The sequence below is a fragment of the Hydrogenophaga flava NBRC 102514 genome, from assembly GCF_001571145.1.
Lineage (GTDB): Bacteria > Pseudomonadota > Gammaproteobacteria > Burkholderiales > Burkholderiaceae_C > Hydrogenophaga > Hydrogenophaga flava.
The window spans coordinates 218,936-309,830 of record NZ_BCTF01000003.1 but is presented as its reverse complement, the minus strand read 5'-3'; the positions used below and the strand labels follow the sequence as shown (position 1 = coordinate 309,830).

Sequence of the window (90,895 nt, the reverse complement as noted above, 5' to 3'; positions counted from 1 at the left end):
CGCATCGCCCCCTGGGGGGTGACGCCGCAGGCGGCGCGGGGGGTACCTTATTTACTGCTCACGTACTCAGCGACAGCCGCCATCTCCAGTTCGGTCATCTTCTCCACCACCGCGTGCATCACCGCGTTGTCGTTGGTGCGCTCGCGCTTGTTGAAGGACTTGAGCTGGGTGTGGATGTAGCCCGGGATCTGGCCCGCCAGGCGGGGCAGGTTGGCCGCGCCCTCGGCATTGGTGCCGTGGCAGCTCACGCAGGCCGGCACGCCGCTGAACTTGTTGCCGTTGTGGAAGATGTAGCGACCCATGGCCGCCAGTTGCGGGTCCTTGGCCTCTTCGCGCGGCAGGGAGAACCTCTCGTAGTACTTGCCCAGCGCCAGCATCTCGTCGGGCGTGAGCCTGCTCACCATGTCGGCCATGGCCGTGCTCTTGCGCTGGCCGCTCTTGAAGGCATTGAGCTGCTTGGTGATGTATTCAGCATGCTGCCCGGCCAGGCGAGGAAACACCTCGCTGGTCGACTCGCCCTGCGCACCGTGGCACAGGAAGCAGGAGCCGCCCGCGATCTTCTTGGCCCGCGCCTCGTCGGCCTGGGCGAAGGCAGACGAGGCAACAAAGATCAGCGACCAGAGCAGCGCGGCGCGGGGGTGCTTCTCGCTCATGCCAAGGTGTCCGCCCAGATGTTGCGGGCCCACGCATGCGCGTAGCGGCCTTCCAGCTCGCTCGCGGCTGTCGACACGCCACCCGAACCCGGCACGGTCAGCATGGTCTTCTTCTCGGCGTCGTAGCGGTGCACACTCGCCACGTGGACCACGTCCTCGTCGGTCACGAAGCTGTAGCAGGTGTTGGCGTAGATCGGCAGCTGCGGCGGCTCTTTTCCCTGCAGCAGCGACACCACGGCTGCGGCGCAGGTCTTGCCGTGCTGGTTGGCCATGTGGCCCGACTTGGGCATGCCCGGGGCGATCTGGATCGCGTCGCCCAGCACGTGGATGTTCTTCTTCGCTTTCGACTCGAAGGTCAGGAAGTCCACCTCGCACCAGCGGTTGTTGGCGGTGGCCAGCCCGGTGCGCACGGCGATGTCACCGGCGCGCATGTTGGGCACCACGTTGGCCACCGCGGCCTTGAAGTCGTCGTTGAACTCGAACTTCAGGGTGTTGGTGGAGGCGTCGACCTCGACCACCTTGTGCTTGGGGCGGTATTCGATGATGCCCTTGTAGTGCTCGTCCCAAGCCTTCATGAACAGGCCCTTCTTGGACTGGATGTCGTCGTTGGCGTCGAAGATGACGACCTTGCTCTTGGGCTTGGCCTTCTTGAAGTAGTTGGCCACCATGCAGGCGCGCTCGTAGGGGCCGGGCGGGCAGCGGTAGGGGGCCAGCGGGATCGACAGCGCGTAGACGCCGCCGTCGGGCATGGCCTCGAGCTGCTTGCGCAGCGCCACCGTCTGCGGGCCGGCCTTCCAGGCGTGCAGCACCTTGTCCTGCGCACCGGGCTTGGTCATGCCTGCCACCGTGTCCCACATGAAGTCGATGCCGGGCGAGAGGATCAGGCGGTCGTAGGGCAGCTCGCCACCGGCGGCCAGCTTCACCACGCGCTTCTCGGCGTCGATGCTGTTGACCATGTCGCGCACGATCTTCACGCCGTGGCGCTTTTCCAGGTTGTCGTACGGCGTGGTGACATCGGCAATGGTCTTGCTGCCCTGGAGCACCAGGTTGGAGATGGGGCAGGAGACGAAGGCCGCGTTGGGCTCGACCAGGGTCACCTGGATGCCGTAGTCGGAGAACATGCGCACGTACTTGGCGGCGGTGGCGCCGCCGTAGCCGCCACCGACCACCACCACCTTGGGGCCGTAGCCGCCACCCGAGGCGCAACCGGCAAGACCACCAATGCCCGCGAGGACCGAACCGGCGCCCAGGGTCTGAACAAATTGACGACGTTGCATGGTGGGCTCCTTATTTCTTCTGGGCGGCGAAGTAGGCGGCGATGTCCTTGAGCTGCTCGTCGGAGTAGCCCTTGGACAGCTGGTGCATGATGGTCGCGGGCTTGCGGCCGCTCTTGAAGTCCATCAGCTTCTGATAGAGCTCGTCCTTGTCCTTGCCCGCCAGCGGCTCGTTGCCCTGCAGGGCACGGCCCTCGGTGCCATGGCAGTTGGCGCAGGCGGCGGCCCACACGCGCACCTGGTTCACCTGGGCTTGCGCCCCCACCGCGGCGGCGCACAGGGCGCCCGCCGCCAGCCATTTCATCGTCTTGACCATCGTTGTCTCCACTGGGGTTGGGGAAGGGGTTCAAAAACTGTAGCAGAGCCCCTCGGCTGGCAGGCAAAGCATCAGTGATTTCGCATATTTAGATGCTTGATGCTAGCACTGGGAAAAATCCTGCCTGAACGGTGAAAACCCTAGAGAAATCAAAGCGAATTGGCCGGGGTTTGTCAGCGCGTCGTCAGTGCGCTGGCCATGGGCCTGGGGCTGCGGAGGGCCCATCTGTCAGCGATCCGACGGCATCGGGTTTACACTAATCCTTATATAGGCAATTAATAATATAGTTGGCTGAATGAAATCAAAGTCCCCGGAAGCAGGCCGGTGGACGGCATGCCGCGGTGCCCCGACCGCTTCGCCAACGAGAAGGAACCCACCCGTGTCCAAAGACCTGAACGACGTGATCGGGCGCGTGCTGCCCGCACCCGAGAACTTCCTGAGCGCCGAGAAGCTGGAACAGGCGCGCAAGGCCCGCCGCCGCTTCATGGGCAACGCCCTGGCCATGGGCGCCGGCGTCGCGGCCTCGGTCGGTGCGGCCAGCCGCGCGATGGCGGCTGGTGCCGAGGGCGAGGACGCCATCCTCAAGCTGCCCGAGCACAGCACGGGTCTGGGCCAGCCGGTGGCCATGGACCCGGGTTACGGCCAGCCCAGCAAGTGGGAAACCAACCTGCGCCGCCGCCAGAGCCCGGGCCTGACCCGCGTCGACCAGGCGTCGGTGAGCTTCACGCCGCTGCAGGGCCTGTTCGGCATCATCACGCCCAGCGGCCTGCACTTCGAGCGCCACCACCAGGGCTGGTGGGACATCGACCCGTCCAAGCACCGCCTGATGATCAACGGCCTGGTCAAGCGCCAGCGCGTGTTCACCATGGACGACCTGATGCGCCTGCCCAGCGTCTCGCGCATCCACTTCATCGAGTGCGGTGCCAACTCGGCGACCGAGTGGGGCAACGTGGCCGTGCCCACCGTGCAGTACACGCACGGCATGGTCAGCTGCTCGGAGTTCACCGGCGTGCTGCTGTCCACGCTGCTGGAGATGTGCGGCATCGACAGGAAGGCCGCGAAGTACGTGCTGGCCGAGGGGGCCGACGGTTCGTCCATGACGCGCACCATCGACATCGAGCGCGCCATGGACGACTGCATCGTGGCCTGGGGCATGAATGGCGAGATGCTGCGGCCAGAGAACGGCTACCCGCTGCGCCTGGTGGTGCCCGGCATCCAGGGCGTGAGCTGGGTCAAGTACCTGCGCCGCATCGAGGTGGGCGACCAGAAGTGGGCGACCAAGGACGAGGCGGTGCACTACATCGACCACATGCCCGACGGCACGCACCGCCAGTACACCGGCGTGCAGGAGTGCAAGTCGGTCATCACCACGCCGTCGGCTGGCCAGACCCTGCTGGACAGGGGCTACTACAACGTGACGGGCCTGGCCTGGTCGGGCCGCGGAACCATCAAGCGCGTGGACGTGAGCGTGGACGGTGGCCGCAACTGGCGCACCGCGCGCATCGAAGGCCCGGTGCTGCCCAAGGCGCTGACGCGCTTCAACATCGACTGGGTGTGGGACGGCAAGCCCGCTGTGCTGCAGTCGCGCGCCATCGACAGCACGGGCTACGTGCAGCCCAAGATCAACCAGCTGCGCGCGGTGCGTGGCACGCGGTCGGTGTACCACCAGAACGCGATCCAGAGCTGGCTGGTGTCCGAGAACGGCGAAGTCTCCAACGTGCAGGTTTACTAAATGAACACCCCCGTCGCTTTTTCACTGCGTGTAAACGCATCCCCCCTCAAGGGGGCAAAGCCTGTCGCCCGGCAAAGCCGGTTCGACGGCTTTCTGGGTCTGTCTCGGGGCTTCGCTGCGCTCGCCCTGGGGCTTGCTGCTGCGGCCTCGTTTGCCCAGGACAAGCCCTGGGCGAACATGGGCCGCGACGCCACGCCGGCCGAGGTCAAGGCCTGGGACATCGACGTGCGCCCGGACTTCAAGGGCCTGCCGGCTGGCGCGGGCAGCGTGTCCCTGGGCGAGACGGTGTGGGAGTCGCGCTGTGCGTCCTGCCACGGTTCTTTCGGTGAATCGAACGAGGTGTTCACGCCCATCATCGGCGGCACCACCAGGAAGGACATCGAGACCGGGCGCGTGGCCGCGCTGGTCGAGGGGGCCAAGAGCACCGCGCCGCAGAAGACCACCATCATGAAGGTGGCCACGCTCTCCACGCTGTGGGACTACATCAACCGCGCGATGCCGTGGAACAACCCCAAGACACTCAAGCCCGACGAGGTCTACGGCGTCACGGCCTATCTGCTGAGCCTGGCCGAGATCGTGCCGCCCGACTTCACGCTGAGCGACAAGAACATCGCCGAGGTGCAGCAGCGCATGCCCAACCGCAACGGCATGGTGTTCTACGAGCCGCTGTGGAAGGCCAACGGCAAGGGCGACGTGCAGAACGTGGCCTGCATGAAGGACTGCGCGGTGGACCCCAAGGTGCATTCCTTCCTGCCCGACTTTGCGCGCGACGCCCACGGCAACATCCAGCAGCAGAACCGCGTGATCGGCCCGGTGCGCGGTGCCGACACCACCCGGCCCGCACCCAAGGGGCTGATCGGTGCCACCGCCGCGGCCACCGTGGCCCCAGCTCCGCCCGCCCCCGCGCCCGCGGCCAGCAAGGGAGCGAATGTCAACAGCCTGCTGGCGGCCAACGCCTGCACCGCCTGCCATGGCGTGAAGAACAAGATCGTCGGCCCCGGCTTCAACGAGATCGCCGCGAAGCACAAGGGCCGGGCCGATGCCGAGGCCTACCTGGTGGGCAAGATCAAGGCCGGTGGCTCGGGGGTGTGGGGCGCGGTGCCCATGCCGCCCCAGGCCCAGCTCAAGGACGACGATGCCAAGGCCATCGCGCAGTGGATCGCCGCCGGCGCGAAATGACTAAATACAAGCCAGATTGAATATTCGGATTTACTCGTAAACCCCATTCCGGAAGCACCCGGGAGTCCCTACGCTATGACCATGCCCCCCTCGGCACACGACCCAGGCTGGCGCCCCCGACAAATAATCTCCCATCCCTCTTTTCACCAGGAGTTCAAGATGAACCAATCCCGTCGCACCGCCCTCAAGTCCACCGGCGCGTTTGCCACGCTGGTCTCGCTGGGCATCGTCACCCAGAGCCAGGCGCAGGCCGCCGTCGACCAGGCCGGCTTCCAGGTCAAGACGCTTGAAGAAGCGCTCAAGGCCATCGGCGGCACGCCCGCCACCAGCGACCAGGTCTCGGTGGTGTCGCCCGACATCGCCGAGAACGGCGCCGTGGTGCCCGTGGGCGCCACCAGCAAGCTGCCCAACACCACCGAGATCTACCTGATCGTCGAGAAGAACCCGACCCCGCTGTCGTGCGGCTTCATGATCCCGGCGGGCACCGCCGCCGACGTGCAGACCCGCCTGAAGATGGGCCAGAGCACCAACGTGATCGCCGTGGTCAAGGCCGACGGCAAGCTCTTCTCGGCCACCAAGGAAACCAAGGTGACCCTGGGCGGCTGCGGCGGCTGATCAGCCCCGAACGCCTGTCCCGAATCTTCCCCATCTCATTGAATCGATAGGAGTCCATCATGGCTGACCCGATGCGCATCCGTGCCGCCCTCGCCGGCGACGAAACCACCGTCCGCGTGCTGATGTCCCACCCCATGGAACCCGGCACCCGCAAGGACGCGGCTGGCGCCCTCATTCCCGCCCACTTCATCAAGGACCTGGAAGCCACCCACAACGGCAAGACCGTGCTCAAGGCCATCTTCAGCGGCTCGGTGTCGCAGAACCCCTTTCTGTCCTTCAAGTTCAAGGGCGCGGCCAAGGGCGACAAGGTCGTGGTGAAGTGGGTCGACACCAAGGGCGATTCGCGCACCGACGAAGCACAGATTGCCTAACCCCCCGCCGCGCTTCGCGCGACCCCCCAGGGGGCGCCACCTGCGGCCCGGCAAAGCCGGTTCCGCGGTGACACTGGCTTGGGGTCACGCGCTCCGAGTCACACAACAACGAAGGAGACACCCATGAAATTCGACGCTCGCCATGCCGCCCTTCTGATGGGTGGCGTCTTCGCGCTGGGTGCGGTGCATGCCCAGGGCAACGCCGCCATCGATGGCATCAACAAATACCGCGAGATGCTGCAGGACGGCAACCCGGCCGAACTTTTCGAGATGAAGGGTGAGGAGCTGTGGAAGCAGAAGCGCGGGCCGAAGAACGCCTCGCTGGAGCAGTGCGACCTGGGCAAGGGCCCTGGCGTGCTCAAGGGTGTCTTCACCGAGCTGCCGCGTTTCTTCAAGGACACCGGCAAGGTGCAGGACCTCGAAACCCGTCTGATCACCTGCATGGTGACGCTGCAGGGCTTCAACGAGGCCGATCTCTACAAGGCCGCGCCGTCGATCGGAAAAGGCGAGGGCGCCAACCTGGTGGCCATCACCACCTATGTGGCGACCCAGTCCAAAGGCGAGCGGTTCAACCTGTCGCAATCGCACGAGCAGGAAAAGACCATGTACCAGGTGGGCAAGCGCCTGTTCTTCCAGCGCGGCGGCCCGCACGACTTTGCCTGCTCGTCCTGCCACGGCGTCGACGGTGGCCGCATCCGCCTGCAGGAGCTGCCCAACCTGACCAAGAACCCGGGCGACGGCGTGGGCGTGGCCGCGTGGCCGGCCTACCGCGTGTCCAACTCGCAGATGTGGACCATGCAGAAGCGCCTGAACGACTGCTACCGCCAGCAGCGCTTCCCCGAGCCCAAGTTCGGCAGCGACGCCACCATCGCGCTGCAGGTGTACATGGGCGTGAACGCCAAGGGCGCCGAGTCCATCGTGCCGGCCATCAAGCGCTGAACCGCAGGAGACGACCCCATGAAAAAGACTTTTGCCATCGCCCTGTTCCCCTTCGTCGTCCTGGCGCTGGGCGCCTGCTCCACCGGCGGTGCTGGTGCCGACTACGACCAGGCCCACGCCCGTGTGGTGAGCGCCTCGTTCCAGCCCAACGGCATCGCCACGCTGGACTACCTCACGCAGGACGAAGCCAACCGCCTGTGCAGCGCCGCCGACGTGGCCGGCAAGCCGCTGGACGAGAAAACCGCCAAGGCCATCGAAGAGGCCGCGCTCAAGACCATCAAGATGCCCAGCGACGGCAAGTTCATCGGCGACTGGAAGGAGGGCGAGAAGATCGCCCAGAGCGGCCGCGGCCTGACCTGGACCGACGACGCCAAGACGGTCAACGGCGGCAATTGCTACAACTGCCACCAGATGGACAAGAAGGAAATCTCCTTCGGCAATCTCGGCCCCAGCCTCTACAACTACGGCAAGCTGCGCGGCGTGAGCGACCCGGACGCGCCGGCCTCCAAGGCCGTCGTGGAATACACCTGGGGCAAGCTGTGGAACTCGCGCGCCTACAACGCGTGTTCGCAGATGCCGCGCGCCGGCCACAAGGGCATCCTGAACGAGAAGAACCTCAAGGACGTGATGGCCCTGTTGCTGGACCCCAAGTCGCCCATCAACCAGTAATCCCACCCCACACATTGCCGCGCACGGTGCCCTGCAAGCCAGGGCATCGCGGAACGGGCTTTGCCCGGCCGCAGATGCCGCCCCCTTTCAAGGGGGTCGCGCGCAGCGCGGCGGGGGTGTTTCGAAAGGACTTTTATGAGCTTCAGCCGTCGTGAATTCATGCAGGTGCTGGCCGTGGCGAGCGCGGGCGGCATGGCCCTGAACCACCAGGACGTGCTCGCGGGTAAGCCGGGCGCCGCCATGAAGATGTACGACCTGCCGAAGTTCGGCAACGTCAGCTTCCTGCACTTCACCGACTGCCACGCGCAGCTCATGCCCATCCACTTCCGCGAGCCCAATGTGAACCTGGGCGTGGCCGATGCGGTGGGTCGTCCGCCGCACATCGTGGGCGAGGCGCTGCTCAAGCACTTCAAGATCCGCCCCGGCACGCCCGAGGCGCACGCCTTCACCTACCTGAATTTCGAGAAGGCCGCGAAGACCTATGGCAAGGTCGGCGGCTTCGCGCACCTGGCCACCCTGGTCAAGATGCTCAAGGCCAGCCGCCCCAATGCCATGCTGCTCGATGGCGGTGACACCTGGCAGGGCAGTGCCACCGCGCTGTGGACCAACGGGCAGGACATGGTCGACGCCTGCAAGCTGCTGGGCGTGAACGCCATGAGCCCGCACTGGGAGTTCACTCTGGGCGAGGCGCGCGTCAAGGAGATCATCGAGAAGGACTTCGCCGGCCAGCTCGACTTCCTGGCGCAGAACGTCAAGACCAACGACTTCGGCGACCCGGTGTTCAAGCCCTACGTCATCAGGGAAATGAACGGCGTGCCAGTGGCCGTGATCGGCCAGGCTTTCCCCTACACGCCGATCGCGAACCCGCGTTATATGGTGTCCAACTGGGAGTTCGGCATCCAGGACGACAACATGCAGAAGATGGTCGACGAGGTCCGTGCCAAGGGCGCACAGGCCGTGGTCGTGCTCTCGCACAACGGCATGGACGTGGACGTCAAGATGGCCTCGCGCGTGACCGGCATCGACGCCATCCTGGGCGGCCACACGCACGACGGCATGCCCGCGCCGCTGGTGGTGAAAAACGCCAAAGGCCAGACCCTGGTGACCAACGCCGGCTCCAACAGCAAGTTCCTCGGCGTGCTCGACTTCGATGTGCGCGACGGTAAGGTGCAGGACTTCCGCTACAAGCTGCTGCCCGTGTTCGCCAACCTGCTGCCGGCCGACAAAGAGATGCAGGGCTACATCGACAAGGTGCGCGCGCCCTACAAGGCCAAGCTCGACGAAAAACTCGCTGTCTCAGAAGGTCTGCTGTACCGTCGCGGCAACTTCAACGGCTCGTGGGACCAGCTCATCGTGGACGCGCTGATGGAGGCGAAGGGCGCCGACATGGCCTTCTCGCCCGGCTTCCGCTGGGGCACCACCATCCTGCCGGGCCAGGCCATCACGCGCGAGCTGATGATGGACCAGGTGGCCATCACCTACCCGACCAGCACGCTGACCGAGATGTCCGGCGAGACCATCAAGACCGTGCTGGAAGACGTCTGCGACAACCTGTTCAACCCCGACCCCTACTACCAGCAGGGCGGCGACATGGTGCGCGTGGGCGGCCTGGCCTACACCTGCGACCCGAACGCCGGGGCGGGCAAGCGCATCAGCAACATGGTGCTGAACGGCAAGCCCATCGAAGCCAGCAAGACCTACAAGGTGGCGGGCTGGGCGCCGGTGGCCGAAGGCGCCAGGGGCGAGCCGATCTGGGACGTGATGGAGGCCTACTTCAAGAACCACAAGACCATCGCGCCGCGCAAGATCAACACGCCCAGGCTGTTGGGCATGCAGGGCAACCCCGGCATGGTGGTCTGAGGTTCAGTCGCGCGATTCCAGCGCGCGGTTCAGGCGCAGCGCGCCCAGGGTGCAGGCCGCGCCCGAGAGCAGGTACAGGCTGACGAAGGCGAGTCCGAAGTGGGCCGACAGGCCCAATGCCACCAGCGGTGCGAAGGCGGCGCCGAACAGCCAGGCCAGGTCGGATGTGAGCGCCGCACCGGTGTAGCGGAAGCGCGGCGCGAAGTTGGCCGTGACCGTGCCCGAGGCCTGGCCGTAGGACAGGCCCAGCAGCACGAAGCCGATCAGGATGAACAGGTCCTGGCCCACTTCGCCCCCGTTGAGCAACATGGGCGCGAAGCCGCTGAACACGCCGATCAGCACCGCCAGGCTGCCCAGGGTCGTGCGGCGGCCATAGCGGTCGGCCAGCCAGCCCGAAGCCACGATGGCGCCCGCGCACAGGAAGGCGCCGACGATCTGCACCACGAGGAAACCGGTCACCGGCTGACCGGCGTAGATGTGGATCCACGACAGCGGGAACACCGTGACGATGTGGAGGAGGGCGTAGCTGGCCAGCGCGGCGAAGGCGCCGATGAACACGTTGTGGCCCTGTGAGCCCAGCAGCTCGGCGGTGGACACGGGCTCGAATTCCTGCCGGTTCAGCAGGCCTTCTTCCTCGTGCGCGCTCACCAGCTGCAGGCGGGCGAACAGCGCGACCACGTTGATGGCGAAGGCCACGAAGAAGGGGTAGCGCCAGCCCCAGCTGAGGAAGTCCTCCTGCGACAGGCTGCTGGTGAGGTAGGCGAACAGGCCGGCGGCCAGCACGAAGCCCAGTGGCGCACCGAGCTGGCCCAGCATGGCGTACCAGCCGCGGCGGCTGGCGGGTGCGTTCAGCGCAAGCAGCGAGGGCAGGCCGTCCCACGAGCCGCCCAGCGCCAGGCCCTGGCCCAGGCGCAGCAGCGTCAGCAGCACGATGGCGGCGCTGCCCAGGCTGGCGTGGCCCGGCAGGAAGGCCATGCCCGCGGTGCAGGTGCCCAGCACGAAGAGGGCGAGGGTGAGTTTGGTGGCGCGGCCCCAGCGGCGCTGCACCGCCATCGACAGCACCGTGCCGATGGGGCGGGTGACGAAGGCCAGCGCGAAGATGCCGAAGGCGAACAGGGTGCCGTCCAGCCGGCTCAGGTGCGGGAAGAACACCGCCGGGAACACCAGCACCGAGGCGATGCCAAAGACGAAAAAGTCGAAGTATTCCGAGGTCCGTCCGATCACCACGCCGACGGCGATGTCGCCCGGGCTGGTGTGTTCGTGGGACGGGGCGGCGGGCTGGCGGGGCGTGGCGCCAGGGGTTTCAAGGCTGTGGCTGGGCATGTGGGATTCCGGAGAGCCGATTTTGAGCGACCCCTATATCGTGACTCGAAGTCCGGCGCATTGACATAGGACAAAACGTCCAATCGAAAACGTTGCGGAAAGCCGATACATTCCCGCCGATTCCGCAACTGGGGTTTTCCCGGTTCGGCTTGTCGAGAAACCCTCCTGCTCCGCATGCGCCCCACCACACCCCTCCGTCTCGCCGCCTTGCCCCTGCTCGCCAGCCTGCTGACGGGCTGCAGCAAGCTGGTCGTGCTCAACCCCGCCGGTGACGTGGCCGCCCAGCAGGGCGACCTGGTCGTGATCGCCACCGTGCTGATGCTGCTGATCATCGTGCCGGTGATCGCGCTGACCCTGTGGTTCGCATGGCGATACCGCCAGAGCAGCCAGCACGCAGAGACCGACTACGCGCCCGACTGGCACCACTCGACCAAGCTGGAACTGGTGATCTGGGCCGCGCCGCTGGTGATCATCATCGCGCTGGGGGCCATCACCTGGATCACCACCCACAAGCTCGACCCCTACCGCCCGCTGGACCGCATCTCCGAGCAGAAGGCCCTGCCCGAGAACGTGAAGCCGCTGGAGGTGCAGGTGGTGTCGCTGGACTGGAAGTGGCTGTTCGTGCTGCCCGAGCAGGGCATCGCCACCGTCAACGAGCTGGCCGCGCCGGTGGACCGCCCGATCCGCTTCACGCTGACCTCCAGCACCACCATGAACGCGTTCTACGTGCCCGACCTGGCCGGCATGATCTACACCATGCCCGGCATGCAGACCGAGCTGAACGCGGTGATCAACAAGCCTGGCGTGTTCCGCGGCCTGTCCTCGCACTACAGCGGCGCCGGCTTCTCGGGCATGAACTTCCGCTTCCACGGCCTGAGCGAACAGGACTTCACCCAGTGGGTGGCCAAGGCCAAGGCCGAGGGCCAGCCCCTGACCCGCCAGTCCTACCTGGCGCTGGCCCAGCCCAGCGAGCGCCACCCGGTGGCGCGCTTCTCGTCGGTCGAGGACGGCCTGTTCGACCGCGTGGTGGGCCTCTGCGTGGAAGAGGGCAAGACCTGCATGCACCAGGTGATGGCGCTCGACGCCTCGCGCAACCGCGCCCACCGCAGCACCCGTGCCCTGGAAGCCGCCGCCGCGCAGGAGATCTGCTCTGCCGAGGACACGCTGCCCACGTTCACCGCCCGCCCCTGAGCACCGACCGACCCGTTCACCCAAGACACCACCATGTCCGCTGATCCTTCTTCCGTTTCCAACCACTGGCTGCTGGGGCGCCTGACCTGGGACTCGATCCCGATGACGCACGAGCCCATCCTCCTGTGGACCTTCGTGGCCGTGGTGCTCGGCGGCCTGGGCGTGCTCGCCCTGCTGACGAAATTCCGCCTGTGGGGCCCGCTGTGGCGCGACTGGTTCTGCAGCATCGACCACAAGAAGATCGGCATCATGTACATGATCCTGGGCCTGGTGATGCTGCTGCGCGGCTTCGCCGACGCGATCATGATGCGCCTGCACCAGGCCATGGCCTTCGGCGACAACCTGGGCTATCTGCCGCCGCACCACTACGACCAGATCTTCACCGCCCACGGCGTGATCATGATCTTCTTCGTGGCCATGCCGCTGGTCACCGGGCTGATGAACTACCTGGTGCCGCTGCAGATCGGCGCGCGCGATGTCGCCTTCCCGTTCCTCAACAACTTCAGCTTCTGGATGACCACGGCCGGCGCGGTGCTGGTGATGGTCTCTCTGTTCCTGGGCGAGTTCTCCACCTCGGGCTGGCTGGCGCTGTCCAACCTCGGCAACCAGAACCCCGGCGTGGGGCTGGACTACTACATCTGGTCGCTGCAGATCGCCGGGGTGGGCACCACGCTCTCGGGCATCAACCTGCTGGTGACCATCGTGAAGATGCGTGCGCCGGGCATGGGCCTGATGCGCATGCCGGTCTTCACCTGGACCGCACTGTGCACCAACGCGCTGATCGTCGCTTCCTTCCCCATCCTCACGGCCGCACTGGTGCTGATGAGCCTGGACCGCTACGTCGGCACCAACTTCTTCACCAACGAGCTGGGCGGCAACCCCATGCTCTACGTGAACCTGATCTGGATCTGGGGCCACCCCGAGGTCTACATCCTGATCCTGCCGGTGTTCGGCATCTTCTCCGAGGTGGTCGCCACCTTCAGCGGCAAGCGCCTGTTCGGCTACACGTCGATGGTCTACGCCACGGTTTGCATCACCATCCTGTCCTACCTGGTGTGGCTGCACCACTTCTTCACCATGGGCTCGGGCGCCAGCGTGAACTCGTTCTTCGGGATCACGACCATGATCATCTCGATCCCCACGGGCGCGAAGATCTTCAACTGGCTGTTCACCATGTACCGCGGCCGCATCCGCTTCGAGGTGCCGATGCTGTGGACGGTGGGCTTCATGGTCACCTTCGTCGTCGGCGGCATGACGGGCGTGCTGCTGGCCGTGCCACCGGCCGACTTCGTGCTGCACAACTCGCTGTTCCTGATCGCTCACTTCCACAACGTGATCATCGGCGGCGTGGTGTTCGGCCTGTTCGCCGGCATGGTGTACTGGTTCCCCAAGGCCTTCGGCTTCCGGCTCGACGACTTCTGGGGCCGCGTGTCCTTCTGGTTCTGGCTGGCCGGCTACTGGTTCGCCTTCACGCCGCTGTACGTGCTGGGCCTGATGGGCGTGACGCGCCGCGTCAGCCACTTCGAGGACCCGTCGCTGCAGATCTGGTTCCAGATCGCCCTGTTCGGCGCCGTGCTGGTGGCCATCGGCATCGCCAGCTTCCTGGTCTGCATCGCCGTCAGCTTCCTGCGGCGCGAGCAGCTGCGCGACCACACGGGCGATCCGTGGAATGGCCGCACGCTGGAGTGGGCCACCTCGTCGCCCCCGCCCCAATACAACTTCGCCTTCACCCCGGTGGTGCACGACATCGACGCCTGGGCCGACATGAAGAAGCACGGCTACCAGCGCCCGCTGTCCGGCTTCAAGGCCATCCACATGCCGCTGAACACCGGCGCCGGTGTGGTGCTGTCGGCGCTCTCGCTGGTCTGGGGCTTCGCGCTGATCTGGCACATGTGGCCGCTGGCCATCGCCTCGTTCGCGGCCATCGTGCTCGCGGCCATCGTGCACACCTTCAACTACCAGCGCGACTACCACATCCCCGCGTCCGAAGTGACCGCCACCGAACACGCACGCACCCAACTGCTGGCCCGCCATGTCTGACATCGCCCTCACCCCCGGCGCCGCGCGCGCCTACCACCTCGACCGCGAGCAGCACCCCGAGAACGGCACCGCGCTGGGCTTCTGGCTCTACCTGATGAGCGACTGCCTCATCTTCGCGGCGCTGTTCGCCACCTACGGCGTGCTCGGCCGCAGCTACGCCGGCGGTCCCGGCGGCGCCGAGCTGTTCGATCTGAAGCTGGTGGCGATCAACACCGCCTTCCTGCTGCTCTCGTCCATCACCTTCGGTTTCGCCATGCTGCAGCAGCAGCAGGGCAAGGTCGGCGGCACGCTGGGCTGGCTGGCCGTCACCGGCGTGTTCGGCCTGTGCTTCCTGGGCGTGGAGCTGTACGAATTCGCCCACCTGATCCACGAAGGCGCCACACCGCAGAGCAGCGCCGCCATGTCGGCCTTCTTCACCCTGGTCGGCACGCACGGCCTGCACGTCACCTTCGGCTGCATCTGGCTGGTGGTGCTGATGATCCAGATCGCCCAGCGCGGCCTGACGCGCGAGAACAAGCGGCGCCTGATGTGCCTCTCGATGTTCTGGCACTTTCTGGACGTGGTCTGGATCGGCGTCTTCACCTTTGTCTACCTGATGGGAGTGCTGTGAGCACCGCCCGGCCGCCCGAAGGGGCTCGCACCGCAGGCCGCAAGGCCGGAGGATTTCTATGAGCGCGCACGACACCGCAATCCACCACGGCGGTCATCACGATGACCACGGCCACGGCCACGGCCACGGCCATGACGAAGATGGCGCCCCGCACAGCAGCTTCTCGGGCTACATGGTGGGCTTCGTGCTCTCCATCATCCTCACCGCCATCCCGTTCTGGCTGGTCATGGACGGCGTCATCACCCACCGGCCCACAGCGGTGATGGTGCTCGGCGCTTTCGCGGTGGCCCAGATCCTGGTGCACATGGTGTGTTTCCTGCACATGAACGGCAAGGTCGAAGGCGGCTGGACTCTGCTGTCGACCATCTTCACCGTGGTCTTCGTGGCCATCGCCATCGCCGGTACGCTCTGGGTCATGTTCCACATGAACGAGAACATGATGCCGGCGCACGGCGGCCACGCCGCCCACACGCCCGCCGCGGCGCCGCACAGCACCCCATGACGCTGCGACGCGCCCTGCTGGCCGGAGCGGGCGCGCTGCTGTGCGGGCTGTTCCTGGCGCTGGGCGCCTGGCAGGTCCAGCGCCTGGCCTGGAAGAACGATCTCGTGGCCCGTGTGGCCGCGCGGACGCACGCCGAGCCGGTGGCCGCACCCGGCGCGGACACCTGGCCGGCGCTGCAGGCCGACCCCGCCGCCGAGGAGTACCGGCGCGTGCGCCTCAGCGGCGAGTTCCTGTACGGCGCCGAGCAGCTGGTGCAGGCCGTCACCGAGCGCGGCGCGGGCTTCTGGGTGATGGCGCCGCTGCGAACCGCCGACGGCTCCGTGGTCTGGATCAACCGCGGCTTCGTGCCCTCGGCTTCCCAGTGGCAGACCCGGCGCGAGGCCGCCCGCTGCACCGGCCCGGCGACCGTCACCGGCCTGCTGCGGCGCACCGAACCCGGCGGCGGCTTCCTGCGCCGCAACGACCCGGCGGCTGGGCGCTGGTTCTCGCGCGACGTGCAGGCGCTGTCGGCGGCCGCAGGCCAATCACCCGCCAAGGTGGCGCCGTATTTCGTCGACGCCGGGGCCGACGCGCCCTGCGCAACGCCCGACGGGCCAGTGGGTGGGCTCACCGTGCTGCGCTTCTCCAACAACCACCTGGTCTACGCGCTGACCTGGTTCGCGCTGGCCGCGATGACCGTGGCCGCCACGGTCTTTGTGCTGCGCGACGGTGCGCGGCGGCGGCTTCCCGGACAATCCGGAGCCTCCTCCTGATGTATCTGGTCGGCACCGCAAGCCCCATGGTGACTGTCGCAAACCCGTCGTACGCCGCCGTCGGTCCGGACCAGGCGGCGGGCCTGAAGAACCTGCAGCAGCTGATCCAGCTGCGCTGGATGGCCCTGTTCGGCCAGATCGCGACGGTGGCGGTGGTGGCCCATGGCATGGACATCCCGATCCCCGAGCACATCATGTACGCGGTGCTGGCGGGGCTCGGTGCGTTCAACCTGCTCTCGCTGCTGCGCTGCCGCTCGCCGCTGCCGGTGACCGGCCCCGAGCTGCTGCTCACCCTGCTGGTGGATGTGGGCGCGCTCACCGCCTTGCTCTACCTCAGCGGGGGTGCCACCAACCCCTTCGTGTTCCTGTTCCTGCTGCAGGTGATCCTGGGCGCGGTGCTGCTGCCGGTCTGGGCCACCTGGGTCATGGTGGGCGTGACCACGCTGTGCTTCGCGGGCCTGGCCCTGTGGGCGCCGCCGCTGCCGCTGCCGCTGGACCACGACCAGGGCCTGGCCAGTCCCTACACCCAGGGCATGCTGATCTGCTTCGTGCTCAACGCCGTGCTGCTGGTGGTGTTCATCTCGCGCATCGTGGACAACCTGCGCGAGCGCGACACCCGCCTGGCCCTGCTGCGACAGCGCGCGGCCGAGGAGGAGCACGTGGTGCGCATGGGCCTGCTGGCCTCGGGTGCGGCGCACGAGCTGGGCACGCCGCTGTCCACGCTGGCGGTGATCCTGGGCGACTGGCAGCACCTGCCCCATTTCAGCTCCGAACCCGAACTGGCCGACGACGTGGCGGAGATGCAGGCCCAGGTGGCGCGCTGCAAGGCCATCGTCAGCGGCATCCTGCTCTCGGCCGGTGAGGCGCGCGGCGAATCGTCCAGCGAGACCACGGTCTGCGCCTTCCTCGACAGCGTGGTCCAGGCCTGGTGCGAGCGGCGCAACTGCAGCGCCCTGAACTACCACAACGCCTTCGGCGACGACCTGCCCATGGTGGCCGACTCGGCCATCCAGCAGATGATCGGCAACGTGCTGGACAACGCGGCCGATGCCTCGCCGCAGGCGGTGTGGTTCGAGGCCCGCCGCGAGGACGACGCGCTGGTGCTCACCGTCTGGGACCAGGGCCCGGGCTTTGCGCCACAGCTGCTGCCGCAGATCGGCAAGCCCTACCAGAGCACCAAAGGCCATCCTGGCGGTGGGCTGGGCCTGTTTCTGGTATTCAACGTGGCACGCACGCTGGGCGGCGATGTGGTGGTGGGCAACCTGGCCGAAGGCGGGGCGCAGGTCCGCATCACGCTGCCGCTGGCCGCCATCACCCTGGCCGAGGACGCGCCCCATGGCATCTGACGACACCGCTTCTGCGCAACGCCTGCTCATCGTCGAGGACGACGCGGCCTTCGCGCGTACACTGGCCCGTTCCTTCGAGCGCCGCGGCTACGAGGTGCGCGTGGCTGCCAGCCTGGATCAGCTCACCACCGTGCTGGCCGGTGGCTACGCGCCCACCCGCGCGGTGGTGGACCTAAAGCTCCAGGGCGAGGCCTCGGGCCTGGCCTGCGTGCGCACGCTGGTGGCGCACGACGAAGGCATGCTCATCGTGGTGCTGACCGGCTTCGCCAGCATCGCCACCGCGGTGGAAGCCATCAAGCTCGGCGCCTGCCACTACCTGGCCAAGCCCTCCAACACCGACGACATCGAGGCCGCGTTCGGCCGCTCCGAAGGCACGACCGAGGTCGCGCTGACCAGCCGGCCCAGCTCGATCAAGACCCTGGAGTGGGAGCGCATCCACCAGGTGCTGGCCGAAACCGGCTTCAACATTTCCGAGACCGCCCGCCGCCTGGGCATGCACCGCCGCACCCTGGCGCGCAAGCTCGACAAGCAGCAGGTGAAGTGAGGCGGGTGGTACCCCGTCAGCGCTTCGCCTCGGCCCGTTTCAAGATCTCCTCGGGCGTGCCGTTCCAGACCTCGAAGAAGCCCTCACTCTGCTTCACCTGCATCCAGGTCGACCACTTGGTGCGCGCCAGCGCCGGGTCGGTGACGGCCAGGTTCTTCTGCTCCACGCCCAGGGCCAGTGAGCCGCCGCGCTGGTAGCCCGGTTGCGCCTGGGCCTGCTTCACCATCGCCTGCACCTTCTTCAGCTCGGCCTGCGTGGCCGGTGGCAGGCTGTAGACCAGCCAGCGGCGGCCAGGGCCGGGCGCGTCCAGGCCCAGCGTGGCCCCGCTGGCGGTGGTCATGGCCAGCGGCAGCTGGCGGTCCACCGGCGCGAACGCGCCCTCGACTTTTGGCTTGAGCTGGATGTGAAGCAGGGGCACGGCGCCAGCCGGTGGCACCACGCGCGCGTCCACCTGCAGCGCGGCCATGAACTGCGCCGGGTCGGCCTCCAGCAGCTGGCCGGACAGCTGGGCCAGCCGGGGCAGGGAGGTGAGGGGAATGCCGCCGCAGGCCGCCAGCGCGGCGGCGCAGGCGAGCAGCAGGCTGCGGCACAACAGAAGGGGAGTGGGGTGTGACATGGGCTTGACTTTCATTGTTGGTCGGTAAAAAATTATCATAAAACAATAAAATTAAGTCAAACCCTCCCGAACGAAAGCGACCCATGAACACGACTGAATCCCATCCCGTTCCCCTGTCCTCGCAGCGCGTGCGCCGCATCAGCCGCTGGATGGTGGCGGCCTGCTGGGCGCTGCTGGTCACCCTGCCGCTGGCCCTGGTGTATTACTGGGCCACGGCCACCGAGGTCATGCTGGCCGGCCACGCCAATCTGCCTGCGCAGGCCATTGCCGCACCGCTGGCGCTGTGGCAGCGCATCGCGGGTGCTGTGGTCATGGCGCTGCCGCTGGGCCTGCTGCTGGCGGGCGTGTGGCAGGCGCGGCGCTGCTTCGGCATGTTTGCGCAGGGTCAGGTGTTCACGCTGCAGGCCACCGCGTTGCTGGGCCGCTTTGCGGGCTGGGTGGCCTGGGCCGCGCTGGCGTCCATGCTCGCCAGCAGCGCGACCTCGGTGCTGCTGACCCTGAACAACCCGCCCGGCCAGCGCCACCTCTCGGTGGGCATCGGCTCGGACCTGGTGTTCACGCTGTTCTTTGCCGGTCTGGTGTGGCTGATGGCGGCGGTGATCGCCCAGGGGCAGACGCTGGCCGAAGAGAACGAGGGTTTTGTCTGATGCCCATCACCGTGCAGCTGGACGTGATGCTGGCGCGGCGCAAGGTCAAGTCGCGCGACCTGGCCGAATTCGTCGGCATCACCGAGGCCAACATGTCCCTGCTCAAGCAGGGCAAGGTCAAGGGCGTGCGCTTCGAGACGCTGGAGAAGATCTGCGAGTACCTGCAGTGCCAGCCGGGCGATCTGCTGGTGTACGCACCCGACGGCGAGCTGCCGCCGGGCTGAGGGTCGTCAGAAGCGCAGGCCCAGGCTCAGCGAATAGCCGTTGACGCTGGCGCCACCGCTGTCGAGGTAGTTCATGTAATCCACGCTCAGCGACAGGTTGCTGGTGGGCATCAGGCGCAGGCCGCCGCCGTAGGACAGCTTCTTGTCCTCGCCCGAACCCAGGCCCTGGAAGCTGAGCTTGGTGCGCGCCATGCCGACGCGGCCGAACAGCTCGACCGGGCCGAGGCCGATCTTGGGTGCCACGTACAGGCCGTAGAGCTGGTCGATCTTGCCGCTGTAGCGCGTGCCGTTGTTGCTGTTGGTGTAGGCGCTGCTGCCCGAGTTGACGGCGCCGATGGCTTCGAGCGCCAGGCCGTCGGTGATCTGCAGGCCCACCAGCCCCCGGATCATGGCCGGGTTGGCGCTGGCGCGCAGGCCGATGACCGGCACCGACAGCTTCATGGACAGGGCGGAATAGCCCAGCTCGCCGTACACGCTCTGGGCCATGGCCGCAGGGGTGGTTGCTGCTGCCAGCAAGGCAGCCAGTGCCAAAGGTTTGAATGTCATGTCCGCTCCGCTGATGAATGAATGGTTGTGAATTTCATTCTAGGAGCTTGGTTCCGTTTGTCGAGGGTACGGATTCCATAATCCGTGCCTAATGCACACCCTCGAACAACTGCGGCGCGGCGACCTGGCCGGCGCCACCCGCCTGGACCTCTCCTGCGGTCTGTCCGAACTGCCCGCCGAGGTGCTCGGCCTGGCCGATTCGCTGGAGGTGCTCAACCTCAGCGGCAACCGCCTGACCACACTGCCCGCATGGTTGCCGCGGCTGCAGCGGCTCAAGGTGATCTTCGCGTCGGACAACCCCTTCGCCACGCTGCCCGAGGTGCTGGGCGACTGCCCGGCGCTGGAGATGGTGGGCTTCAAGGCCTGCCGCATCACCCGGGTGCCCGCCGCCGCGCTGCCGCCGGCCCTGCGCTGGCTGATCCTCACCGACAACGCCATCGAGACCCTGCCCGATGCGCTGGGCGAGCGGCCGCGCCTGCAGAAGCTCATGCTCGCCGGCAACCGGCTGCAGGCCCTGCCCGAAGGGCTGGCCGGTGCGCAGCGGCTGGAACTGCTGCGCATCTCGGCCAACCGCTTTGAGCGGCTGCCCGACTGGCTGCTGCGCCTGCCGCGCCTGTCGTGGCTGGCGCTGGCCGGCAACCCGCTGGGCTGGGCGGTGCCGCCGCTGCGGCTGCCTGTGGTGAACTGGAGCGACCTGACACTGGGCGAGGCCCTGGGCGAAGGTGCCTCGGGCCGGGCTTTGCGCGCCACGGTCGCCGGGCGGCCGGACGAGCTGGCCCTCAAGCTGTTCAAGGGCGCGGTCACCAGCGACGGCCTGCCCGAGCACGAAATGGCCGCCGGTGGCGCTGCGGGGGCGCACCCCGCGCTGTGCACCCCGGTGGCCCGGCTGCAGGGCCACCCCGACGGTGCGCAGGGCATGCTGCTGCCGCTGATCCCGCCCGGGCATGTGCTGCTGGCTAGGCCGCCCAGCCTGGCCAGCTGCACGCGCGACGTGTATCCCGACGGCTGGCGCCTGGCCGCCGGGCCGGCGCTGCGGCTGCTGCGCTGCATGGCCGACGCGGTGGCCCACCTGCACGGGCACGGCGTGGTGCACGGCGACCTCTACGCCCACAACATCTTGTGGAACCCGGCCACCGGCGACGCCCTGCTCAGTGACTTCGGCGCCGCCGCCCTGCTGCCCGCCGACCAGCCGGCGCTGGCCCGTGCGCTGCAGGCGCTGGAGGTGCGGGCCTTCGGTTGCCTGCTGGAGGAACTCGGAGAGGGCCTGGATGTCACACAGGGCGAACCGGTGCATGCCATGATCGCCGGCCTGGCCCGGGCCTGCATGGCCACCGATCCCGGTGAGCGGCCAACCATGGCCGAGGTCTCGCGCCTGTTGAACAAGGAGCTTTGATGAGTTGGCTGATCCTGGGTCTGGTGCTGTTTCTGGGCGTGCATTCGGTCGCCATCGTCTCGCCCGCTGGGCGCGACCGGCTGGTGGCGCAGTTGGGCGAGGGCGCCTGGAAGGGCCTGTACGCGCTGGTCTCGGCCGTGGGGCTGGGGCTGATCGTCTGGGGCTACGGTCTGGCGCGCGAGAACCCGGTGCTGGTCTACAGCATGCCGGGCGGCATGCGCCACCTGGCGGCGCTGGTGCTGCTGCCGGTGTTCGTGCTGCTGCTGGCGGCCTACCTGCCCGGGCGCATCCAGCGCGCCACCAAACACCCCATGCTGCTGGCCGTCAAGCTCTGGGCGCTGGGCCACCTGCTGGCGCAGTCGGTCACCGGCGGCAGCCTGGCCGATATCCTGCTGTTCGGCGGCTTCCTGTTCTGGGCCGCGGCCGACCGCGTCTCGCTCAAGCGCCGCGCACAGGCTGGCACCTTGCGGACGGTGCCGGTGCTGCCCGCCAGCGGAGCCAACGACCTGATTGCGGTGGTGGGCGGGCTGGCGCTCTATGGCCTCACGGTGATCTGGGCGCACGCCGCCCTGTTTGGTGTTCGCCCGTTCGGAGGATGACGAGATGACCCCCCTGCGCCGCTTCGCGTCTTCCCCCCTGGAAGGGGGGACAGCACCTGTGGCCCGGCGAAGCCGGTTCCACGGTGCCTGCTGGATGGGGACCCTGCTGCTCGCTGCGGCTCCTGTGTTCGCCGCTTCTCCTCAGGCCGAGGTGGTGGCCAACGGCCTTCAGAACCCCTGGGGCCTGGCCTTCATCGGCGATGGCCGCATGCTGGTCACCGAGCGCCCTGGCCGCATGCGCATCGTCGAGCCCGACGGCCACATCGGTGCGCCGCTGGCTGGTGTGCCCAAGGTCGACGCGGTCGGTCAGGGCGGCCTGCTGGACGTGGTGGCCGACAGCCAGTTCGAGCGCAACCGCACGATCTACTTCTGCTTCTCCGAACCCGGCCAGGGTGGCAACTCCACCGCGCTGGCCTCGGCCCGGCTCTCGGATGACGCCACGAAGCTGGAAGACGTGAAGGTGGTCTTCAGCCAGAAGCCGAAGTTCGCCAGCCGGGTGCATTTCGGCTGCCGCATCGCCGAGGCCAAGGACCACACCCTGTTCCTCACGCTGGGCGACCGCTTCCAGCGCATGGACGACGCGCAGACCCTGGACAACCACCACGGCAAGGTGGTGCGCCTGCGCAAGGACGGCAGCGCGCCGCCCGACAACCCCTTCACCACCAAACCCGGCGCGCTGCCCGAGATCTGGAGCTACGGCCACCGCAACCTCCAAGGAGCGGCCATCGGGCCGGACGGCCGGCTCTGGACCAGCGAACACGGCCCTCAGGGAGGCGACGAGATCAACCGCCCCGAGGCCGGCAAGAACTACGGCTGGCCCGTCATCACCTACGGTGAGAACTACGGCGGCGGCGCCATCGGCGAGGGTCTCAGCACCAGGGACGGCATGGAACAGCCGCTGCACTACTGGGTGCCCTCGATCGCGCCCTCCGGCATGGCCTGGGTCACCAGCGAGCGCTACGGCAAGGACTGGAAGGGCAGCATGCTGGTGGGCTCGCTCAAGTTCCGCTACCTGGTGCGGCTGAAGTTCAACGGCACCAAGCTGGTGAAGGAGGAGAAGCTGCTGCCCGACCTCAACCAGCGGGTGCGCGACGTGCGCCAGGGGCCGGACGGTCTCATCTACCTGCTCACCGACCACGTCCGGGGCCAGCTGCTGCGCCTGCAGCCGCACTGAGGGTACTTTCCGGTCCGCGCTGCCGAGGCCGTTGGCCTACGCGTACCCCACCCAGCCCCGGAAGCTCAGTCCCGCATAGAACAGCGCGACCCGCTGGAAACCGGCCTCGCGCAGGAGCGCCTCGTCCTCTTCTGGCGAGAGGATCGACAGTTGCGATTGCATCGCCTGCAGGGACGTTTCTGCGGCGGCGGCCGGCGTTCCCGCGAAGGCCAGGTGCCGCGACAGCCAGAGGGACCGCTCGGGCTCGGCGGAGGGAATGCTGATGTGCACCACGACAAAGGGCGCGCCTGCCTTGAGGCGCTGGCGCACTGCGCGCAGCGTCGCCAGCTTGTGCGCGTGCGGGATGAAGTGGAAGACGAGCAGCGATGTCGCGCCGTCGAACGGCCCTGGCGGGGCCACATCGATGCGGCCTTCGTGGAGGACCACCCGACTCCGGTAGGGTTGAACGGTCTGCTCTGCCAGCGTCAGCATGTCCCTCGATGGGTCGACGCCGTCGAAGCGCCACCCGGGCTGTTCGCGGGCCAGCGCGTCGATCTCCATGCCGCCGCCGGCGCCAAGCACGAGGATGCGTGCATCGGGCGGGACCTGCTCGGCCAGCAGCAGCCCCACCATGCGGTGCAGGCTGGCAAAGCCCGGCACCTGCCTCGGTGGTCCGTCCAGGTAGGGGTGGATCGTGGTGGGTGTTCCGCTGGTGTTCATGGGTGGGTCTCCGAGTTGGCTTCTGGCCCGCGCACCGCGACAAAAGCCAGCAGCAGCGACATCACGACCACGCCGACCCACATCGCCTGCTTCCAGCCCTGGACGAAGGCCTCTTGCGCGCTTCGGTAGACCAGGGCGGCGTGGGGGCCTGCCTCGCGGGCCATGTCCTGCGCGGTGCCGAACTCCCGGGTGACGTCGTTGAGTGCGGAGGCCACGCCCTGCTGTTCGCGGGGCAGCGAGGAGGTGATGGCCTCCGTGGCAGGCGCCATGGCCAGCCCCATCCCGGTTCCCATGGCGACCATGCCCGGGAGCACCGAGAGATAGCCGCCCTCGACCGACACCAGGGCCGCCATGAGGGCCAGACCGGCGCCACCGAGCAGGATGCCTGCGGCCAGGGTGTGCTTGGGTCCGATGCGGCGGGTCAAGCGCGGGGCGACGCTGGAGAAGGCCATCATCAGGATCGCCATCGGCATGAGCGCCACCGTGGCGCGCAGACCAGACCAGCCCAGTACGGACTGGAAGAAGGGGTACAGAACAATGAACACCCCCGCCTGCACCCCGAACCACGTCAGGAGCGCCACCGCGCCGCTGCTGAGGCTGCGTTGGCGGAACAGGCGGATGTCCAGGATGGGTGCTGGTTGGCGCCGCTCCCAGCCGATGAACGCCGCGGTGGCACCAAGACCGACCAGCAGCCCGGCAAGCACCGCTCCGTCGGTCCAGCCCAGCCGGGGGCCCTCGTGCAGAAAGAAGATCAGCCCCACGATCGCCACGACGGACAGCAGCGAGCCCACCACATCGAGCGGGTGGGTGAAGCGCTCCCTGGAGTTCGGCAGACGAAGCCCGGCCATGACCGCCGCCACGATGACCAGCGCCACGGGCAGCGCAAACAGCCAGCGCCAGGACAGCAGGTCGACCAGGACGGCGGAGAGGAACATGCCCAGCACGCCGCCACCGCCCGCCACCCCCGTCCACACGCCGATGGCCCTGGAGCGCTCTTCAGCGGGAAACACCGATGTGATGACCGAGAGGGTGACCGGCATGATGCACGCCGCCCCGACGCCGCCGAGCAGGCGTGCGGCCAGCATCACCGAGGTGCTGGTTGCCAGCGCCGACAGCACATTGGCCACGCCGAACACCAGCAGACCCGCCAGCAACACCGGCTTGCGGCCCCAGCGGTCGCCCGCGGCGCCCAGGGGCAGCAGCAGGGCCGCCAGGCTGATGGTGTAGGTGTTGATGATCCAGAGCACCTCGGCCTGAGTGGCGTGCAGGTCCCGTGCGAGGTGCGGCTGGGCCACGTTCAAACCCGTCACGGCGGCAATCACCGCCATGAGTGCGATGCACACGGTCAACAGGATGCCCTGGCGCTGGCGCGCGCCATGCACGGTGAGGTCCGCGTGGTCCGGTGTGGCCGGCACCTTGTCCTGGTTGGGTGGGTTCAGCTGTGGCATTGAATATCATGAATCATCAAAAGCAACTTGATCATACATGATCAAATATCAGTTGATGTTTCATGACGGGAAAAACGGATGAACAAGGACACGCGCCTGTCCGACGTGCTGCATGTGCTGCTGCACCTGGGGCATGCGAAGGAGCCCATCACCTCCGAGGTGCTGGCCAGGAGCATGGGAACCAACCCCGCCGTGTTCCGGCGGACCATGGCGGGCCTGCGGGCGGCGGGCTACGTCAGCGCCGAGAAGGGCCACGGCGGCGGGTGGCTGCTGGCCAGGCCCCTGCAGGAGATCTCCCTGCTCGATGTCTACATCGCCCTGGGCCGGCCCACCCTGTTTGCCTTCGGCAACCGCGAGCGCGACCCGGCTTGCCAGGTGCAGGAACGTGTCAACGCGGTGCTGGCGGACAGCATGGCGCAGGCCGAAGCACTGTTTGTCCAGCGCTTTGCAGAGGTCTCACTCGCCGAGCTCGCACCGAAGGCACTGTCGAAGGCTGCCAAGCCCTGCTGACCGGCGGGCGGCCTCATGCGGCAGGCCGCGCCACGCCCTCCAGATAGGCGCGGCACATCACCACCAGCTGGCGGCGCAGCTTGCGCGCCTCGGTGGGCCGCAGGTGGCGCTCGAAGGCGTTCCGCACTGCGCCAAACACGACGGTGACGAGCGTGAGATTCACGCTTTTGAGATCGGCGAACGTCGCGTCGCTCGCGCTGGCGAGCATCGCCGAGGTGGCCGCGTTCGCCCGGCTGGCGAAGGCATCGATCATCGCCTGGTTGTCCAGCTCGGCGACAGAGCGGTAGAGCGCCCGGGTCACGTCCGCGCGCTCCATCTTCGCTCGCCAGTAGGTGTCGATCAGCGCTTCCACCATCTCGCCGATGGGGCGGCCCCGACAGGCCTGGCAGGTGGCTTCGATCCTCGCGGCCAGGGCCTCCAGATAGCGCTCGTTGAGCGCATAGACCAGCGACTCCTTGTGCGGGAAGTACTGGTACATCGTGCCGACAGACACACCCGCCCGCTCGGCCACCTTGGTGGTGGTCAGCCGGTGCATGCCGTCCGCGACCAAAAGCTGAATGGTGGCCTCAAAAATCGCGTCCAGCGTGAACGCCGATCGGGCCTGGCGCGGCGTCTTTCTTGGGTTCAGCGAGCGTGAAGTGGTGGAAGCCAAAAGCGAATCCTCAAACTGAATGATTCTTCATATAGTGCCGGCGTTGCATTTTCTCTGAAAGGACTTCTTGCATGACCACAAATCGCATTGCACTCGTCACCGGCGCGAACAAAGGCATCGGACTCGAAATCGCCCGGCAGCTGGCACAGGCCGGCGTCTACGTCCTCATCGGCGCCAGGGACGACGACCGCGGCCGCACCGCCGTCGCTGATCTTGCCCGCCAGGGACTGGCCTCCCAGGCTCTGCAACTCGATGTCACGGACGCAGCGAGCATCAGCGCCGCTGCGCTGGCGATCCGGAACGAGCACGGCAGGCTGGACATCCTGGTCAACAACGCCGGCATCTTCGATGCGACCGATGGCCCGCCGGGCAAGGCCTCGATGGACGCCGTGCGCCGGGTGTTCGAGACCAACTTCTTCGGTGCCCTGGCGGTGACGCAGGCGATGCTGCCGCTGCTGCGGGAAGCCCCAGCCGCGCGCATCGTGAACCTGTCGAGCTCGCTCGGTTCGCTCACGCTCAACGGCGACCCGTCGTCGACCTACTATGCGGCGCAATACATCGGATACAACGCCTCCAAGGCGGCGCTGAACATGCTGACCGTGCAGCTCCGGGAGGCGTTGCGCGGCACGCCCATCGTCGTCAACTCGGTCAGCCCGGGCTTCGTCAAGACCGATCTGACCGGCTACGGCACCATGACCCCGGCCGAGGGTGCGAGGCTGCCGGTGCAGCACGCCCTGGCGGGTGAGGACAACGGTGCGTTTGTCGAGCCGGGGGGCACCACACCCTGGTAAGGCCCGACAGGTCCGCCCGCAGCCCCGTGCGGTGCGCGGGGCTGATTCTGCGGCGATGGCTCAGAGGTCCTGGGCCAGGCGCAGGCCGCTGAACTGCCAGCGCGCCTCGGTCGGGAAGAAGTTGCGGTAGCTGGCGCGAATGTGGTCGCGCGGTGTGGCGCACGACCCGCCGCGCAGCACCATCTGGTTGATCATGAACTTGCCGTTGTATTCGCCCACCGCGCCCGCCCAGGGCCGGTAGCCGGGGTAGGGCAGGTAGGCGCTGGCGGTCCATTCCCACACGTCGCCGCCCATCTGCTGCAGACCCGGTTCATTGTCTGCGCTGCGCGCGAGCGGCACCGGGTGCAGGGCACCGCTGTCCTGGAAGTTGCCGCCGCCGGCCCAGCGCCCACCCAGGCGGCGGGCTGCGTGTTCCCACTCGGCTTCGGTGGGCAGCCGGACCGGTGCGCTCTGCTGCGCGGCGCTCCAGCGCGCGTAGGCGTCGGCCTCGAACCAGCTGATGTGGACCACGGGCGCGTGCGGGTCGATGGGCACGCGGCCGTGCAGGGTGAAGCTGGTCCAGCTGCCATGCTGCTCGGGGTCGCCGCCCGCTTCCTCGTTCTTTTGCCAGTAGAGCGGTGCGTTGATGCGCTGGGCGCGCAGCCAATCCCAGCCGGCGGCCATCCACCAGCGCGGGTCGCTGTAGCCGCCGTCGTCCATGAAGGCACGCCACTCGCCCTGCGTCACCAGCCGGTTCGCCAGCGCGAAGGGCCGCAGCAGCACGGCGTGGCGTGGGCTTTCGTTGTCGAAGGCGAAGCCCTCGCCGCCGTAGCCGATCTCGCCGACGCCGCCCTCGAACGCGCACCAGCGCAGGGGCTGCGGCGCCACCGGGCCCGGTGGCCGTGGCGGGTGGTAGACCGGGTCGGTCGGGTTGCACGAGAGCAGGTGCTTGATGTCGGTGAGCAGCAGCTCCTGGTGCTGCTGTTCGTGCTGCAGGCCCAGCTCGACCAGCGTGGCCAGCTCGGGCGCCAGGCCCTGCGCGAACAGCCGGGCGATGCGAGCGTCGACCTGCGCGCGGTAGGCGCGCACCTCGGCCATGCCCGGCCGTGTGATGAGGCCGCGCTGGGGCCGCGGGTGCTGATCGCCCACACCCTGGTAGTAGCTGTTGAACAGCACGCGGTAGGCCGGCTCGAACGGCTGGAAGCCGGGCTCGGCGCGTTCGAGAATGAACGTCTCGAAGAACCAGGTGGTGTGTGCCAGGTGCCACTTGGTGGGGCTGGCGTCGGGCATGGACTGCACCTGGCAGTCGGCCTCGGACAGCGGCGCGGCCAGCGCCAGCGTCTGGTCGCGCACGGCGTGAAAGCGGCGCTGTAGGGCCGACAGCGGGGTGGGCGGCGGTACGGGTGTGTTCATGGGGTCACCGCGTCATCCACCGGCGTGCGCCCAGGCTGGCGGCGTCGACGATGGCCACCAGCAGCAGCATGGCGCCCAGCACGGTGGCGGTCTTGGGCATGTGGAACAGGCCCATGTGAAAGGCTAGCAGCTGGCCCAGGCCACCCGCGCCGACCACGCCGAGCACGGCGGCGGCGCGGATGTTGTTTTCCCAGCGGTAGAGCGTGTAGCTCATCAGCTGCGGCAGCACCTGCGGCAGCGTGGCGTAGAGGAACACGCGGCCGTGGCCCACGCCCTGTGCGCGCAGCGCCTCGGCTGGGCCGGGCGGTGCGTTCTCCACCGCCTCGGCGAACAGGCGGCCGAGCACACCGGAAGTGTGCAGCGCCAGCGCCAGCGTGCCGGCCAGCGGGCCGAGGCCGGCCGAGATCAGCAGCAGCGCGGCCCATACCAGCTCGGGCACGCTGCGCAGCGCGTTGAGTAGCAGGCGCGTGGGGGCGCGGGCCCGCGCCGCGTCGCCCGCGTGCAGCCGCGCGGCGGGCAGGGCCAGCGCCAGCCCGGCCATGGCGGCCAGCAGTGTGCCCACGGCCGACATGGCCAGCGTTTCCCAGGCGGCCACGGCCACCTTGTGCAGGAAGGCGGGCGAGGTGTCGGGGGGGAAGAACTCGCCCACGAAGCGGCCCATGCTGGCCGCCGCCTCGGCCGAGAAAAACTGCGCCCACTGCAGGTCAAGCGACCAGAAGCTCGCCACCACCAGCACCAGCACCAGCAGGCCGACGGTGAACCAGCAGGCCTTGCAGCGCGCGCCGAACAGCGACGGCGGCAGCCGGTAGACCTCGTTGGCGGCGCGGGGCTTGTTCATCCCAATACCTTTCTGAGCCATGCACTGACCCGGTCCGCGAAGGCGACCAGGGCCATGAACACCAGCAGCATGGTCGCGACCTCGCCGCCGTTGAACATCTTCATCGAGTTGTCCATCTGTTGGCCCAGGCCGCCCGCGCCGACAAAGCCCAGGATGACCGAGGAGCGGATTGCGCATTCCCAGCGGTAGACGGTGTAGCTCGTCAGCTCGGCCGCGCTCGCGGGCAGCAGGCCGTAGAAGAAGGCCTGCAGGCGGCCGGCGCCGTTGCGCAGCAGGGCATCGGTGGCGTGGGTCTCGCCGCTTTCCAGGATCTCGCCGTAGACCTTGCCCAGCATGCCGCCGTAGGTGAGCGCAATCGCCAGCACGCCGGCCGTGGGACCGAGTCCGACCACGCGCACGAACACCAGCGCCCACACCAGCTCGGGGATGCTGCGCAGCACGATCAGCCCCCAGCGCGCGAGCTGGCGCAGCCAGAACGGCCCGCGCGCCATGCGGCCGGACAGTGCCGAGACCGACAGCACCCGTGTCGACAGCAGCGCCAGCGGCACCGCGATCAGCAGTGCCAGCGCCACGCCCGCGGTGGCCATGGCCACGGTGCGCCAGGTCTCTTTCAGCACCATGGTGAGGAACTCGGCCGAGTGCGCGGGCGGGAAGAAGCTGGCGATGAACTGGCCACTGACCCGCAGGCTCTGCTCTTCGAGCATCACCCAGGGCCGGAACTCGGTGGCCACCAGCAGCGGCCACAGCAGCACCAGGCCGGCGCCGGCCCAGAACAGGCGCGGCAGCCAGGCCGGGTCGCGGGTGGGCGCGTTGCGCGCGGGCAGGGCGGTGGTGGTCATGGCATCACCGGCAGTGCATGACCACGGGTTGCGGTGCCAGAGCGGGCTCAGGCAACTCGGGTGCGGGTGCCGTCAGCTCGTGCTCGTGCTGCGCGTACAGCGCGGCGAGGCGCTCGCGGCCCACCTGCGCGGCCGGCAGGTCGAAGGCGATGGCGCCGTCGCGCAGACCGACGATGCGCGGGAAATGCGCCAGGGCAACGTCCACCTGGTGCAGCGTGGCGACCAGGGTCGCACCGCGCTCGCGCGCCGCCGTCAGCAGCGTATCGACGGCCTGGCTGGCGCGGGTCGGGTCCAGGGCGGACAGCGGCTCGTCGATCAGCCAGAGCGAAGCGGGCGAGAGCAGCGCACGCGCCAGTCCCACGCGCTGGCGCTCGCCGCCCGAGAGCCGGTCGACGCGCTCGAACAGCTTGTCCGCCAGGTCGAAGCGGTCCAGTGCCTCGAACGCGGCGGGAATGTCCACCGGGTAGAACAGCGAGCGCAGGCTCTGCCAGGTGCCCATGGCCGGCAGGCGGCCGGCCAGCACGGCGGTGACCACGCGCTGGCGCGGCGGCAGCGGCGGCACCTGCGGCGCCAGGAACAGGCGCCCGCGCAGGCGCTGCAGCTCGGCGCGTGGCAGCTGCCAGGGCGCCTGGCCGTCCAGCTCCAGCACACCGGCACCGGGCGGCAGGGCGCAGGCCAGCAGCTGCAGCAGCGTGGTCTTGCCCGCGCCGCTGGGGCCGATCACCGCCAGCTGCTCGCCGGCCGCCACCTGCAGATCCAGCCCGCGCAGAGCGGGCGTGGTGCCAGCGCGGGCGGCCGGGTGCCTCGCCGTGGCGGCTTGCAGGGCGACTTTCAAGCGTTCACCCCTGCGCGGTCAGAGCAGGTCGGCGCTGCGCGCGGCGGCCTCGATGCCCTTGTAGTTGTCGGCCTTGGTCGGCACGAACTTCGTGGCGCGCTGCAGTTCCAGGATTTCCTTGCCCTCGGGCGTGGCCTTGCTCAGCGACAGGAAGGCATCGGCCAGCTTCTGGCGCGTGGCGGCGGGCATGTCGGCGTGCACCGTCCAGTTGTAGTCGTAGTAGGGCGGGGTGGTGTAGAAGACCTTGACCTTCTCGGTGTCGACCTTCTTGTCGGCGACAAACTTGTCCCACACCGAGATGTTCAGCGCACCGGCCTGCACCTTGCCCGAGGCGACGGCGGCAATCGTCGCGTCGTGCGCACCGCTGAAGGCCACGCGCTTGAAGTCCTTCTCGGGGTTCAGGCCGGCCTGCAGCAGGAAGCTGCGCGGCATCAGGTGGCCGCTGGTGGAGCTTTGCGAACCGAAGGACACGTCCTTGCCCTTGAGGTCGGTCAGGGCCTTGATGGCGGGGTCGCTGGTGATGAAGACCGACTTGAACTTCTCGTCTTCCTCGCGCTGCACCAGCGGAATCACCTTGCCGCCCGAGCGCACGTTGGCCTGCACGAAGGTGAAGCCGCCGAACCAGGCCAGGTCGACCTTCTTGTTGACCAGGGCTTCGACCGAGGCAGCGTAGTCGGTCACCGGGGTGAACTCGACCTTCATGCCGAGCTTGGCTTCGAGGTACTTCATCAGCGGCGCGGCCTTGCGCGCCAGCTCGGTGGGCGACTCGTCGGGAATCGCGGTGACGCGGAACACGGTCTGCTGCGCGTGGGCGAGCGGGGCGAGGGCGGTGGTGGCGAGCACGGCGCAGGTCAAGAGTGCGCGGCGGGTGTGGGAAATGGTCATGGGGCATCCGATCAAGAGGGACAAAGAGCGGCTATTACACCTGAAGACCGTGCTCTGGCGCCCTGGCAGGCCTGGAGCAACCAGCTGTAAGAAGCGGCCATGCGGACCGACGCAGTGTTGGTGGGCGGTTTATAAAACAGGGCCGCCGCTGCACCACCCATGGAGACGCCATGCTGTCCACCGCCACGCCTCAGTTCGTGCAGATCCACCAGAACAACGACGCGGCCCTGTGCGCCGAACTGGCCGCCGGCCTGCTGGCCGAGCCGCCGCGTGCGGCGCCCAAGTTCTTCTACGACGCGCTGGGTTCGCGCCTGTTCGACGCCATCACCGAGCTGGCCGAGTACTACCCCACCCGCACCGAGGCGGCCATCTTCGCGGCCCACGGTGCCGCCATGGCGCAGCGGGTGCCGGCGCACGCCGTGCTGGTCGACCTGGGCGCGGGCAACTGCGCCAAGGCCGCGCGGCTGTTTCCGGTGCTGCGGCCGGGCGCCTATGTGGCGGTGGACATTTCGGTGGATTACCTGCAGGACGCCCTGGTGGAGCTGCAGCAGCGGCACCGCCACATGCCCATGCTGGGACTGGGCTTGGACTTCTCGGCGCGGCTCGCGCTGCCGCCAGCTGCGGCCGACTGGCTGGAGCGGCACGACCTGGCGGCGGCGCCGCGCTGCGTGTTCTATCCCGGCTCCAGCATCGGCAACTTCGGCCCTGGCGAAGCGCTGGCGCTGCTGCGGCAGGCGCACGCGCTGTGCGCGGCCGGTGGTGCGGGCAGCGGCATCCTCATTGGCGTGGACCGGGTGAAGGACAAAGCGGTGCTGGAACCCGCCTACGACGATGCGCTGGGCGTCACGGCGGCGTTCAACCGCAACCTGCTGCTGAACGTCAACACCCTGCTGGGCAGCGATTTCGCGCCCGCGCGCTGGCGCCACGTGGCCTTCTACGACGAGGCCGCCGCGCGCATCGAGATGCACCTGGCCTCGGACGGCGCGCAGACCGTGCGCTGGCCCGGCGGCGAGCGCCGCTTTGCCGATGGCGAGCGCCTGCACACCGAGAACTCTTACAAATGGACGCCCGGGGCCTTCGAAGCCCTGTTGCGCGAGGCGGGTTTCGGCCCCGCCACGCACTGGACCGACGGGCGCGGCTGGTTCAGCGTGTTCTGGGCACCGGCGGTGTGAACGTCGCAGCGCTCACACCAGCGCGACCGAGCGGAACCCGGCCACGATGTCGTTGCGCTCGGGTGTGAAGTAGTTGCGGTACTGGGGGTGGCGCATGCGCGGCACGGTGAAGGCGCTGGCGCCCTTGAGCACCGGCCGGCCGTCGAACCAGGGCTGCGAGTAGTCCCCGTAGGGGTGGGGCGTGAAACTCGGGAAGGGCGCGAACGGGCTGGCGGTCCATTCCCATACCTCGCCCCAGCGGAAGCTGGGCTGCTGCGCCGCCACCTCCCACTCGGCTTCGGTCGGCAGCCGCCGCTCGGCCCAGGCACACCAGGCCTGCGCCTCGAAGGCGCTGAGGTGGCGGGCCGGAGCGGACAGGTCCAGCGCCTCCCATTGGCCAAAGCGCTGCTGCTCCCAGCCCTGGGGTGTCTGGCGCAGGTGGCGCGGGGCCTGCCGTTCGCCAGAGAGGCGCCAGATCCAGCCCGGCGCGCTCCAAAAGCGGCGCTGCGCATACGAACCGCTTTCGACAAAGGGCAGGAACTGCGCCCAGCTCACCGGCTGTGCGTCGATCTCGAAGGCGCCGACGGGCACTTGGTGCGCGCCGACCTCGTTGTCGAAGGCGAAGCCCGGGCCGCTGCGGCCCAGCGTCCAGGTGGTGGCATCGACGCCCAGCGAACGGGTTGTGTGCGCACCGCGACCGACCGGCGGCAAGCGGACCACGGGATCGAGGCCCAGCGTCTGCGCCATGTACATCGCGGCCTCGGCATGCATGTCCTCGTGGAACAGGGCGAGCCGGAAGAAGTAGAGGCCGTCGTCGTCTTCGGGCGCCTCGTCCAGCAGCGCCAACGTGTCGGCCTGGCTGGCCATCAGGTCGGCGCGCACCGCGTCGGCATCGGGCAGCGGCAGTTGCCAGCGCCGGTCGTGCGGCACTTCGCTGGAGTGGTAGAGCGCGTCCGCATCGACGCCCCGGGTGGCCTGGCGTGCGGGTGAGCGTGGGGCCTTCGGGTCGGCCGCCACACCCCGTTCGCGCTGGGGGTTCCGCACCAGCCACCAGTCGGCGAACCAGCCGATGTGGCCCAGCTCCCACAGCGGCGGGTTGAGCTCGGGCGTGCAGGGCGCACGCAGCCCGGGGCCGAGCGCGGCGAGGTAGGCGTCGAACAGCGCCAGGCTGCGTTCGCGCGCGTCCTGCAGCGCCTGCGCCAGCACGGCCTTGCCGCCACAGCGCAGGGCGTCTGCTTCGGACACAATCGCTGGGCTCTGTGGTTCCGTCATGAAAAAACCCTCCCTGTGTCTCGTGACGCCAGCGCTGGCCGAGGCCAACAACGGCAACTGGCAGACCGCGCACCGCTGGGCGCGGTTGATCGCGGGCCATTATGAGGTTCGGGTGGTGACGGCGTGGCCCGATGACCGCACGGCCGACGACGGTACCGACCTGCTGCTGGCGCTGCACGCGCGCCGCTCGGCCGACAGTGTGGCCGCCTGGGCCCAGGCCCATCCCGACCGGCCGCTGGTGCTCGCGCTCACAGGCACCGACCTCTACCGCGACATCCTGATCGACGCCCGCGCACAGCGCTCGCTGGTGCTGGCGCACCGCCTCATCGTGCTGCAGGAGCGGGCGCCGATGGCCCTGCCCGAGGCCCACCGCGGCAAGTGCCATGTGGTGTTCCAGTCGAGCACACGGCGCCAGACCCTGGACAAGACGCACCAGCATCTGCGCGCGGTGGTGGTGGGGCACCTGCGCGAGGAAAAATCACCGCAGACCGTGTTCGAGGCCGCGCGGCTGCTGGCGCCCGACGAAGGCATCCTGATCGACCACATCGGCAATGCCCTCGACCCTGCGCTGGCCGATCTGGCGCGCGCCACGGCCGCGGCCTGCCCGCACTACCGCTGGCTGGGTGGCCAGCCGCACGAGGCCGTGCGCCGCCGCATCCAGCGCGCCCACCTGCTGGTGCATCCCAGCCGCATGGAAGGCGGCGCCCATGTGATCATGGAAGCCGCACTCAGCGGCACGCCGGTGCTGGCCTCATACATGGATGGCAACGTGGGCATGCTGGGGCCGGACTACGGCGGCTACTTTCCGGTGGGTGATGCGGCGGCGCTGGTGGCGCGGCTGCGCACATGCCGCCAGGACATCGCGGAGCGCGGTGGCGCGCTGGCCGCCCTGCAAGCACAATGTTCGGCCAGAGCGCCGCTGTTCGAGCCGGCGGCCGAGCGGGCCGCCCTGCTGCGGGCGCTGGCCGGGTCTCGCTGAGACTGGCTGACTTGGCCCGCCGGATCGATTCGTCCCAACCCACGGAGACCCCGAATGAACGCCCCGTACCTGCCCGCCCACACCGAGCCCCGCCTGACCAGCCTCTCGCACGGCGGCGGCTGCGGCTGCAAGATCGCGCCTGGCGTGCTCAGTGAAATCCTCAAGGGCACCAGCGCCATGCCCATTCCGAAAGAGCTGCTGGTCGGCATCGAGACCGCGGACGACGCCGCCGTCTATCAGCTCAACGACGAGCAGGCACTGATCGCCACCACCGACTTCTTCATGCCCATCGTCGACGACCCGTTCGACTTTGGCCGCATCGCCGCCACCAACGCCATCAGCGACGTTTACGCCATGGGCGGCACGCCCATCATGGCGCTGGCCCTGGTGGGCATGCCGATCAGCGTGCTCAGCACCGAGACCATCGGCAAGATCCTCGACGGCGGCCGCGCGGTCTGCAGCGCGGCCGGCATCCCCATCGCCGGCGGCCACACCATCGACTCGGTAGAACCCATCTACGGCCTGGTGGCCCTGGGCCTGGTACACCCCAAGCGCGTCAAGCGCAACGCCGACGCGAAGGTGGGCGACCGCCTCGTGCTGGGCAAGCCGCTGGGCGTGGGTGTGCTCTCTGCCGTGCTGAAGAAGGACGCGCTGTCCGCCGATGGCTACGCGCAGATGATCGCCAACACGACCAAGCTGAACACGCCCGGCCCCGACCTCGCCGCCATCGCCGGCGTGCACGCGCTGACCGACGTGACCGGCTTCGGCCTGGCCGGCCACGCGCTGGAGATGGCGCGCGGCTCGGACACCACGGTGCAGCTCGACATGGCCCGCGTGCCGCTGATCGGCGGTGTGCGCGACCTGGCGGCACAGGGCATGGTGACCGGCGCCAGCGGCCGCAACTGGGCCGCGTACGGTGGCGAGGTGCGGCTGGCCGCGTCGCTGCAGCCGGTCGACCAGGTCCTGCTGACCGACCCGCAGACCAGTGGCGGCCTGCTGGTGGCCTGCTCGGCCGGTGCGGTGGACGAGGTGCTGGCGGTGTTCCACCGGCACGGCTTCGACGCCGCGGCGGACGTGGGCGAGATCGTGCCGGCGCAGGCCGGTGGTGTGCGGCTGCAGGTGGGCTGAACGTCCGGCCCGGCAGAGGGGATCGACGATGGCCTCCGCCTTCATTGACCACGCGGCGTACCTGGCCGCGCAGCCCGAGGCGGTGCAGCCGCTGCTGCGCGAGATCCTGGCGCGTGTGCAGGCTCAGCTGCCCGATGCACGCCCCTGCATCAGCTATCAGATGCCGGCCTTTCGCGCCGGGCCGGGCCAAGGCCGGGTGTTCTTCTACGTTGCGGCGTTCAAGAGCCACATCGGTGTCTACCCGCCGGTGGCGGACGACGCGGTGCTGGTGGCCGAACTCGCGCCCTGGCGCAATGAGAAGGGCAACCTCGCGTTCCCGCTGAACCAGCCCGTGCCGCTGGACCTGATCGACCGTGTGGCGCTCGCGCTGCACGCGCAATACACCTCTGCCTCACCGAAAGGAGCCCCATGACACGCCGAACCCTCAAGACCGCGACCAGCCTGGGTCGCAAGACGATGGAAACCGCCATGGCGGCGCCGCAGGTGGTGGCCCACCGCGTGGGCCGCATGGCCACGACCGGCCCCAACCCGTCCCGCCGCGACCAGAAAGAGTTCGCCGGCATGGTGGCCGAGAAGCAGCAGGCCTTCGTGCAGTCGTGGATGGCGATGGCGGCCGAGTCCCTGCGGCTGCAGCAGCAGGTCTGGTCGTCGCTCTGGACCGTCGGGCTCACGCCCTGGCCACGCAAGCCCGCCGCGTCGCTGACCGCAGCGCGCCGCATGCAGTCGGCGGCGGTGTCCATTGCCGAGAAGGGGCTGGCGCCGGTGCACCGCAAGGCGGTGTCCAACGCCAAGCGGCTGTCGAAGGTGAAGCGATGAGCGCGCCCCGCATCCTGGTGTTCGACATCTTCGGCACCGTCGTCGACTGGCACGGCTCCATCGTGCGCGAGGTAGGTCAGCGCTTTCCGCAGGTCGACGCCGATGCCTTTGCGATCGCCTGGCGCGCCGGCTACCAGCCGGCGATGGAAGCGGTGCGCTCGGGCGGACGCGGTTTCGTGAAGCTCGATGTGCTGCACCGCGAGATCCTCGACGGCCTGCTGCCGCGCTTCGGTCTGGTCCACCTGGGCGAGGCCGAGCGCGCCGAGCTCAACCGCGTCTGGCACCGGCTCGCCGCCTGGCCCGACAGCGTGGCCGGGCTCGCGCGTCTGAAGACGCGCTTCACCATCTGCAGCCTGTCCAACGGCAACCTGGGCCTGCTCACCGATATGGCCAAAGCGGCCGGCCTGCCCTGGGACTGCGTGCTCGGCGCCGAGGTGTTCCGAGCCTACAAGCCCGACCCGCGGGTCTACCTGGGTGCGGCCGAGGTGTTCGACGCCAGGCCGGATGAGGTGCTGATGGTGGCCGCGCACCACGACGACCTGGCCGCCGCCCGAGCGAACGGGCTGATGACCGCCTACATCGAACGCCCGCTGGAATTCGGTGTCGCCCACCCCAAGGACGTGTCACCCCAGCCGGGCAACAGCCTGCACGCGCGCGACCTGCTGCACCTGGCCGACCAGCTGGGTTGCTGACCCCGGCGGGTTGAAAGGCCTCACATTCCCCGGGCCAGCCGGTGCAGCCACTGCACCGACCCTTCGCCCATGGCCAGGCTGCTCTGTGCCAGTTGCAGGATCTGCGCCTTCGGGCCGCCTGTGCGGATGTGGTCCATGGCTTGACGGGTGATCTGACCCAGTCTGACGCAGCCAATGGCGGGCGCGCTTCCTGCGATGCAATGGAGTGGCTCTTCCAGGCCTTCTACGTCGTTGGCGTGCAGACGGTCCCGGATGATCGACAGGTTGAGATGCAACTGGGCAGCGGCGCTGACGATGAAGTTCTTCAGGTCGGCCGGGCTGAAGGCGGCGAAGTTGTCCATCAGCACCTCCAGTTCGTTGCTGTCTTCGTCGAGCTCCTCCGCGGCAGCCGGTTCCTGCAGAGCGGCGTGCTGCGTCTTCGCGTTGGCCACCCGTCCGATCTCTGCCATCAACTCCTCGCGTGTGAAGGGCTTCGACACATAGCCCGCAAACCCCTTCGCGAGGTAGTCCTGCTTGTCTTCCTTTCTTGCATTGGCGGTCAGCGCGATGAAGGGGCGCTGGGCCCATGCATCGCTGATCCGACGGATTTCGTCCATGGCGGCTGGCCCGTTGAGGACCGGCATGCCGATGTCCATCAGCACCACGTCGAAGTCGCTCTTTTTTGCCGCGTCCACCGCCTGCCGCCCGTCTTCGACGGTGACGAGGGTGTGGCCTGTGTCCTGGAAATAGGCTGTGAGCAACGCGCGGTTGATGCTGTTGTCGTCGGCCGCCAGCACCCTGAGTGCTGATGTTTCGGCGACTGGCGCTGTGACGGCTTGCGGCGCCGCTTCGACCGGGGCGACCGCATCTGCCGCAACGGCGTCGCAGGGAATCTCGACGGTGAATGTCGTGCCCCGCCCCAGCTCGCTTGCCACGCTGATGGAACCGCCCATGAGCGTGGTCAGCTGCTTGCAGATCGAAAGACCCAGACCGGTTCCGCTGACGTAGTTGATCGAGCTGTCGACCACCTGGTAGTACTTGTCGAAAATCTTGTCACGGACCTCCGGACGAATGCCCACGCCGCTGTCCTCGACCTGAATGCGGACGCAGCGTGCACCCTGAGGGTTGTGTGTCTCGTCCACACTCAGCTTGACGAACCCGCGTTCGGTGAACTTGATGGCGTTGCCGACCAGGTTGTTGATGATCTGGTTCACGCGCACAGGGTCCAGCGTCACCGGCAGGTCCGCAGGCACTTCCGTGATCAGTGTCAGGCCCTTGTGCCGTGCCGTGGCGTCAAAGCTGGCGGTCACGCCTTGCACCTCGGTGGTCATCTGGTAGCGCCTGGGTTGCAGCTGGAACTGTCCGCCTTCCAGCTTGGAGTAGTCCAGGATGTCGTTGAGCAGGTGCAGCATGTTGCGCGTGACAACATCGAGAAGCTCAGCGAGTTCTCGCACCTTGGGCGAGATGGGCTGTCGCTGGATTTCACCGATGAGGCCCATGATGCCGTGCATCGGTGTCCGGATCTCGTGGCTCATGCTGGAGAGAAACTCCGACCGCATGTTGGCCAGCAGTTCCGCCTTGTCCTTGGCCTCCTCGGCGATGAGCTTGCTTGCGTCCGCCTGTTCGCGCAGCCGGGCTTCCATTTCGGCCAGGGCCTTGGACCGGAAGTACAGGTCGCGGTAGCGCAACAGCATGTTGATGACCACCACGAAGATCACCAGCGCCACCAGCACCTTGGACATGATCAGCACGACCACCATGCTGGTCGAGCTCTGCAGCACTTCGCTGCCCGGCTCTTCCTGTCCTATGAAGCGGGTGGCGAGAATCGCCATGTAGTGCATGCCGGAGATGGCCAGCCCCAACACGGCGCCACCACCGGCGTTGGACAGCCAACGCCGCTGCTGGAGCCGGGTACGCAGCGCTCCGCGCACGAAAAGGGATGCGATGGCCAGACCGATAGCCACGATGAGCGAAACCACGAACAGGGCCGGGTCGTAGCGCAGGCTGGGTGCCATGACCATGGCCGCCATTCCACCGTAGTGCATCAGCCCGATACCAGCGCCGATCAGCGTCCCGTTGATGACCATGCGCAGTGCGGAGTCCTGTTCGGACGTGCGACTGAGCGCCAGCCAGGAGGCGGCCAGGGCCGGAAGAAGCGACAGGGCGGTGATGGCCGGGTCGTAGCTCACCTGGACACAGAGCTGGAACGACATCATCCCGATGAAGTGCATCATCCAGACGCCCGTGCCCATGACGACGCCGCTGGTGCCGATGCCGACGACGCGGCTGAGCCGTTCCCGCGAAGCGTTCGCGAAGGCGGCCAGGTGGTAGGCCAGCGCAGACGAGAGGATGGCAATGGCAACCGACAGCGCGACCAGCCGGTAGTCGTACGTGCCGGTCAGGAGTTCGGTTGGTGCAACGTCTCCGAGCAGAAAGAACCGATCAAGCATGGCGGGCAATCCAGTGAAGCGCAAAACGCGTTTCTCCTGAATCGGCTCAAATCGGTCGCAACTTGAGTCCGACCGACGTGTGGAAGGGCTTCAGGAACGAAAGCCCGTCCTTGGTGCCTGTCCAGCGCGTTGCCGTGGCTCAGTTGTCCGGCATCGAGCTCTTGATCTGCCGGATGGTCGACACGTCGCCCAGGAACACCTGGATCACGTCCTTCTCTTCGGGCGTCAGGTCCTTGCTCTCCAGCAGCTTCAAGCGCCTGATCACCAGCTCCAGCGCCTCGGCCAGGTGCCCGATCTGGCGGCCGTAGCTGCCCACGCGCGCCAGCGCCGCCTGCTCGACCGCCGGGTTGGACGAGGTGCCGAGGTTCACGTTGAACAGGTGGAACTGCCAGTTGGGCAGGATGGGCTGGGTCAGACTGGTCGGCGCCAGCTGCCAGGTGAGGGGCACGGTGACTTGCTGCGACATGGTGGGCTCCCGGTGTGGGCCGCCGGACGGCGGTGCCGGGACCATACAAGAGCCATGCCAGTGCGCGTGTGACGCATCCCCTTGATGAGGGTCAAAACGCCCGCTGGGCAGGCGCCTAGAGTGGAAATTCCCACCCCACCGGAGACATCGCCATGAACCGCCCGCACACCACCCTCAAAGCCCTGATTGCACTGCTTCTGCTGGCCTGCGCCAGCATCGTCGCTGCCCAGCCGAAGCTCACCAACGGTGTCGTCACCGACGAAAAAGGCATGAGCCTCTACGTCTGGGACAACGAGCTGACCGCCCCGGGCAAGATCCTGTGCACCGGACCCTGCACCATCACCTGGCCACCGATGCTCGCCAAGGACGGTGCCAAGGCATTCGACGACTTCACCCTGATGACCCGCGACGACGGCACCCTGCAGTGGGCCCACAAGGGCCGACCGCTGTACCACTCGGCCAACGACAAGCAGCCGGGCGACCACAAGGGCGACGGATTCCGTGGCGTCTGGCACCTCGTCAAGCCCTGAGGCGGCTCAGCCGCCGACCGGCGTGCACAGCTCCACCAGAAGGCCGTCCGGGCAGCGCACGTAGGACACCACCTGCCCCCAGGGTTTCTGCGACGGCGCGGCCATCTCGCGCGCCCCGGCCGCCACGGCCCGGGCGTGTGCGGCGGGTACATCGTCCGTGACCAGCGCGATCTCGAAGCCCAGCGGCTGGGCCGAGGTGTCGGCGCGCACATGGCCACCGGGGAAGTTCATGTCGCCCAGCTCGTGCGCGGCGAAAGCCAACGTGGTCTCGCCGGTGTCGAGCTCGCCGTAGGTGCCGCTCTCGTGCAGGAAGCGGCGCTTCAGGCCGAAGGCCTGCTCGAAGAAGGCCAGCGAGGCCGCGACGTCGGGGACGTAGGTGATGGTGTAGCCGAGTTTCATCTTGTGTCCTTCGCGTGATCAGGCCGCCATGGCCCAGCCGATGGTGGCACACACCGCCACCACCACCCACGGCGGCCACTTCCACTTCATCAGCGCCACCAGCGCCGCGCCCGCCAGCAGCGCGTCGGCCACCCCGCGGATGCCGCTGGTGATCACCGGGTTCCACAGCGCGGCCAGCAGCAGGCCGACCACGGCGGCGTTGATGCCCATGAGGGCGGCGCGCACGCGGGGCTGGGCGCGCAGGCGTTCCCAGAACGGCAGCGCGCCCACCACCAGCAGGAAGGCCGGCGCGAAGATGGCCGCCAGCGCCAGCAGCCCGCCGGCCCAGCCGGTGGGGGCGCTCTGCATGCTGGCGCCCAGGAAGGCCGCGAAGGTGAACAGCGGGCCGGGCACGGCCTGCGCCGCGCCGTAGCCGGCCAGGAAGGCGTCGTTGCCGACCCAGCCGGTGGGCACCACACTGGCCTGCAGCAGCGGCAGTACCACGTGGCCACCGCCGAACACCAGCGCGCCGGCGCGGTAGAAGGCGTCGACCACGGCCAGGGCCTGGGACGGCAGGGCCGCAGCCAGCAGCGGCAGGCCGACCAGCAGCGCGGCGAACAGCAGCAGCCACACAGCGCCCGCCCGCTGGCCCACAGGCACGGGCAAGGGCTCGTGGGCGGTGTCGGATGGCGGACGCATGGCCACCATGCCGATGACGGCGGCGACGCCGATGACCAGCAGCTGCGAGGCCGTGCCGGGCCAGGCGATGAGGACCGCGGCGGCACCCAGCATGAGTGCGCGGCGCGGTGTGTCCGGGCAGAGGCTGCGCGCCATGCCCCAGACGGCCTGCGCCACCACGGCAACCGCCACCACCTTCAGGCCGTGCAGCAGGCCCGCGCCCGCGCCGCTGCCCAGCGCGTCGCCCGCCTGCGCCACGCCCAGCGCCAGCGCGATCAGGGCCAGGGCCGAGGGCAGGGTGAAGCCGGCCCAGGCGGCGAAGGCGCCCGCATAGCCGGCTCGCGAGAGGCCCAGCGCCAGGCCCACCTGGCTGCTGGCCGGACCGGGCAGGAACTGGCAGAGCGCCACCAGGTCCGCGTAGGCGGCCTCGCTGAGCCAGCGGCGGCGCTCGACGAATTCGTGACGGAAGTACCCCAGGTGCGCCACCGGGCCGCCGAAGCTGGTGAGCCCGAGCCGCACGAAGATCAGGAAGACCTGCCAGGCGCTGCGGTCGGACGCGGTGTTCATGCCGTGGGCAGCGTGTACCTCGCCATGAAGGCGCGGTCGATGTGGTCTTTCCAGCGCCACACCCAGCCGCCCTCGGCGTGCAGCGGCCCCCAGCTGGCGATGGCGTGGCCGGCGCCGCAGGAGATCAGGTTCAGCGTGTTCGCGGGCGGGTGGTGGGGCTTGAGCGGCTGGCCTTCGTGGGCCGCGAGCAGGTTGTCCGCCAGCGGCGGGCCCGCGCGCACGGCGGAGACACCGTTCCTGGGGTGCGGCCGGTCGGTGCGGGCGCACACGTCGCCCGCGGCGAACACCTCGGGGTGGCTGGTGCTCTGCTGGAACTCATTGACCAGCACATGCCCCGATTCGCTGAGCGCCAGGCCGCTGCCCTGCAGCCAGGCCGGCGCGTGGGCGCCGATGGCGAGCAGGGGCACGTCGCAGGCCAGCTCGGAGCCGCTGACCAGCTTCACCACGCCCGGCGCCAGGCCGACACAGGTGTCGCGCAGCACGGTGATGTTCAGCCGCTTGAGCCGGCGCAGCACGCGCGCCTGCAGGCCTGCGGGGTAGCTGGCTGCTGGTTCCACGCCGCCGGTGATGAGGGTGAAGCGGGCGCCGGCCGCCCCGCGGGTGCGCAGGCACTGCTCGGCCGCCAGCAGCAGCTCCAGACCGGCCGCGCCCGCGCCGATCACCGCCACCGACAGCGCGCGCTCCTGCGCCTGTTCCACCACCTGGGGCCAGAGCGAGGCGAAGACCTCGATCGGTCGCACGATCAGCGCGTTGTCCGCCGCGCCGGGCATCTGTTCTTCGAGCCGCTGGCGGTCGATCACCGGGCCGGTGTCGATGGACAGCAGGTGGTAGGGCAGGTCGGGCGGCAGGATCTCGTCCTGCGAGCGGCTCTTGCCAGCCGGGCTCAGGCGTGCCCGCCGGCCTGCCGCGTCGATGCCGCTGCAGCGCGCACGCACCCACTTCGCCCCCGCGGCGCGGATCAGCGGCTCCAGCGGAACCTGGCAGTCGGTCTCGCTGTAGTGGCCTGCCACCAGGCCCGGCACCATGCCGCTGTAGGTCTGGTACGGGTAGGGCGTGACGACCGTGATGTCCAGATCGGCCGGCCGCTGCTGCGCCAGCCGCGACAGGACATGGACATGGGCGTGTCCGGCGCCGAGCAGGAGCAGCTTCTTGATTCCGTGGTGCATGGGCCCCGATGTTACGGGGTGTGACATCAGGGGCCGGTGGTGGTCCAGCGCAGGTCGGCCACCCAGCCACTGCTGCGGCTGGCGGTGTTGTCGCTGTCGGCGCCGAGCAGCACGGTGGCCACCCGGGGCAGTTCGCCGCGCGGCGTCTGCGCGCCCTGTGGCAGTTCGTCGCCGAACAGGGCGGCGAAGTCCTGCGCGAGATCGCGGTTCTCCGCGACCCACTGGCCTGCCGCGGTCTCGCTGCCGCGCAGGCTGATGTAGCGCACGCGCCGGGAGTAGGGGTTGGCGCCCTGCAGGCCGGCGGCGCGGCCGCTGTCCCACACATAGCAGACCGTGGCGGCGGGCAGGGCCTCGCCGCTGACGCTGCGCGCGATGCGCAGCACGGTGCGTTCGACGAAGGGCACGCGCTCCAGCGGGTGATCGAACATGGCGCAGACCTTCAGTGCCGCGTCGTCGCCGGCCTTGGTGGTCAGGTCGGGCGCGGCCTTGCCGCCCGAGAGCGGCTGGTCCAGCCGCCAGCGCCACTGCAGGCGCGCGGGCGGCGCGTCCTTCAGGTCGTGCACCAGGCTGCCGTAGGACGACGCGGTGACCACCTTCACCGCGAGCTGGCCGTCGACCTGGCCGGCCTCGATGAGGGTCGGCGGGATCGGGGCCTTCTGCTGGGGAAAGCCCACATAGCGCCAGCCGGGGTGCAGCGCACCATCAGGCTGGATGAGCGGCGGCAGCGTTTGCGCCTGCGCGCCCGCCAGCGTGCCGGCCAGTGCGGTGAGGAGGGTGGCAGTGGTCCAGGTGTTCATGTCCGCTTCCAGTCGTGGTAGCGCTTCACCCAGGCCAGCAGTGCGTGCGGCTGGTGGGCGCGCTTCCATTCGCCGGCCGCGTACTTGTTGGCCTCGGCCAGCGTGGGGTAGGTGTGGATGGTGCCCAGGATCTTGTTCAGGCCCAGGCCATGTTTCATGGCCAGCACGTACTCGGCCAGCAGGTCGGCCGCGTGCGTGCCGACGATGGTCACGCCCAGGATGCGGTCCTTGCCCGGCACGGTCAGCACCTTGACGAATCCGTGCGCCTCGCTGTCTGCAATGGCGCGGTCCAGGTCGTCGATGCCGTACTTCGTGACTTCGTAGGGGATCTTCTTTTCTGTCGCTTCCTGCTCGTTCAGGCCCACACGCGCCACCTCGGGGTCGATGAAGGTGGCCCAGGGGATCACCGAGTAGTCGGCCTTGAACTTCTTGAAGTCGCCGAACAGCGCGTTCACCGCGGCGTACCAGGCCTGGTGCGCGGCCGTGTGGGTGAACTGGAACGGCCCGGCCACGTCGCCCGCGGCGTAGATGTTCGGGTAGATCGTCTGCAGGTACTCGTTGGTCTCGACCGTGCGGTTCGTGGGAATGCCCAGGTCTTCCAGGCCGTAGCCGGTGAGCCGCGCCACGCGGCCGACGGCACACAGCAGCTGGTCGAAGGCGATGCGCTTTTCCGCGCCGCCGTGCTCCACCACCAGCGTCTTCTCGCCGTTCACCAGTTCACAGCGCAGCGCCTTGTGGCCGGTGAGCACGGCCACGCCGTCGGCTTCGAGCGAGGCCCTGGCCAGCGCGGAGACTTCCTCGTCCTCACGGATCATGATGCGCGGCGCCATCTCCACCTGCGTCACCGCTGCGCCCAGGCGCGCAAAGCTCTGTGCGAGCTCGCAGCCGATGGGACCGCCGCCCAGCACCACCAGGCGCCTGGGCACCTCGTCGAGCTTCGCGAATGCGTCCCACAGTGTGTCGCTGGTGACGTAGCCCACGGCGTCGAGCCCCGGCAGCGGCGGCACGAAGGGTCGCGCGCCGGCCGCGATGACGATGCTGCGGGCGGTCAGGCGTTGGGTGCCGCCACTGTTGAGCGCGATCTCCACCGTCCACGGGTTCACCAGCTTCGCGTAGCCCTGCAGCACCTCCACGCCCAGGCAGGTGTAGCGCTCCACGCTGTCGTGCGGCTCGATGGCGGCGATCACGTCGTGGATGCGCTGCATCACCGCCTTGAAGCTGAACGTGGGGGCCGCGTCGCTCAGGCCGTAGTGCGAGGCGTGGCGCATCTGGTGCGCGAGCTTGGCGCTCCTGATCAGCGCCTTGCTCGGCACGCAGCCGTAGTTCAGGCAGTCGCCGCCCATCTTGTGCGCCTCGATCAGTGTCACCTTGGCCTTGACCGCGGCGGCGATGTAGGCAGAGACCAGACCACCCGCACCCGCACCGATGACGATCAGGTTGCGGTCGAAGGCTTTCGGGCGCACGCCGGCCCACTTCGCGTACACCTTGCGCTTCTGCACCATCTCGACGACCTTGCGCGCGACCAGCGGGAACAGACCCAGCAGCACGAAGCTGCCCAGCAGGCCGGGGCTGACGATGCCTTTCAACGAGGTGAGCTGGCCCAGCTGCGTGCCCGCGTTCACGTACACCGCGGTGCCGGCCAGCATGCCGATCTGGCTGACCCAGTAGAAGGTCCAGGCCTTCATCGTCGTCAGGCCCATCAGCAGGTTGATGACGAAGAAGGGCACGACCGGGATCAGCCGCAGCGTGAACAGGTAGAAGGCGCCGTCCTTCTGGATGCCCTTGTCCACCTCGGCCAGGCGCTGGCCGAAGCGGCCCTGCACGCTGTCGCGCAGCAGGAAACGCGCGGTCAGGAAGGCCAGCGTGGCGCCGATGCTGGAGGCGAACGACACCAGCAGCAGACCCCAGCCCAGACCGAAGATGGCGCCGCCCGCCAGCGTGACGATGGTGGCGCCGGGCAGCGAGAGCGCGGTGACAGCCACGTAGATGAGGAAGTAGCCGGCAGCCAGCGCCAGCGGCTGCTGTGCGCGCAGCTCGGCGAAGCGCGCCTGGCTCTGCTGGAGGAATTCCAGGCTGAAGAAGCGGCCGAGGTCGAATGCGAAGAAGGCCACGATGCCGAGCACCACGGCCACCAGAAGCAGGAGTTTGCGCAGGTTCATGGAGTGTCCTCAGGCGCCGTCGCGCAGCCGTTGCCAGCCCCAGCCGATGCGCAGCGCGGTGGTGATGGCGCACAGCGCGGCGAAGCCGTAGGCGATGGGGCCGAACCACTGCGGCCACAGGCACATGGCGGCGAAGGCGGCGATGGTCTCGGTGGCTTCGGTCAGGCCGCCGAGGAAATAGAAGCTCTTGTCGGGCAGGGCGGTGTCGCGAAGCTGGCGCTTTTCAGCGACGGCTGCAAAGGCCAGGAAGCTGCTGCCGGTGCCGATGAAGCTGGCCAGCAGCACGGCGGCGGGCAGGGCGTTGGCCGCGGGGTCGGCGACCGCAAAGCCCAGCGGGATCGCGGCGTAGAACAGGAAGTCCAGCGTGATGTCCAGAAAGCCGCCGCGGTCGGTGGGCGTCGAGGCGCGCGCCACCGCGCCGTCCAGGCCGTCGAGCAGGCGCGAGATCAGCAGCAGCGCCAGCCCGGCCACGAACTGCCGCAGGCCGATGGCCAGCGCGGCCGCCATGCCGGAGAGGAAGCCGGCCAGCGTGACCGCGTCGGCGCCCACGCCCAGCCGCACCAGGGCGGCGCCGGCACGGCCGAAGGCCGGGCGCAGGGCCTGCTGGACAGCCTTATCCAGCATGGTGGCGGCGCAGGGTGTGGGCAGGAGGGGTGGACGGTGTCGACAAGCAGGGTCTCCGGGGCTGCGGGGTTGCGCGGCTTGAACCGCTGCGCGAGCTTACCTGCTGGCCTGCGGTGTCAGCCAGCCGTTCACCCGGGGCTTGAGCCAGGCGCAGTCCACCGACCAGCGGCCCACGCCATACAGCGCGAGCGCGGCCAGCAGCACGCCCCAGGTGATGTGCTGCTGCAGCGCAGCCGGCGCGACCTCGGCGAGGCTGAGCACCGCCACCACGTTGACCACGCTCAGGCCCAGCGCGGCAAAGCGCCCGGCCAGCCCGAGCAGCAGCATCGCCGGCAGCACCAGCTCACCCGCGGTGCCCATGACCGCCGCGACACCGGGCGAGAGCAGCGGCACACGGTATTCCTCGGTGAACAGCAGCAGGGTGGTATCCCAGTCGCGCAGCTTGGTCAGGCCGGACAGGAAAAACACCTGGGCGAGGTAGGCCCGGGCTGCCAGCGCGGCCAGCGGCTGGGCCCCGTCGAGGGCGGTGGTCAACGCGTTCCAGAGGCTCAGGCCGCGTTGCAGCAGGGTCGTGTTCATGGGGTCATCTCCAGGTGGGGGGCGGGGTCGGTCAGGCGCTGCACGCCGATGACCAGCCCGTCGGTGACGGCGGCGGTGAGCCAGGCCGAGAAGTCGAAGGCCGGCGGTTCGGTGTCGGCGGCGCAGGCCGCATCCAGCGCGCCGGGCAGGTCGGCGCCGGCCTGCAGCGCCTGCACCAGCGCGGCGGACGAAGGTTCGATGGCGGCGATGCGCGGGCGCAGGCCCTGGCGCCACACCAGGGCCAGTTCGCCAATCCCGTCGCGCAGCCGCTGCGCCGCCTCGGCCAGGCTGGGGTCGCCAAACAGGTGCGCGGTGACCAGGCTGGCGACCGGATAGCGGCTGCCAATCACCGTGGCGCCGGGGCTGAGACTGAGCGTGAGGCCCTGCGGGTCTTCGCTGGCCAGCCGCGCGAAACTGTGCAGGTCGGGCTCGGCGTCGGCGGCGCTGGCGGCGCGGTGCAGCGCCCACTCGGCGCGCGCCACGTCCCCCAGGTAGGGCACGTCGGACAGCTGGTCGCTTGCCCGCAGGAAGCCGGGCAGGGCGTCGCCCCACAGAGCAAGGTCGCCGCCGCGGGGCGGGTGGGCGTGCCAGAGGTCGCGCGCGAGCAGGTCGAAGTTCTGCTCGCCGAGCATCTCGGCGATCACTGGGTAGGCGGCGCGCAGCGCGCGTTCGGCCATCGCATGGCCGTTGCTGCGGTAGGCCGCAAGGCCTCGTGCGGACTGGGGATGCCACACATCGAGCTGAGTGTTCAGGCGCGCATCCGCCGTGTGCCGGTCATCGCCCGGTCGCGCGAACAGGGCGTCCAGCAGAAGCTGCTGTTGCTGCGCCAGCGTCAGGGTGTCCGGGGTGTTCATGCGGCGACCGCCTGTGTGTTGGTGGCCGGGGCCAGCACCTGCGCCGCGGCCTTGCGGGCGTGGTCGGCTTCTTCCAGCAGAACGGACAGTTCCGGGAGGTCCGTGTCCCATTCGATCAGCGTCGGCACGGCGCCGAAACGGCCAATGGCGTGGCGGTACAGCGCCCAGACCCGCTCGTCCACGCGGCTGCCGTGGTCGTCGATCACGATGTCGCCGCAGTGCCGGTGGCCGGCGAGGTGGATCTCCGCCACATGTCCGGGCGCGATGGCATCCAGCCATCGGCGGCACGCGCCCAGCGGGTCGTCGTGTTCGCTGCGCAGCTGGCCATTGAGGGCGTTCACAAAGATGTTGTTCACGTCGACCAGCAGGCCGCAGCCGCTGCGCCGCGCGAGCGTGTTGAGAAACTCGGGCTCGTCCATTTCGGCATCGCGCCACTGCACATAGGCCGAGAGGTTTTCCACCGCGATGGGGCGGCGCAGGCGGTCCTGCACGCGCTGGACGTTGGCACACATGGCGTCCAGCGCCGCGCGGCTCATTGGCACGGGCAGCAGGTCGGCCGCGTGCACCACGGCACCGCGCGCGAAGCTGGCGTGGTCGCTGACCCGGACCGGATCGATGGCCTGTACGAGGTGCGCCAGCTGGTCCAGGTGCTCGGTGTCGATGCCCTGCGCCGAGCCCAGCGACAGGCCCACGCCGTGCAGGCTCACCGGGTGTTGCGCCCGGCCTTCGCGCAGCACGGCCAGGGCCGCGCCGCCGGGGGCGAAGAAGTTCTCCGAATGGACTTCGACGAAGCCGAGGGCAGGCCGCTGCTCCAGCAGCTCTGCGTAATGTGGGTGCCGCCAACCGATGCCCACCTCGGGCGCTGCGGCATAGGACCGATGAGCGGGTGCGGTCATGGTGGCGGGCTTTCTCGTGCGATGGACGGCCTGGATCAGGACTTCTTCATGCCCATCTTGGCTTCGTCCATCGACATGCCGCCCATGGTCTTGCAGGTGCCCGCGGCGACGTACTTCCATTCGCCCTTGTCGTTGTCGACCTTGGCCTGGCCTGCGCAGGAGTGCGAGCCGGAGAGGTTGGCGCAGTCGTTCTGCCCGGCCTTGGCGATGCCGAAGCACTTTTCCTTGGCGGCGTTCTGGGCCATGGCGGGGCCGGACAGCAGGGCCAGCGACATCAGCGAGGCGGCGGCGGTGGTGATCATGGTGCGTTGGTTCATGGAAAAGACTCCTGGTTGGGTTGAGGTTCAACCGCCGGTCTGTGGTGTTGATACCGGGCGGTTGCGTGTCTGTCTGGCGGGCTTGCGGGTTCTTACACGGCCCACCAAAAAATAAATGTCAGAGCAGTTCGGCGATGCGGTCCCAGGCCTCGGCCGGGATGCGCCCGGTGTAGCGCTCGACCAGGCGACCGCTTTTGTCGATAAGAACGGCCGTGGGCCATTGCGCGGGCGGCTCCATGCTGTCGATGGTCGATGCATCACCGCGCCAGAGGGACGGGAAGCGCTGGGCCGGCGGCACCGTCCGAGCCACCAGCTGTTCATAGTCCAGCCAGTCCTGCCGGCGAGCGTCTGTGTTCACGCCGATCAGCGAGAAGGGCTGCGACTGCCAGCCGACCAGGTTGGCGCGCAACTCGCGCATCTTGTCTCGGCACACGGCGCACCCGGTGCGCCAGTAGAAGACCAGCACGACACGTCCGCGCAGGGCAGAGAGCTGGAGGGGTCTGCCCTGCAGGTCGGTGCCTCCCAGTCGCGGTACGGCTTCGGCACTGGACGCAGACTGGGACCAAGTCGCCGGGGCAAGCATCGCGGCAGGCAGCAGGACCGCTGCGTGTAGCAGCTGGCGGCGGGGGGTTGAGTGGTGCATGGGGTTTCTCCGGTGTGGCCGTTCAGTCGCGCCCATTCGCGGGTCCTTACACTCACGGCGTCTCCCCGTACACCGGATGCATCCCATGCCCGATTTTTCAACCCAGGTGGCCGAGTGCCGAACCTACCTGCTGCGCTTCGCGCGCCTGCAGCTGCGCAACGACGCCTGGGCCGAGGACGCCGTCTCCGAGACCATGCTCGCCGCGCTGGCCCGTCCGCAGGCGTTCGAGGGCCGTTCCCAGATGCGCACCTGGATGGTGGGCATCCTCAAGCACAAGATCATCGACATCCTGCGCCAGCGTCAGCGCGAGGTGACGCTGGACAGCGGCTCGGACGACGACAGCGCCGATCCGCTGGAGCACATGGCCTTCAAGGCCGATGGCCACCATGCCCAGATGCCGGCCGACTGGGGCGATCCCGAGCAGTCGCTGGGCAGCCGCCAGTTCATGGCCGTGCTCAATGCCTGCACCGAAAAGCTGCCGCCGGTGCAGGGGCGTCTGTTCCTGATGCGCGAATGGCTGGAGCTCTCCAGCGACGAGATCTGTAAGGAACTGGGGCTGACGCCGACCAACCTCTACGTCCAGCTCCACCGCGCCCGCCTGCGCCTGCGGGAGTGCCTGGAACTGAACTGGTTTGGACGAGCACACACGACATGAAGGCCGCTTACCCGTTTCGCCGCACCTGCAAGGAGGCCACTGCGCTGATAGTGGCCCGTGAAGACCGCCCGCTGCCCTGGGGAGATCGCGTCGGGTTGCGGCTGCACCTGGCCATGTGCAAGGCCTGTCCCGGCTTCGAACGTCAGATGCTGACCATGCGTAATGCGATGAAGCAGTGGCGCGGCTACACCGAGGACGAGTGACGCGTGCCGCCGGCTCGGCGCCGGCCGGCTTCAGTTCAGCAGGGCCTGCGCGAATTCGCGCGCGTTGAAGGTTTCCAGGTCTTCGAGCTTTTCACCGACGCCGATGAAATAGATCGGCACCGGCCGCTCACGCGCGATGGCGCAGACCACGCCGCCCTTGGCGGTGCCATCGAGCTTGGTGATGACCAGGCCCGTGAGCTGCAGCGCCTCGTCGAAGGCCTTGACCTGCGTCAGCGCGTTCTGGCCGGTGTTGCCGTCGATGACCAGCAGCACCTCGTGCGGCGCCGTGCCATCGGCCTTTTGCACCACGCGCTTGATCTTGCGGAGCTCTTCCATCAGGTGCAGCTGCGTCGGCAGGCGGCCAGCGGTGTCCACCAGCACCACGTCCCGTCCGCGCGCCTTGCCGGCGCTCACCGCATCGAAGCTCACGGCCGCCGGGTCGCCACCTTCCTGCGTCACGATCTCCACCGTGTTGCGGTCGGCCCAGACGGCCAGCTGCTCGCGGGCCGCGGCGCGGAAGGTGTCGGCGGCGGCCAGCAGCACGCTGGCGCCTTCATTGGCGAGGTGGCGCGTGAGCTTGCCGATGGAGGTGGTCTTGCCCGCGCCGTTGACGCCTGCGACCATGATCACGGTGGGCTTGTGTTCGCCGATCACCAGCGGCTTCTGCAGCGGCGCCAGCAGGGCGGCGATGGCGTCGGCCAGCAGGCCCTTGACGGCCGCCGGGTCGGTGGTCTTGCTCTCCTTGACGCGCTTTTTCAGGTCGGCCAGCAGGTGCTCGGTCGCCTTGACGCCGGTGTCGGCCATCAGCAGCGCAGCTTCCAGCTCTTCGTAGAGCGCGTCGTCGATCTGCGTGCCGGTGAAGACGGTGGCAATGCTCGACCCAGTCTTGCGCAGGCCGGCCTTGAGCTTGTCCAGCCACCCCTTGCGCTCGGGCAGCGCTGCGGGCGCAGCCGGCGGGCTGACCACGGCTGGCAGCGGGGCCTGCGGGGCGACCGGCGGCACAGGGGCGGGCGCGGCGGCGGGGCCCGCTTCGGGGGCCGGGGCGGGCGCAGGCGGTTTTTTTCTGAAGAACGAGAACATGTTTCAATCTTTGGAATCCACAGGATTCTATGAAACGAGCTTTCTCCTCCCTGATGCGGGGGCTGGTGCTGCTGGCCATGCTCTGGTCCACCGCCGCGTCCGCCACCGAAACCGCCCGGACTTACACCCTTTCCAACGGCATGACCTTGCTCGTACAGCCCGACCGGCGCGCGCCCACCGTGGTGCACATGCTCTGGGTGCGCGTGGGGTCGATGGACGAGGTCGACGGCACCTCGGGCGTGGCCCATGTGCTGGAGCACATGATGTTCAAGGGCACGCCCAGCCTGGCGCCGGGCGAGTTCTCCCGCCGCGTCGCGGCGCTGGGCGGGCGCGAGAACGCCTTCACCAGCCGCGACGCCACCGCCTACCACCAGCAGGTGCCCGCGCGGCACCTGGAGGCGGTGATGCGGCTGGAGGCCGACCGCTTCGAGAACAACCGCTGGAGCGACGACGAGTTCCGGCGCGAGATCGAGGTGGTCAAGGAAGAACGGCGCCAGCGCACCGAAGAGTCGCCGCGCGCCCGCATGTTCGAAGCCTTCGGCGCGATGGCGCTGCAGGCGCATCCTTACCGGCGCCCGGTGGTGGGCTGGATGAGCGATCTGGACGCGATGACACCGCAGGACGTACGGGACTTCCACCGCCGCTGGTATGTGCCGGGCAACGCGGCGGTGGTGGTGGCGGGCGATGTGGAGCCGGACGCGGTGCATGCGCTGGCGGAGTCCATCTACGGCCGCATCCCCGCCCGCGCGCTGCCCGAACGCAAACCGCGCGACGAACCGCCGCAGAGCGGACAGCGGCGCATGGAATACCGCGCCGCGACCGAGCAGGCGATGCTGGCCATGGCCTGGCCCATGCCGCGCCTGAAAGACCCCGGGGCCCGCGACGACGAGTCGCGGGACGCGCTGGCGCTGATCGTGCTGTCCGCGCTGCTCGACGGCTACAGCGGCGCCCGGCTCGACCGCGCGCTGGTGCAGGGCGCCGCGGGCGCCCGGCTGGCCGACAGCGCCGGGTCGGGCTATGGGCCACTGGGGCGCGGGCCGGCGCAGTTCACGCTGACCGCGGTGCCCGCGGCTGGGGTGGCCGTGACCGAGGTCGAGAAGGCGCTGCGCGCCGAGCTGGACCGGATCGCGCGCGAGGGCGTGGGGGAGGCCGAGCTGCAGCGGGTCAAGACCCAGTGGGCGGCGGGCGAAATCTACAAGCTCGACTCGGTCTACAACCAGGCACAGGAGCTGGGCACCTGGTGGGTCAACGGGCTCGGTCCCGGTAGCGCGGCGCGCCTGATGGACGCCCTGCGCGGAGTGACGGCCGAACAGGTGCGGTCGGTGGCGCAGCGCCTGTTTCCTGAAGAGCGGCTGAGTGTGGCGGTGCTGGTGCCCGACCCCTCGCAGCGCAGCACCCCCGCCAGGACCGGCCCCCGGCCCGCCCTGGGCCGCCACTGAACTTGGTTGATGCACCGATGACGAACCTCTTCCGCCTTGTTTTGCTGTGCCTGCTTTGCGCACCCGCCTGGGCCGCGATCCCGATCCAGCACTGGACCCATGCCAGCGGCGCCCGGGTCTACCTGGTGGCCAGCCCGTCGATCCCGATGCTGGACGTGCAGATCGACTTCGACGGTGGTTCGCGCCGCGATCCCGCCGACCGCTCCGGGCTCGCGACCGCCACCGCCTCGATGGTGTCGGCCGGCGTGGCCGCGCAGGGCGAGCATCCGGCGCTGGATGAAAACGCGCTTAGCGAGGCCTGGGTCGACCTCGGCGCCCAGCTGGGTGTGAGCGCCGGGTTGGAGCGCTTCGGCGTGTCCCTGCGCACCCTCACCGAACCCGAGCTGCTGGAACGTGCCCTGGCACTCGCGGCCCGCCAGCTGGCCGCGCCCGCGTGGCCCGAGGCTGTCTGGCAGCGCGACCGCCAGCGCTGGCTGGGCGCCCTCAAGGAGGCCGAGACACGGCCAGGGACCCTCGCGTCGCGGGCGTTTGCCCAGGCGGTGTATGGCGACCACCCCTACGGCCGCGAGGTCACCGCTGCCACGCTGGACGCGATGTCCGTGGACGACATGCGCCGCTTCTACCGACGCCATGCTGCCGCCTGCCGGGCCCAGATCGTGATGGTGGGGGCCATCGACCGCGCCACGGCCGGGCGCATTGCGGACCGGCTCGTGGCGGCGCTGGCCCCGAACGGTTGCGAGCCCCTGCCTGCGGTGGCCGAAGTCGCGCCTCTGGCGAGTGCCGTCGAGCGGCGCATTCCTTTCGACGCCGCGCAGGCCCAGGTCCTGATCGGCCAGCCGGGCCACCGGCGCAACGACCCGGACTTTTTCCCGCTGTTCATCGGAAATTACATCCTGGGCGGCGGCGGCTTCGTTTCGCGCCTGACCACGGATGTGCGCGAGAAGCGCGGGCTGAGCTACAGCGCCTACAGCTACTTTGCGCCGGGCCTGCACGCGGGCGCCTTCCAGCTCGGCCTGAGCACGCGGCCGGACCAGGCGGACCAGGCGATCCAGGTCGCACGCGAGGTCGTGCGACGCTTCGTCGCCGACGGCCCCACCGAAGCGGAGCTGCAGGCCGCCAAGGACTATCTGGTCACCGGGTTCGCCCTGCGTTTCGACAGCAACCGCAAGCTGCTGGACAACGTGGCCAACATCGCCTGGAACGGCCTGCCGCTGGACTACCTGGAGAGCTGGACCCGCCGCGTCGACGCGGTGACCACGGCCGACATCCGGCGGGCGTTTGCGCGCGTGCTGCAGCCCGAGCGCATGGTGACGGTGGTCGTCGGCGCCAAGCCCTGACTGGTTAAGCTCGGCGCATGAACAAAGCGCCGCCACGTCCCGCTGCACAGGCTGCGCACGAGGTCCGCATCATTGGCGGCCTGTGGAAACGAAGCAAGCTGCCGGTGGCCGACCGGCCCGGCCTGCGGCCCACGCCTTCCCGCGTGCGCGAGACGCTCTTCAACTGGCTGGGCCAGGACCTGAGCGGATGGCGCTGCCTCGACGTGTTCGCGGGCACGGGCGCACTCGGGCTGGAGGCCGGCTCGCGCGGCGCGGCCGAGGTAACGCTGGTGGAGCAGGACCCGGCGCTGTGCAAGTCCCTGCAGGCCACCGCACAGCGGCTCAAGGCTGGCACGGTGCGGGTGGAGCGTGGCGATGGCGTGGCCGCGCTGCGCCAGCGGGCGGGGCAGGGGCTGGATCTGGTTTTCCTAGATCCGCCGTTTGGCGAGGGCGGCAACGAAGCCTTGTTTGATGCGGCGCTGCGCTCGGCCCGCCAGGCGGTGGCCGACAGCGGTCTGGTCTACCTCGAAGCGCCGCGCACCTGGGGCGACGACGAGTTGGCGCAGATCGGCCTGCAGACGCACCGCCACGGCCGGGCCGGGCAGGTGCACTTCCACCTTCTGCGCCCCTTGCCGCCGCAGTGACAAGCGGCCAGTTTCGGGCGCTGCCGTTGGCCTTTGGCCGATAATCCCGCCATGTCCGATTCCGCCTCTCCCTCTCGCCGCATCGCGGTCTACAGCGGCACTTTCGACCCGCTGACGCTCGGTCATGAGGACGTGGTGCGCCGCGCCGCCGGCCTGTTCGATGAACTGATCCTGGCCGTGGCCATCGCCCACCACAAGAAGACGCGCTTCTCGCTGCACGAGCGCATGGCCATGGCCGCCGAGGTACTGGACGGGGTGCCGGTGCGCGTGCTGCCCTTCGACGGACTCATCATGGATTTTTGCCGTCAGCAGGGCGCCTGCGCCGTGGTGCGCGGCATCCGCAACATGACCGACTTCGACTACGAGGCCCAGATGGCGGCCATGAACCGCAAGCTGCTGCCCACTGTGGAAACGGTGTTCCTGCTGCCGCAGGCCGAGCTGCAGTGCATCTCCAGCACCTTGGTGCGAGAGATCTCGACGCTGGGTGGCGATGTGTCGCAGATGGTCAGCCCGGGTGTTGCTGCGCGCCTGAAGCCGCAACCCCTGCAAGCCTGAGGATGACACCATGGCCCTGATGATCACCGCCGAGTGCATCAACTGCGACGTCTGCGAGCCCGAATGCCCGAACCAGGCGATCTCGATGGGGGAGGACTTCTACCAGATCGACCCAAACCGCTGCACCGAGTGCGTGGGCCACTTTGACGAGCCGCAGTGCGTGCAGGTGTGCCCGGTCGAGTGCATCCCGGTCGACCCCGCCCACACCGAGAACCACGAGACGCTGTGGCAGAAATACCAACGCCTGCAGGCGGCCGGTCAGTCGCTGGTGTCGCCCGGCCCGGTGGTGTTGCCGCCTTCTGCCGGCTGAGCCGGGGTTGCTGCCGGCACCGGCTTCGGTGGCTTGGGGCGCGGCGGCTTGCTGGTGTGGATCAGGGCCGTGGCCTTGTCCATTTCTCCTGCGATCAGCTGTGGCAGTGCCTTGAGGGAGCGGTCCAGCGCCTGAGCAATCGCGATGCGGTCGTCCGGTGACGGCTTCTTGAGAACCCAGTTGGCCACTTCGTTCCGGTTGCCCGGGTGGCCGATGCCGATGCGCAGCCGCCAGTAGTCCGGGCTGCCCAGCTGGGCGTGGATGTCGCGCAGGCCGTTGTGGCCGGCGTGGCCGCCGCCCTTCTTGAGCTTGGCCTCGCCGGGCGGCAGGTCCAGCTCGTCGTGCACCACCAGCACTTCTTCTGGCGCGATCTTGAAGAAGCGCGCCAGCGAAGCCACCGACTTGCCCGACAGGTTCATGTAGGTCTGTGGTTCGACCAGCCACACGCTCTGACCGCCCACATTGGCGCGCGCCACCAGACCGAAATGCCCCCGCTCCATCTGCAGCGAGGTCTTGAGGATGCGCGCCGCCTCGTCCACAAACCAGAAGCCTGCGTTGTGGCGAGTGTCGGCGTATTCTGGCCCTGGATTGCCCAGGCCGGCGATGAGTCTGATCATGGCGTCGAATTATCAGGGCCACCAAAGACAAAGGCCCGCATGGAGCGGGCCTTTGAGAGGGGGACCAAGAATTACTTCTTGCCCTTGCCCTTCTTCTTGTCGTCGGCGGCAGCGACCACGGGGGCAGCCACCACTTCTTCCACCGGCTCAACGACGGTGGCGATGGTGATGTCCTTGCGGCCGTGGGTCACGATCTTCACGCCAGCGGGCAGCTTCAGGTCGCCGGTGTGGATGGTGGCGCCCTTTTCGGCGTTGCTGAGGTCGACCTCGATGAATTCCGGCAGCTGCATGGCCAGGCATTCGATCTCGATCTCGGTCACGATGTGGTTGACCAGGCACTTGTCGGTCTTGACGGCCGGCGAGTTCTCTTCGCCCACGAAGTGGATCGGCACCTTCTTGTGCAGACGGGTCTTTTCGTCCACGCGCTGGAAGTCCACGTGCAGGACTTGCGGCTTGTAGGGGTGGTACTGCACATCGCGCAGCAGAACCTTCTGGACCTTGCCAGCGAGTTCCATGTCGAGAATGGAAGCGTGGAAGGCTTCCTTCTTCAGGGCGTGCCACAGCGCGTTGTGATCGACTTCGATCGTCACAGGCGTGGTGTCACCACCGAAAACGATACCGGGCGCGCGACCGGTGATGCGCAGACGGCGGCTCGCACCCGTACCCTGCTTGGCGCGCTCAAAAGCGACAAATTGCATGACTGACTCCAGTGGAGGGGTTCCGCGACCAGAACGCCTCAGGTTGAAAAAGGCCGCACCACATGGCACGACCTGGCTTTTGTCACCTCAGAACAGGTTGTCCTGATCGGCGAACAAACTCATGACCGACTCGCCCGAGGCAATGCGCGCAATGGTCTCGGCCATCAGCGGTGCCACGGAGAGCTGGCGGATCTTGGCGCATGCCTGGGCGGCTTGCGACAGGGGAATGGTGTTGGTCACGACGACTTCGTCCAGGGCTGAGCCCTTGGCGATGCGGTCGATGGCCGGTCCCGAGAAGATGGCGTGCGTGCAGTAGGCGTAGACGTGCTTGGCGCCTCGCTCCTTAAGCACCTCCGCGGCTTTGACCAGCGTGCCAGCGGTGTCGATCATGTCGTCCATGATCACGCAGTTGCGGCCATCAATGTCACCGATCACGTGCATCACTTCCGACACGTTGGCCTTGGGGCGGCGCTTGTCGATGATGGCCATGTCGCAGCCCAGCTGTTTGGCCAGCGCACGGGCGCGCACCACACCGCCGACGTCGGGCGAAACCACCAGCAGGTCTTCGTAGTTCTTCTGGCGCAGGTCGCCCAGCAGCACCGGCGAGGCATAGATGTTGTCGACCGGGATGTCGAAAAAGCCCTGGATCTGGTCGGCGTGCAGGTCCATGGTCAGGACGCGGTTCACGCCCACGGTCTGCAGCATGTTGGCGACCACCTTGGCCGAGATCGGCACGCGGCTGGAGCGGGGACGGCGGTCTTGGCGGGCATAGCCGAAGTAGGGGATCACGGCCGAGATGCGCGCGGCGGAGGCCCGCTTGAGCGCATCGACCATGATGATGAGTTCCATCAGGTTCTCATTCGTCGGTGCGCAGGTCGACTGGATCACGAACACATCGCGTGCTCGCACGTTCTGGGTGATCTCGACCGTGACCTCACCATCGGAGAAGCGACCCACGTTGGCCGATCCAAGCTGGGTGTTGAGGTGCTGGGCAATCTCGGCCGCCAGGACCGGATTGGCATTGCCGGTGAAGATCATGAAATCAGGGGGCTGAACTTGCATGGTGTTCCCGGCTGTTTCAACGACCAGTGCACTGGCCGACAGCGGCGCAGCCGCTGGGTGTGTGGTTCAAAAAAATGGGTGGCAGGGGAGGAAGGACTCGAACCCTCGCATGCCGGAATCAAAATCCGGTGCCTTTACCAACTTGGCGACTCCCCTACTCAGGACATTCGTGAGGCTTGCGCTTCACGGACACCCGAAAAATGTCGCTGGTCACACATCCGTTGACCGGACTGACCGTCCCGATTTTACCCGGGACACCAGTCCAGCAATGGATGTGCATCCATGTTGCTGCATTCACGAACCACCCAGTCGGCTGGAGCGCCAGAGAGGTCCGTTGCCTGCGGCAGTTGCGCAAACACCGCGGTACCAGAACCGGTCATCCGTCCGTGAAGGCCACGGGCCGACAACCACTCCAAGCATCGCACCACGTCGGGACACAGTGTCTGTGCCACCGGCTGCAGGTCGTTGTGTCCGAAATCCAGAATTTTCTGAAGATCGCAGGCAACGCGGGCATTGCCGTTCAACTGTTCTGCATTGGTGTTTGCAGCAAAGCCTTGGAGTATAGCAGTTTTTGTGTCGCGTTGAAGTTCTGGCGAACTGAAAATTGCGGGAGTCGACGCGCCGGTGGGTGGCTTGATCACCACGAAGCGGGCGGACGGCAGCGACACCGGGGTGAGCTGTTCCCCCACACCCTCGACCCAGGCGTTGTAGCTACCGAGGAAGAACGGAACATCGGCGCCCAGCTTCAGGCCGATTGCGGAGAGCTTGCTCCTTGATAGCCCGAGCCCCCAGAGCCTGTTGAGCGCGAGCAGGCAGGTCGCTGCATCCGAAGAGCCTCCGCCCATGCCTGCTTCGGCAGGGATGCGCTTGTCCAGGCGGATGTGGACGCCCAGGGTACACCCCGTCGCTTCCTGGAGTGCCCGGGCAGCACGGACGCACAGGTCTTCGGGTGGCAGGCCGGGGAGCGTGTCTTCCCTGCTGATCACACCGTCTGGGCGCCGCTCGAAATCCAGGAGGTCTGTCCAGTCGATCAGCATGAACACCGACTGAAGGAGGTGATAACCATCGGCGCGGCGGCCCGTGACGTGCAGGAACAGGTTCAGCTTGGCCGGTGCGGGCACACCCTCCAGGCGTTGAAGCGGTTCGGTCGTTGGGGTCATGGCTGGAACACCAGGCGCAGTTCGGCGGTGGGCAGGGGCTGGAGGCGGCGTGCGACCACGCGTCCCTCGCTGTGATGGCTGAGGTCGGCATTCCAGCCACTGACATCGGCGGTTTGGCCTTGCAGCCAGCCGAAGAGCGCGGCCACGGGCAAGGGGGTGCCCCCCAGGTCTGCCGTGAGCTCGTCCAGCGAGGGGCGGCGGGTGCGCTGTGCGCCCTGTCGCAGCTCGGCGCCCTGCGGCGACCAGTGCACCGATGCCAGCACCGTTCCCAGCGGGGACGTCAGCTGCAGTTCGCCCTCAGCAGGGGCTCCACGAAGTTCGAATCCGGCGGAATACGATTGCGGCGGCTCGCTGTGAACAGTGAGCGCGAGGCGACCGCTCCAGGATGAGGCGTCCCTCGGTGCCTCCGGTCGGGGGGTTGCGCAACCTGCCAGCGCTATCGCCACCACGCCCAGAAGGGCGAGGCGACCACGATCCGCCTTGGTCATGGCTTGACGCGAAGACGCTGAAGGGTGCTTTGCAGCGTCTCGTTGTCGCTGGCCAGCAGCATCCCCTCACGCCAGATCTTCAAGGCCTTGTCCCGCTCACCGCTGACCCACAGAACCTCGCCCAGGTGGGCGGCAATTTCCGCGTCGGGGCGTTTTTCAAAGGCGGCATGCAGGATCTGCAGGGCTCGGGCTATGTTGCCGTCTCGGAACTCCACCCAGCCCAGGCTGTCCTGGATGTAGGCATCGTCGGGTGCCATGGACACGGCTTTTTCGATCAGCTGCCTTGCTTCGGCCAGGCGAAGGCCGCGATCTGCCAGGGAGTAGCCCAGTGCGTTGTAGGCATGGTGATGGTCGGGCTTGAGTTCGATCACCTGGCGGAACAGGCGCTCCATGTCGTCGATGCGGTTGAGCTTCTCCGCCATCATGGCCTGGTCGTAGATCAGGTCGCTGTCCTTCGGGAACCGGATGACCGCCTCGCCATAGAGCTGGTAGGCCTGCTCCCATTGCTTGAAATCCCGCAACAACTGCGCTTCGGCGACGAATTTCAGCCGCGCATCCTCGGGGCGCCGCTCGGGGTGGTTGCGCAACAACGCCCGGGCACGGTCCATTTGCCCCTGGTGGGCCAGCAGGGAGGCGCGGCGCATCTGTGCTGCCATGACATCGTCCGCGTTCTCGATCCGGTCCAGCCAGGCGCTGGCCGCCTGGAAGTCTTTCTGCTGTTCGGCAATCTGGGCCATCAGCAGGTAGGCCTGCGTCAGGCCGCGTGCGGCCCGCTCGTCGCCGGACTGGCGTGCCAGACCCATGTAGGTCTGCAGGGACTGCGTGGCGGCGGGCAGGCGCTTGTCCTGCACCTGCAGCGCAGCCAGCAGCAGCCAGGGTTCCATGGCCTCGGGCTGGATGCGGGTCAGGTTTTCCAGCAGGCTGCGCGCCTCTGCGTGGCGCTGAAGATCGAACAGGATACGGGCGTAGCCGAGCGCCACGGGGGCCGGACTGCCCGCCACCGGTGGGCTGGCTTTCAGCTGGCCACGAACCACGGATTCCGCTGCGGTCTGCCCTCGTTCCATAAGGTCCAGGGCGAGCAGGGCGGGAAATGGCGAGGACTGGTCGGCGGCGTGCCCGTTCCGGGCGGATGTAAGCGCCTGGGTGGGCTGGTTGTTGCCCATCTCCATGGCGCCGATCGTGGTCCATGCCGCTGCGGCGTGCGCTCCCTGTTTGATCGCTGGGGCGAGGGCTTCGCGCACCACCTGCAGGGCGGCAGCCTTGTCCGCCACGCGCGCGTAGATGCGGGGGATGCCGTTGATGGCGTCGTTGCGGGACGCTGCAGGGGCCTGGTCGAGCAGGCGACGCAGCACCGGACCGGTTTCACCCACGCGGTTGAGCGCCAGCAGAATCTCGAGTTCGAAGCGGTCGGCCTCGGGCGAGACCGGGATGGCCTGCGACCATGCGCGCGCTGCCGCTAGCGCCGCGTCTCCCGAGCGTGCCTGCAAGGCGATTTCCACGGCTCGGCGGAACAGGTCGGGGTCGTTCTGCTTGCGGGCAGCATCCAGGAGCAGCGAGTAACCGGTGCCGGGTTCGCCGGAGGACACGTTGAGTTCTCCCAGCAACAGCTGATAGAACAGGGGTGCGGAAAGCGCCGAGTTGGCCGCTGGGGGCTCTGCCGGTGGCGTGTCCTGGGCCAGCACCAGGGTCGGCGGACCCGCCAGGAGGCCGAGACACAGCACTGCTCGCTGCACTGTCCGGACGCTCCGACGTTGCGGGCTGTGGTGGCTGCGGTCGTGCGGAGTATTCATCAAGCTCATGATAATGGAAGGGTCCAGGTCGGCAGGTCTGGGATTCCAGTGCCCGGTCGGGCGTTCCCTTCATCCCCAGAAATCACCAAGCGATGCCCGAATTGCCCGAGGTCGAGGTCACCCGTCGCAGCTTTGCGGACCGTATCGCTGGCGCGCAGGTCCAGGGTGCGCTGATGGGCAAACCCCTGCGCTGGCCTCTGGGGGCCGATCCCGCCACGCTGACCGGCCGCCATGTCCTGGCGGTCGGGCGCCGCGGGAAGTACCTGCTGATCCATCTGAACCAGGGTGTGCTGCTCGTTCATCTGGGCATGTCCGGTAGCCTTCAGTTTGCCGGCGAGCTGCCCGAGCGCGGTGTTCACGATCATTTCGAGCTTCACACCTCCCGGGGCTTGCTGCGTTTGCACGATCCCCGTCGGTTCGGGGCCGTGGTGCTGGTCGACTCGATGGAGGATCCGCGGGCCCGCAAGCTGCTGGACGGCCTGGGAGTCGAGCCTCTGGAGCCCGGGTTCGATCCGGTTGGGTTTCACATGGCCTTGCAACAGCGTCGGGCCAGCATCAAGCAGGTGCTGCTGGCTGGTGATGTGGTGGTTGGGGTAGGCAACATCTATGCGTCCGAGGCCTTGTTCATGGCGGGCATACGCCCGACGGTGCGCGCCGACCGGCTGAGCCGCCCGCGCGCGACTCGCCTGCATGGGGCGATCGTCCATGTGCTTCAGCGCGCGCTGGCGCTCGGGGGCAGCACCCTGCGCGACTTTTCCAGCGCGGATGGCCAGAGTGGTTACTTTCAGATGGATGCCATGGTCTACGGTCGGGACGGGCAACCCTGCAGGGCCTGCGGCACACCGGTACGGCAGCTGCGCCAGGGACAACGCTCGACGTATTTCTGTCCCCGCTGCCAGAAGCCGTGAGCCGGAGGGGGCGCGATGCTATATTGAACGGATTCACTCCCCCACCGGCCCATGAGCTTCAACCAGGAATTCGACGACCACGGCGTATGGCGCAGGCAGTTTGCTCTGCGTCTCAAGCTCATGTCCGAATGGCTGCAGGACCACGAGCTGCTGGAGTCAGGGGTTCGCGAGCGGCTGGACCAACTGCATGCACAGGTCCGCAACGACAAGATCATGGTCGCGTTCGTGGCCGAGTTCTCGCGGGGCAAGTCCGAACTGATCAACGCAGTGTTCTTTGCGGGTTATGGGCGCCGGATCATGCCGGCCAGTGCGGGCCGCACCACCATGTGCCCCACGGAGCTGGGCTACGACTCCGAGGTCCCGCCCTGCCTGCGCCTGTTGCCGATTGAGACCCGTTTGCAGTCCAAATCATTGCTGGACTGGCGCAATGCGCCGGACAAGTGGGAACGGGTCGATCTGGATGTCAACGACCCACAGCAACTGGCGCGCGCTATCCAGAAGGTCGCCGAGGTGCGCCGGGTGACCCGTTCGGAAGCCACTGCGCTGGGCTTCTGGAACGACGAGTTGCCAGACGACAACCCGGTGATGGGCTCCGACGGGATGATCGAGGTGCCCAAGTGGCGGCATGCGCTGATCAACATGGCCCATCCGTTGCTCAAGCAGGGGCTCGTGATTCTGGACACCCCTGGGCTGAACGCGATCGGAGCGGAACCGGAGCTGACAGTCAGCCTGCTTCCCCAGGCGCATGCCGTGGTGTTCATCCTCGGGGCGGACACCGGCGTGACCAAGTCGGATCTCGCCATCTGGCGCCAGCACATCGCCGGGTTGCCCGAAGGCCAGGCCAACCGGCTGGTGGTGCTCAACAAGATCGACACGATGTGGGACGCGCTGAGCACCCCCGAGCAGGTGCAATTGCAGATTGCAGCACAGCGCACCGAATCGGCCGATGTGCTGGGGCTGTCGCCGCTGCAGGTGATCGCGGTGTCCGCACAGAAGGGGTTGCTGGCCAAGGTCAGCCGGGACGAGCGCCTGCTGCAGGCGAGCAACCTGATGGAACTGGAGACCGCGCTGGGCGTTGACCTGCTGGGCCAGCGCCGCCGGATTCTGGGCGCGGCGGTGGCCAGCGCGATGCAGGCCCTGCGCCAGGAGACGGGGCGTCTGGTGCACACCCGTGCCCGCGACCTGGTCGAGCAGGTGCAGGAGCTCGAAGGCCTGCGCGGCAAGAACGCCGGGGTGATCAAGCAGATGCGGCTGCGCATCGAGCAGGAGCAGGCCGAGTTCGACGCCAGTGGCGCCAAGATCCAGGCCGTGCGATCGGTGCATCTGCGGCTGCTCAAGGACCTGTTCTCGCTGCTCGGGCACTCCCATCTCAAATCGCGCGTGACCGAACTGGCGCGGGCGCTCAAACAACCCGGCATCAAGCTGGGCGTGCGCCGCGCTTACGGGCATACCTTCGAGCAGCTGCGGGCCGACCTTCTGAAGGCCGACCAGCTAGCGTCCGAGATCCAGTCGATGCTCGAAGGCAGTTTCAAGGGGCTCAACGCCGAATACGGCTTCTCCCTGCAGCCACCCACGCCGCCGCAGCTTCAGCAGTACCTGAAAGATCTGGAGCTCATCGAGAAGAGCCACCTGCAGTACCTCAGCCTGGGCAACGCCCTGCGGCTGGCCCAGCCTGAGTTTGGCGAGCGGTTGGCGCGCGCGCTTATGAGCCGGTTGCGGGTGGTTTACGACACGGCGGTCAACGCTGTGGAACTGTGGAACAAGTCGGCCGCGGCCCAGCTGGACGCCCAGCTGCGCGAGCGCCGCCGCAACTTCAGCCGCCGCATCGAAGCGGTGTCGCGCATCCAGCAGGCCGCGAGCGGGCTGGACGAGCGGATTCGCGAACTGCAGTCCCAGCAGGCCGAGCTCAACCTGGTCGATGCCAAGCTGGTGGAGCTGACAGGTCAGTTGCTGGAATCTCCCGAGGCAGCCCCGGCCGAAGTCGTCGAGGCATGAAGGTTCCAGGCCCGGTGAGCGCTGGTTTTGCGCCGGCCTTGGTGCATTGGCAGCGCCGCGACGGGCGGCACGGCCTGCCCTGGCAGGGCACCCGCGATCCCTACCGCGTGTGGTTGTCCGAAATCATGCTGCAGCAGACCCAGGTGAGCACCGTCCTGGGCTACTACCCGCGCTTCCTGGACCGGTTTCCCGATGTGCATGCCCTCGCCGCGGCGTCCGAGGACGAGGTGATGTCCTTGTGGAGCGGGCTGGGGTACTACAGCCGCGCTCGCAACCTGCACCGCTGCGCCCGTACCGTGGTGTCCGAGCATGGGGGCCACTTCCCCGCCACGTCGTCGGTGCTGGCCACCCTGCCGGGAATCGGGGATTCCACCGCTGCTGCGATTGCCGCCTTCTGCCACGGCGAACGGGTTTCCATCGCCGATGGCAATGTGCGCCGGGTGCTCAGCCGTTTGTTGGCCTTCGAGGGGGACCTTTCCCAGGCCCGTGCCCAGCGGGAGCTGTGGCAACTGGCCCAGTCGCTGCTGCCCGAGCGCCCTTCGGTGGACGACATGGTGGCCTACACCCAGGGCCTGATGGACCTGGGATCCGGTGTGTGCACGCTCCGGCAGCCCGCCTGCGAACGCTGCCCCGTGACGGCGCTCTGCGAGGCGCGCCGATCAGGCTCCACCGACTGGTTCCCGGTGAAGACGAAGCGGGTCGCCCGACGCCACGAGAGTTGGTGGCTGCTGGTGTTGCGCAAGAGCGTGGCGGGGCAGGCGTTTGTCTGGCTGGAGCGGCGGCCGCCACGCGGCATCTGGGCGGGCCTGCACTGTGTGCCGGTGGCCGGGGACGAGGCCCAGGCGCTGGCGGTGACCGGTGCCAACGCGGTGGCTGCCCGGCATCTGCCTGCACTGTCCCATGCACTGACCCACCGAGAGTTGCGGTTGCATCCGGTGCTGGTCGATCTTGTGCCTGGTGCGGTGGAGCTGGCAATCCCGAACGGTCGCTGGGTGCCGATGGACCAGCCGGGTGAGGTCGGTCTTCCTGCGCCCGTTCGAAGCCTGCTGCTGCAGCTGCCCGGCTGACGCTCGGTCAGGGTCCGACGGAGGCCGATCGGGCCGGTGGCGTCGGCCAGCCATCGATCTCGCGGTGGCGCAACCGCGTGGACCAGGCGCTGGAAAACGCCTTGGCCAGGCGCTCCACGAGGTAGACCGACCGATGCTGTCCACCCGTGCATCCGATGGCCACGGTGACGTAGCTGCGGTGATCGTCCAGCATGTGCGGCAGCCAATGGCGCAGGAATGTGTCGATCTGCTCCTGCATCACCTCCACCTCGGCATGGCGAGCCAGGAACTCGGCCACCGGTCCGTCCCGTCCGGTGAGCGGGCGCAGGTCGGGTTCGTAGTGCGGGTTGGGCAGCATGCGGACATCGAACACGAAGTCGGCGTCCATCGGAATGCCGCGCTTGAAGGCAAACGACTCGAACACCAGGGTGAGCGGGGCCTGCTGGGCGCCGATCAGCTCCTTGATGTGGCTGCGCAGCTGCGCTGGGCGGATCAGGCTGGTGTCGAGCACCTGGGCGCGGTCGCGCAGTTCCGACAGCAGTTCGCGCTCGTATTCGATGGCGTCCGTGAGCGCACGGTGCTCGTCGTTGGAAGGCTTGAGCGAGAGCGGGTGGCGGCGGCGCGTTTCGGAGAAACGCCGCACCAGCGTGTCGGTGGTGGCGTCCAGGAAGACCGTGGTGAGGTGGACATCCTGTCCGGGCTGGTGCCGTATCTCGGCCAGGCGCGCGGGCAGTCCGGGCAACGACGCGGCGCTTCGCACGTCCATTGCAATCGCCACCTTGCTGGCGCGGTGGCTTTGTTCCAGGGCGATGAATGAGGCCAGCAGCTCGGGCGGCAGGTTGTCGACGCAGTAGTAGCCGAGGTCTTCCAGCGCGGTCAGGGCGATCGACTTGCCCGAGCCAGACATACCAGTGATCAGCACCAGCTCGATCGGCTTGAGGGGCTGGGCGGGGTCTGGCGTGTTCATGCGGTCAGCAGTTCCCGGGCGTGCGCCAGCGAGACTTCCGAACGGTCGTTGCCACCGAGCATCCTTGCCAGTTCGCTCACGCGCTGTTCGTCAGTGATCGGGGTGACGGTGCTGTGCGTGACCGAGCCGCTCCGGCGCTTGCTCACCAACAGGTGGTGGTCCCCGCAGGCAGCGACCTGGGGCAGGTGGGTGACGGCGAGCACCTGGCGGTCGCGGCCGAGCTGGCGCAGCAGTTGCCCCACGGTGTGCGCCACGGCACCACCGATGCCCGAGTCGACCTCGTCAAAGATCAGGGTCGGGGCCTGTCCCAGCCGGCTGGTGACCACCGAGATCGCCAGGGCAATGCGCGAGAGCTCTCCGCCCGAGGCCACCTTGCCGACCGGGCGAGGGCTCACGCCGGCATGACCCGCCACCAGGAACTCCACCTGCTCCCAGCCATGTGCCTGCGGCTCCTCCAGCTTTGTAAGGCCCACCTCGAAGCGGCCTCCCTGCATGCCCAGGGTCTGCATGGCCTCGGTGACGGCGCGGGACAGCTTGGGCGCTGCCTGCTGGCGCAGCTTGCCCAGGCGCTTGATTTCAACCTCAAACGTACCCCAAGCCTTGCGTTCCGCGGCGCGCAGGGCGTCCATATCCATGGCCTGGTCGATGCTTTCGAGCTCCTTCTTCCAGCCCGCGAGCAGCTCGGCCAGTTCTTCGGGCGGCCGACGGTAGCGGCGGGCCAGCGACATCCATTGCGACAGGCGCTGATCCAGCGCCTCCAGCCCCGAGGGGTCCAGATCGGCGTGGCGTGCGTAGTGGTGCAGGCTGTGCACCGTGTCCTGCACCTGGGCCAGGGCCGCCTGCAGTGCTTCGATGGCGTCGTTGAACGCCGGTTCCAGGTGGGCCTGTGCCTGCAGTGCGGACAGCGCCCGGTGGATCAGCGACGCGGCACTGCTGTCCTCATCGTCCAGCACCGCAGCGGCCTCGCGTGCGGCGTCCATCAGGCCCTGCACATTGGCCAGGCGGCTGTGCTGTGCGTTGATGTCTTCCCACTCGCCCGCTTGTGGCTGCAGCTTGTCGAGCTCGCCGATCTGCCAGGCCAGCCGCTCGCTTTCCTGCTGCAGTGTGTTCTGGCGCTCGGCCGCATTCTCCAGCGCCTTGCGGGCCTGGCGCCAGTCGGCCCAGAGAGTGGAAGCCGCCGAGGTGTCGACCCCTGCGTATGCATCCAGCAGGCCGCCCACGGCATCGGCGCGCGTCAGGCTCTGCCAGGCGTGCTGACCGTGGATGTCGACCAGGTGATCGGCCAGGGCCTTGAGCTGGGCCATGGTGGCCGCGCTGCCGTTGATCCAGCCGCGGCTGCGCCCGTCGGTGTCGACGGTGCGGCGCAGCAGCAAGCCGTCTTCGCCTGTGGCATAGCCCTGTTCGTCCAGCCACGGCCGCAGGGAAGCGGGCAGGTCGAATTCAGCCGCGATCTCGCAGCGCGTGGCGCCTTCGCGCACGACGCCGCTGTCGGCGCGCGCACCGAGCGCCAGCTGCAAGGCGTCGATGAGGATCGACTTGCCGGCTCCGGTTTCGCCGGTCAGCACGTTGAAGCCCTGGTCCAGATCGAGGTCCAGCGAGGGAACGATGACGAAGTCACGCAAGACGATGCGTCGGAGGCTCATGGCTTCGGAACAAACGAAAGGAAGGCGGCTATTTTGACCGCTCTCAGGCGCCCTCGTTCCAGTGCAGCTTCTTGCGCAGGGTGTCGAAGTAGCTCCAGCCCAACGGATGCAGCAGTCGCAGCGTGTGTTCCGAGCGGCGCACGACGATGCGGTCACCGTGCAGCAGGCTGGTGAGCGACTGCATGTCGAAGTTGGCGCTGGCGTCCTTGCCTGAGACGATCTCGACCGCCACCTCGCAGTGCGAGGGCAGCACGATGGGGCGGTTGGACAACGTGTGGGGTGCGATCGGCACCATGATCCATCCGCCCACTGAAGGGTGCAGCAGCGGGCCACCGGCCGACAGCGCGTAGGCGGTGGACCCGGTGGAGGTGGCGATGATCAGGCCGTCGGCGCGCTGGTTGGCCACGAAATGGCCGTCCACCTCCACCCGCAGCTCGATCATGCTGGCCACGCCGCCCCGGTTGACGACCACATCGTTCAGGGCGGTGGCCTCGAACACGCAGCGGCCGTCGCGCCAGACGCTGGCCGCCATCAGCGAGCGGTGGTCTTCCTCGAACTCGCCGCGCAGGATGGCCCGCAGGTTCTCCTGGTAGGCACCCAGTGGAATGTCGGTGATGAAACCCAGGCGGCCCTGGTTGATGCCTACCAGTGGCACGCCATAGCGGGCCAGTTGCCGGCCGATGCCCAGCATGGTGCCGTCGCCGCCCAGCACCAGCGCGAGATCGATCGACTGACCCATGGCCGGCACGTCCAGTGCGGGGTATTGAAGCAGGCCGGTGTTGAGCGCGGTGTCCTTCTCCAGCGAGACGTCGCAGCCTTCGTCGTGCAGGAACTCGGCCAGTGTCTCGACCACCTTGCGAGAGCCCGGTGCCTGGTACTTGCCGACGATGGCCACGTGGGCGAATCGCAGGCGGCGCTTGGGCGCAGGGGCCGCATGGCGGCTGGTGTCTGGCTGGGTCATGCACAAATTACAACATAGGGGGCAAGGGACGCCGGCCCCCCGTAAACCCTTGCTCTCATTTCCTGTTTTCGGGTGACACCGTCCGTAAAATGAGGCCATGCTGGACGACCGATCCAAACTTCTGCTCAAGACACTGGTCGAGCGCTACATCGCCGACGGCCAGCCCGTCGGTTCCCGCACGCTGGCCAAGGCGGCCGGGATGGAGCTCTCCCCGGCGACCATTCGCAACGTGATGAGCGACCTGGAGGAGTTGGGGCTAATCGCAAGCCCCCGCACCTCGGCCGGGCGCATCCCCACCGCGCGGGGCTACCGGCTGTTCGTGGACACGATGCTCACCGTGCGGCGCGAAGACCTTTCGGGTGCGGAGAACATCGGCGCCACCGGCATCGAGGCGGGCGCCCAGCCACAGCGCGTCATCAGCCACGCCGCCCAGATGCTCTCCAGCCTGTCGCAATATGTGGGCGTGGTCATGGCGCCGCGGCGCGCTTCGGTGTTCCGGCACATCGAATTCCTGAGCCTGTCGGAGCGCCGTGTGCTGGTGATCCTAGTGTCGCCGGACGGGGATGTGCAGAACCGGATCATTCACACCCAGGCGAACTTCACCCAGTCTCAGTTGCTGGAGGCGGCCAACTTCCTCAACGCCCACTACGCCGGGTTGACGATGGAAGAGGTGCGGGCGCGGCTGCGCAACGAGGTTGAGGCCTTGCGGGGCGAGATCGCGGCGCTGATGCAGGCCGCCGTGGACATCGGGGCGGATGCGAGCACCGAGCGCGAGGAGGTGGTGGTCTCGGGCGAGCGCAACCTGCTGTCGGTCAGCGAGTTTTCCAGCGACATGGGGCACCTTCGCCAGCTGTTCGATCTGTTTGAGCAGAAGACCCAGCTGATCCGCCTGCTCGACGTGTCCTCGCAGGCCGATGGCGTGCGCATCTACATCGGTGGTGAAAGCCATGTCGTGCCGTTTGAAGACCTGTCGGTGGTCACCGCGCCCTACGAGGTGGACGGCCAGGTGGTGGGCACGCTGGGCGTCATCGGTCCGCAGCGCATGCCCTACGACCGCATGATCCAGATCGTCGACGTGACCGCCAAGCTGGTGAGCAACGCCCTGAGCCACAAGTGAGAGGGGCATGGCGGCCGCCTACAATGCGGGCCTCATCGGGCCGTTAGCTCAGTTGGTCAGAGCAGAGGACTCATAATCCTTTGGTCGTTGGTTCAAGCCCAACACGGCCTACCAAAAAAACCGTGCTACAATGCATGTCTTCGCGGCTGTAGCTCAGCTGGATAGAGTACTTGGCTACGAACCAAGGGGCCGTGGGTTCGATTCCTGCCAGCCGCACCAAATGAAAAGCCCGCAGTCACAAGCTGCGGGCTTTTTTCTTTTCCGCTCCGAAACGTTCTTCCCGGGCCGTTCTTTCATGAGCAAAGCATTCACCCGCGAAACCGACTCCGACGCAGACGACGACCTGCCCGAACCGGCGGTGCTGCCGACCGGGGTGAACTACATCACCCGGGCGGGTTACGACCGGCTGCGGACCGAGCTGATGGCGCTGATCGACGACGAGCGGCCCCGCATCGTCGAGATTGTTCACTGGGCCGCCAGCAACGGAGACCGGTCCGAGAACGGGGACTATCTTTATGGCAAGAAGCGCCTGCGTGAAATCGACCGCCGTATCCGCTTTCTCACGCGCCGGCTTGAGATCGCCGAGGTGGTGGACTGCTCGCAGCACCATGGTGGCGACCAGGTGTTCTTCGGTGCCACCGTGATCTATACGGACGATGAGGGCAAGGAGACCACGGTGACCATACTCGGCGTGGACGAGGCTGACAGCGCCCGCGGCGAGATCAGCTGGGTGTCCCCGGTGGCCCGGGCTCTGCTGAAGGCGCGCGTGGGCGATCTGGTCCGGCTGGTGGTCCCCGGCGGAAGCCAGGAACTGGAAATCCTCTCGGTCAGCTATCCCGCGCCCGGGGCCTGACGCTTGCCAGTCAGCTGGCGCGGAACCGCTGCGCCTTGATCACCGAGGTGGTCCGCTTGAGGCTGCGCAGCACTTCGGCAAGGTGCACCCGGTCGCGCACGGCCACGGAGAAGCGGATGTCGGTGGCTGTCTGTGCGGGCTCGTCGCCCATGTCCACGTGGGTGATGTCCGCCTCGGCCGAGGCGATGGCGGAGGCCACGCGAGCCAGAACCCCCTTGCCGTTGGTGACCGTGACCACCACGGTGGTGTCGAACGGACGCGTCGGCTCATCGGCCCACTCGACCTGCAGGAAGCGCTCACCGTCGCGCGCCAGCAGGCGCTTGCCAGTGGGGCAGTCTTCGGTGTGCACCGTCAGCCCCTCGCCACGGCCGAGATAGCCCACGATGCGGTCGCCCGGGATCGGCTGGCAGCAGCGCGCGAACTGGACCGACAGGCCTTCGCTGCCATCCAGACTGACGACCCCCTGGGAAACCGATCCGTCCTCACCGGTGGCGTAGCGCTCGGTGCTGATGAGCACCGCGTCGGGTTTGAGCCCGGTTTCGGCCAGCAGCACGGCGAGCTTCTTGCCCACCATGCTGGCGATGCGCTTGCCCATGCCGATGTCTGACAGCAGTTCCTCGCGCGACTTGGTGCCGGTGAAGCGCAACAGCTTGTCCCAGGTGGCCTTGTGCTCGCCACTGGCATCGGGGAGTTGGGCGATGCCTTCGGAGCGCAGTGCCTGCGCCAGCATGCGCTCACCAAGCAGATGTGTCTTTTCCTGTGCCAGCGTCTTGAGGTGGTGCCGGATCTTGGAGCGCGCGCGACCGGTCTTGACGAAGGACAGCCAGGCCGGGTTGGGCTCGGCGGACTCGCTGGTGAGAATCTCCACCACGTCGCCGTTGGCGAGTTCGGTGCGCAGCGGGCGCTGTTCGCCGTTGATGCGGGCACCCACGGCGCGGTTGCCCACGCCGCTGTGGATGGCGTAGGCGAAGTCCATCACCGTGGCACCCCGCGGCAGCGCGAGGATCTTGCTCTGGGGCGTGAACACATAGACCGCGTCGGGAAACAGGTCGATCTTGATGTGATCCCAGAACTCGCTGGCATCGTGCGTTTCCTGCTGGATGTCCAGCAGGGACTGCAACCACTGTGTGCCCAGGCGCTGGGTGGTGTCGCTGTTGGGCTCGTTGGCCTTGTACAGCCAGTGGGCGGCGACGCCAGACTCGGCCACCACGTCCATCGCGTGGGTGCGCAGCTGGAACTCGATGTTGGTGCCGAAGGGGCCGATCAGGGTGGTGTGCAGCGACTGATAGCCGTTGACCTTGGGAATGGCCACGTAGTCGCGGAACTTGCCGGGCACCGGTTTGTAGAGCTGGTGCAGCAGGCCCATGCCGGTGTAGCAGTCGGTCAGCTCGGGCACCACGATGCGGAAACCGTAGATGTCGGTGACCTGCGAGAAAGACAGGTGCTTGCTGTCCATCTTGCGGTAGACGGAATAGAGCGTCTTTTCCCGGCCGACGATGCGCACCTGCATGCCGTGGCGGGCAAACGCGCCTTCCACCTCTTTCTGCACGCGGGCGATGAGGTCCTTGCGGCGGTTGCGGGATTTGTTCAGCGCCTTGGACAGCACCTCGTAGCGCCAGGGGTGCAGGAAGCGGAACGACAGGTCCTGCAGCTCGCGGTAAGTGAAGTTCAGACCGAGGCGGTGGGCGATCGGGGCGTAGATCTCCAGCGTCTCGCTGCTGATGCGCTGCCACTTGTTGCGCGGCATGTCGCCCATGGTGCGCATGTTGTGGGTGCGGTCGGCGAGCTTGATCAGGATCACCCGCACGTCCTTGGCCATCGCCAGCAGCATCTTGCGGAAGGACTCGGCCTGGTTCTGCTCGCGGGTGTCGAAGGCCAGCTTCTCCAGCTTGGTCAGGCCGTCGACCAGGTCCGCGACCGGAGCGCCGAAGCGTTCGACGAGTTCGACCTTGCTCACGCCGCAGTCTTCCATCGCGTCGTGCATCAGGGCCGCCATCAGCGCCTGGGCATCCAGCTTCCACTCGGCGCACTGGGCCGCGACCGCGATGGGATGGGTGATGTAGGGGTCGCCGTTCTTGCGCAGCTGGCCCAGGTGGGCCTCGTCGGCGAATCGGTACGCGCGCCGGATGGCCTCGATGTCGGCCGCACCCAGGTAGTCCAGCCGACCCAGCAGCGCTGCAAAGCTCGCCGCCGCTGCGCTGGCGGCGGGATGGGCCTGTGGTGCAGGCGGGGCGAGGCTGCCGGGGTCGGCGTTGGTGATCATCCCCTTACTGTAGCGCGAGACGCACGCCACCACCGCCGGTGCGGGAGATCAGCGCGCGGGGGGCACGAGGATGGTCGGGCGGGCTTCCGGGAGCTTTTCCGGGTAGTCGCGGCTGTAGTGCAGGCCGCGGCTTTCCCTGCGCAGCATGGCCGACATCACGATCAGGTCGGCCACCTGGACCAGGTTGCGCAACTCCAGCAGGTCACGCGTGACGTGGAACTGGGCGTAGAACTCCTGGATTTCGCCCTGCAGCAGGGCGATCCGGTGGGCCGCACGTTCCAGCCGCTTGTTGGTGCGCACAATGCCCACATAGTCCCACATGAAGCGGCGCAGCTCGTCCCAGTTGTGCGAGATCACCACCTGTTCGTCGGCGTCCTTGACGCGGCTGGCATCCCACAGCGGAATCTCGGGCCGTGGCGCCGTGGTGGCGGTGTGGATGGCCTTGACCGCAGCCTGGGCGAACACCATGCACTCGACCAGCGAATTGCTGGCGAGGCGGTTGGCGCCGTGCAGGCCGGTGCAGGTGGTCTCTCCCACCGCGTACAGGCCATCGATGTCGGTGCGGCCAGCCAGATCGGTCACCACGCCGCCGCAGGTGTAGTGCGCGGCCGGTACGACGGGGATCGGCTCTTTCGTGATGTCGATGCCCAGCTCGGCGCAGCGCGCCAGGATGTTGGGGAAATGCTCCTTCAGGAACTCCGGGCTCTTGTGCGAGATGTCCAGGTGCACGCAGTCCAGGCCGTGCTTCTTCATCTCGTAGTCGATGGCACGTGCCACGATGTCGCGCGGCGCCAGCTCGGCGCGCGGGTCGTGGTCGGGCATGAAGCGGTGGCCGCCCAGGTGCGCCGGCAGCTTGAGCTGGCCGCCCTCACCGCGCACCGCCTCAGTGATGAGGAAGTTCTTGACGTGCGGGTGGTATAGGCAGGTCGGGTGGAACTGGATGAATTCCATGTTGCCGACCCGGCAGCCCGCTCGCCAGCCGGCGGCAATGCCGTCGCCGGTGGCGGTGTCGGGGTTGGTGGTGTACAGATAGACCTTGCCCGCGCCGCCGGTGGCCAGGATGGTGTGCGGTGCCGCGAAGGTCTCGACCTCGTCGCGGTCCACGTCCAGCACATAGGCGCCGTGACAGCGCTGGGCACTGTTGCCGGGCTGGTGTCCGGGCAGCTTGGCATCGGTGATCAGGTCCACCAGCATGTGGTTCTCGAAGAACGTGATACCGGGGGTCTTGCGGGCCAGGCTGCTCAATGTGGCCTGGACGGCGGCACCAGTGGCATCGGTGGCGTGCACAATGCGACGGTGGGTGTGGCCGCCCTCGCGGGTCAGGTGCAGCTCGCCGTTTTCGGTGGAGAAGGGAACGCCCAGTTCCTGCAGCCATGCGATGGCCGCCGGAGCGTTCTCGACCGTGAACTGGGTGGCTTCCAGGTCGCACAGTCCGGCGCCGGCCACCAGGGTGTCGTCCACGTGCGAGGCGTAGCTGTCGCCCTCTGCCAGCACGGCGGCAATGCCGCCCTGGGCCCAGTTGCTGGAGCCGTCGGAGATGCCGCGCTTGGTCACCACGGCCACACGGTGGGTGGGGGCCAGCTTGAGGGCGGCGGTCAGGCCGGCCAGTCCGCTGCCGATGATGAGGACGTCAAAAGTATGGGTGGTCATGATGCTGGGGTGTAGGCCAGGCGCACGTAGATCGGCGCGAAGGCCTCGGCCTGGGTCAGCTCGATCAGCGTTTCCTTGGCCAGTTCGAGCATGGCGATGAAGGTGACGACCATGACCTGCGGGCCGCGGGTGGTGTCGAACAGTTCGCCGAACTCGACGAACTTGCGGCCCTGTAGATGGCGCAGCACGATGCTCATGTGCTCGCGCACCGAGAGCTCCTCGCGGCTGATCTTGTGGTGCTGGACCAGCTTGGCGCGTTTCATGATGTCGCGCCAGGCCGACTGCAGGTCGAGGGCAGTGACATCGGGGAAGCGCGGTTGCAGCGCCTGCTCGACGTACACCTGGGCGCGCAGGAAGTCGCGGCCGTACTGCGGCACCTCGGCCAGGCGCTGGGCGGCCAGCTTCATCTGTTCGTATTCGAGCAGCCGGCGCACCAGCTCGGCGCGCGGGTCTTCGGCTTCTTCGCCCTCGGCCGTCTTCTTGGGCGGCAGCAGCATGCGCGACTTGATCTCGATCAGCATGGCCGCCATCAGCAGGTACTCGGCCGCCAGTTCGAGGTTGCTGGCGCGGATCTCGTCGACGTAGCTCAGGTACTGGCGGGTCACCGCCGCCATCGGGATGTCGAGGATGTTGAAGTTCTGCTTGCGGATCAGGTAGAGCAGCAAGTCCAGCGGGCCCTCGAAGGCTTCGAGGAAGACCTGCAAGGCGTCTGGCGGGATGTACAGGTCGCGCGGCAGGTCGAACAGCGGCTCACCGTACAGGCGCGCCAGCGCCACCTGGTCGACCACGTCGGGCAGCACGGCATCCAGACCCTCCGGGGGCGCATCGAGTGCGCCGGCCTCGTTGCTCATCGCAGGCTCGGGACGGAATGGCTCAGTGCGGATCGGGCTGGGTCTGGTAGACGTAGGGCTGCTGCGGCACGCGCGCGGCCTGCGCCTGGGCGAGCAGGTCGCGGTCGACCTGCTTGTCCCACAGAAGCGAACGCCCTTGAAGCTGACCCTGCTCGATCTCGGGCCGGCTGGACTTGAGCTGGTCGATGAACTGTGTGGTGTCGGAGGTGTAGTGGGGGCGGCCGAAAATGCTCATGGCAAGAAGGCGCAGGGCGCCGGTCAGCGGAAAACCCGCGATTTTACCGGTCGGCCCGTTTCATCCGGCGTGCCGGTCGGCAGCCTCGCCCCGCAGCCGGGCGCCGAAGCCGGAGCGTTCGATCAGCGATTGCGGTTGCGGATTCAGCTCGGTCAGTTCCAGGGTGCCTCCGCGCTTGAGGATGGCCTTGTGCAACTGTTCCAGTGCATCCAGGCCGGTGGTGTCCAGGGAGATCAGCCGGCTGGCGTCCAGTGTCACCGCCAAGCCCGCCGGCGCCCGCTCGACCGAAGCCACGATGGGGTCGATCTTGGCGACGGCCCCGAAGAACAGCGAGCCATAGAGCCTGAAGTGGAGCTGCCCGGGGTGCTGCTGGGGCACCGGGTCGGCGCGGAAGATATCGCTCTGGCGCCTCACGAACAGCAGGCAGGCCAGCACCAAGCCCAGTTCCACGGCCACGGTGAGGTCGAACACGATGGTCACCAGGAAGGTGGAGACCATCATGAGGCGGTAGTGGTTGGTGAACTGCTTGAGGCGACCGAACTCGCGCCACTCGCCCATGTTCCAGGCCACGAACAGCAGCACGCCGGCCAGCACCGCCAGCGGGATGTGCTGCGCCAGCGGTGCGGCGATCAGGACCACGGCGGCCAGCGTGCCCGCGTGCACAATGCCCGCGACCGGCGACACCGCCCCTGCGCGGATGTTCGTCACCGTGCGCGCGATGGTGCCGGTGGCTGGCATGCCGCCGAAGAAGGGCACGGCGAAGTTCGCTACCCCTTGCGCCATGAGCTCCTGATTGGGGTCGTGCTTGGGGGTGTCACCGAGCTGGTCGGCGACGCGGGCGCAGAGCAGCGACTCGATCGCGCCTAACAGCGCGATGGTGAGCGTGGGCGTCACCAGGAGCTTCACGGTCTGCCAGCTGAAGTCGGGCAGTTCGAAGGTCGGCAGGCCCTGCGGGATGCCACCGAAGCGGGAGCCGATGGTCTCGACCGGCATCTGCAGCAGCCAGGCCAGCAGCGTCAGCGTCACCAGCGCCACCACCGGCGCCGGCAGCCGCGAGGTGGCCTTGAGCGCGCTGATGGTGTCCACCTGCTCCAGCTGGCGCCGGAACTGCGAGTCCACCGCCCACAGCCGCGGCCAGATGAACAGGCCCACCACGCACAGCACGCCCAGCAGGCAGGCGTAGGGATTGAAGCTGCCCAAGTGCTGGGCGATGGTGGCGATCTGGCCGAAGAAATCGCCCGGCATCTTGGCGATGTCCAGCCCGAGCCAGTCGCGCACCTGCGAGAGCGCGATCAGCACCGCGATGCCGTTGGTGAAGCCGATCACCACGCTGACCGGCACGTAGCGCACCAGGGTGCCGAGGCGGAAGAGACCCAGCAGGAACAGCAGCACGCCGGCACTGGCGGTGGCGATCAGCAGGTTGGCCACGCCGTAGCGCTCGACGATGCCGTAGACGATGACGATGAAGGCGCCGGCCGGACCGCCGATCTGCACCGAGGTGCCGCCCAGGGCGGAAATGAGGAAGCCGGCGATGATGGCCGTCCACAGGCCGGCCTCCGGCTTGAGGCCGCTGGCGATGGCAAACGCCATGGCCAGTGGCAGCGCCACGATGCCGACCGTGGCGCCGGCCCCCATGTCGCGCACCAGCTTTTCGCTGTTGTAGCCGCGGATGTCCTGGAACAGGCGGGGCCGGAACGGCGCCAGCGGGGGCAGGTTGTTCAGCATCGTCAGATGTTACCGTTTGCATACCCCCGCGCCATGGTGCATGGGGTGGTGATGTCAGGGTATACACTGAATTTTTGACCTTCCCGGTGCGACCCATGACCTCACAGATGTTCAACCGCTTGGGATGCCTCCTGCTGGGGGCGGTGCTGCTGACGGCCTGCGACCAGCGCGCCATCAGCGAACTGGAGGAGGGTGTCTCGACCGAGGCCGATGTGCGCGAGAAGTTCGGGGCGCCCGAGGCGGTTTGGGACGGGCCGGATGGCGCCCAGATCTACGAATACAACCGCCAGCCCGAGGGCTACCAGAACTACCAGATCACCATCGGCCCGGACGGCAAGATGGCGGCCCTGCGGCAGGTGCTCAACCCGGGGACCTTCGCCGAGATCCGGCCTGGCATGGCCATGGAAGACGTGCGCAAGCTGCTGGGCAAACCGATGAAGGTGACCGAGTACGCCCTCAAGAAGGAGGTCCACTACGACTGGCGATGGCGTGACGGACCGAACGAAAGTGACAGCCAGCTGTTCACCGTCATCTTCAGCCCGGACCTGCGTGTGATCTCGACTTTGTCGGTGCGAGACCCCGAACTGGACCGGGCCCGCTGAGAAGGTCCCGGCGTTTCAGCCGGCGCGCAGGTGCTGCCAGTCGTCCAGCAGGGGGCGCAGCACCAGCAGCAGCAGTGCAAGTGCCAGCGGCAGGGTGCTGATGTAGCCCAGGTGCTTGAAGCCCAGGGCGCCTGCAATACCGCCAATCAGGAAGCTGAGGACCAGCTGGGCATGCACCCGCAGGCGCTCGCGGTCGGCCCGCACCGGTTGCATGTCCGGGTGGCGGTTCACGTAGAGCAGCTTGCCCAGTTCGATACCCAGGTCGGTGACCAGTCCGGTCACATGGGTGGTGCGGATGCGGGCCTGCGAAATCTTGGTGATGACCGCGTTCTGCAGGCCCATGATGTAGCAGAGCAGCACCACGGTGACCGGCAGGAACACGGTGTGCCACAGGCTCATGACGGCGCCGAACAGGCCGAACACCAGCAACAGCACGGCTTCCAGCAGCAGCGGCAGACCGTAGGCGCTGCGCAGCTGCAGGCGCATGCCCCAGTTGACGATCCAGGCGGTGCTCATGGCGCCCAGCATGAAGGCGAGCACCGAGACCAGTCCTGCACCCACCAGTACGAACTGCCCGAGCACCAGGTTGTCGGCCAGCGCCGAGAGCATGCCCGTCATGTGCGAGGTGTACTGGCCCACGGCCAGGAAGCCGCCCGCGTTGGCGGCGCCGGCCACGAAGGCCAGCACCGTGCCCAGCTTCAGGTCGGCCTGCGGCGTGCGCTGCAGGGCGGTGAAGCCTCGGATGGGGGCGAACACGTGCGGTGGCCGGTCAGTGGATGCGCATGCCTGGCTGGGCGCCCGGCCAGGGCTGCAGCACGTGGATGCCGGGCTGTGCCTTCTCGTCGGCGTGGCTGGCGGCCAGCACCATGCCTTCGCTGACGCCGAACTTCATCTTGCGCGGTGCCAGGTTGGCCACCATCACGGTCAGCTTGCCTTCGAGGTCCTCGGGCTTGTACATGCTGGCGATGCCGCTGAAGACGTTGCGCGTCCGGCCTTCGCCCACGTCCAGCGTCAGGCGCAGCAGCTTGGTCGAGCCTTCCACCGCCTCGCACTTGACGATCTGCGCGATGCGCAGGTCGACTTTGGCGAAGTCGTCGATGGAGATGGTGGGCGCGATCTCTTCGCCGCCGGGCACGGTCTTGGGTTCTTCGGGCACCGGCGGCGGTTCGAACAGGGCGTCCAGTTGCTTGACGTCCACGCGCTGCATCAGGTGCTGGTAGGGCTGGATGGCCGCGACGTCGGCGGCGTTGTGCCAGTCCTTCAGGTCGGCACCGGTGAGCGCCTGCACCTTGCCGGCGAGTTCGGGGAGAACGGGCGCGAGGTAGCGGGCCAGGACGGTGAAGGCATTGACCAGCACCGAGCAGACCTGCTGCAGGCGCGCGTCGTTGGCGGCGTCCTTGGCCAGGTCCCAGGGCTTGTGCTGGTCCACGTAGGCGTTGACGCGGTCGGCCAGTGCCATGATGACCCGCATTGCCTTCCCATACTCACGGGTGTCGTAGAACTCCGCGATCTCGGTCGCAGCGCCTCGGATTGCCGCCAGCAGCTCAATGCTTTGCGCATCGCTGGCCGACGATAGCTGGCCACCGAAGCGCTTGGTGATGAAGCCGGCCGAGCGCGAGACGATGTTGACGAACTTGCCGACCAGGTCGCTGTTGACCCGCAGCATGAAGTCTTCGGCGTTGAAGTCCACGTCCTCGTTCTTGCCCGAGAGCTTGGCCGCCAGGTAGTAGCGCAGCCACTCGGGGTTCATGCCCAGTTCCAGGTACTTCAGCGGCGACAGGCCGGTCCCCCGGCTCTTGCTCATCTTCTCGCCGTTGTTGATGGTCAGGAAGCCGTGCACGAAGACCGCGTTGGGCACCTTGCGGCCGCTGAAGTGCAGCATCGCCGGCCAGAACAGCGTGTGGAAGGTGATGATGTCCTTGCCGATGAAGTGGTACTGCTCGGTGGACGGGTCGCCCATGAAGGCATCGAAGTCGCGGCCCGTCTTGCCGAAGTAGTTTTTCAGCGAGGCCAGGTAGCCGATCGGGGCGTCCAGCCACACATAGAAATACTTGCCCGGCGCGTCCGGGATCTGAATGCCGAAGTAGGGCGCGTCGCGGCTGATGTCCCAGTCGCCCATCTTGGGCTTGCCGTCCTCGCCCGGGGCGATCCACTCGGTGATCTTGTTGAGCACCTCGGGCTGCACGGCACCGCTGGTGGTCCAGCCCTTGAGGAAGTCCAGGCAGCGCGGGTCGGAGAGCTTGAAGAAGAAGTGGTCCGAGTGCTTGAGCACCGGCGTGGCACCCGACAGGGCCGAGTACGGGTTCTTCAGCTCGGTGGGTGCATAGACCGCGCCGCAGACCTCGCAGTTGTCGCCGTACTGGTCCTTGGCGCCGCACTTGGGGCATTCGCCCTTGATGAAGCGGTCGGGCAGGAACATGGCCTTCTCGGGGTCGAAGAACTGCTCGATGGTGCGGGTCTCGATCAGGTCATTGGCCTTGAGGGCGCGGTACACGTCCTGTGCCAGTTCGTGGTTCTCCGGGCCGTCGGTGCTGTGCCAGTTGTCGAAGCCGATGTGGAAGCCGTTGAGGTACTGCTGCCGTCCTGTGGCGATGTCGGCCACGAACTGCTGCGGCGTCTTGCCGGCCTTCTCGGCCGCGATCATGATGGGCGCGCCGTGCGCGTCGTCGGCGCAGACGAAGTGCACCTCGTGGCCCTGCATGCGCTGGAACCGCACCCAGATGTCGGCCTGGATGTATTCCATGATGTGGCCGATGTGGAAGTGGCCGTTGGCGTAGGGCAGGGCGGTGGTGACGAACAGGCGGCGCTGGCTCATGTCAGAAGGCTTTCATTCGGGGGAACCCGCAATTTTAGGCGGGGCATGCCGGGGCCGTTAGACTTCGGTGAGATTCTTCATCCCCCCACCCCCGTACCCCGGAGAGCCCGTTTCATGGCCGTCGATACCCAAGCGCTCCTTGCCGCCCTGCAGGCGGTGACCGATCCCAACACCGGCAAGGACTTCGTGTCCACCAAGGCCCTGAAGAACCTGCAGTCCGATGGCGGCGACGTGTCCTTCGATGTGGAGCTGGGCTATCCCGCCAAGAGCCAGATCCCGGCGCTGCGCCGCGGCCTGATCGAGGCCGCCAAGAGCGTGCCGGGCGTGGAGAACGTGTCGGTCAACCTCACGGTCAAGATCATTCCGCATGCGGTGCAGCGCGGCGTGCAGCTGCTGCCCAACGTCAAGAACATCATCGCCGTGGCCTCCGGCAAGGGCGGCGTGGGCAAGAGCACCACCACCGTCAACCTGGCGCTGGCGCTGGCCGCCGAGGGCGCAAAGGTCGGCATCCTGGACGCCGACATCTACGGCCCCAGCCAGCCCATGATGATGGGCCTCGAAGGCCGCCCCGAAAGTGTGGATGGCCAGACCATGGAGCCGCTGGAGAACTACGGCGTGCAGGTGATTTCCATCGGTTTCCTGGTGGACAAGGACGAGGCCATGATCTGGCGCGGCCCGATGGCCACGCAGGCGCTGGAGCAGCTGCTGCGCCAGACCAACTGGAAGGATCTGGACTACCTGATCGTCGACATGCCGCCGGGCACCGGCGACATCCAGCTCACGCTGTCGCAGCGCGTGCCCATGACCGGCGCGGTGATCGTGACCACGCCGCAGGACATCGCCCTGCTGGACGCACGCAAGGGCATCAAGATGTTCGAGAAGGTGGGTGTGCCCATCCTGGGCATCGTCGAGAACATGGCGGTCTACTGCTGCCCGAACTGCGGCCACACCGAGCACATCTTCGGCGCCGAAGGCGGCAAGAAGATGGCGGCCGAATACGGCATGGACTTCCTGGGCGAGCTGCCGCTGAACATGAGCATCCGCGTGCAGGCCGACAGCGGCCGGCCCACGGTGGTGGCCGACCCCGAGGGGGAGATCGCCGGCATCTACAAGACGGTGGCGCGCCAGGTGGCGATCAAGATCGCGGCCAAGGCCAAGGACTTCTCCAGCAAGTTCCCGACCATCAAGATCTCCAAGGACACCTGAGTCCGGCAGGCGGCCCGCTGGCGGCCGCCTTGCTCAGTCAATACCGCAACTGTCCCTGGCCATCGATGATGGCCAGTTCCACATAGTCCGAACCGTTGTGGGACTTGGACGAGTACTTGGCGGTGAAGCGGCCGAACGCGATTTCACCGGCGCTCTCCAGGGTGCGCGTGAACGACGCAGTGCTCAGGTCCCGGCCGGTGCGCCGCAGGCCCTCCACCAGCAGCCGCGCGTGCACGAAACCTTCGAACTGCGACGCGGACGGCGCGGCGTCGGGGCTCTTCTCCTTGAGCAGCTTCAGGTACTCCGCCACCACCGGAATGGTGGTGTTGCGCAGCGACGGCATGATCTGCGCCAGGATGATGCCGCGGGCCTTGTCCTTGAGCTCCCGGTTGATCACGTCCAGGCTGGCAACCGAATAGCCGTAGTAGGTGGGGCGCGCCGTCGTGGCGCTGACGGCCTTGACGTAGTTGGGGAAGGTCAGGCCCGCGGTGCCCACGATCACGGCCTGCGGGTTGGCCTGCGCGGTGGCCGTGGCGGCGGCGGCAAAGTCCGGCGCCGCCGGGTCTACCTTGATCTCGGCCGCCAGCGGCAGGTTCAGCGCGGCGGAGGCTTTCTTGACCTCGCTCAGCAGCGTCTTGCCCAGGCCGTCGTCCTGGTAGAAGAAGGCCACGCGGGTCACGCCGATCTGCTTGAGCTGGGAAAAGATGCGCTCGGTTTCGTTGGCGTAGCCCGCGCGCACGTGGAACAGGTGCGGATTGACACCCTCGCGCATCGACGACGCGCCGGTGACCGGTCCGAAGAGGATGGTGCCGGTCTCCTTGAGCACGGGCAGCACGGCGGCAGTCTGCGCGGTGCCCGTGCTGTTGAACAGCATGAACACCTTCTGCTCCGTGACCAGCTTGCGTGTGTTCTCGACGGCGCGCTTCGGGTCGAAGCCGTCATCCAGTGTGGTGAAGCTGATCTTGCGGCCGTGCACGCCGCCTGCGGCGTTCACCGAGTCGAACATCAGCCGTGCACCCTCGCCGTATTGCAGAGTCTGTGGCCCGAGGGGGCCCGAGAGCACCTGTGAGGCGCCCAGCCTGATTTCGGTGGGTGTGACGCCCTCGTCTCCTGCATGCGCGGCCATTGCCAGCATCCACGCACACACCCCCAGCCATTTGCGAACCATCTGAACCCCTGTGTTTGTCTCCAGAAGCCGACGAGTTTCGTTATGAACTGAAATCAGATCAAGCGCGCGGCGCCCGGGTTTACCCGGGGCCGGTGTCTCTGGGCGGACAGGCGGTTTCGGTCGGCGATTCAGCGGTGCACGAACAGGCGCTGGTTTTCCAGTTCGCGCAGCTTGAAGCGCTGGATCTTGCCGGTGGCGGTCTTGGGCAGCTCGCTCACGAACTCGATGAAACGCGGGTACTTGTACGGTGCCAGCTTTTCTTTCACGAAGGCCTGCAGCTCGGCCTCGGTGGCCTGCTGGCCGGGCTTGAGCACCACGAAGGCCTTGGTCTTGGTCAGGCCCTCGTCGTCGTTCTTGCCGATCACCGCGGCTTCGAGCACGGCGCTGTGCTGCACCAGCGTGGCCTCCACCTCGAAGGGGCTGACGTAGATGCCGCTGACCTTGAGCATGTCGTCGTTGCGACCGGCGTAGGTGTAGTAGCCGTCGGGGTCTCGCAGGTACTTGTCGCCGCTCTTGGTCCAGGGGCCCTGGAAGGTGTCGCGCGACTTGCCCCGGTTGTTCCAGTACATCAACGCGGCGCTCGGCCCTTGTATGTAGAGGTCGCCGATCTGGTTGTGGCTGGTGATGACGCTGCCGTCCTCGTCGCACAGTTGCACCTCGTAGCCGGGCACCGCCTTGCCGGTGGTGCCGTAGCGCACGTCGCCGGGGCGGTTGGAGAGGAAGATGTGCAGCATCTCGGTGCTGCCGATGCCGTCGATGATTTCGCAGCCGAAGTGCGCTGTCCAGCGCTCGCCGATGTCGCGCGGCAGTGCTTCGCCGGCCGAAGAGCACAGGCGCAGCGACACCGCGCTCTTCGGCGGCAGGTCGGGCGCGGCCAGCATGCCGCCGTAGCCGGTGGGCGCGCCATAGAACACCGTGGGCTGGTGCTCGGTCATGCGCCTGAAGCAGGCCTGTGGCGTTGGCCGTTCGGCCATCAGCACCACGCTGGCACCGACCGACAGCGGGAACGACAGCGCGTTGCCCAGGCCGTAGGCGAAGAACAGCTTGGCGGCCGAGAACACCACATCGCTCTCCTGCAGGCGCAGCACGCCCTTGCCGTAGAGCTCTGCCGTCCAGTAGAGGTTGGCCTGGGTGTGCACCGTGCCCTTGGGCGCGCCGGTGGAGCCGCTGGAGTAAAGCCAGAACGCGGGTTCGTCGCCGTGGGTGTCGGCGCCGGTGCCCGGTGTGGCGGCGGCGACCAGAGCCGCCCAGTCGTGTGCACCCTCAGGCAGCGGCTCCTTGCTGCGCGAGACGATCAGCTGCTTCGCCTCGTTCGGCTGGCCGTCCATCGCGGTCTGCAGCGTGGGCAGCAGCAGGCCCGACACCAGTACCGCCTGGGCGCGGCTGTCGGCCAGCATGTAGGCGTAGTCCTTGGCGGTCAGCAGGGTGTTCACGCAGACCGGCACCACGCCCGCGTGCAGCGCACCCAGAAAGCTCACCACCCAGTCGCTGCAGTCGTGCATCAGCAGCAGCACGCGGTCCTCGCGGCGCAGACCCAGGGCGGTCAGCGCGGCCGAACAGCGCTGCACCTGGTCGGCCAGCTGGCCGTACGTCAGCTGGCCGGCGTCGTCGATCAGCGCCGTCTTGTCCGCGCGGCTGGCGTTGGTCTCGATCAGGTGGCGGGCAAAGTTGAAACGCTCGGGCGGCGGCGCGGTGTCTTTCTGGCTCATGGCTTGTCTCCTGTCGTGCGTCTCTGGCGGACTTCAGTATTTGAGGGTGGTCGCGGTGGCGGCCAGGGCGTCGAGCGCCGCGCTGCTGGCCTGTACGGCCGTGCGGCGGTGGTAGAAGCCCAGTGCGCGCAGGCCGCCCAGCTCTTCGCCGCCGCCCGCGCGGCCCGGGCCGCCGTGCAGGCTCATGGGCATCACGTTGCCGTGACCGGTCTGGCTGGCGGCCACGTCGGGGCTGATGGCGTGCACGCGGCCGTGGCTGTCGGCCAGTTCGGCGGCGGCGCGGGCGATGAAGGCCGGGTCTTCGCTGTAGATGGAGGCCACCAGCGAGCCCTCACCGCGGCGGACCAGGTCCCAGGCCTCGTCTTCGTCCTCGTAGGCCATCAGGGTGGCGACCGGGCCGAACACCTCGACCTCGTGCAGCACCTTGGCCTGGCCCGGGTCGCGGTGGCCCAGCAGGGTGGGCGCGACGCAGGCCGAGACCTCGGGGTCGGCGTCGACCAGGGGCACCTCGCTGCCATCGAACAGCACCAGGGCCTCGTGGCACAGCGCCTCGATGCCGTGCAGCACGCTGCGCTTCTGTTCCTGGCTCACCAGCGCGCCCATGCGCACGCTTTCGTCGCGCGGGTTGCCGACGGTGACCTTGGCCAGCTTGGCGGAAATGGCTTCGGCCGCGTCGTCGAAGAGTTCCAGCGGCACGAAGATGCGGCGGATCGCGGTGCACTTCTGGCCGCTCTTGACCGTCATCTCGCGCACCACCTCGCTGACCATCAGCTTGAAGGCCTCGCTTTCGGCCGTGGCGGACGGGTCGAGCAGGGCGCTGTTGAGGCTGTCGGCCTCGATGTTGCAGCGCACCGAGCGCTGGGCCACGGCCGGGTGGCTGCGGATGATGCGCGCCGTCTCGGCCGAGCCGGTGAAGCTGACCACGTCGAAGGGCTGCAGCTGGTCCATCAGGTGGACCGAGGAGCCGCAGACCACCGACAGCGCGCCCTCGGGCAGCACGCCGGCCTTGACCACGTCCTCCACCATGCGCTGGGTCAGCCAGGCGGTGGCCGTGGCGGGCTTGACGATCACCGGCACGCCCGAGAGCAGGGCCGGCGCGGCCTTTTCCCACAGGCCCCAGCTCGGGAAGTTGAAGGCGTTGATGAACAGCGCCACGCCGCGCGTGGGGTTCAGCACGTGCTGGGTCTGGAACACCGGGTCCTTGCCCATGCGGATGCGCTCGCCGTCGAGCAGGCACTTGGCCTCGCCCAGGGCCTCGCCCTGCTTGGCGTAGTAGCCCAGGGTGAAGATGCCGCCGTCGATGTCGACCGCCGAGTCCTTGGTGGTGGTGCCGGAGTTGCGGGTGGCGATGTCGTAGTAGGCGTCGCGATTGGCCTGCAGCACCTTGACCACCTCGCCCAGCATCGCGGCGCGCTGGCCGTAGCTCATGGCGCGCAGCGCGGCGCCACCGTGTTCGCGGGCGAAGGCAAAGCCTTCGTGCAGGTTCAGGCCGGTGTTGTCGACGCGGACCAGGGCCTCGCCGGTCACCGCATCGCGCAGGGTGGTGCCGTGGCCGTGGCCGGTCTGCCAACGGCCGGCAAAGTAGTTCGGAAGCAGGGGGGGGTCGGGTGTGGTCATGGTCGGAAGCTGCAGCGCTTTGCGTTTTTGCCGTGGTCGCGGCGGGGGTTTGACGGTATAACTGCACTATCTTGCGTCCGGTGCAGTATGCAGTAAAGTGCATGTTTGTGGGGGCGCCGCTGGCTGGGGTTTACCCGCAGCCGCCCCCGCCAACAGACGAAAGGCGCCCGCGCCATGACCAGCACCGAGACCCTTGCCCCACCCGCCGCCGCGCCCTCCGACGAGGAAGAGCGCCACCCCTTTCTGGTGGCGCTGGGCGAGCGGGTGCGCAATCTGCGCTCGCGCAAGGGCATGACGCGCAAGGCGGTGGCGATTGCGGCCGACGTGTCCGAGCGGCACCTGGCCAACCTGGAGTACGGCACGGGCAACGCCTCCATCCTGGTGCTGCTGCAGGTGGCGCAGGCGCTGCACTGCTCGCTGGCCGAGCTGATCGGTGATGTGAGCACCTCCTCACCCGAATGGCTGCTGATCCGCGAGCTGCTGCAGGGCCGCAACGAGGCCGACCTGCGCCGCGCGCGGCTGCAGCTGGTGGAGCTGCTGGGCGCCAGCGGCGGGGTCGACACGCAGGGTCGGCTGGCGCGTGTGGCGCTGATCGGCCTGCGCGGCGCGGGCAAGTCCACGCTGGGCCAGCGCCTGGCCGACGACCTGGGTTTTCCGTTCATCGAGCTGAGCCGCGAGATCGAGCAGTTCGCTGGCTGCAGCATCAGCGAGATCCACAACCTCTACGGCGCCAACGCCTACCGCCGCTACGAGCGCCGCGCGCTGGAAGAAGCGATCCAGATCTACCCCGAGGTGGTGATCGCCACGCCCGGTGGCCTGGTGGCCGACTCGGCCAACTTCAACCTGCTGCTGCAGCACTGCACCACCGTCTGGCTGCAGGCGGACCCGTCCGACCACATGGGCCGGGTGGCGGCGCAGGGCGACATGCGGCCCATGGCCGCCAGCCGCGAGGCCATGGAAGACCTCAAGCGCATTCTGGAAGGGCGCGCGGCGTTCTATTCCAAGGCCGACCTGGCCTTCAACACCAGCGCCCAGCCGCTGGAAGAAAGCTTTGCGAAGCTGCGGCGCGAGGTGCGCCAGCTGCTCAAGCTGCCCGCCTGACCCGGGCATTCGGGTAAACACGGAGCGACATGCATTAAACTGCATTTGACTGCGCTGCGATGCATGCACTATTATTCACATCCATCGGATGTCCAGTGCATCCCGACCGGCCACCGCCCAGAACCCAGGAGACCACCATGACCGCCACCGCCAGCGCCCCCCGCGTCGACTACCAGACCGACCCGTCCCGTTACCAGCACATCCGCCTGTCGTTCGACGGCGCCATCGCCACGCTGTCGCTGGCCATCAACGAAGACGCCGGCCTGCGCCCTGGCTACAAGCTCAAGCTCAACAGCTACGACCTGGGCGTGGACATCGAGCTGCACGACGCGCTGCAGCGCATCCGCTTCGAGCACCCCGAAGTCAAGTCGGTGGTGGTCACCAGCCTGAAGGACCGCGTGTTCTGTTCCGGCGCCAACATCTTCATGCTCGGCCTTTCCACCCACGGCTGGAAGGTCAACTTCTGCAAGTTCACCAACGAAACCCGCAACGGCATTGAAGACAGCAGCCAGCACAGTGGCCTGAAGTTCGTCGCCGCGCTCAACGGCGCCTGCGCTGGCGGCGGCTACGAACTGGCCCTGGCCTGCGACGAGATCGTGCTGGTGGACGACCGCAGCAGCTCGGTCAGCCTGCCCGAGGTGCCGCTGCTGGGCGTGCTGCCCGGCACCGGCGGCCTGACCCGCGTGACCGACAAGCGCCATGTGCGCCACGACCTGGCCGACATCTTCTGCACCAGCGTGGAAGGCGTGCGCGGCCAGAAGGCCGTGGACTGGCGCCTGGTGGACGCCATCGCCAAGCCCGCCGTGTTCCAGCAGGCCGTGCGCGAACGCGCCGAGAAGCTGGCCGCAGGCAGCCACCGCGGTGCGGCCGGTGCCAAGCCTGTGGCTCTGACCCCGCTGAACCGCAGCATCGACGGCGACCGCCTGACCTACACGAACGTCACGGTCGAGATCGACCGCGCCAAGCGCACCGCCACCTTCACCGTCAAGGCCCCGCAGGGTGCGCAGCCGACCGACATCGCCGGCATCGAGGCCCTGGGCGCCAACTGGTACGCCCTGCAGATGGTGCGCGAACTGGACGACGCCATCCTGCACATGCGCACCAACGAGCTGGACATCGGCACCTGGCTGCTCAAGACCGAGGGCGACAGCGCCGCGGTGCTGGCCAACGACGCGCTGATGCTGGCGAACAAGGACCACTGGTTCGTCAACGAGACCATCGGCCACCTGCGCCGCACCTTCGCCCGCCTGGATGTGTCCTCGCGCAGCCTGTTCGCCCTGCTGGAGCCGGGCTCGTGCTTCGCCGGCACGCTGGCCGAGCT

92 protein-coding genes and 3 tRNA genes (1 of these 95 only partly in view) are annotated in these 90,895 nt (G+C 67.9%); 46 read left to right on the top strand and 49 right to left on the bottom strand.

Annotated features, from left to right (window positions below; genetic code table 11):
• Positions 1–47: 47 nt before the first annotated feature.
• Genes HFL01S_RS04860 through HFL01S_RS04850 form a run of 3 tightly spaced genes read right to left on the bottom strand, consistent with a single transcriptional unit; the run spans position 48 to position 2,243 of the window.
• Positions 48–653, bottom strand: coding sequence for a c-type cytochrome (locus HFL01S_RS04860; protein WP_066255434.1), 606 nt, complete (start codon positions 651–653; stop codon positions 48–50).
• On the bottom strand, positions 650–1,930 hold the full coding sequence (locus HFL01S_RS04855) for an NAD(P)/FAD-dependent oxidoreductase (protein ID WP_066255431.1): 1,281 nt from the start codon (positions 1,928–1,930) through the stop codon (positions 650–652). Before HFL01S_RS04855 ends, HFL01S_RS04860 begins: the two co-directional genes overlap by 4 nt.
• 10 nt (positions 1,931–1,940) lie before the next feature.
• Positions 1,941–2,243 (bottom strand): c-type cytochrome, encoded by a 303-nt coding sequence (locus HFL01S_RS04850; RefSeq protein ID WP_157538761.1) that lies wholly within the window; start codon positions 2,241–2,243, stop codon positions 1,941–1,943.
• A 379-nt stretch (positions 2,244–2,622) separates the two neighbouring features.
• Here HFL01S_RS04850 and soxC point away from each other — a divergent pair, with 379 nt between their 5' ends.
• The 7 genes from soxC (at position 2,623) to soxB (ending at position 9,608) form a co-directional block, all read left to right on the top strand.
• Positions 2,623–3,975 carry a sulfite dehydrogenase gene (gene soxC, locus HFL01S_RS04845; RefSeq protein ID WP_066255428.1) on the top strand — a complete coding sequence of 451 codons (1,353 nt, stop codon included), beginning with the start codon at positions 2,623–2,625 and terminating at the stop codon, positions 3,973–3,975.
• Positions 3,976–5,154: a c-type cytochrome gene (locus HFL01S_RS04840; RefSeq protein ID WP_084383093.1), complete on the top strand. Its 1,179-nt coding sequence runs from the start codon at positions 3,976–3,978 to the stop codon at positions 5,152–5,154.
• A 159-nt stretch (positions 5,155–5,313) separates the two neighbouring features.
• Entirely contained in the window at positions 5,314–5,769 is a 456-nt protein-coding gene (soxY, locus tag HFL01S_RS04835; RefSeq protein WP_066255426.1) for a thiosulfate oxidation carrier protein SoxY, read from the top strand.
• A 59-nt stretch (positions 5,770–5,828) separates the two neighbouring features.
• Positions 5,829–6,140, top strand: coding sequence for a thiosulfate oxidation carrier complex protein SoxZ (gene soxZ, locus HFL01S_RS04830; protein ID WP_066255424.1), 312 nt, complete (start codon positions 5,829–5,831; stop codon positions 6,138–6,140).
• 123 nt (positions 6,141–6,263) lie between these two features.
• Positions 6,264–7,079 carry a sulfur oxidation c-type cytochrome SoxA gene (gene soxA, locus HFL01S_RS04825; RefSeq protein ID WP_084383092.1) on the top strand — a complete coding sequence of 272 codons (816 nt, stop codon included), beginning with the start codon at positions 6,264–6,266 and terminating at the stop codon, positions 7,077–7,079.
• Between the two features lie 18 nt (positions 7,080–7,097).
• A complete protein-coding gene (soxX, locus tag HFL01S_RS04820; RefSeq protein ID WP_066255421.1) occupies positions 7,098–7,748 on the top strand; it encodes a sulfur oxidation c-type cytochrome SoxX in 651 nt (216 codons plus the stop codon).
• A gap of 135 nt (positions 7,749–7,883) precedes the next feature.
• Entirely contained in the window at positions 7,884–9,608 is a 1,725-nt protein-coding gene (gene soxB, locus HFL01S_RS04815; RefSeq protein WP_066255419.1) for a thiosulfohydrolase SoxB, read from the top strand.
• Between the two features lie 3 nt (positions 9,609–9,611).
• Here soxB and HFL01S_RS04810 read toward each other — a convergent pair whose 3' ends face one another.
• Positions 9,612–10,931: an MFS transporter gene (locus HFL01S_RS04810; RefSeq protein ID WP_066255416.1), complete on the bottom strand. Its 1,320-nt coding sequence runs from the start codon at positions 10,929–10,931 to the stop codon at positions 9,612–9,614.
• Positions 10,932–11,105: 174 nt separating this feature from the next.
• Here HFL01S_RS04810 and cyoA point away from each other — a divergent pair, with 174 nt between their 5' ends.
• From cyoA to HFL01S_RS04775, 7 genes are read left to right on the top strand one after another with little or no spacing between them, the layout of a single operon-like run.
• On the top strand, positions 11,106–12,122 hold the full coding sequence (gene cyoA / locus HFL01S_RS04805; protein ID WP_066255413.1) for a ubiquinol oxidase subunit II: 1,017 nt from the start codon (positions 11,106–11,108) through the stop codon (positions 12,120–12,122).
• Between the two features lie 33 nt (positions 12,123–12,155).
• The gene (gene cyoB / locus HFL01S_RS04800) at positions 12,156–14,162 is read left to right on the top strand and encodes a cytochrome o ubiquinol oxidase subunit I (RefSeq protein ID WP_066255411.1); all 2,007 of its coding nucleotides are present in this window, start codon (positions 12,156–12,158) and stop codon (positions 14,160–14,162) included.
• Positions 14,155–14,772, top strand: a complete 618-nt coding sequence (gene cyoC, locus HFL01S_RS04795) for a cytochrome o ubiquinol oxidase subunit III (protein ID WP_066255406.1) — start codon at positions 14,155–14,157, stop codon at positions 14,770–14,772. Before cyoB ends, cyoC begins: the two co-directional genes overlap by 8 nt.
• Positions 14,773–14,830: 58 nt before the next feature.
• Positions 14,831–15,274, top strand: a complete 444-nt coding sequence (gene cyoD / locus HFL01S_RS04790; protein ID WP_066255404.1) for a cytochrome o ubiquinol oxidase subunit IV — start codon at positions 14,831–14,833, stop codon at positions 15,272–15,274.
• Entirely contained in the window at positions 15,271–16,026 is a 756-nt protein-coding gene (locus tag HFL01S_RS04785) for an SURF1 family protein (RefSeq protein WP_066255401.1), read from the top strand. The genes cyoD and HFL01S_RS04785 overlap by 4 nt, the downstream gene beginning before the upstream one ends.
• Positions 16,027–16,052: 26 nt before the next feature.
• On the top strand, positions 16,053–17,372 hold the full coding sequence (locus HFL01S_RS04780) for an ATP-binding protein (RefSeq protein WP_066255497.1): 1,320 nt from the start codon (positions 16,053–16,055) through the stop codon (positions 17,370–17,372).
• Positions 17,362–17,916 carry a response regulator transcription factor gene (locus tag HFL01S_RS04775; RefSeq protein ID WP_066255398.1) on the top strand — a complete coding sequence of 185 codons (555 nt, stop codon included), beginning with the start codon at positions 17,362–17,364 and terminating at the stop codon, positions 17,914–17,916. Before HFL01S_RS04780 ends, HFL01S_RS04775 begins: the two co-directional genes overlap by 11 nt.
• A 16-nt stretch (positions 17,917–17,932) precedes the next feature.
• Here the strand turns inward: HFL01S_RS04775 and HFL01S_RS04770 are convergent, their stop codons facing one another.
• Complete coding sequence (locus tag HFL01S_RS04770) at positions 17,933–18,532, bottom strand: hypothetical protein (RefSeq protein ID WP_157538760.1); 600 nt, start codon at positions 18,530–18,532, stop codon at positions 17,933–17,935.
• Positions 18,533–18,615: 83 nt separating this feature from the next.
• Between HFL01S_RS04770 and HFL01S_RS04765 the strand changes: the two genes are divergently transcribed.
• Positions 18,616–19,179 carry a DUF2975 domain-containing protein gene (locus tag HFL01S_RS04765; protein WP_084383090.1) on the top strand — a complete coding sequence of 188 codons (564 nt, stop codon included), beginning with the start codon at positions 18,616–18,618 and terminating at the stop codon, positions 19,177–19,179.
• Entirely contained in the window at positions 19,179–19,403 is a 225-nt protein-coding gene (locus HFL01S_RS04760) for a helix-turn-helix domain-containing protein (protein WP_066255391.1), read from the top strand. The genes HFL01S_RS04765 and HFL01S_RS04760 overlap by 1 nt, the downstream gene beginning before the upstream one ends.
• Positions 19,404–19,409: 6 nt before the next feature.
• Here the strand turns inward: HFL01S_RS04760 and HFL01S_RS04755 are convergent, their stop codons facing one another.
• Positions 19,410–19,949: an outer membrane beta-barrel protein gene (locus tag HFL01S_RS04755; RefSeq protein ID WP_066255388.1), complete on the bottom strand. Its 540-nt coding sequence runs from the start codon at positions 19,947–19,949 to the stop codon at positions 19,410–19,412.
• 91 nt (positions 19,950–20,040) lie between these two features.
• On the opposite strand from HFL01S_RS04755, the gene HFL01S_RS04750 reads away from it, so the two are divergent.
• From HFL01S_RS04750 to HFL01S_RS04740, 3 genes are all read left to right on the top strand, one after another.
• Positions 20,041–21,342, top strand: a complete 1,302-nt coding sequence (locus HFL01S_RS04750; RefSeq protein ID WP_066255386.1) for a leucine-rich repeat-containing protein kinase family protein — start codon at positions 20,041–20,043, stop codon at positions 21,340–21,342.
• Positions 21,342–21,941, top strand: a complete 600-nt coding sequence (locus HFL01S_RS04745) for an NnrU family protein (protein WP_066255384.1) — start codon at positions 21,342–21,344, stop codon at positions 21,939–21,941. The genes HFL01S_RS04750 and HFL01S_RS04745 overlap by 1 nt, the downstream gene beginning before the upstream one ends.
• A gap of 94 nt (positions 21,942–22,035) precedes the next feature.
• Complete coding sequence (locus tag HFL01S_RS04740; protein ID WP_066255382.1) at positions 22,036–23,115, top strand: PQQ-dependent sugar dehydrogenase; 1,080 nt, start codon at positions 22,036–22,038, stop codon at positions 23,113–23,115.
• Between the two features lie 36 nt (positions 23,116–23,151).
• Here the strand turns inward: HFL01S_RS04740 and HFL01S_RS04735 are convergent, their stop codons facing one another.
• Both HFL01S_RS04735 and HFL01S_RS04730 read right to left on the bottom strand, forming a co-directional pair.
• On the bottom strand, positions 23,152–23,814 hold the full coding sequence (locus HFL01S_RS04735; RefSeq protein WP_066255380.1) for a class I SAM-dependent methyltransferase: 663 nt from the start codon (positions 23,812–23,814) through the stop codon (positions 23,152–23,154).
• The gene (locus tag HFL01S_RS04730; protein ID WP_066255379.1) at positions 23,811–25,262 is read right to left on the bottom strand and encodes an MFS transporter; all 1,452 of its coding nucleotides are present in this window, start codon (positions 25,260–25,262) and stop codon (positions 23,811–23,813) included. The genes HFL01S_RS04735 and HFL01S_RS04730 overlap by 4 nt, the downstream gene beginning before the upstream one ends.
• 78 nt (positions 25,263–25,340) lie before the next feature.
• On the opposite strand from HFL01S_RS04730, the gene HFL01S_RS04725 reads away from it, so the two are divergent.
• Positions 25,341–25,772: an Rrf2 family transcriptional regulator gene (locus tag HFL01S_RS04725; RefSeq protein WP_066255375.1), complete on the top strand. Its 432-nt coding sequence runs from the start codon at positions 25,341–25,343 to the stop codon at positions 25,770–25,772.
• Positions 25,773–25,785: 13 nt separating this feature from the next.
• On the opposite strand, the gene HFL01S_RS04720 is transcribed toward HFL01S_RS04725, so the two are convergent.
• Complete coding sequence (locus HFL01S_RS04720) at positions 25,786–26,424, bottom strand: TetR/AcrR family transcriptional regulator (protein WP_066255371.1); 639 nt, start codon at positions 26,422–26,424, stop codon at positions 25,786–25,788.
• A 71-nt stretch (positions 26,425–26,495) separates the two neighbouring features.
• Between HFL01S_RS04720 and HFL01S_RS04715 the strand changes: the two genes are divergently transcribed.
• On the top strand, positions 26,496–27,215 hold the full coding sequence (locus HFL01S_RS04715; RefSeq protein WP_066255368.1) for an SDR family NAD(P)-dependent oxidoreductase: 720 nt from the start codon (positions 26,496–26,498) through the stop codon (positions 27,213–27,215).
• A 60-nt stretch (positions 27,216–27,275) separates the two neighbouring features.
• Here HFL01S_RS04715 and egtB read toward each other — a convergent pair whose 3' ends face one another.
• Genes egtB through HFL01S_RS04690 form a run of 5 tightly spaced genes read right to left on the bottom strand, consistent with a single transcriptional unit; the run spans position 27,276 to position 32,004 of the window.
• On the bottom strand, positions 27,276–28,607 hold the full coding sequence (gene egtB / locus HFL01S_RS04710) for an ergothioneine biosynthesis protein EgtB (RefSeq protein ID WP_066255365.1): 1,332 nt from the start codon (positions 28,605–28,607) through the stop codon (positions 27,276–27,278).
• Between the two features lie 4 nt (positions 28,608–28,611).
• A complete protein-coding gene (phnE, locus tag HFL01S_RS04705) occupies positions 28,612–29,445 on the bottom strand; it encodes a phosphonate ABC transporter, permease protein PhnE (RefSeq protein WP_066255363.1) in 834 nt (277 codons plus the stop codon).
• Entirely contained in the window at positions 29,442–30,284 is an 843-nt protein-coding gene (locus tag HFL01S_RS04700) for a PhnE/PtxC family ABC transporter permease (RefSeq protein ID WP_066255360.1), read from the bottom strand. Before HFL01S_RS04700 ends, phnE begins: the two co-directional genes overlap by 4 nt.
• Before the next feature lie 4 nt (positions 30,285–30,288).
• Complete coding sequence (locus HFL01S_RS04695; RefSeq protein WP_066255359.1) at positions 30,289–31,119, bottom strand: phosphonate ABC transporter ATP-binding protein; 831 nt, start codon at positions 31,117–31,119, stop codon at positions 30,289–30,291.
• A gap of 18 nt (positions 31,120–31,137) precedes the next feature.
• Positions 31,138–32,004: a putative selenate ABC transporter substrate-binding protein gene (locus HFL01S_RS04690; RefSeq protein ID WP_066255357.1), complete on the bottom strand. Its 867-nt coding sequence runs from the start codon at positions 32,002–32,004 to the stop codon at positions 31,138–31,140.
• A 170-nt stretch (positions 32,005–32,174) separates the two neighbouring features.
• Here HFL01S_RS04690 and egtD point away from each other — a divergent pair, with 170 nt between their 5' ends.
• Positions 32,175–33,176 (top strand): L-histidine N(alpha)-methyltransferase, encoded by a 1,002-nt coding sequence (gene egtD, locus HFL01S_RS04685; RefSeq protein ID WP_066255354.1) that lies wholly within the window; start codon positions 32,175–32,177, stop codon positions 33,174–33,176.
• Between the two features lie 12 nt (positions 33,177–33,188).
• Here egtD and senA read toward each other — a convergent pair whose 3' ends face one another.
• Positions 33,189–34,427, bottom strand: a complete 1,239-nt coding sequence (gene senA, locus HFL01S_RS04680; protein ID WP_066255351.1) for a selenoneine synthase SenA — start codon at positions 34,425–34,427, stop codon at positions 33,189–33,191.
• On the opposite strand from senA, the gene senB reads away from it, so the two are divergent.
• Genes senB through HFL01S_RS04655 form a run of 5 tightly spaced genes read left to right on the top strand, consistent with a single transcriptional unit; the run spans position 34,426 to position 38,042 of the window.
• Positions 34,426–35,406, top strand: a complete 981-nt coding sequence (senB, locus tag HFL01S_RS04675; protein ID WP_066255347.1) for a selenoneine biosynthesis selenosugar synthase SenB — start codon at positions 34,426–34,428, stop codon at positions 35,404–35,406. The genes senA and senB overlap by 2 nt on opposite strands.
• A 54-nt stretch (positions 35,407–35,460) precedes the next feature.
• Positions 35,461–36,534, top strand: a complete 1,074-nt coding sequence (gene selD / locus HFL01S_RS04670; RefSeq protein WP_066255344.1) for a selenide, water dikinase SelD — start codon at positions 35,461–35,463, stop codon at positions 36,532–36,534.
• A 28-nt stretch (positions 36,535–36,562) separates the two neighbouring features.
• Positions 36,563–36,946 carry an iron chaperone gene (locus HFL01S_RS04665; RefSeq protein ID WP_066255341.1) on the top strand — a complete coding sequence of 128 codons (384 nt, stop codon included), beginning with the start codon at positions 36,563–36,565 and terminating at the stop codon, positions 36,944–36,946.
• The gene (locus HFL01S_RS04660) at positions 36,943–37,350 is read left to right on the top strand and encodes a polyhydroxyalkanoate granule-associated phasin (protein WP_084383089.1); all 408 of its coding nucleotides are present in this window, start codon (positions 36,943–36,945) and stop codon (positions 37,348–37,350) included. Before HFL01S_RS04665 ends, HFL01S_RS04660 begins: the two co-directional genes overlap by 4 nt.
• Positions 37,347–38,042 (top strand): haloacid dehalogenase type II, encoded by a 696-nt coding sequence (locus HFL01S_RS04655; protein WP_066255339.1) that lies wholly within the window; start codon positions 37,347–37,349, stop codon positions 38,040–38,042. The genes HFL01S_RS04660 and HFL01S_RS04655 overlap by 4 nt, the downstream gene beginning before the upstream one ends.
• A 20-nt stretch (positions 38,043–38,062) precedes the next feature.
• Here HFL01S_RS04655 and HFL01S_RS04650 read toward each other — a convergent pair whose 3' ends face one another.
• Positions 38,063–40,471, bottom strand: a complete 2,409-nt coding sequence (locus HFL01S_RS04650; RefSeq protein ID WP_066255337.1) for an MHYT domain-containing protein — start codon at positions 40,469–40,471, stop codon at positions 38,063–38,065.
• 139 nt (positions 40,472–40,610) lie between these two features.
• Positions 40,611–40,937 (bottom strand): hypothetical protein, encoded by a 327-nt coding sequence (locus tag HFL01S_RS04645; protein ID WP_066255336.1) that lies wholly within the window; start codon positions 40,935–40,937, stop codon positions 40,611–40,613.
• A 152-nt stretch (positions 40,938–41,089) separates the two neighbouring features.
• Between HFL01S_RS04645 and HFL01S_RS04640 the strand changes: the two genes are divergently transcribed.
• Positions 41,090–41,467 (top strand): COG4315 family predicted lipoprotein, encoded by a 378-nt coding sequence (locus tag HFL01S_RS04640; RefSeq protein WP_066255333.1) that lies wholly within the window; start codon positions 41,090–41,092, stop codon positions 41,465–41,467.
• 6 nt (positions 41,468–41,473) lie between these two features.
• On the opposite strand, the gene HFL01S_RS04635 is transcribed toward HFL01S_RS04640, so the two are convergent.
• The 11 genes from HFL01S_RS04635 to HFL01S_RS24570 form a co-directional block, all read right to left on the bottom strand.
• A complete protein-coding gene (locus HFL01S_RS04635) occupies positions 41,474–41,866 on the bottom strand; it encodes a VOC family protein (protein WP_066255330.1) in 393 nt (130 codons plus the stop codon).
• Between the two features lie 18 nt (positions 41,867–41,884).
• A complete protein-coding gene (gene chrA, locus HFL01S_RS04630; protein ID WP_066255327.1) occupies positions 41,885–43,090 on the bottom strand; it encodes a chromate efflux transporter in 1,206 nt (401 codons plus the stop codon).
• Entirely contained in the window at positions 43,087–44,256 is a 1,170-nt protein-coding gene (locus tag HFL01S_RS04625; protein ID WP_169802310.1) for an FAD-dependent oxidoreductase, read from the bottom strand. Before HFL01S_RS04625 ends, chrA begins: the two co-directional genes overlap by 4 nt.
• 26 nt (positions 44,257–44,282) lie before the next feature.
• Positions 44,283–45,053 (bottom strand): DUF3047 domain-containing protein, encoded by a 771-nt coding sequence (locus HFL01S_RS04620; protein WP_066255324.1) that lies wholly within the window; start codon positions 45,051–45,053, stop codon positions 44,283–44,285.
• On the bottom strand, positions 45,050–47,212 hold the full coding sequence (locus HFL01S_RS04615; RefSeq protein ID WP_174525222.1) for a dihydrolipoyl dehydrogenase family protein: 2,163 nt from the start codon (positions 47,210–47,212) through the stop codon (positions 45,050–45,052). The genes HFL01S_RS04620 and HFL01S_RS04615 overlap by 4 nt, the downstream gene beginning before the upstream one ends.
• A 9-nt stretch (positions 47,213–47,221) precedes the next feature.
• A complete protein-coding gene (locus HFL01S_RS04610) occupies positions 47,222–47,836 on the bottom strand; it encodes a CDP-alcohol phosphatidyltransferase family protein (RefSeq protein ID WP_066255321.1) in 615 nt (204 codons plus the stop codon).
• 96 nt (positions 47,837–47,932) lie between these two features.
• Positions 47,933–48,415, bottom strand: a complete 483-nt coding sequence (locus HFL01S_RS04605; protein WP_066255318.1) for a DoxX family protein — start codon at positions 48,413–48,415, stop codon at positions 47,933–47,935.
• Positions 48,412–49,269 (bottom strand): HvfC/BufC N-terminal domain-containing protein, encoded by an 858-nt coding sequence (locus tag HFL01S_RS04600; RefSeq protein WP_066255315.1) that lies wholly within the window; start codon positions 49,267–49,269, stop codon positions 48,412–48,414. Before HFL01S_RS04600 ends, HFL01S_RS04605 begins: the two co-directional genes overlap by 4 nt.
• The gene (gene bufB, locus HFL01S_RS04595; protein ID WP_066255312.1) at positions 49,266–50,165 is read right to left on the bottom strand and encodes an MNIO family bufferin maturase; all 900 of its coding nucleotides are present in this window, start codon (positions 50,163–50,165) and stop codon (positions 49,266–49,268) included. The genes HFL01S_RS04600 and bufB overlap by 4 nt, the downstream gene beginning before the upstream one ends.
• A 35-nt stretch (positions 50,166–50,200) precedes the next feature.
• The gene (locus HFL01S_RS04590; protein ID WP_066255309.1) at positions 50,201–50,482 is read right to left on the bottom strand and encodes a BufA1 family periplasmic bufferin-type metallophore; all 282 of its coding nucleotides are present in this window, start codon (positions 50,480–50,482) and stop codon (positions 50,201–50,203) included.
• A gap of 118 nt (positions 50,483–50,600) precedes the next feature.
• A complete protein-coding gene (locus HFL01S_RS24570; RefSeq protein ID WP_169802309.1) occupies positions 50,601–51,125 on the bottom strand; it encodes a TlpA family protein disulfide reductase in 525 nt (174 codons plus the stop codon).
• A gap of 85 nt (positions 51,126–51,210) precedes the next feature.
• On the opposite strand from HFL01S_RS24570, the gene HFL01S_RS04580 reads away from it, so the two are divergent.
• On the top strand, positions 51,211–51,780 hold the full coding sequence (locus HFL01S_RS04580) for a sigma-70 family RNA polymerase sigma factor (RefSeq protein ID WP_066255303.1): 570 nt from the start codon (positions 51,211–51,213) through the stop codon (positions 51,778–51,780).
• On the top strand, positions 51,777–51,983 hold the full coding sequence (locus HFL01S_RS04575; RefSeq protein ID WP_066255300.1) for a zf-HC2 domain-containing protein: 207 nt from the start codon (positions 51,777–51,779) through the stop codon (positions 51,981–51,983). The genes HFL01S_RS04580 and HFL01S_RS04575 overlap by 4 nt, the downstream gene beginning before the upstream one ends.
• A gap of 30 nt (positions 51,984–52,013) precedes the next feature.
• Here the strand turns inward: HFL01S_RS04575 and ftsY are convergent, their stop codons facing one another.
• Complete coding sequence (ftsY, locus tag HFL01S_RS04570) at positions 52,014–53,063, bottom strand: signal recognition particle-docking protein FtsY (RefSeq protein ID WP_066255298.1); 1,050 nt, start codon at positions 53,061–53,063, stop codon at positions 52,014–52,016.
• Between the two features lie 29 nt (positions 53,064–53,092).
• Between ftsY and HFL01S_RS04565 the strand changes: the two genes are divergently transcribed.
• From HFL01S_RS04565 to HFL01S_RS04545, 5 genes are read left to right on the top strand one after another with little or no spacing between them, the layout of a single operon-like run.
• Entirely contained in the window at positions 53,093–54,502 is a 1,410-nt protein-coding gene (locus HFL01S_RS04565; protein ID WP_066255296.1) for a M16 family metallopeptidase, read from the top strand.
• A 17-nt stretch (positions 54,503–54,519) separates the two neighbouring features.
• Positions 54,520–55,839 carry a M16 family metallopeptidase gene (locus tag HFL01S_RS04560; protein WP_066255294.1) on the top strand — a complete coding sequence of 440 codons (1,320 nt, stop codon included), beginning with the start codon at positions 54,520–54,522 and terminating at the stop codon, positions 55,837–55,839.
• A gap of 17 nt (positions 55,840–55,856) precedes the next feature.
• Positions 55,857–56,462, top strand: a complete 606-nt coding sequence (rsmD, locus tag HFL01S_RS04555; RefSeq protein WP_066255293.1) for a 16S rRNA (guanine(966)-N(2))-methyltransferase RsmD — start codon at positions 55,857–55,859, stop codon at positions 56,460–56,462.
• 51 nt (positions 56,463–56,513) lie between these two features.
• On the top strand, positions 56,514–57,017 hold the full coding sequence (gene coaD / locus HFL01S_RS04550; protein WP_066255290.1) for a pantetheine-phosphate adenylyltransferase: 504 nt from the start codon (positions 56,514–56,516) through the stop codon (positions 57,015–57,017).
• A 10-nt stretch (positions 57,018–57,027) separates the two neighbouring features.
• Positions 57,028–57,327, top strand: coding sequence for a YfhL family 4Fe-4S dicluster ferredoxin (locus HFL01S_RS04545; protein ID WP_066255287.1), 300 nt, complete (start codon positions 57,028–57,030; stop codon positions 57,325–57,327).
• Here HFL01S_RS04545 and pth read toward each other — a convergent pair.
• The 7 genes from pth to HFL01S_RS04510 form a co-directional block, all read right to left on the bottom strand.
• Positions 57,276–57,944 carry an aminoacyl-tRNA hydrolase gene (gene pth, locus HFL01S_RS04540; protein ID WP_066255285.1) on the bottom strand — a complete coding sequence of 223 codons (669 nt, stop codon included), beginning with the start codon at positions 57,942–57,944 and terminating at the stop codon, positions 57,276–57,278. The genes HFL01S_RS04545 and pth overlap by 52 nt on opposite strands.
• Before the next feature lie 71 nt (positions 57,945–58,015).
• Positions 58,016–58,642, bottom strand: coding sequence for a 50S ribosomal protein L25/general stress protein Ctc (locus HFL01S_RS04535; protein ID WP_066255282.1), 627 nt, complete (start codon positions 58,640–58,642; stop codon positions 58,016–58,018).
• An 87-nt stretch (positions 58,643–58,729) separates the two neighbouring features.
• Positions 58,730–59,704: a ribose-phosphate pyrophosphokinase gene (locus tag HFL01S_RS04530; RefSeq protein WP_066255280.1), complete on the bottom strand. Its 975-nt coding sequence runs from the start codon at positions 59,702–59,704 to the stop codon at positions 58,730–58,732.
• 79 nt (positions 59,705–59,783) lie between these two features.
• Positions 59,784–59,860: transfer RNA gene (locus HFL01S_RS04525), tRNA-Gln, on the bottom strand.
• Positions 59,861–59,949: 89 nt separating this feature from the next.
• Entirely contained in the window at positions 59,950–60,864 is a 915-nt protein-coding gene (gene ispE, locus HFL01S_RS04520; protein WP_066255278.1) for a 4-(cytidine 5'-diphospho)-2-C-methyl-D-erythritol kinase, read from the bottom strand.
• Positions 60,861–61,352 (bottom strand): lipoprotein insertase outer membrane protein LolB, encoded by a 492-nt coding sequence (locus HFL01S_RS04515; RefSeq protein WP_066255275.1) that lies wholly within the window; start codon positions 61,350–61,352, stop codon positions 60,861–60,863. The genes ispE and HFL01S_RS04515 overlap by 4 nt, the downstream gene beginning before the upstream one ends.
• Positions 61,349–63,073, bottom strand: coding sequence for a tetratricopeptide repeat protein (locus HFL01S_RS04510; RefSeq protein ID WP_245644731.1), 1,725 nt, complete (start codon positions 63,071–63,073; stop codon positions 61,349–61,351). The genes HFL01S_RS04515 and HFL01S_RS04510 overlap by 4 nt, the downstream gene beginning before the upstream one ends.
• A 161-nt stretch (positions 63,074–63,234) precedes the next feature.
• Here HFL01S_RS04510 and mutM point away from each other — a divergent pair, with 161 nt between their 5' ends.
• From mutM to mutY, 3 genes are read left to right on the top strand one after another with little or no spacing between them, the layout of a single operon-like run.
• The gene (gene mutM, locus HFL01S_RS04505) at positions 63,235–64,050 is read left to right on the top strand and encodes a bifunctional DNA-formamidopyrimidine glycosylase/DNA-(apurinic or apyrimidinic site) lyase (protein WP_066255268.1); all 816 of its coding nucleotides are present in this window, start codon (positions 63,235–63,237) and stop codon (positions 64,048–64,050) included.
• A gap of 51 nt (positions 64,051–64,101) precedes the next feature.
• A complete protein-coding gene (locus tag HFL01S_RS04500; RefSeq protein ID WP_066255266.1) occupies positions 64,102–66,045 on the top strand; it encodes a dynamin family protein in 1,944 nt (647 codons plus the stop codon).
• A complete protein-coding gene (mutY, locus tag HFL01S_RS04495; protein WP_066255263.1) occupies positions 66,042–67,112 on the top strand; it encodes an A/G-specific adenine glycosylase in 1,071 nt (356 codons plus the stop codon). Before HFL01S_RS04500 ends, mutY begins: the two co-directional genes overlap by 4 nt.
• Positions 67,113–67,119: 7 nt before the next feature.
• Here the strand turns inward: mutY and rapZ are convergent, their stop codons facing one another.
• The 3 genes from rapZ to HFL01S_RS04480 are packed head-to-tail and all read right to left on the bottom strand — an operon-like array spanning position 67,120 to position 70,662.
• Positions 67,120–68,058 carry an RNase adapter RapZ gene (gene rapZ / locus HFL01S_RS04490; protein ID WP_066255260.1) on the bottom strand — a complete coding sequence of 313 codons (939 nt, stop codon included), beginning with the start codon at positions 68,056–68,058 and terminating at the stop codon, positions 67,120–67,122.
• Positions 68,055–69,701: a DNA repair protein RecN gene (recN, locus tag HFL01S_RS04485; protein WP_066255257.1), complete on the bottom strand. Its 1,647-nt coding sequence runs from the start codon at positions 69,699–69,701 to the stop codon at positions 68,055–68,057. The genes rapZ and recN overlap by 4 nt, the downstream gene beginning before the upstream one ends.
• Before the next feature lie 43 nt (positions 69,702–69,744).
• Complete coding sequence (locus HFL01S_RS04480) at positions 69,745–70,662, bottom strand: NAD kinase (protein WP_066255254.1); 918 nt, start codon at positions 70,660–70,662, stop codon at positions 69,745–69,747.
• A gap of 97 nt (positions 70,663–70,759) precedes the next feature.
• On the opposite strand from HFL01S_RS04480, the gene hrcA reads away from it, so the two are divergent.
• From hrcA to greB, 4 genes are all read left to right on the top strand, one after another.
• Entirely contained in the window at positions 70,760–71,779 is a 1,020-nt protein-coding gene (gene hrcA, locus HFL01S_RS04475) for a heat-inducible transcriptional repressor HrcA (protein WP_066255251.1), read from the top strand.
• 37 nt (positions 71,780–71,816) lie between these two features.
• Positions 71,817–71,893: transfer RNA gene (locus HFL01S_RS04470), tRNA-Ile, on the top strand.
• A 28-nt stretch (positions 71,894–71,921) separates the two neighbouring features.
• A tRNA-Arg gene (locus HFL01S_RS04465) sits at positions 71,922–71,998 on the top strand.
• 1 nt (position 71,999) lies between these two features.
• Positions 72,000–72,632 carry a transcription elongation factor GreB gene (gene greB / locus HFL01S_RS04460; protein ID WP_084383085.1) on the top strand — a complete coding sequence of 211 codons (633 nt, stop codon included), beginning with the start codon at positions 72,000–72,002 and terminating at the stop codon, positions 72,630–72,632.
• Positions 72,633–72,642: 10 nt separating this feature from the next.
• On the opposite strand, the gene HFL01S_RS04455 is transcribed toward greB, so the two are convergent.
• Genes HFL01S_RS04455 through HFL01S_RS04435 form a run of 5 tightly spaced genes read right to left on the bottom strand, consistent with a single transcriptional unit; the run spans position 72,643 to position 79,356 of the window.
• Positions 72,643–74,895, bottom strand: coding sequence for a RelA/SpoT family protein (locus HFL01S_RS04455; RefSeq protein ID WP_084383084.1), 2,253 nt, complete (start codon positions 74,893–74,895; stop codon positions 72,643–72,645).
• Positions 74,896–74,943: 48 nt separating this feature from the next.
• Positions 74,944–76,545 carry an L-aspartate oxidase gene (gene nadB, locus HFL01S_RS04450; RefSeq protein WP_066255249.1) on the bottom strand — a complete coding sequence of 534 codons (1,602 nt, stop codon included), beginning with the start codon at positions 76,543–76,545 and terminating at the stop codon, positions 74,944–74,946.
• Positions 76,542–77,396 carry a segregation and condensation protein A gene (locus tag HFL01S_RS04445; protein ID WP_066255246.1) on the bottom strand — a complete coding sequence of 285 codons (855 nt, stop codon included), beginning with the start codon at positions 77,394–77,396 and terminating at the stop codon, positions 76,542–76,544. Before HFL01S_RS04445 ends, nadB begins: the two co-directional genes overlap by 4 nt.
• Positions 77,397–77,418: 22 nt before the next feature.
• Complete coding sequence (locus HFL01S_RS04440; protein WP_066255241.1) at positions 77,419–77,631, bottom strand: DUF3460 family protein; 213 nt, start codon at positions 77,629–77,631, stop codon at positions 77,419–77,421.
• A gap of 60 nt (positions 77,632–77,691) precedes the next feature.
• On the bottom strand, positions 77,692–79,356 hold the full coding sequence (locus HFL01S_RS04435) for a SulP family inorganic anion transporter (RefSeq protein WP_066255237.1): 1,665 nt from the start codon (positions 79,354–79,356) through the stop codon (positions 77,692–77,694).
• Positions 79,357–79,451: 95 nt separating this feature from the next.
• Here HFL01S_RS04435 and bamE point away from each other — a divergent pair, with 95 nt between their 5' ends.
• Positions 79,452–79,958: an outer membrane protein assembly factor BamE domain-containing protein gene (bamE, locus tag HFL01S_RS04430; protein ID WP_066255235.1), complete on the top strand. Its 507-nt coding sequence runs from the start codon at positions 79,452–79,454 to the stop codon at positions 79,956–79,958.
• 15 nt (positions 79,959–79,973) lie between these two features.
• On the opposite strand, the gene HFL01S_RS04425 is transcribed toward bamE, so the two are convergent.
• The gene (locus HFL01S_RS04425; RefSeq protein ID WP_066255233.1) at positions 79,974–80,714 is read right to left on the bottom strand and encodes a YoaK family protein; all 741 of its coding nucleotides are present in this window, start codon (positions 80,712–80,714) and stop codon (positions 79,974–79,976) included.
• A 13-nt stretch (positions 80,715–80,727) separates the two neighbouring features.
• Positions 80,728–82,773 carry a methionine--tRNA ligase gene (gene metG / locus HFL01S_RS04420; protein WP_066255229.1) on the bottom strand — a complete coding sequence of 682 codons (2,046 nt, stop codon included), beginning with the start codon at positions 82,771–82,773 and terminating at the stop codon, positions 80,728–80,730.
• A 114-nt stretch (positions 82,774–82,887) separates the two neighbouring features.
• On the opposite strand from metG, the gene apbC reads away from it, so the two are divergent.
• Positions 82,888–83,979 (top strand): iron-sulfur cluster carrier protein ApbC, encoded by a 1,092-nt coding sequence (gene apbC, locus HFL01S_RS04415; RefSeq protein WP_066255225.1) that lies wholly within the window; start codon positions 82,888–82,890, stop codon positions 83,977–83,979.
• A gap of 37 nt (positions 83,980–84,016) precedes the next feature.
• Here the strand turns inward: apbC and HFL01S_RS04410 are convergent, their stop codons facing one another.
• The 3 genes from HFL01S_RS04410 to HFL01S_RS04400 all read right to left on the bottom strand — a co-directional run bounded on the left by HFL01S_RS04410 (position 84,017) and on the right by HFL01S_RS04400 (position 88,473).
• Complete coding sequence (locus tag HFL01S_RS04410; protein ID WP_245644730.1) at positions 84,017–85,105, bottom strand: ABC transporter substrate-binding protein; 1,089 nt, start codon at positions 85,103–85,105, stop codon at positions 84,017–84,019.
• A gap of 170 nt (positions 85,106–85,275) precedes the next feature.
• The gene (locus HFL01S_RS04405; RefSeq protein ID WP_066255219.1) at positions 85,276–86,856 is read right to left on the bottom strand and encodes a benzoate-CoA ligase family protein; all 1,581 of its coding nucleotides are present in this window, start codon (positions 86,854–86,856) and stop codon (positions 85,276–85,278) included.
• Positions 86,857–86,889: 33 nt separating this feature from the next.
• Positions 86,890–88,473 (bottom strand): 3,4-dehydroadipyl-CoA semialdehyde dehydrogenase, encoded by a 1,584-nt coding sequence (locus HFL01S_RS04400; RefSeq protein WP_066255216.1) that lies wholly within the window; start codon positions 88,471–88,473, stop codon positions 86,890–86,892.
• A gap of 174 nt (positions 88,474–88,647) precedes the next feature.
• Here HFL01S_RS04400 and HFL01S_RS04395 point away from each other — a divergent pair, with 174 nt between their 5' ends.
• Both HFL01S_RS04395 and boxC read left to right on the top strand, forming a co-directional pair.
• Entirely contained in the window at positions 88,648–89,574 is a 927-nt protein-coding gene (locus tag HFL01S_RS04395; RefSeq protein WP_066255215.1) for a helix-turn-helix transcriptional regulator, read from the top strand.
• 137 nt (positions 89,575–89,711) lie between these two features.
• Positions 89,712–90,895: the 5' portion of a 2,3-epoxybenzoyl-CoA dihydrolase gene (boxC, locus tag HFL01S_RS04390; protein ID WP_066255211.1), read on the top strand. Its footprint extends 487 nt past the window's final position; the window shows 1,184 of its 1,671 coding nt (coding positions 1–1,184); the start codon lies at positions 89,712–89,714; the stop codon falls past the right edge of the window.

Coding starts and splice junctions, on each gene's coding strand:
- HFL01S_RS04860 (WP_066255434.1), bottom strand. CDS start 653: ATGAGCGAGAAGCACCCCCGCGCCGCGCTGCTCTGGTCGCTGATCTTT.
- HFL01S_RS04855 (WP_066255431.1), bottom strand. CDS start 1,930: ATGCAACGTCGTCAATTTGTTCAGACCCTGGGCGCCGGTTCGGTCCTC.
- HFL01S_RS04850 (WP_157538761.1), bottom strand. CDS start 2,243: ATGGTCAAGACGATGAAATGGCTGGCGGCGGGCGCCCTGTGCGCCGCC.
- HFL01S_RS04840 (WP_084383093.1), top strand. CDS start 3,976: ATGAACACCCCCGTCGCTTTTTCACTGCGTGTAAACGCATCCCCCCTC.
- soxY (WP_066255426.1), top strand. CDS start 5,314: ATGAACCAATCCCGTCGCACCGCCCTCAAGTCCACCGGCGCGTTTGCC.
- soxZ (WP_066255424.1), top strand. CDS start 5,829: ATGGCTGACCCGATGCGCATCCGTGCCGCCCTCGCCGGCGACGAAACC.
- soxA (WP_084383092.1), top strand. CDS start 6,264: ATGAAATTCGACGCTCGCCATGCCGCCCTTCTGATGGGTGGCGTCTTC.
- soxX (WP_066255421.1), top strand. CDS start 7,098: ATGAAAAAGACTTTTGCCATCGCCCTGTTCCCCTTCGTCGTCCTGGCG.
- soxB (WP_066255419.1), top strand. CDS start 7,884: ATGAGCTTCAGCCGTCGTGAATTCATGCAGGTGCTGGCCGTGGCGAGC.
- HFL01S_RS04810 (WP_066255416.1), bottom strand. CDS start 10,931: ATGCCCAGCCACAGCCTTGAAACCCCTGGCGCCACGCCCCGCCAGCCC.
- cyoA (WP_066255413.1), top strand. CDS start 11,106: ATGCGCCCCACCACACCCCTCCGTCTCGCCGCCTTGCCCCTGCTCGCC.
- cyoB (WP_066255411.1), top strand. CDS start 12,156: ATGTCCGCTGATCCTTCTTCCGTTTCCAACCACTGGCTGCTGGGGCGC.
- cyoC (WP_066255406.1), top strand. CDS start 14,155: ATGTCTGACATCGCCCTCACCCCCGGCGCCGCGCGCGCCTACCACCTC.
- cyoD (WP_066255404.1), top strand. CDS start 14,831: ATGAGCGCGCACGACACCGCAATCCACCACGGCGGTCATCACGATGAC.
- HFL01S_RS04785 (WP_066255401.1), top strand. CDS start 15,271: ATGACGCTGCGACGCGCCCTGCTGGCCGGAGCGGGCGCGCTGCTGTGC.
- HFL01S_RS04780 (WP_066255497.1), top strand. CDS start 16,053: ATGGTGACTGTCGCAAACCCGTCGTACGCCGCCGTCGGTCCGGACCAG.
- HFL01S_RS04775 (WP_066255398.1), top strand. CDS start 17,362: ATGGCATCTGACGACACCGCTTCTGCGCAACGCCTGCTCATCGTCGAG.
- HFL01S_RS04770 (WP_157538760.1), bottom strand. CDS start 18,532: ATGTCACACCCCACTCCCCTTCTGTTGTGCCGCAGCCTGCTGCTCGCC.
- HFL01S_RS04765 (WP_084383090.1), top strand. CDS start 18,616: ATGAACACGACTGAATCCCATCCCGTTCCCCTGTCCTCGCAGCGCGTG.
- HFL01S_RS04760 (WP_066255391.1), top strand. CDS start 19,179: ATGCCCATCACCGTGCAGCTGGACGTGATGCTGGCGCGGCGCAAGGTC.
- HFL01S_RS04755 (WP_066255388.1), bottom strand. CDS start 19,949: ATGACATTCAAACCTTTGGCACTGGCTGCCTTGCTGGCAGCAGCAACC.
- HFL01S_RS04750 (WP_066255386.1), top strand. CDS start 20,041: ATGCACACCCTCGAACAACTGCGGCGCGGCGACCTGGCCGGCGCCACC.
- HFL01S_RS04745 (WP_066255384.1), top strand. CDS start 21,342: ATGAGTTGGCTGATCCTGGGTCTGGTGCTGTTTCTGGGCGTGCATTCG.
- HFL01S_RS04740 (WP_066255382.1), top strand. CDS start 22,036: ATGGGGACCCTGCTGCTCGCTGCGGCTCCTGTGTTCGCCGCTTCTCCT.
- HFL01S_RS04735 (WP_066255380.1), bottom strand. CDS start 23,814: ATGAACACCAGCGGAACACCCACCACGATCCACCCCTACCTGGACGGA.
- HFL01S_RS04730 (WP_066255379.1), bottom strand. CDS start 25,262: ATGCCACAGCTGAACCCACCCAACCAGGACAAGGTGCCGGCCACACCG.
- HFL01S_RS04725 (WP_066255375.1), top strand. CDS start 25,341: ATGAACAAGGACACGCGCCTGTCCGACGTGCTGCATGTGCTGCTGCAC.
- HFL01S_RS04715 (WP_066255368.1), top strand. CDS start 26,496: ATGACCACAAATCGCATTGCACTCGTCACCGGCGCGAACAAAGGCATC.
- egtB (WP_066255365.1), bottom strand. CDS start 28,607: ATGAACACACCCGTACCGCCGCCCACCCCGCTGTCGGCCCTACAGCGC.
- phnE (WP_066255363.1), bottom strand. CDS start 29,445: ATGAACAAGCCCCGCGCCGCCAACGAGGTCTACCGGCTGCCGCCGTCG.
- HFL01S_RS04700 (WP_066255360.1), bottom strand. CDS start 30,284: ATGACCACCACCGCCCTGCCCGCGCGCAACGCGCCCACCCGCGACCCG.
- HFL01S_RS04690 (WP_066255357.1), bottom strand. CDS start 32,004: ATGACCATTTCCCACACCCGCCGCGCACTCTTGACCTGCGCCGTGCTC.
- egtD (WP_066255354.1), top strand. CDS start 32,175: ATGCTGTCCACCGCCACGCCTCAGTTCGTGCAGATCCACCAGAACAAC.
- senB (WP_066255347.1), top strand. CDS start 34,426: ATGAAAAAACCCTCCCTGTGTCTCGTGACGCCAGCGCTGGCCGAGGCC.
- senA (WP_066255351.1), bottom strand. CDS start 34,427: ATGACGGAACCACAGAGCCCAGCGATTGTGTCCGAAGCAGACGCCCTG.
- selD (WP_066255344.1), top strand. CDS start 35,461: ATGAACGCCCCGTACCTGCCCGCCCACACCGAGCCCCGCCTGACCAGC.
- HFL01S_RS04665 (WP_066255341.1), top strand. CDS start 36,563: ATGGCCTCCGCCTTCATTGACCACGCGGCGTACCTGGCCGCGCAGCCC.
- HFL01S_RS04660 (WP_084383089.1), top strand. CDS start 36,943: ATGACACGCCGAACCCTCAAGACCGCGACCAGCCTGGGTCGCAAGACG.
- HFL01S_RS04655 (WP_066255339.1), top strand. CDS start 37,347: ATGAGCGCGCCCCGCATCCTGGTGTTCGACATCTTCGGCACCGTCGTC.
- HFL01S_RS04650 (WP_066255337.1), bottom strand. CDS start 40,471: ATGCTTGATCGGTTCTTTCTGCTCGGAGACGTTGCACCAACCGAACTC.
- HFL01S_RS04645 (WP_066255336.1), bottom strand. CDS start 40,937: ATGTCGCAGCAAGTCACCGTGCCCCTCACCTGGCAGCTGGCGCCGACC.
- HFL01S_RS04640 (WP_066255333.1), top strand. CDS start 41,090: ATGAACCGCCCGCACACCACCCTCAAAGCCCTGATTGCACTGCTTCTG.
- HFL01S_RS04635 (WP_066255330.1), bottom strand. CDS start 41,866: ATGAAACTCGGCTACACCATCACCTACGTCCCCGACGTCGCGGCCTCG.
- chrA (WP_066255327.1), bottom strand. CDS start 43,090: ATGAACACCGCGTCCGACCGCAGCGCCTGGCAGGTCTTCCTGATCTTC.
- HFL01S_RS04625 (WP_169802310.1), bottom strand. CDS start 44,256: ATGCACCACGGAATCAAGAAGCTGCTCCTGCTCGGCGCCGGACACGCC.
- HFL01S_RS04620 (WP_066255324.1), bottom strand. CDS start 45,053: ATGAACACCTGGACCACTGCCACCCTCCTCACCGCACTGGCCGGCACG.
- HFL01S_RS04615 (WP_174525222.1), bottom strand. CDS start 47,212: ATGAACCTGCGCAAACTCCTGCTTCTGGTGGCCGTGGTGCTCGGCATC.
- HFL01S_RS04610 (WP_066255321.1), bottom strand. CDS start 47,836: ATGCTGGATAAGGCTGTCCAGCAGGCCCTGCGCCCGGCCTTCGGCCGT.
- HFL01S_RS04605 (WP_066255318.1), bottom strand. CDS start 48,415: ATGAACACGACCCTGCTGCAACGCGGCCTGAGCCTCTGGAACGCGTTG.
- HFL01S_RS04600 (WP_066255315.1), bottom strand. CDS start 49,269: ATGAACACCCCGGACACCCTGACGCTGGCGCAGCAACAGCAGCTTCTG.
- bufB (WP_066255312.1), bottom strand. CDS start 50,165: ATGACCGCACCCGCTCATCGGTCCTATGCCGCAGCGCCCGAGGTGGGC.
- HFL01S_RS04590 (WP_066255309.1), bottom strand. CDS start 50,482: ATGAACCAACGCACCATGATCACCACCGCCGCCGCCTCGCTGATGTCG.
- HFL01S_RS24570 (WP_169802309.1), bottom strand. CDS start 51,125: ATGCACCACTCAACCCCCCGCCGCCAGCTGCTACACGCAGCGGTCCTG.
- HFL01S_RS04580 (WP_066255303.1), top strand. CDS start 51,211: ATGCCCGATTTTTCAACCCAGGTGGCCGAGTGCCGAACCTACCTGCTG.
- HFL01S_RS04575 (WP_066255300.1), top strand. CDS start 51,777: ATGAAGGCCGCTTACCCGTTTCGCCGCACCTGCAAGGAGGCCACTGCG.
- ftsY (WP_066255298.1), bottom strand. CDS start 53,063: ATGTTCTCGTTCTTCAGAAAAAAACCGCCTGCGCCCGCCCCGGCCCCC.
- HFL01S_RS04565 (WP_066255296.1), top strand. CDS start 53,093: ATGAAACGAGCTTTCTCCTCCCTGATGCGGGGGCTGGTGCTGCTGGCC.
- HFL01S_RS04560 (WP_066255294.1), top strand. CDS start 54,520: ATGACGAACCTCTTCCGCCTTGTTTTGCTGTGCCTGCTTTGCGCACCC.
- rsmD (WP_066255293.1), top strand. CDS start 55,857: ATGAACAAAGCGCCGCCACGTCCCGCTGCACAGGCTGCGCACGAGGTC.
- coaD (WP_066255290.1), top strand. CDS start 56,514: ATGTCCGATTCCGCCTCTCCCTCTCGCCGCATCGCGGTCTACAGCGGC.
- HFL01S_RS04545 (WP_066255287.1), top strand. CDS start 57,028: ATGGCCCTGATGATCACCGCCGAGTGCATCAACTGCGACGTCTGCGAG.
- pth (WP_066255285.1), bottom strand. CDS start 57,944: ATGATCAGACTCATCGCCGGCCTGGGCAATCCAGGGCCAGAATACGCC.
- HFL01S_RS04535 (WP_066255282.1), bottom strand. CDS start 58,642: ATGCAATTTGTCGCTTTTGAGCGCGCCAAGCAGGGTACGGGTGCGAGC.
- HFL01S_RS04530 (WP_066255280.1), bottom strand. CDS start 59,704: ATGCAAGTTCAGCCCCCTGATTTCATGATCTTCACCGGCAATGCCAAT.
- ispE (WP_066255278.1), bottom strand. CDS start 60,864: ATGACCCCAACGACCGAACCGCTTCAACGCCTGGAGGGTGTGCCCGCA.
- HFL01S_RS04515 (WP_066255275.1), bottom strand. CDS start 61,352: ATGACCAAGGCGGATCGTGGTCGCCTCGCCCTTCTGGGCGTGGTGGCG.
- mutM (WP_066255268.1), top strand. CDS start 63,235: ATGCCCGAATTGCCCGAGGTCGAGGTCACCCGTCGCAGCTTTGCGGAC.
- HFL01S_RS04500 (WP_066255266.1), top strand. CDS start 64,102: ATGAGCTTCAACCAGGAATTCGACGACCACGGCGTATGGCGCAGGCAG.
- mutY (WP_066255263.1), top strand. CDS start 66,042: ATGAAGGTTCCAGGCCCGGTGAGCGCTGGTTTTGCGCCGGCCTTGGTG.
- rapZ (WP_066255260.1), bottom strand. CDS start 68,058: ATGAACACGCCAGACCCCGCCCAGCCCCTCAAGCCGATCGAGCTGGTG.
- recN (WP_066255257.1), bottom strand. CDS start 69,701: ATGAGCCTCCGACGCATCGTCTTGCGTGACTTCGTCATCGTTCCCTCG.
- HFL01S_RS04480 (WP_066255254.1), bottom strand. CDS start 70,662: ATGACCCAGCCAGACACCAGCCGCCATGCGGCCCCTGCGCCCAAGCGC.
- hrcA (WP_066255251.1), top strand. CDS start 70,760: ATGCTGGACGACCGATCCAAACTTCTGCTCAAGACACTGGTCGAGCGC.
- greB (WP_084383085.1), top strand. CDS start 72,000: ATGAAAAGCCCGCAGTCACAAGCTGCGGGCTTTTTTCTTTTCCGCTCC.
- HFL01S_RS04455 (WP_084383084.1), bottom strand. CDS start 74,895: ATGATCACCAACGCCGACCCCGGCAGCCTCGCCCCGCCTGCACCACAG.
- nadB (WP_066255249.1), bottom strand. CDS start 76,545: ATGACCACCCATACTTTTGACGTCCTCATCATCGGCAGCGGACTGGCC.
- HFL01S_RS04445 (WP_066255246.1), bottom strand. CDS start 77,396: ATGAGCAACGAGGCCGGCGCACTCGATGCGCCCCCGGAGGGTCTGGAT.
- HFL01S_RS04440 (WP_066255241.1), bottom strand. CDS start 77,631: ATGAGCATTTTCGGCCGCCCCCACTACACCTCCGACACCACACAGTTC.
- HFL01S_RS04435 (WP_066255237.1), bottom strand. CDS start 79,356: ATGCTGAACAACCTGCCCCCGCTGGCGCCGTTCCGGCCCCGCCTGTTC.
- bamE (WP_066255235.1), top strand. CDS start 79,452: ATGACCTCACAGATGTTCAACCGCTTGGGATGCCTCCTGCTGGGGGCG.
- metG (WP_066255229.1), bottom strand. CDS start 82,773: ATGAGCCAGCGCCGCCTGTTCGTCACCACCGCCCTGCCCTACGCCAAC.
- apbC (WP_066255225.1), top strand. CDS start 82,888: ATGGCCGTCGATACCCAAGCGCTCCTTGCCGCCCTGCAGGCGGTGACC.
- HFL01S_RS04410 (WP_245644730.1), bottom strand. CDS start 85,105: ATGGCCGCGCATGCAGGAGACGAGGGCGTCACACCCACCGAAATCAGG.
- HFL01S_RS04405 (WP_066255219.1), bottom strand. CDS start 86,856: ATGAGCCAGAAAGACACCGCGCCGCCGCCCGAGCGTTTCAACTTTGCC.
- HFL01S_RS04400 (WP_066255216.1), bottom strand. CDS start 88,473: ATGACCACACCCGACCCCCCCCTGCTTCCGAACTACTTTGCCGGCCGT.
- HFL01S_RS04395 (WP_066255215.1), top strand. CDS start 88,648: ATGACCAGCACCGAGACCCTTGCCCCACCCGCCGCCGCGCCCTCCGAC.